The 94,554-nt window shown below is 46.0% G+C and carries 85 protein-coding genes and 1 pseudogene; 38 read left to right on the top strand and 48 right to left on the bottom strand.

Annotation, left to right across the window (positions count from 1 at the left end; translation table 11 throughout):
* The 5 genes and pseudogenes from QUA53_RS15840 to QUA53_RS15820 all read right to left on the bottom strand — a co-directional run.
* Positions 1 to 597 (bottom strand): annotated as a pseudogene (locus QUA53_RS15840) (hypothetical protein); the annotation flags it as partial.
* Between the two features lie 174 nt (positions 598 to 771).
* Complete coding sequence (locus tag QUA53_RS15835; RefSeq protein WP_333098333.1) at positions 772 to 2,691, bottom strand: pentapeptide repeat-containing protein; 1,920 nt, start codon at positions 2,689 to 2,691, stop codon at positions 772 to 774.
* Positions 2,692 to 2,824: 133 nt separating this feature from the next.
* A complete protein-coding gene (locus QUA53_RS15830; protein ID WP_333098332.1) occupies positions 2,825 to 3,142 on the bottom strand; it encodes a hypothetical protein in 318 nt (105 codons plus the stop codon).
* Between the two features lie 17 nt (positions 3,143 to 3,159).
* On the bottom strand, positions 3,160 to 5,277 hold the full coding sequence (locus tag QUA53_RS15825) for a mechanosensitive ion channel domain-containing protein (RefSeq protein WP_333098330.1): 2,118 nt from the start codon (positions 5,275 to 5,277) through the stop codon (positions 3,160 to 3,162).
* A 182-nt stretch (positions 5,278 to 5,459) separates the two neighbouring features.
* Positions 5,460 to 7,544, bottom strand: coding sequence for a histidine phosphatase family protein (locus QUA53_RS15820; RefSeq protein WP_333098328.1), 2,085 nt, complete (start codon positions 7,542 to 7,544; stop codon positions 5,460 to 5,462).
* Positions 7,545 to 8,250: 706 nt separating this feature from the next.
* Between QUA53_RS15820 and QUA53_RS15815 the strand changes: the two genes are divergently transcribed.
* The 3 genes from QUA53_RS15815 to QUA53_RS15805 all read left to right on the top strand — a co-directional run bounded on the left by QUA53_RS15815 (position 8,251) and on the right by QUA53_RS15805 (position 12,258).
* On the top strand, positions 8,251 to 10,728 hold the full coding sequence (locus tag QUA53_RS15815) for an ATP-dependent Clp protease ATP-binding subunit (protein ID WP_333098327.1): 2,478 nt from the start codon (positions 8,251 to 8,253) through the stop codon (positions 10,726 to 10,728).
* Positions 10,729 to 11,137: 409 nt separating this feature from the next.
* Complete coding sequence (gene lepB, locus QUA53_RS15810; protein ID WP_333098326.1) at positions 11,138 to 11,731, top strand: signal peptidase I; 594 nt, start codon at positions 11,138 to 11,140, stop codon at positions 11,729 to 11,731.
* Between the two features lie 203 nt (positions 11,732 to 11,934).
* A complete protein-coding gene (locus QUA53_RS15805) occupies positions 11,935 to 12,258 on the top strand; it encodes a DUF1825 family protein (RefSeq protein WP_015176373.1) in 324 nt (107 codons plus the stop codon).
* 115 nt (positions 12,259 to 12,373) lie between these two features.
* Here the strand turns inward: QUA53_RS15805 and QUA53_RS15800 are convergent, their stop codons facing one another.
* A complete protein-coding gene (locus tag QUA53_RS15800; protein WP_333098325.1) occupies positions 12,374 to 14,293 on the bottom strand; it encodes a transglycosylase domain-containing protein in 1,920 nt (639 codons plus the stop codon).
* Positions 14,294 to 14,601: 308 nt separating this feature from the next.
* Between QUA53_RS15800 and tyrS the strand changes: the two genes are divergently transcribed.
* Genes tyrS through QUA53_RS15785 form a run of 3 tightly spaced genes read left to right on the top strand, consistent with a single transcriptional unit; the run spans position 14,602 to position 17,218 of the window.
* Positions 14,602 to 15,834 (top strand): tyrosine--tRNA ligase, encoded by a 1,233-nt coding sequence (gene tyrS, locus QUA53_RS15795; protein WP_333098324.1) that lies wholly within the window; start codon positions 14,602 to 14,604, stop codon positions 15,832 to 15,834.
* 39 nt (positions 15,835 to 15,873) lie between these two features.
* On the top strand, positions 15,874 to 16,581 hold the full coding sequence (pyrF, locus tag QUA53_RS15790; RefSeq protein ID WP_333098322.1) for an orotidine-5'-phosphate decarboxylase: 708 nt from the start codon (positions 15,874 to 15,876) through the stop codon (positions 16,579 to 16,581).
* Between the two features lie 37 nt (positions 16,582 to 16,618).
* Positions 16,619 to 17,218, top strand: coding sequence for a hypothetical protein (locus QUA53_RS15785; protein WP_333098320.1), 600 nt, complete (start codon positions 16,619 to 16,621; stop codon positions 17,216 to 17,218).
* Between the two features lie 440 nt (positions 17,219 to 17,658).
* On the opposite strand, the gene QUA53_RS15780 is transcribed toward QUA53_RS15785, so the two are convergent.
* A complete protein-coding gene (locus tag QUA53_RS15780; RefSeq protein WP_333098318.1) occupies positions 17,659 to 18,105 on the bottom strand; it encodes a hypothetical protein in 447 nt (148 codons plus the stop codon).
* Between the two features lie 249 nt (positions 18,106 to 18,354).
* Between QUA53_RS15780 and QUA53_RS15775 the strand changes: the two genes are divergently transcribed.
* Positions 18,355 to 18,570, top strand: coding sequence for a hypothetical protein (locus QUA53_RS15775; protein ID WP_333221939.1), 216 nt, complete (start codon positions 18,355 to 18,357; stop codon positions 18,568 to 18,570).
* A gap of 102 nt (positions 18,571 to 18,672) precedes the next feature.
* Here the strand turns inward: QUA53_RS15775 and QUA53_RS15770 are convergent, their stop codons facing one another.
* Positions 18,673 to 19,350: a uracil-DNA glycosylase gene (locus QUA53_RS15770; RefSeq protein WP_333098315.1), complete on the bottom strand. Its 678-nt coding sequence runs from the start codon at positions 19,348 to 19,350 to the stop codon at positions 18,673 to 18,675.
* A 192-nt stretch (positions 19,351 to 19,542) separates the two neighbouring features.
* Here QUA53_RS15770 and QUA53_RS15765 point away from each other — a divergent pair, with 192 nt between their 5' ends.
* Both QUA53_RS15765 and QUA53_RS15760 read left to right on the top strand, forming a co-directional pair.
* On the top strand, positions 19,543 to 20,214 hold the full coding sequence (locus QUA53_RS15765; RefSeq protein WP_333098313.1) for a phosphoribosyltransferase family protein: 672 nt from the start codon (positions 19,543 to 19,545) through the stop codon (positions 20,212 to 20,214).
* Positions 20,215 to 20,277: 63 nt separating this feature from the next.
* On the top strand, positions 20,278 to 20,547 hold the full coding sequence (locus tag QUA53_RS15760; protein WP_445305238.1) for a hypothetical protein: 270 nt from the start codon (positions 20,278 to 20,280) through the stop codon (positions 20,545 to 20,547).
* A gap of 182 nt (positions 20,548 to 20,729) precedes the next feature.
* Here the strand turns inward: QUA53_RS15760 and QUA53_RS15755 are convergent, their stop codons facing one another.
* Both QUA53_RS15755 and QUA53_RS15750 read right to left on the bottom strand, forming a co-directional pair.
* A complete protein-coding gene (locus QUA53_RS15755) occupies positions 20,730 to 21,107 on the bottom strand; it encodes a VOC family protein (protein WP_333098309.1) in 378 nt (125 codons plus the stop codon).
* Positions 21,108 to 21,166: 59 nt separating this feature from the next.
* A complete protein-coding gene (locus tag QUA53_RS15750) occupies positions 21,167 to 21,787 on the bottom strand; it encodes a histidine phosphatase family protein (protein WP_333098307.1) in 621 nt (206 codons plus the stop codon).
* A 55-nt stretch (positions 21,788 to 21,842) separates the two neighbouring features.
* Between QUA53_RS15750 and QUA53_RS15745 the strand changes: the two genes are divergently transcribed.
* Positions 21,843 to 22,310 carry a hypothetical protein gene (locus tag QUA53_RS15745; RefSeq protein ID WP_333098305.1) on the top strand — a complete coding sequence of 156 codons (468 nt, stop codon included), beginning with the start codon at positions 21,843 to 21,845 and terminating at the stop codon, positions 22,308 to 22,310.
* A gap of 148 nt (positions 22,311 to 22,458) precedes the next feature.
* Here QUA53_RS15745 and QUA53_RS15740 read toward each other — a convergent pair whose 3' ends face one another.
* Positions 22,459 to 22,785, bottom strand: a complete 327-nt coding sequence (locus QUA53_RS15740; RefSeq protein ID WP_333098304.1) for a hypothetical protein — start codon at positions 22,783 to 22,785, stop codon at positions 22,459 to 22,461.
* A 460-nt stretch (positions 22,786 to 23,245) separates the two neighbouring features.
* Here QUA53_RS15740 and QUA53_RS15735 point away from each other — a divergent pair, with 460 nt between their 5' ends.
* The 5 genes from QUA53_RS15735 to QUA53_RS15715 all read left to right on the top strand — a co-directional run bounded on the left by QUA53_RS15735 (position 23,246) and on the right by QUA53_RS15715 (position 27,205).
* A complete protein-coding gene (locus tag QUA53_RS15735; RefSeq protein WP_333098302.1) occupies positions 23,246 to 23,527 on the top strand; it encodes a hypothetical protein in 282 nt (93 codons plus the stop codon).
* Positions 23,528 to 23,835: 308 nt separating this feature from the next.
* Positions 23,836 to 24,663, top strand: coding sequence for a PHP domain-containing protein (locus tag QUA53_RS15730; RefSeq protein WP_039886987.1), 828 nt, complete (start codon positions 23,836 to 23,838; stop codon positions 24,661 to 24,663).
* A gap of 200 nt (positions 24,664 to 24,863) precedes the next feature.
* Positions 24,864 to 25,073 (top strand): CsbD family protein, encoded by a 210-nt coding sequence (locus QUA53_RS15725; protein WP_333074046.1) that lies wholly within the window; start codon positions 24,864 to 24,866, stop codon positions 25,071 to 25,073.
* Between the two features lie 294 nt (positions 25,074 to 25,367).
* A complete protein-coding gene (locus tag QUA53_RS15720; RefSeq protein ID WP_333098300.1) occupies positions 25,368 to 26,342 on the top strand; it encodes a hypothetical protein in 975 nt (324 codons plus the stop codon).
* Entirely contained in the window at positions 26,342 to 27,205 is an 864-nt protein-coding gene (locus tag QUA53_RS15715) for a DUF1822 family protein (protein WP_333098298.1), read from the top strand. Before QUA53_RS15720 ends, QUA53_RS15715 begins: the two co-directional genes overlap by 1 nt.
* Here the strand turns inward: QUA53_RS15715 and QUA53_RS15710 are convergent.
* Complete coding sequence (locus tag QUA53_RS15710; protein WP_333098296.1) at positions 27,200 to 27,346, bottom strand: hypothetical protein; 147 nt, start codon at positions 27,344 to 27,346, stop codon at positions 27,200 to 27,202. The genes QUA53_RS15715 and QUA53_RS15710 overlap by 6 nt on opposite strands.
* 161 nt (positions 27,347 to 27,507) lie before the next feature.
* Here QUA53_RS15710 and QUA53_RS15705 point away from each other — a divergent pair, with 161 nt between their 5' ends.
* Positions 27,508 to 30,765, top strand: a complete 3,258-nt coding sequence (locus QUA53_RS15705) for a CHAT domain-containing tetratricopeptide repeat protein (protein ID WP_333248947.1) — start codon at positions 27,508 to 27,510, stop codon at positions 30,763 to 30,765.
* Between the two features lie 225 nt (positions 30,766 to 30,990).
* Here the strand turns inward: QUA53_RS15705 and xseB are convergent, their stop codons facing one another.
* Together xseB and xseA are read right to left on the bottom strand one after the other, a co-directional pair.
* A complete protein-coding gene (gene xseB / locus QUA53_RS15700) occupies positions 30,991 to 31,218 on the bottom strand; it encodes an exodeoxyribonuclease VII small subunit (protein ID WP_333046043.1) in 228 nt (75 codons plus the stop codon).
* Positions 31,215 to 32,384 (bottom strand): exodeoxyribonuclease VII large subunit, encoded by a 1,170-nt coding sequence (xseA, locus tag QUA53_RS15695; protein WP_333098294.1) that lies wholly within the window; start codon positions 32,382 to 32,384, stop codon positions 31,215 to 31,217. The genes xseB and xseA overlap by 4 nt, the downstream gene beginning before the upstream one ends.
* Before the next feature lie 228 nt (positions 32,385 to 32,612).
* Here xseA and QUA53_RS15690 point away from each other — a divergent pair, with 228 nt between their 5' ends.
* Positions 32,613 to 33,368 carry a hypothetical protein gene (locus QUA53_RS15690; RefSeq protein WP_333098293.1) on the top strand — a complete coding sequence of 252 codons (756 nt, stop codon included), beginning with the start codon at positions 32,613 to 32,615 and terminating at the stop codon, positions 33,366 to 33,368.
* Here QUA53_RS15690 and gmk read toward each other — a convergent pair.
* The 4 genes from gmk to QUA53_RS15670 form a co-directional block, all read right to left on the bottom strand.
* Positions 33,365 to 33,934, bottom strand: a complete 570-nt coding sequence (gmk, locus tag QUA53_RS15685; RefSeq protein ID WP_333098291.1) for a guanylate kinase — start codon at positions 33,932 to 33,934, stop codon at positions 33,365 to 33,367. The two genes, QUA53_RS15690 and gmk, sit on opposite strands and share 4 nt — an antisense overlap.
* Positions 33,935 to 34,012: 78 nt before the next feature.
* The gene (gene remA / locus QUA53_RS15680; RefSeq protein WP_333098289.1) at positions 34,013 to 34,279 is read right to left on the bottom strand and encodes an extracellular matrix/biofilm regulator RemA; all 267 of its coding nucleotides are present in this window, start codon (positions 34,277 to 34,279) and stop codon (positions 34,013 to 34,015) included.
* A gap of 859 nt (positions 34,280 to 35,138) precedes the next feature.
* Complete coding sequence (locus QUA53_RS15675; RefSeq protein WP_333098287.1) at positions 35,139 to 37,241, bottom strand: M3 family metallopeptidase; 2,103 nt, start codon at positions 37,239 to 37,241, stop codon at positions 35,139 to 35,141.
* A 164-nt stretch (positions 37,242 to 37,405) separates the two neighbouring features.
* Positions 37,406 to 38,242, bottom strand: a complete 837-nt coding sequence (locus QUA53_RS15670; RefSeq protein WP_333098285.1) for a hypothetical protein — start codon at positions 38,240 to 38,242, stop codon at positions 37,406 to 37,408.
* 144 nt (positions 38,243 to 38,386) lie between these two features.
* On the opposite strand from QUA53_RS15670, the gene QUA53_RS15665 reads away from it, so the two are divergent.
* Together QUA53_RS15665 and QUA53_RS15660 are read left to right on the top strand one after the other, a co-directional pair.
* Positions 38,387 to 38,554, top strand: a complete 168-nt coding sequence (locus QUA53_RS15665; RefSeq protein ID WP_333098284.1) for a hypothetical protein — start codon at positions 38,387 to 38,389, stop codon at positions 38,552 to 38,554.
* Positions 38,555 to 38,691: 137 nt separating this feature from the next.
* A complete protein-coding gene (locus QUA53_RS15660) occupies positions 38,692 to 38,826 on the top strand; it encodes a hypothetical protein (protein ID WP_333098282.1) in 135 nt (44 codons plus the stop codon).
* A 121-nt stretch (positions 38,827 to 38,947) separates the two neighbouring features.
* On the opposite strand, the gene QUA53_RS15655 is transcribed toward QUA53_RS15660, so the two are convergent.
* Positions 38,948 to 39,232 (bottom strand): hypothetical protein, encoded by a 285-nt coding sequence (locus QUA53_RS15655; RefSeq protein ID WP_333098281.1) that lies wholly within the window; start codon positions 39,230 to 39,232, stop codon positions 38,948 to 38,950.
* A 162-nt stretch (positions 39,233 to 39,394) separates the two neighbouring features.
* On the opposite strand from QUA53_RS15655, the gene QUA53_RS15650 reads away from it, so the two are divergent.
* Positions 39,395 to 39,709, top strand: coding sequence for a hypothetical protein (locus QUA53_RS15650; protein ID WP_333098280.1), 315 nt, complete (start codon positions 39,395 to 39,397; stop codon positions 39,707 to 39,709).
* Between the two features lie 11 nt (positions 39,710 to 39,720).
* On the opposite strand, the gene QUA53_RS15645 is transcribed toward QUA53_RS15650, so the two are convergent.
* From QUA53_RS15645 to QUA53_RS15625, 5 genes are all read right to left on the bottom strand, one after another.
* A complete protein-coding gene (locus QUA53_RS15645) occupies positions 39,721 to 40,014 on the bottom strand; it encodes a TIGR03792 family protein (RefSeq protein WP_333098279.1) in 294 nt (97 codons plus the stop codon).
* Positions 40,015 to 40,040: 26 nt separating this feature from the next.
* The gene (locus QUA53_RS15640; protein ID WP_333098277.1) at positions 40,041 to 42,248 is read right to left on the bottom strand and encodes a PAS domain S-box protein; all 2,208 of its coding nucleotides are present in this window, start codon (positions 42,246 to 42,248) and stop codon (positions 40,041 to 40,043) included.
* 581 nt (positions 42,249 to 42,829) lie between these two features.
* Positions 42,830 to 44,038 (bottom strand): AAA family ATPase, encoded by a 1,209-nt coding sequence (locus QUA53_RS15635; protein WP_333098275.1) that lies wholly within the window; start codon positions 44,036 to 44,038, stop codon positions 42,830 to 42,832.
* Between the two features lie 71 nt (positions 44,039 to 44,109).
* Complete coding sequence (locus QUA53_RS15630; protein WP_333098274.1) at positions 44,110 to 44,655, bottom strand: RNA 2'-phosphotransferase; 546 nt, start codon at positions 44,653 to 44,655, stop codon at positions 44,110 to 44,112.
* Positions 44,656 to 44,976: 321 nt separating this feature from the next.
* Positions 44,977 to 45,660 (bottom strand): methyltransferase domain-containing protein, encoded by a 684-nt coding sequence (locus QUA53_RS15625; RefSeq protein ID WP_333098272.1) that lies wholly within the window; start codon positions 45,658 to 45,660, stop codon positions 44,977 to 44,979.
* Between the two features lie 576 nt (positions 45,661 to 46,236).
* On the opposite strand from QUA53_RS15625, the gene QUA53_RS15620 reads away from it, so the two are divergent.
* From QUA53_RS15620 to QUA53_RS15605, 4 genes are all read left to right on the top strand, one after another.
* Positions 46,237 to 49,056: a diguanylate cyclase gene (locus tag QUA53_RS15620; RefSeq protein WP_333098269.1), complete on the top strand. Its 2,820-nt coding sequence runs from the start codon at positions 46,237 to 46,239 to the stop codon at positions 49,054 to 49,056.
* 145 nt (positions 49,057 to 49,201) lie between these two features.
* Positions 49,202 to 49,783: a Uma2 family endonuclease gene (locus tag QUA53_RS15615; RefSeq protein ID WP_333098268.1), complete on the top strand. Its 582-nt coding sequence runs from the start codon at positions 49,202 to 49,204 to the stop codon at positions 49,781 to 49,783.
* Positions 49,784 to 49,900: 117 nt separating this feature from the next.
* Positions 49,901 to 50,194, top strand: coding sequence for a hypothetical protein (locus QUA53_RS15610; protein WP_006632553.1), 294 nt, complete (start codon positions 49,901 to 49,903; stop codon positions 50,192 to 50,194).
* A 167-nt stretch (positions 50,195 to 50,361) separates the two neighbouring features.
* Positions 50,362 to 50,883 (top strand): DUF6745 domain-containing protein, encoded by a 522-nt coding sequence (locus QUA53_RS15605; protein ID WP_333098266.1) that lies wholly within the window; start codon positions 50,362 to 50,364, stop codon positions 50,881 to 50,883.
* Positions 50,884 to 51,481: 598 nt separating this feature from the next.
* Here QUA53_RS15605 and QUA53_RS15600 read toward each other — a convergent pair.
* The 4 genes from QUA53_RS15600 to QUA53_RS15585 all read right to left on the bottom strand — a co-directional run bounded on the left by QUA53_RS15600 (position 51,482) and on the right by QUA53_RS15585 (position 57,098).
* Positions 51,482 to 52,327, bottom strand: a complete 846-nt coding sequence (locus tag QUA53_RS15600) for a nitrate ABC transporter ATP-binding protein (RefSeq protein ID WP_333098265.1) — start codon at positions 52,325 to 52,327, stop codon at positions 51,482 to 51,484.
* A gap of 184 nt (positions 52,328 to 52,511) precedes the next feature.
* Positions 52,512 to 54,512, bottom strand: a complete 2,001-nt coding sequence (locus tag QUA53_RS15595) for a nitrate ABC transporter ATP-binding protein (RefSeq protein ID WP_333098264.1) — start codon at positions 54,510 to 54,512, stop codon at positions 52,512 to 52,514.
* Between the two features lie 278 nt (positions 54,513 to 54,790).
* Complete coding sequence (ntrB, locus tag QUA53_RS15590) at positions 54,791 to 55,633, bottom strand: nitrate ABC transporter permease (protein WP_333098262.1); 843 nt, start codon at positions 55,631 to 55,633, stop codon at positions 54,791 to 54,793.
* A 79-nt stretch (positions 55,634 to 55,712) separates the two neighbouring features.
* Complete coding sequence (locus tag QUA53_RS15585) at positions 55,713 to 57,098, bottom strand: CmpA/NrtA family ABC transporter substrate-binding protein (protein WP_333098260.1); 1,386 nt, start codon at positions 57,096 to 57,098, stop codon at positions 55,713 to 55,715.
* A gap of 699 nt (positions 57,099 to 57,797) precedes the next feature.
* Here QUA53_RS15585 and QUA53_RS15580 point away from each other — a divergent pair.
* Positions 57,798 to 59,075, top strand: a complete 1,278-nt coding sequence (locus QUA53_RS15580) for a leucine-rich repeat domain-containing protein (RefSeq protein WP_333098257.1) — start codon at positions 57,798 to 57,800, stop codon at positions 59,073 to 59,075.
* Between the two features lie 97 nt (positions 59,076 to 59,172).
* Here the strand turns inward: QUA53_RS15580 and QUA53_RS15575 are convergent, their stop codons facing one another.
* Positions 59,173 to 61,938, bottom strand: a complete 2,766-nt coding sequence (locus QUA53_RS15575) for an HAD-IC family P-type ATPase (RefSeq protein WP_333098256.1) — start codon at positions 61,936 to 61,938, stop codon at positions 59,173 to 59,175.
* Between QUA53_RS15575 and QUA53_RS15570 the strand changes: the two genes are divergently transcribed.
* Positions 61,937 to 62,170 carry a hypothetical protein gene (locus tag QUA53_RS15570; RefSeq protein WP_333098255.1) on the top strand — a complete coding sequence of 78 codons (234 nt, stop codon included), beginning with the start codon at positions 61,937 to 61,939 and terminating at the stop codon, positions 62,168 to 62,170. The genes QUA53_RS15575 and QUA53_RS15570 overlap by 2 nt on opposite strands.
* 48 nt (positions 62,171 to 62,218) lie before the next feature.
* The gene (locus tag QUA53_RS15565) at positions 62,219 to 62,362 is read left to right on the top strand and encodes a hypothetical protein (protein ID WP_333248943.1); all 144 of its coding nucleotides are present in this window, start codon (positions 62,219 to 62,221) and stop codon (positions 62,360 to 62,362) included.
* Between the two features lie 81 nt (positions 62,363 to 62,443).
* Here the strand turns inward: QUA53_RS15565 and QUA53_RS15560 are convergent, their stop codons facing one another.
* Positions 62,444 to 63,898 carry a methyl-accepting chemotaxis protein gene (locus tag QUA53_RS15560; RefSeq protein WP_333098251.1) on the bottom strand — a complete coding sequence of 485 codons (1,455 nt, stop codon included), beginning with the start codon at positions 63,896 to 63,898 and terminating at the stop codon, positions 62,444 to 62,446.
* A gap of 416 nt (positions 63,899 to 64,314) precedes the next feature.
* On the opposite strand from QUA53_RS15560, the gene QUA53_RS15555 reads away from it, so the two are divergent.
* On the top strand, positions 64,315 to 65,337 hold the full coding sequence (locus tag QUA53_RS15555) for a cysteine peptidase family C39 domain-containing protein (protein WP_333098249.1): 1,023 nt from the start codon (positions 64,315 to 64,317) through the stop codon (positions 65,335 to 65,337).
* Between the two features lie 383 nt (positions 65,338 to 65,720).
* Here QUA53_RS15555 and QUA53_RS15550 read toward each other — a convergent pair whose 3' ends face one another.
* The gene (locus QUA53_RS15550; protein WP_333098248.1) at positions 65,721 to 66,209 is read right to left on the bottom strand and encodes a hypothetical protein; all 489 of its coding nucleotides are present in this window, start codon (positions 66,207 to 66,209) and stop codon (positions 65,721 to 65,723) included.
* A gap of 170 nt (positions 66,210 to 66,379) precedes the next feature.
* A complete protein-coding gene (locus tag QUA53_RS15545; protein WP_333098247.1) occupies positions 66,380 to 67,408 on the bottom strand; it encodes an isochorismatase in 1,029 nt (342 codons plus the stop codon).
* Between the two features lie 77 nt (positions 67,409 to 67,485).
* Between QUA53_RS15545 and QUA53_RS15540 the strand changes: the two genes are divergently transcribed.
* Both QUA53_RS15540 and QUA53_RS15535 read left to right on the top strand, forming a co-directional pair.
* Entirely contained in the window at positions 67,486 to 68,217 is a 732-nt protein-coding gene (locus tag QUA53_RS15540; protein ID WP_333098246.1) for a TVP38/TMEM64 family protein, read from the top strand.
* Between the two features lie 16 nt (positions 68,218 to 68,233).
* Complete coding sequence (locus tag QUA53_RS15535) at positions 68,234 to 69,769, top strand: mercuric reductase (protein WP_333098244.1); 1,536 nt, start codon at positions 68,234 to 68,236, stop codon at positions 69,767 to 69,769.
* A 153-nt stretch (positions 69,770 to 69,922) separates the two neighbouring features.
* Here QUA53_RS15535 and QUA53_RS15530 read toward each other — a convergent pair whose 3' ends face one another.
* The 3 genes from QUA53_RS15530 to QUA53_RS15520 all read right to left on the bottom strand — a co-directional run bounded on the left by QUA53_RS15530 (position 69,923) and on the right by QUA53_RS15520 (position 72,742).
* Entirely contained in the window at positions 69,923 to 70,513 is a 591-nt protein-coding gene (locus QUA53_RS15530; RefSeq protein ID WP_333098243.1) for a Uma2 family endonuclease, read from the bottom strand.
* 74 nt (positions 70,514 to 70,587) lie between these two features.
* The gene (locus tag QUA53_RS15525) at positions 70,588 to 71,436 is read right to left on the bottom strand and encodes a phosphatase domain-containing protein (RefSeq protein ID WP_333098241.1); all 849 of its coding nucleotides are present in this window, start codon (positions 71,434 to 71,436) and stop codon (positions 70,588 to 70,590) included.
* Between the two features lie 220 nt (positions 71,437 to 71,656).
* Entirely contained in the window at positions 71,657 to 72,742 is a 1,086-nt protein-coding gene (locus QUA53_RS15520) for a T4 RnlA family RNA ligase (protein ID WP_333098240.1), read from the bottom strand.
* Positions 72,743 to 72,932: 190 nt separating this feature from the next.
* Here QUA53_RS15520 and QUA53_RS15515 point away from each other — a divergent pair, with 190 nt between their 5' ends.
* The 6 genes from QUA53_RS15515 to glgA all read left to right on the top strand — a co-directional run bounded on the left by QUA53_RS15515 (position 72,933) and on the right by glgA (position 79,339).
* Positions 72,933 to 73,493, top strand: a complete 561-nt coding sequence (locus QUA53_RS15515) for a hypothetical protein (RefSeq protein ID WP_333098239.1) — start codon at positions 72,933 to 72,935, stop codon at positions 73,491 to 73,493.
* A 145-nt stretch (positions 73,494 to 73,638) separates the two neighbouring features.
* The gene (locus tag QUA53_RS15510) at positions 73,639 to 74,691 is read left to right on the top strand and encodes a hypothetical protein (protein ID WP_333098237.1); all 1,053 of its coding nucleotides are present in this window, start codon (positions 73,639 to 73,641) and stop codon (positions 74,689 to 74,691) included.
* Positions 74,692 to 75,051: 360 nt separating this feature from the next.
* The gene (locus QUA53_RS15505) at positions 75,052 to 75,291 is read left to right on the top strand and encodes a hypothetical protein (RefSeq protein WP_333098236.1); all 240 of its coding nucleotides are present in this window, start codon (positions 75,052 to 75,054) and stop codon (positions 75,289 to 75,291) included.
* 48 nt (positions 75,292 to 75,339) lie between these two features.
* Entirely contained in the window at positions 75,340 to 76,311 is a 972-nt protein-coding gene (hemC, locus tag QUA53_RS15500) for a hydroxymethylbilane synthase (RefSeq protein WP_333098233.1), read from the top strand.
* Between the two features lie 357 nt (positions 76,312 to 76,668).
* Positions 76,669 to 77,496 carry a S1C family serine protease gene (locus QUA53_RS15495; RefSeq protein WP_333098231.1) on the top strand — a complete coding sequence of 276 codons (828 nt, stop codon included), beginning with the start codon at positions 76,669 to 76,671 and terminating at the stop codon, positions 77,494 to 77,496.
* 415 nt (positions 77,497 to 77,911) lie between these two features.
* Complete coding sequence (gene glgA / locus QUA53_RS15490; protein WP_333098229.1) at positions 77,912 to 79,339, top strand: glycogen synthase GlgA; 1,428 nt, start codon at positions 77,912 to 77,914, stop codon at positions 79,337 to 79,339.
* 133 nt (positions 79,340 to 79,472) lie between these two features.
* Here glgA and QUA53_RS15485 read toward each other — a convergent pair whose 3' ends face one another.
* The 3 genes from QUA53_RS15485 to QUA53_RS15475 form a co-directional block, all read right to left on the bottom strand.
* Positions 79,473 to 79,901, bottom strand: coding sequence for a DUF1824 family protein (locus QUA53_RS15485; RefSeq protein ID WP_333098227.1), 429 nt, complete (start codon positions 79,899 to 79,901; stop codon positions 79,473 to 79,475).
* Positions 79,902 to 80,123: 222 nt separating this feature from the next.
* Positions 80,124 to 80,837: a ribonuclease III gene (gene rnc / locus QUA53_RS15480; protein ID WP_333098225.1), complete on the bottom strand. Its 714-nt coding sequence runs from the start codon at positions 80,835 to 80,837 to the stop codon at positions 80,124 to 80,126.
* Positions 80,838 to 81,164: 327 nt separating this feature from the next.
* A complete protein-coding gene (locus QUA53_RS15475) occupies positions 81,165 to 81,719 on the bottom strand; it encodes an NYN domain-containing protein (RefSeq protein WP_333098224.1) in 555 nt (184 codons plus the stop codon).
* Between the two features lie 672 nt (positions 81,720 to 82,391).
* On the opposite strand from QUA53_RS15475, the gene QUA53_RS15470 reads away from it, so the two are divergent.
* On the top strand, positions 82,392 to 82,535 hold the full coding sequence (locus tag QUA53_RS15470) for a chlorophyll a/b-binding protein (protein ID WP_015176459.1): 144 nt from the start codon (positions 82,392 to 82,394) through the stop codon (positions 82,533 to 82,535).
* Positions 82,536 to 82,727: 192 nt separating this feature from the next.
* On the opposite strand, the gene QUA53_RS15465 is transcribed toward QUA53_RS15470, so the two are convergent.
* From QUA53_RS15465 to QUA53_RS29235, 10 genes are all read right to left on the bottom strand, one after another.
* Positions 82,728 to 82,850: a hypothetical protein gene (locus QUA53_RS15465; RefSeq protein WP_333074128.1), complete on the bottom strand. Its 123-nt coding sequence runs from the start codon at positions 82,848 to 82,850 to the stop codon at positions 82,728 to 82,730.
* A gap of 196 nt (positions 82,851 to 83,046) precedes the next feature.
* A complete protein-coding gene (locus tag QUA53_RS15460) occupies positions 83,047 to 83,265 on the bottom strand; it encodes a hypothetical protein (protein WP_333074130.1) in 219 nt (72 codons plus the stop codon).
* 462 nt (positions 83,266 to 83,727) lie between these two features.
* On the bottom strand, positions 83,728 to 84,120 hold the full coding sequence (locus QUA53_RS15455) for a response regulator (protein ID WP_333098222.1): 393 nt from the start codon (positions 84,118 to 84,120) through the stop codon (positions 83,728 to 83,730).
* A 182-nt stretch (positions 84,121 to 84,302) separates the two neighbouring features.
* A complete protein-coding gene (locus tag QUA53_RS15450; protein ID WP_333098221.1) occupies positions 84,303 to 84,467 on the bottom strand; it encodes a hypothetical protein in 165 nt (54 codons plus the stop codon).
* 11 nt (positions 84,468 to 84,478) lie between these two features.
* On the bottom strand, positions 84,479 to 87,046 hold the full coding sequence (locus QUA53_RS15445) for a PAS domain S-box protein (protein ID WP_333098220.1): 2,568 nt from the start codon (positions 87,044 to 87,046) through the stop codon (positions 84,479 to 84,481).
* Positions 87,047 to 87,400: 354 nt separating this feature from the next.
* Entirely contained in the window at positions 87,401 to 89,647 is a 2,247-nt protein-coding gene (locus QUA53_RS15440) for a glycoside hydrolase (protein ID WP_333098219.1), read from the bottom strand.
* 202 nt (positions 89,648 to 89,849) lie between these two features.
* Positions 89,850 to 90,086 carry a NifU family protein gene (locus tag QUA53_RS15435; protein WP_006632519.1) on the bottom strand — a complete coding sequence of 79 codons (237 nt, stop codon included), beginning with the start codon at positions 90,084 to 90,086 and terminating at the stop codon, positions 89,850 to 89,852.
* 278 nt (positions 90,087 to 90,364) lie between these two features.
* Positions 90,365 to 91,015 (bottom strand): DUF3386 domain-containing protein, encoded by a 651-nt coding sequence (locus tag QUA53_RS15430; protein ID WP_333098216.1) that lies wholly within the window; start codon positions 91,013 to 91,015, stop codon positions 90,365 to 90,367.
* Between the two features lie 225 nt (positions 91,016 to 91,240).
* Positions 91,241 to 91,957 carry an RNA-guided endonuclease InsQ/TnpB family protein gene (locus tag QUA53_RS29240; RefSeq protein ID WP_445304957.1) on the bottom strand — a complete coding sequence of 239 codons (717 nt, stop codon included), beginning with the start codon at positions 91,955 to 91,957 and terminating at the stop codon, positions 91,241 to 91,243.
* Positions 91,958 to 91,969: 12 nt separating this feature from the next.
* Positions 91,970 to 92,500, bottom strand: a complete 531-nt coding sequence (locus tag QUA53_RS29235; RefSeq protein ID WP_445304955.1) for an RNA-guided endonuclease InsQ/TnpB family protein — start codon at positions 92,498 to 92,500, stop codon at positions 91,970 to 91,972.
* Positions 92,501 to 92,807: 307 nt separating this feature from the next.
* Between QUA53_RS29235 and QUA53_RS15420 the strand changes: the two genes are divergently transcribed.
* Positions 92,808 to 94,346 carry a PAS domain S-box protein gene (locus QUA53_RS15420; protein WP_333098214.1) on the top strand — a complete coding sequence of 513 codons (1,539 nt, stop codon included), beginning with the start codon at positions 92,808 to 92,810 and terminating at the stop codon, positions 94,344 to 94,346.
* The last annotated feature ends 208 nt before the right edge of the window (positions 94,347 to 94,554 follow it).

The following is a 94,554-nucleotide window of genomic DNA, read 5'->3' as shown; positions in this document are numbered from 1 at the left end:
GCCGTGTGCAGTGAAAGTTGCAAGCACGGTTCCGAATGGGAGGGAGAGGATAGTAATATCTTCTCTCGACCCTAACCGGGCGTGAGCGCGACTGTAAGCGCTGGCGTCACCTGGATTGTCAAGGAGAAGTTTTTTGCCCACGGGGTTGGGGTTAGCAGCGATGTAGTGGTACTGCAAGTAACGGGCAGCAGTTGTTTTTGGCGTGTAGGATGCCAGAACGGGGGAACCCTCGTTAGTTCGCGTTAGTTTAGTTAAAAATTCTGTCCGGTAGAAAATATCAATTTTTGCGTCAAAATCCGCTGGTACTGTTGATTGTTCAAGTTGGCGGTAGGCTGTCTTGAACTCCTGCATGGCACCGACTACTGTTAGGTCTTCACTTAAGGTTTGACTATGGTGGTAAAGGCTTTGAAAATAATCGTGGATTTGATCCGTTTTGGCTGCCCGAAGACTGGTTAATTGGTTGAAGACTTTTTCGGTCAGAATCGCTTTCCCACTGCTAGAGCATATATAGGTGCTGGCGAGCATAGCGCAAAGGCTGACTACCAGCAACATAACTATGAGTTTTGTCTTGATACTTAACTGCTTAAATAATTGCATAGGATTTTTTATGCTCTTCTTTGCCTTATTTATTTTAGGTCTAAGAAATTAAAAAGTAATCTCTCACCATTAGTATCGATCGCATTTCAGGAAGCCAAAGCTTTTCTCCTCAAGAAATCGTCACACTTCTCGTATAAAAACAGACCTCAAGGTCATAAACAAGCTGGCATCAATTTATTTATTTGTGACCTCATCTTCCAAAGACTTATACTTCGATCCATCAGGCATAACAGCACCTTCGAGCAAAGCACCACTCAGGTCAGAAATGCTAACTTTAGCACCTTTGAGATTTGCACCACTTAGGTAGGCACTCTTCAGGTTAGCACCACTCAAACTAGCATATCTCAAATCTGCACCACTCAGGTTCGCATATCTCAAATCTGCACAAATTAAATTAGCATTACTAAGATTCGCACTACTAAGATTAGCCTGAGTCAAGCAAGCAAAACTCACTTTTGCATGACTTAAATTTGCACCGCTAAGTTTAACATGACTGATATTAGCATTATCTAAATTGGCATAACTCAAATTAGCATTACTCAAGTCGCTTTCCATCAAATTGGCTTTACTGAGATTGGCATGAGGGAGATTAATATCTACTAACTCCGCACCAGGAGCATCCAAACCTCTAAGAGAAACACCATCTTCATTTAAATCTTGGAGTGCCAGAATTCTGGCATAGCTAACTTTTACGTTGTGCGCTGCATCAACCGTACTCCAAGCTTGGTAGTGAAATTGCTTTCTGCGATCGGGTGCTTCCTTGATGAATAAAATTAAAGCAACGACAAGACTGAGAGAATCAACACTCTCCAAAACTTCTCCGATCAGGGAATTATCATCCGCCCACACATAAATTATGATGAACAGAATGGCTGAAAAACTAGCCACCAACCAGGCAGGTTGTGTCCAAAAATTATCAATAAATTTTTCTAAAATTCCTTTGAGAACTTCACCCAATCGCTGAACGAATGATTTACCCTGAAATTGCTGATAACTATCAGTTATTTTCGACAGCATTTTTTGGATAATTTTACCATCTAACTGAATAGATACTAAAGGCTTTTTCTCTTCCTCGGTTGGTGGTGCGATCGGCCTAGATTCGTTCAGTAATTGTGTCTGTGATTCTTGTGGCTGATAGTGGATGACATCTTTTTGATCTGCGACTACATTTGGTGAAGAATCTGCACCTGCGCCTTTTAACATCAAACCTGTAATTGCTCTGTAGGCATCTGTCCACGCCCGCTTGACTTCGGGAGTCCAATCTTCTTGGAGATACTGCTCAAAAGCCATCAGCAGTGCGTCTCCAACTGGCCCATAATATTTGGGAATTACCCCATAGCCGATGTGTCTGCCTCCCAAGGCCTTGAGCACTGGCTCTAAAGCTTCTGGAGAGCGGAGATTTTCTACTACCAATACCAAAGCATTTATGAGCTTTTTTTGTTGCTTTTCTAAATCGATATTAGCAAATAGTGGTTGAAATTCAGGGTGAGCAATTAAGAGGTTTTGGTAGAAGGTAACGGCAAATTCATTAGCACGAGGTTTGATTTTGTCAAAACTGCTTTCCAGTACCTCTACGGCTAATTTTGGCTCTTTTTCTGGGACTAATTCTAGTTGGTAATTAGCTGCTATACTTATCTGTTTATCGGGAATAATCTCTGTTTCTAATTGAACTTCTTCAGGTGTCGTTTGTACCCCTGCGCCTTTTAACATCAAAGCAGTAATTGCTTTGTAGGCATCTGTCCACGCCAGCTTTACTTCGGTTGTCCAATCTTGCTGGAGAGACTGCTCAAAAGCACTTAGTAGTGCGTCTCCAACTGGGCCGTAATATTTGGGAATTACTCCATAACCGATGTGTCTGCCTCCCAGTGCGTTGAGAACTGGTCCTAAAGCCTCTGGAGAACGGAGATTTTCTACTACTAAAACCAGAGCACTTATGAGCTTTTTCTGTTGCTTTGCCATATCAGTTTTGGCAAACAGGGGTTTCAACTCTGGGTGAGTTGTAAACAATTTTTCGTAGAAGCTAGCGGCAAATTCATCAGCACGAGGTTTGATTTTCTCGAAACTTTGCTCTAAAAGTTCAACATTTAAAGACATATTTTTGTTTCTCTCTTGAAAGTTGACCCTCCCTTGTCTAAAGACAGGGTTTTTTAACTATCCGGCTATGATGAATGCTTTTGATAGAGTGTTTGGAAACTGAGAGTTTGTTTGCTGACGCTAGGGCTAGATATTACAAACTTAAATTTTCCAACTCTTTGCACAGGGTAGCCATAAACTCCTCTGCATCGTTGATGCCCATTTCTCCTAAAGCTTTCCACTCTTCAGTGCTGTAATCTAAATCGAGTCCCATCACGTCTTGAGTCCAATAGGGCAAATTAGATGGGTTTTCCATTAGCTCACAGGTTATTTTTAAGATGTCTGTTCCGGTCGTCTTTTGTCTAGCTTTTGTCGCCAAGCAAAAGGAGAGCAATTTGGCTAAATTACTTTTTGGTGGGATGGCTATTAGAAATGCCATGTTTTGTGCGAGTACAAACTTGTCTAACTTCATTGGTGTATTTTTCTTGGTTAATCTTTAGGGATATCTGAAAGCAAACTTGCCCCCCGATGCACCGAGGTTTCCGAAACCAGATAGGAAATGTTGCCATTACTATTATCTGGTTCTCCTACATCCATACTTTTGGGGATAGCAGCAAGTTGGATACCCTCTTTGTAGAACCGTTGCCGAATCATCCGGATCGCGTCAGAATGGACTGTCCAAAAATCCTCTTTGTTCACCCACCCGTCGGCTTTCAGACTGATGTAATAGTCCTCAATACTCCACACTTGAGTGCTGGGGGCTGGAGCTGCTAAAACTTTGGGATGCGATTTGAGAATTTCTACGAGCAATTGCTCCACCTTACCCAAGTCTTCCTCAAAGCCAATCCGCAAGCAGTGTGTAAATTTGCGAGTGTCACTGTGACTCAGGTTTTCGATAGTGTCGCCCCAAACTGTGTTGTTGGGAACGTTAAACATCTGACCGTCAAGGCCTTTGATTTTCGTGTTAGCTAAGGTGATGGACTCTACCCATCCCCAAAGTTCGCCGAGTTTGATTTCGTCACCGACATCGAAGGGCTTGTATGCCATAATCATCAAGCCGCTGGCTATGTTGCCCAGGTTGCTTTGCAGGGCGAAGGCCAAAATGAAACTCAAACCCCCAACCAGGGCTAAAACTGGACCGAGGCTGACTTCCAGCGCTGTCAGGGCCACTAGAAACCCGACTACAACTCCGCCGCGCTTGACAAGCATCACGATAAATTGGCGCATGATTCTCGATGTGCCGCCGAATAGCTTCATCAGTCGGTAGAGGATCGCGCCGAGGATTTGAGAGACAACGATGGAGACAATCACAATCCCAACGAACTTCCCTGTATTACCCACCCAGCGCATGCCACCTTCTTCAGCTTTTGCCCAAGCCAGAAGCCGCACGCCCAAACCTTGGGTATCTTTGGTATCTATGTCGATACTCATAACTGCTTGAGTGTACTGGCGGTAGGGCTTGGGATCGCCACCTTTTTTCTCCAGTTCTTCTAAAATGGCGTTAAACCGATCGTCGATCGCCGTTAGCTGCGACTGGAGTTCGGTAACAGTGACTACGAGTTGGTTCTTTGCTGCAGAATCCGCATCGGTACTCTTTTGCAAATTTTCGGTCGTTTTTTTGAGTTCCTGTTCTTTTTGTTGGAGGTTCTGTTGGTTGTTGACGACTGCTGGGGAACCAGCAACTTTCTCTTCCCCGTTGTTTTTAATTTCGGTGTTTTCAACGGCGGCTGTGGCGTTTTCTCGATCCTGGGATGATTGTCCTGTTGCAGTAGCCCCAATATCTTTGAGGAGTTGTTTGAGGGCTTCGTCGGCTTCTTCTAGCTGCTGGGTGGCTTCCTGGTATTCCGGTGACTCGGGCTCGGCACCTTTTTGAGCTTCTTGGGCGGACTCGAAGGCTTTGATGGCTGCTTCTAGTTTTTCGATCGTTTTGGTGGCCTCAGAATAAGCTAGAGATCCGGCAACGGTCTTATCTCGATCGGCTTTTATTTTATCGAGAGTTTGTTTGGCTGTTTCTAAGTCGCCGGTTTTTTGAGCTTTTTCCAGCGTCTTATTCGATGTCTCGTCTTGTTTTAATTCGGCTTTGGTTGTTTTCGATTTCTCGACTGCTGACTGGGCTTTTTTGAGGCTTTCTTTGGCTTCTTCTACCTTTTTCGTTCCTTCTTCATATTGCCGTGAACCAGGGGCAGCACCTTTTTGAGCTTGCTCGGCCGCTTCGAGGGCTTTTTTGGCTTTTTCTAAGGCATCAACGCCTTCTTGTTGTTGGCTGATGGCTTGATTCTGGCGCTTGATGGTAACTTCGGCTTCGCTGATTTCGTGAGCTTTTTTTTGGAGTACAAGCATCCACGCTGCTGCCTCGTTTCGGAGTTCTTCGAGGGTGAGCGGCTTAACGAGGATTTTCAGTTCATCAACGGGAATATTAAAGTCTTTGGTAGTGGTTGCTGCTTTGGGGTCGGCTGGTTTCTCTGGTTCAACTTGTTCAAGCTTTGGAGTATTGGCATCGGGAGTTTGCTCTTGCTCTTGCTCTTGCGATCGCACTGGAGTCGTCCATACCACGGCAACACAAACGACTGCTGTCAGGATAATTGCTCGAATTTTATAACGTGACATTTGCTACAATCTCCCGATTTTGATATCTAACAAGTTCATTCCAGAACTATGTTTTTAAATAAAATAATGGAGGAACAGTGGAGAAAAGTAATCTATAAATTGCTCCTCTCTTGAACTTGGAAGTAACAGAAGTTTTATAAATTCTGTTATTTCCATTAATATCAACTGTGGGCGATCGCCACTTATGCTCCCACTGGAGATGCACTAGCAGATACGACGTTCAGGTTAGCAACTAACCCATAGGTTGATACGTACTCTTCTAACTCTGCTAAATCGACAGTGCCATTTTTATCGCTATCAAGAATGTTGAACAGATAATCAGTGACGTAGCTTCTAACTTCTTCGGAGCTGCGTTCGCCGGTTGTCATATCTTCGATGAGCCCTAACAACTCCGTAATTTCGGCTCGATCGAGCGACTGACTTCCATCCGTATCCAATTGCAGGAAAAGCTTTTTGATATCTTCTGTTGCCACTCTCGAAGAACGCAGTGTTTCTCTCAGTATGTCATTGCCAAATGAATTCATGAACAATATCTGTTCGACGAGGGGTATGCAGAAGAACCCCAGCGCTGCCCAAAAAACTGCATACCTTACGGCTAACGGATTTGCAGTTGCACTAACTCCGATGAAAAGAGCCGCCCAAAGGAAAAAGTTGGGATTCACAAGCAGGATATAAGCATCCCGAGCTTCTGCCTTGCTTAGCTTGCCCTTTGTCACTATTGAGGTTAATGTAGCTACTACGCGCATCGAGACAAATACCAAAGTTGCAATTGCCAATTGTTGCAGACAAGCTAGCGATCGCGCTGTATCCGTTGAGGAAAATATATCGCTGAGGAATGTTGCCGGAGTAAACTGAAACCCGGTTGCCAAAGCCATGAATGCAACAGCCAGCACACCGATAAATTTCCAGTTTTTACTGTGGTGGTTTGATTCTACAGGAGATTTGTCGCGCCAAAACTGGGCGATCGCACCCGGTATTGCCAGACCTACAATTAGAATGACACCGAAAAAGATCAGGCTGTCAACGTTAATGGGTAAATTGGCAATCTTCAATGTAGCCAGAAGCGCCAGTGGAGCAACGATTGATAGCGTTCTTGACAAAAGAGCCGACGGATAAAGATTACCGCCCCAAAGCACGGATAAAACTGGGGAAGTAAGGGCTGGCGGAACCATCCAAAATAGAACCCACAAAACTTTGTACAGATCCGCTTCAGTCTGATACAAGAGGCCAGAAAATATTAAAAATAACCCAACTGCCCATCGCACTGCCATCCACCCGTAAACTAGATACTTCACAGTAGAGGTTACTTTGCGTTTACTCGCTGCAAAGTCAATGTCTAGGTAGGTATAAAACGTTGAGGCGGCAAGACACGCAACGATTATTGCTCGAAATAGGACTGATGGAATCCCTGCTTCTGAGGTGCTGATTGCCCTTGCCAAGCTTCCCAGCAAGAAGGCGGCGGCATAGATCAAAATCGCCCACATAATTGAAAGATCGTTGATCTCTTTACGCAGGGAAGCAGCACCGCCGGATTCCTTATCGCGAAACTTGACGAGATCCACACCGCTGAGAGCTTTACCATTGGGGAGTTTCAGGTGTTTATAAGCTGTCGGCGGCAGACCGCTTAAATAAAGTGCTAGAGGCTCCAATACATATTGGTGGCACACTACTAGAACTGTTTCTCCGCGTTCCAAGTGCGGTACTATTTTGTCTTCGTAGAAACGGGCAGCGCGATAATAAACTTGGGCAATCTTTTCGCCAGCCGGGGGTGCTTCGTTGTGCGAGTGCAACATTTCCTCGAAGCCTTCGTAGCCCAGTGCTAGACGCAGCAAATTTAGGTTGCGACCTGCAAAAATGCCAAAGGATTTTTCGCTAATTCGATGATCTATCTCAACGGGGGTACTTGGCGACTTTAGTGCTTGACTTTCAGCAAGGGCGATTTCACAGGTTTGCCGTGCGCGCCTCATGTGGGAGACATATACTGCGTCAAACTTTGTACCTTTTTTCTTCAGGTCAACACCTGCACGGCGTGCCTGCAACCGGCCAAAGGATGTGAGGTCAACATCCAGAACTCCTGCAAAAATGTTGCGTTCGTTACTGGTACTTTCACCGTGCCGAATAAAGTAGACACGTCCTAGCTGTTCTGCATTGAATTCTTTTGGTGAAGCCGCAGAAGTTGTTGTAGCTGCATCGTGGAATTTACTTGTAACTTCGATCGATCCATTGTCGGTACTTTCTACCTGGTCATCTAAGTTTCTAGTGTTCATTATTTACTTTCACTACGCCTTAAACAGGATTTAGATTCTTTTCCACAATTGAAGTTTCAGACTTTTAAGTCAGACGAGTTAACGACCAAAGCACTCTGCTACGAAAGTAATGTCTTGAACCGTGCAGAGTATAGTCTGAGCCAAACTCCTCGGACTTTAGTAAGACTCACTAATTCATCAGGAGCGATCGCACAATAGACAACATGAAGACTACCCAAATCTTCAAAGGATCTAAAACAAAATTTTAGAAAAAAAGCCCAGCTCGCTCTTTCCCTCGCCAACCAAAAGATTCTTGAGATCGACACCAGCTTAAAAGCGAGTTTAGGGGATCGATCGTGAATCTAACTAATAAGTTTTGTACAAAACCTGGCCTGTCACTTGGAGAAATATCCATTTTGCGCCTACATGACAGCTAAAAAGATTATGCTAGAATCCATCAATACGCAGTCGTAGGTTGGGCACGGGCCGAGAAGAGCAATCTTCTTGCAGTCTAGGGGAGGTTGTAGGTCAGCCACCATTTGGGTCTTCCCAGTTGAAAGCCATCCTGCAACATGAGCCTGGAATCTGCAACCGCAGCCGAGTGCGGCAGATAGGTTGGGAGTGTCGCGCTAGAATAAGCAGTACGAGTTAACACTCGAACACAAACGCTCGTTGTGCGAGCGTGACCTCGAAACGGGCACATAGCAGCAGGTGATGGGAATAAATCATGTTTGAACGCTTCACAGAAAAAGCAATAAAAGTAATCATGTTGGCCCAGGAAGAAGCTCGCCGCCTGGGTCACAACTTCGTAGGGACAGAACAGATCCTCCTGGGTCTGATCGGAGAAGGAACCGGGGTTGCAGCGAAAGTCCTCAAATCAATGGGCGTCAACCTGAAAGACGCGCGCATTGAAGTGGAAAAAATCATCGGGCGCGGTTCCGGCTTCGTAGCAGTAGAAATTCCGTTCACCCCCCGCGCCAAGCGGGTTCTAGAACTATCCCTTGAAGAAGCTCGTCAACTCGGACACAACTACATCGGCACTGAACACCTGCTGCTGGGCTTGATCCGCGAAGGTGAAGGAGTAGCGGCTAGAGTCTTAGAAAATCTGGGAGTAGACTTGTCGAAAGTCCGCACCCAAGTGATTCGGATGCTGGGAGAAACCGCAGAAGTCGCAGCCACTGGCGGCGGCGCTCGCACCAAAACCCCAACCCTCGACGAATTTGGAGCCAACCTGACTCAAATGGCGGTCGATGGCAAACTAGACCCAGTAGTCGGACGCCAAAAAGAAATCGAACGGGTAATTCAAATCCTCGGTCGCCGCACCAAAAACAACCCGGTGCTAATCGGCGAACCCGGAGTCGGCAAAACCGCGATCGCCGAAGGTCTGGCCCAGCGAATTGCTAACAACGACATCCCAGACATCCTCGAAGAAAAGCGCGTTGTTACCCTCGACATCGGCTTGCTGGTTGCGGGGACGAAATACCGGGGCGAATTTGAAGAACGCCTCAAAAAAATCATGGACGAAATCCGCACAGCGGGTAACGTGATTTTGGTGATTGACGAAGTGCACACTTTGATCGGTGCAGGTGCGGCTGAAGGGGCGATCGACGCCGCCAACATTCTCAAGCCGGCTTTGGCAAGAGGCGAGCTCCAGTGCATCGGCGCTACCACCCTCGACGAGTATCGCAAGCACATCGAGCGCGATGCAGCCTTAGAACGGCGCTTCCAGCCCGTCATGGTCGGCGAACCCACCGTTGACGAGACGATCGAGATTCTCTTCGGCTTGCGGGAACGCTACGAACAGCACCACAAGCTGAAAATCTTGGATACAGCCCTCGAAGCTGCAGCCAAACTCTCTCACCGATACATCTCCGATCGCTTCCTCCCAGACAAAGCAATTGACTTGGTAGACGAAGCTGGTTCTAGAGTCCGCTTGATAAACTCCCAACTGCCCCCCGCAGCCAAAGAACTTGACAAAGAACTCCGCCAAGTCCTGAAAGATAAAGACGAAGCGGTGCGTTCTCAAGACTTTGACAAAGCCGGCGAATTGCGCGATCGGGAAATGACCATCAAAGCCGAAATTCGCGCTATTTCCCAAGCCAAAAAAACCGACTCGGCCCGCACCGGCGAAACCGACCCATCGCCAGTAGTCAGCGAAGAAGACATTGCTCAAATCGTGGCAAGCTGGACGGGCGTCCCGGTAAACAAACTGACCGAATCCGAATCCGAAAAGCTGCTGCACATGGAAGATACCTTGCACCAGCGCTTGATCGGGCAGGAAGAAGCAGTGAAAGCCGTTTCCCGCGCCATCCGTCGTGCGCGGGTAGGCTTGAAAAATCCCAATCGCCCGATCGCCAGTTTCATCTTCTCCGGGCCTACCGGCGTCGGCAAAACCGAACTCACCAAAGCCCTAGCCGGCTACTTCTTCGGTTCCGAAGACGCCATGATTCGGCTGGATATGTCCGAGTACATGGAACGGCACACCGTCTCCAAACTCATCGGTTCTCCTCCAGGCTACGTCGGCTACAACGAAGGCGGCCAACTCACAGAAGCAGTCCGCCGCCGTCCTTACACAGTCGTTCTGTTCGACGAAATCGAAAAAGCCCACCCCGATGTCTTCAATATGCTGTTGCAAATATTGGAAGACGGCCGCTTAACAGATGCCAAAGGTCGCACCGTGGACTTCAAAAACACGCTGCTGATTATGACCTCAAACATCGGTTCTAAGGTGATTGAAAAAGGTGGCGGCGGTCTCGGTTTCGAGTTCAGCGACAACCAAGCCGATGCTAATTACAACCGCATTCGTTCTTTGGTTAACGAAGAACTCAAAAACTACTTCCGCCCCGAATTCCTCAACCGACTCGACGAAATTATCGTCTTCCGCCAGTTGAACAAGGAAGAAGTCAAAGAAATCGCGGTCATCATGCTCAAAGAAGTGTTCGGTCGTTTGACAGAACAGGGAATCACTCTGGAAGTGACCGAAAAATTCAAAGAACGGCTGGTAGAAGAAGGCTACAACCCCAGCTATGGAGCCCGACCCCTGCGCCGCGCCATCATGCGCTTGCTGGAAGACAGCTTGGCTGAGGAAATCCTTTCTGGCCGCATCAAAGACGGCGACACCGCTGTTGTGGATGTGGGCGAGGACGGAATTGTTAAGGTGCTGCAAGGTCAAAAGCGGGAATTGCTGCCCCAAGGCGCTGAGTAAGTTTGAGTAAGTGCGATCGCGAGTTAAGTTTGGAAATAACCAATCTCGCAGTCGCAAACAACTCAAAATCCTCACATAAAAAAGGTAGAGAATTTAAATTCTCTGCCTTTTTTATGAGTTAATACCAAGAGGAGAGTTATGGCATAAATCTTTGATTGATAGGGAAACCACAGATGCAACGCAGATACAACGCAGATGCTTTTCAATATTGTTTGCGACTGCCTGCACTGCACGTCTAGTAATTAACAGTGACAGACTTCAAGGGTAAGCTGTACTGCCTTTAAATTGTATGTTTTGGGCTGGTTCGCGTGTCCAGCCAGCTCATGGTTTGATTATTTCTGGAGATGCAATTTAAATGCTGAGCGAGCTTAATTAGATAATTAGTGGCAACTATTTAGCGAGGAATTTCATGACATCTGAAAAAAACAAGTTGGGTACACAAGTAGCAGAAAATCCGCCTGAAAGCTGGTGGCAGAAAGCGTGGAAGTCGCAGCGAGAAAATCTTCAGATAGTGATTATTGCTTTGAGTTTAGCAATAGTGATTCGAGCCTTGGTCGCCGAACCGCGCTACATACCCTCAGATTCTATGGTACCCACTTTGCACGTGGGCGATCGGGTCGTAGTCGAAAAAATCTCCTACTACCTCGAACCTCCAAAAACTGGCGACATCGTAGTATTTGCCCCTCCCGAAAAGTTGCAAGAACAAGGCTTTACCCAAGACCAAGCATTCATCAAGCGGATAATTGGCTTACCGGGTCAAACCGTCGCCGTTAAAAAAGGTTTAGTTTATCTCAACGATAAACCCCTCGACGAAAAATATATTGCCGAACCTCCTAAATACCAGTGGGGGCCTTATCGCGTCCCAGAAAATGAATACTTTGTGATGGGAGACAACCGCAACAACAGCAACGACTCCAGCAGGTGGGGATTTTTACCTAAGCAGAACATCATCGGCCGCGCTGTCGTGCGATTTTGGCCTCTAGAACGCATCGGTCAAGTTTGAAGTCAGTTGACAGTTGACCGTTGTCATCGCCAGCCCAATGCCCAATGCCCAATGCCCATCCCTTATGCTGTACGGAAATTTCTACTTATTCTTGTGCCTTAAGGGGTAGGGACTTCCTCCGGCAACTGATAAAATGGTAGAAAAAGCAGAGGGATTTCTCACCTCGATCAAAATTAGTTGAATATTAAAAATTTAGGGAAGCTATGGGATTTTTTGATTCAGAAATTGTTCAGCAAGAAGCCAAGCTATTGTTTGAAGACTATCAATCTCTCATCAAACTAGGTGGCAGTTACGGCAAATTCGATCGCGAAGGCAAGAAAATGTTCATCGCTCAGATGGAATCGATGATGGAGCGCTACCGTATTTTTATGAAGCGCTTTGAGCTTTCTGAGGACTTCATGGCTCAGATGACTGTAGAGCAGTTAAAAACACAGCTCAATCAATTTGGTATCACGCCCCAGCAGATGTTTGAGCAAATGAACTCAACGCTGGAGCGGATGAAATCTGAGCTGGAAAAACAATCATAGTGAGCAGAAGGAAGAAGGAAGAAGGAAGAAAAAGAAAGTATTCCCAATGCCCAATGCCCAGTGCCTAATGCCCAATATGCCCAGTGCCTAATGCCCAATGACTAATGACTGATAATTAAGGCCGTTCAAAAGATGAAGCAGGTTTGAAACTTTCTGCGGGAACGCCTTCCAAAGCTTGGCTCATAAAATCACGCCAAACAGGGGCGACAATAGTACCGCCAGTAGCACCGTAGCTCATCGGTCTGTAATTGTCGTTGCCCATCCAAACAGCCACCGACAACTGCGGCACGTAACCTACAAACCAGATATCCCGTTCTGAGGAAGTTGTACCAGTTTTCCCAGCAGCCGGTCGCCCAAGTTGAGCAGCCCTTGCCGTTCCGTTGTTAATTACCCCTTGCAGGGCGCTGTTGACAGATGCCGCCGCCCAGGAATTGAGAACTAATTTGGGTTTGGGCGTATTGTCGAGCAAGACGTTGCCGCTGCTGTCAGTGACTTGCACGATAAACGTGGTGTCAGAATGCCAGCCGTTGTTGGCGAAGGTAGCAAAAGCTCCAGCCATTTCTAAAGGAGTCAAGTCAACGGCACCCAATGGCAAAGAAATCACCGGTTCCATCGGACTTCTGATGCCGAGTACGCGGCAAATCTCAATCACTTTATTCAATCCAACTTCTTGGCCAAGCTTGACGGCGGGAATGTTGAGAGAGACTTCCAAAGCTCTGCGGATGCTGACTGCACCGGAGAAGCCGCCGCCGTAGTTTTGAGGGTAGTAGTAGCCGTCGCCGTCGCGGTAGCCGACAGGGGAGTCGTACACAACTGAATCCGGGCCGTATTTGCCGCTAGCAAAGGCAGCGTAGTAGACAAAAGGCTTAAAAGAAGATCCTGGCTGGCGGCGTGCTTGAATGGCGCGGTTGAACTGACTCTTTTCGTAATCGACGCCGCCCACCATTGCTTTGACGAAGTGGGTGCGGGGATCGACGGCGGCTAGGGCAATTTGACCTTCCTCGCGATCGTAAAACAGCCCTTGGTAGTAAAGCCGATTGTGCCAGGCTTTGACGGTTTCTTCGGCTATGCGCTGCATTTTGAGGTCGATCGTGGTTTGAACGCGCATTCCTCCCTTAACCACGGCATCTCGCCCGAAACGCCTTGTCAGTTCTTGGACTACGGCTTGTGTTACGTAAGGAACTTGAGAGCCGCCAAAAGAGGTAATTTTGCCTAGCTTAATTTTTTCCTGGCGGGCAGCAATCTCTTGGGCGGGCGTAATCCATTTAAGATCCTTCATGCGGCCTAAAACGATTGTTTGCCGCTCTTTTGCCAACTTGTAATTGACGAAAGGACTGTATTCTTCGGGGGCAGAGATTAAGCCGGCCAGCATGGCTGCTTCTGAAAGAGTCAAATTACTTGCTGACTTGTTGAAATAGCTTCGAGAGGCTGTCTCTACGCCATACAAGTTGTGACCTAAGTAGATTTGATTCAGGTATAGTTGCAGAATTTGGTCTTTGTTGAGAATTTGCTCCAAGCGGATAGACATTACCGCTTCAGCTACCTTGCGACTAAATTTTGACTGGGGAGAAAGAAACAGGTTCTTGACTAGCTGCATAGTCATAGTCGAGCCCCCTTCCACGGTTCTACCTTTCTCTAGGTTGACTAGAAGAGCTCGGGCTATCCCGCCAGGGTTGATGCCTTTGTGGGTGAAAAAGTTGCTATCTTCGATCGCCAGAACAGCTCGTTTCAGGTTCGGGGAGATTTGGTCGAGGGGTACGACATCCCGGTTGGCTTCGTCGTGGATGCTGGCTAGCGGCTTGCCGTTGATGTCGTAAATGTGGGTAGTTTCTGTGGGAGAGTAGGTTTGCAAGATGCGAACATCTGGCAAATTGCGGAAGCTGATCGCTAAGCCAACCAGTCCGCCAGCGACTACGGAACTGGCAAGCATTGTCATGCTGAGTATGGTTCCGGCGGTCACTTTACTGACTGACTGAACAAACTCAAATACGGGGGCTGAGTTTTCCGTGTTATTGCGGACTGCGTTGGTTGACACGTGGATTTCACTTCCTCACTCGATTTGGGGTTTAAGACTTTTAATTTTAGATGCGAACCCGAAAGACTGTCAGTCGATTTTAGATTTTAGATTTTAAATTTTAGATTTATTCCACAGATGAATCTGGGGGTTTGAACAAGAGTCTAAAATTTGGGGATCTCCACGACTGTTGTCGGGGGCTGGTATCCGTTTTTGGGCGGGGTCAGCTAATGAAAGCCGGTCAGCTTTGGGATTATAGTAGCTTGATAGTTATGTTTTTATGCGTCAACCAGTGAGTGTAACTAATTCTGCTGCACTTTGGCAAAACTATGATGAACGATCGCTTCCCGATGATAACTCCTAACCTTTCAGCGCTTTACCGCGGCGTCAGCGAGATTTTTCCAGATCGACCTGATTCTAGCAACCCTGACGAAAATTTAGCCCAACTGCTGGCAAAAGTCGATCGACCGTTGCGCGTCAAACTGGGAATTGACCCGACAGGGAGTGACATTCACCTGGGACACAGCATTTGCGTCCGCAAGCTGCGGGCTTTTCAAGATGCCGGTCACACAGCGGTACTGGTCATCGGAGATTTTACCGCAAGAATTGGCGATCCGACAGGGAAATCAGAGATGCGCAGCCAGTTGACAGCCGAACAAGTGGCGGAAAATGCCAAGACTTATTTAGACCAAGTGCGTCCGATTCTAGATTTTGACACACCCGGACGTTTGGAAATTCGCTACAACTCCGAGTGGTTGTCGAAATTGGATTTGGCGAAGATTTTGGAACTGCTGAGGACGATGACGGTGCAGCAAATGCTTGCTAAAGAGGGATTTGATAATCGGATGCAGCAGGAAAACGCGATTTATCTGCATGAGTTTCTGTATCCGCTAATGCAGGGTTACGATTCGGTGGCTTTGGAAGCTGATGTTGAGTTGGGGGGAACCGACCAAAAGTTTAATATTGCGGTGGGGAGAGATTTGCAGCGGCATTTTGGGATGAAACCGCAGTTTGGTTTGCTGATGCCGATTTTGATCGGCACTGACGGCGTACAAAAGATGTCGAAATCTTTGGGCAATTATGTAGGTTTGTCGGAAGACCCGCTGACTATGTATTCTAAGTTGGAGAAAATTGCTGATAGTTCGATCGCCCAATATTTTGAACTGTTGACAGATTTGCCACTTAATGAATTGCCAGAAAATCCGCGAGAAAAACAGAAACTTTTGGCTGTGGATGTGGTGCGCCAATATCGCGGTTCGGAAGCAGCGGATCGCGCACAACAAGATGCAATGGCACTGGTTAAAGGTGCGGCGGGACAAGCTGATGCAGTGCCCGAGTTTTCCTTGGCAAGTGTGCAGTTTCCGGCTAAGTTGTTTTATATTCTGAGTGCTAGCGGGCTTTGTAAAAGCAGCGGTGATGCGCGGAAGTTGATGCAGGGCGGTGGGGTGAAGTTGGAGGGCGATCGAGTTTCTGATGTTAATCTTACTTTTGAATCACCGGCTGATTTATGCGGTAAGGTTTTGCAGGTTGGGAAGAATAAGTTTGTGCGATTGGTGTCTTGAATCTATTTTTTTACCGCAGATGAAGGCTGATGAATCCTGATGAACGCTGATAATCGAATTATTGTTGCTTTGGATGTTTCGAGTCAAGAAGAGGCGATCGCACTCCTCGACAAACTGCCGCAAGTATCTTTCTGGAAAGTGGGTTTGGAACTGTTTGTGAGTTCCGGTCCGGGGATTTTGGAAATTTTAAAACAGCGGGAAAAGCGGATTTTTCTCGATTTGAAGTTTCACGATATCCCGAATACTGTAGCTGGTGCTTGTCGGGCTGCTGCTAAGTATAATGTGGATTTATTGACTATCCATTCTACTTGTGGTAAAGATGCTTTGAAAGCGGCACAGTTGGCTTTGACTGAAGGGGCGGCTGTGGATAAACCCAGTCCTAAGTTGATTGCAATTACTCTGTTGACGAGTTTGAATTCGCGACAGTTGGCTTTTGAGTTGAAAATACCTTTGGAGTTGCCGGAATATGCTTTGCATATGGCATTGTTGGCTAAGGAAACGGGTTTAGCTGGGGCTGTTTGTTCTCCGCAAGAAGTGGAACAGTTAAGAATGAGTTGCGGGGATGATTTTCTGTTAGTTTGTCCCGGTGTGCGTCCGAAATGGGCCGATGGAGGGGATCAAAAACGATCGATGACTCCAAAGGCTGCTTTGAAAGCTGGTGCGGATTATCTGGTGATTGGGCGGCCAATTACTGCTGCGCCCGATCCAGTGGCGGCTTTTACCCGTATTTGTGAAGAGTTGGAGTAACAATAGAAATGTTGTTTTTTACAGCCGATAAAAGCCGATGAACGCCAATAAAATTTTATCTGCGTTTATCTGTGTTTATCTGCTGATATCTGCGGTTGCAACTCCGACTTTTGCAGTTGATTTTATGACAAATCATACTAACAGTATCAATGCCAGTCGGTATGGTTTGTTAGTGCGATCGCCCTGTGCCGCTGATTTAGAAACTTTGGTCGATCGCCTGTTGCAAGATTTGCCTAGTTATGCTAATCGCGTAATTGTGCGATCGCACTTTTCTCCTAACAAAAACACACCGTCCGGTTACGCGCTGCCTCAAATAATTTTAGCCGGCCGGCCGGAGTTTGAACCGCTACCTTTAAATTTTGAAGATGCACTTCCTGAAAATGCCAGTCAAGTTTTCATTACTACTTTGGAACGGCAGTATCGGGGGGGACAACGAGTTGAAATTGAGCAATATCATTGGCTGTTTTTAAATCAAACGGAGAACGGCTGGGAGTTGGCAAAAATTGTTTCTCGGTTTGGTAATGGGGCGGATATTCGTCCTTTATTTGAGCAAGATAGCGAGAAAAGCGCAATTGCTGAGGCTATCCGTTTGTGGTTGCGAGATTGTCAGGCAAAAAATAAGTTGTCCCGCAACTAAATTGTATTTTTGGGCGGGCGAGACGCCCAACCCCTACTCCCCACATGAAATAATTTTTATTGTGGAACAGGCATCTTGCCTGTTCCTGACAGAAAATAATTTTATTGTGGAACAGGCATCTTGCGGTTGGTTGTTGGTTGGGGTCTAATTAACAGTCTGGATTGGAGTGGCTTCATGTCTTTTGTTAGTTCTAACCCTTGGGTTGGAGTGCCGATGGTTGTAGGACTTATACCTGTGTCATTACTTTTACCTCTTTTTTTAATAACACCTTTTTTATAATATCTAGTATAATGTCCGCTGTTAATAAATCATGAGGTGGAAATAGATAAGTTGGAAATTCCGAAGATGTTTGACCTTCTAAATTAGGAAATACTCAATTCTAAATCAAAGGATAACCCGTCAAAAGTACATTGTGACCTAAGAATTTATCTTCATGGTGCTCAGTATTTCAGCGTTTCCTTGACTCCGAGTTTGCTTGGCTCAAAGATAGAGACCATTCGACAGAATTTATGGAATACTGTGTAATACTCTTCTCCCCTATCAAGATCGTGCCAAAATCTTTGGCTGTGCATTGCTTCTCTTGCATAATAGCCAAATGTGTACAGTGCAATTTCCTTTTTCATTATACCAGACATAATCATAAAGTAAATCTCTTCCAAAAAGCAGATAAATACCTCTTTTTCCTGTTTTGTGACTGATATGCTGCTAGAGCTATCATGCAAAAGCTCACAGACTTTCTGGATTGACTCGTTCTCATCGAATCTTTTGCTCATCTCATGAAACTTCTCATATCTACTTATCCTATTGAGTTCTACGAACTCAATAATGCCTTTCACAAAAGCTAGGATTCCTATTAGTCCACCAATAGCTTCAATAAAGTTGTTCATGATTATATATCAAGTGGGAAGAGATGATAATTATTCCCTATTATACTGCAATACTCCGGACAGTTTTTGGAACGATACTACAAGCTTACGCGGGGCAAGGATCATAAAAAAGTCGAATTAAATGTAAGTCAGGCGTGGATCTGACATTGATTTAATTATCCATAGTGGCTCAAAATCAAGCGAGCATAAGCCATTGGGCTATATAAAAACTGTTGCGACTATTGATACTGATGATCGGCAAAAAAAGTCATGGTGGGGTTAACCAGTATTTATACTCATCGCAAAAATGACACGCTCCCCATCTTGCGGGCGGGCGAGACGCCCAACCCCTACTCCCCACATGAAATAATTTTTATTGTGGAACAGGCATCTTGCCTGTTCCTGACAGAAAATAATTTTATTGTGGAACAGGCAAGATGCCTGTTCCTGACAGAGGTATCAGAAAATCCACAAATTTTTGGTTAAGCGATTTACCGGAGGGGCGGGTTTACGATATTATCTGTTTTAGACAATTATTGTTTGTGAAACCCGCCCATACAACGCAAAAACAAAAAGTTATTATAATCGCTATTTTAATTCATCCAATTTCGCCTTGATAGCTTGCATATCTTGCCACATAAACCATTTCGGAGTTTCCGGTTCACGGGAGGGATTTCGCAACAAGTACGATGGGTGAAAAATAGGCATACACAAACGATTTTCCCATTCAATCCATTGACCTCGGATTTTACTAATTGGTCGCTTGTCGCTTAACAAACCTTTGAGGGCTGTTGCACCGGTTAATAAAATAATTTTGGGGTCTAAGATGCGAATTTGTTCGAGCAAGTATGGTTTGCAAGCTTCGATTTCTTTTGCTGTGGGAGGGCGGTTGTTGGGAGGGCGACATTTGATGACGTTGGCAATGAATACGTCGGTTTCTGCACTCAATCCCACGGATTCTAAAATCTTATCTAACAGTTTGCCCGATCGCCCGACGAAGGGCAATCCGGTTTCGTCTTCGTTTTGTCCGGGCGCTTCTCCCACAATCAAAATTGAGGCTTGAGGATTGCCGCGCCCGATGACGGCGTGAGTGCGGCTGTTGCCCAATTCGCAGCGGTAGCAGCGGTTGCAGTGCTCGCCGATTTGTTCCATATTTTGATAAGTGCCGGGAGGAATGGGAATTTTGGCATTTGCTGGTATTGAGTCTGTTTGGAAAGTGGCACTTTGATTGTTGTCAAAAAGGCTCAGTTGCAAGTCGCTGGACATAAATTTTACAATTAGGGAGAGATTTTGGAGTCTAGAGTTTATAGTTTAGATCGGGTTTGGTGATTTGAGATTGGCTAGAAGCTTGTGTGCGATGCTGTCGATTCCCTACGGGATAGCTGCGCTTCACGCACAATATTTAATTAACACTGGCACAATCTCCAATTGTTTGGTTGAGCTCGTACAGGCAAAAATATGTTCTCTAACCCGTTTTTTGACGATCGCGCCGATGCAGGTGAAAAACTGGCCGAGGCAGTTGTGGACGAGTTCGGCAAGTTGAGTTTAACGACACAGAAGGCGGTGAAACCGATTGTTTACGCCTTGCCGCGCGGGGGTTTGCCCGTTGCTGTGCCGATTGCGCGTCGGTTGGGCTGTCCTTTGGATGTGGTTGTCGCCAAGAAAATTACTCGCCCAGATAATTTAGAATTGGCGATCGGGGCTGCAACTGCTGACGGTCACGTCCTCTGGGAAAAGCAAAAGCAGCACAATTTACGCTTGCAAAAATCAGCCCTGCCCCGGGCTCAAAATAATGCTCAATCTCTGCTGGCAGATTTGTCTCCTGGACGCCCAAATATCAGCGCGACTGGGGCTTTGGCGATTTTGGTAGATGACGGCATTGCTACGGGGATGACGATGGCTGTGGCGGCTAAGGCTGTGGAGTCGCAGCAACCGGCGGCTTTGTGGATTTGCGCGCCTGTCGCACCGGCAGATTTGATGGGATTTTTGGCCCAGATGGGCGAGAAGTTGATTGTTCTGGAGACTCCTCACCCTTTTTACAGTGTCAGTCGCTTTTACGGGCAATTTCCGCAGGTTGAGACGGCGGAGGCTTTAAGGTGTTTGCAGCAACAAACTGAATGGCGATCGTAGGTTAAGCTAGAAGGCTAAATCTAAAAGCTCGATCGCTAATACATGAGACCTTGGCAATATTGGTTGGACACTTTGATTCTGTCTACTCAGCACAATCCGCCTCGCTTTGTTGAGTTGGTGATGTTGACTTTGGCTATGATTTTGCTTGGGCTGTGGAGTGTAACATTGCAGTGGCAGTATTTAACTCTGTCTCTGAGTTATATAATTGGTTCGTCTTTTTCTATTTTGGTGCGGGAATCGATCGGCCCGCGGCCTCAATTTCAGCTAACTCACCTGACAGCATTGCTGTTATTAATTATCAGTTTTTATAGTTTTGCTGAACTAATTAAGTAGTTAAGGCAGTTTTGAGTTGTAGAGGTCAATTTTATAATGTAATTGCGAAGGTGGTGAAGCAATTGCATAACTTATATAGCAATCCTCAGCGGCTTGTGAATTAGATGTTTTTTTGAACGAACCGCGGAGATGCGAAGGAAGAGAAGCGAAGATCGAGAGTTCACCAATAATTAGCCCTCATGCTACATTCTCATGGATTGATGTAAAATTATGCGGTTGCCTGCCGGATCGAAGGCATAGATTTCTAGACCGTGAGAAGCTTTGATAATTTCTCCGTTGGGCGGATAGCCTAAAGCCCAAATTCGGGCGATCGCAGTTTCGAGATCGCTGACTTCCAAACACAAACTCATGCCTGTTTTTGCTCGATTGGCAAATTCCGATTTGTGGGAATCTTTTGGTTTGAAGATGCCGAGCCTTAAGCCTGGGAGTTGAAATTCAGCATAAGTATTCGCAATGTAAGGGTTTGGTTCTATGTCGAGAAATTTTGTGTAAAATTTAACGAGAACTTCCTTATCAATGTCGGCTAAAGTCACTAGGGCGGCGCTGTATTGGAAACTCATATAAATTGGTAATGGGGAATTAGTAATGGGAATTGGTAATATTATAACTTTCTCTCTATTTAAAATCCTCCAATTCGTCCGAGTATTTGAATTTTACCTTGTCGATCGCTTTTGAGAATCACAGCTTCGCCGCTTTGCGGTACAATATTAGTAATGGCGGTAATATTTACTTGATGAGTTACCATAATAACCGCGCCTTTAGTGTGGCGGTTGTCAACAATTAACTGGCGGATTGGATCTGTTTGTCTGGCTTCTTTGCTGCTGTCGCTAAAGAACGAGTTCAGCGCTGGGAACGGTTCGACTTTGCCTAAATTTATCAGTTTTGCTGTTTCCAAACACCTACACCACTGACTCGATAAAACTCTCGCAACTTTGATGTTGCGGTGGCGAAATTGGGCTCCAATTTGCTTGGCTTGGGTTCTTCCCTGTGCTGATAAATTGCGCTGCGTGGAACAATCACCCAACTTAAAGTTAGCAGGATCGCCGGTGCCTGGGGCGATCGCGTGTCGCATTGCTACCACCAACCCCGTCTCATCCCGCTGCAACAATTGCCACCCTGCTTGAGTTTGCGCGTTGGTTGCTGCCTCAGAACTGGCAGTTGCAGTAATTAAGCCGATCGACAATACTAAAGCTAGCGATCCGAAAAACCATTTCCCGTTGAGGTCAATTCGCGCAGCCATTGGTACAGAAGTTAGGAATTAACTTATCATATTATAATACAACAAATATTGCTCTATGGAACTCACCAATTTTATTGCTCTGTCTGTCATTATTGCCCTCGTGCTAGGGATTGGGTTTGGAACAATGACTTGGGCTTACTTCGGCAATGGCAGCATTTCTGTACTCTTTAAAGAACCAATTTTAACTTACCCAGAATTTCCAGATACCGACGGTGGCAGTAAAGCTTCTGTTTATTTCCAACAAGGAATTGAAGCTTATCAGTCAGGAAATTACCGCAAAGCCAAAGATAAATTTACCAGCGCTGTAGAACAAGCTTCAACTTTGGCCGAAGCTTACCACAATCGCGGCTTAGCTTTTGCAAATTTGCGATCGGACGATGAGGCTGTTGCAGATTTGATCCGTGCCAGCGAATTATACCAACAGCAGGGGGCTGGATTTGCGATCGACACGATTAAACAAAATCTGGCAGCCTTGAAGCAGCGCAAGTTAGAACGAGAAAAACAAAAAGCAGTAGCGACATAAATTATTAGGTTCGGCCCGTGGAGCTCAACCCACACTTAGACTTTTCGTCTGAAAAACCCGGTTTCTTTAATGTGGTTGGGAGAAATCGGGCGGGTTTACAGAATTTTTATTAAAGGTGAAAATCAAGATTTAAGCTTCTCCCGATAAACTAAATTTTTCGGGCATCTTCTATGTGGTCGATTTGAGAAATCAGCATTTCTCGGCTAGATGCCACAACTCGATAATTAGTAATTGGATCGTAAGCTTCCCACTCTTGAGTCACTTCGCTGTCTTGCCAAAAAAACCATTCCCGGTAAATTTCACCGTCATCAATGTCGCCGCACAAGGGAAGCCAATCATCTCCTCCCAAGCTCTCAAAATCTCCTCCTACTAAGTCAATCCAAGCTGCAAGGATACAAGAGTCAATAGCATTATTATTAACAGTGGCTGCGCTAGAATGAAGAGAAGTTTCGGGGAAACAAAGTGTGGATTTCATAATCTGTACCTGAATGTTATGTTATTAATTTATAAAAAAATCCTCTACGGCAGTGAAAGCAGAATGCCACTATCCTAACCTCCACAGTTCCCACGTCGAAAAACCTTGACACCCAAAGCGCTCAAATGCCACTGCTGTATGACTTGAGACCGCTTTGAGTCAAGTCGCTACAGAGGCTAAATTGAGCCACTTTGGCAACTGGCATAGAAGAAAGCCCGATGGACAAAATATTGCTGGCGAAGGAGTTCGCGCATTGAGGAGCGAAGACAGTGCGACTGCCAATTGTATACTTGGTAAGTTGGCGAGTTTCAGTACAGTTTTTGTGATAAAATTAGTAGCAACCGGACTTTCATACTGACAGCCCGGTTTGCTCAAAAGCTTTCTAACGGTGGTGCGATCGCCAGTTTTGATTTATTGTTAATTTTGCGAAGTCCCGATCTACTTTTAGGGTAAAAAAATTATGGAAGCCACCAACCAAGAAAGAATAATCGATCTGATAATCCACTATACCAACGGCAAACAGCAACACTTCCAGTTCATTGCGCCAGAGGGAACAGTAGGAGAGCAAGCAACTTTAGGCACTCGCCTGCACAAAATGTTGACGGCAGACCCGATAATTCTCGAATTGGCAGATAAACTGGTAGTTATACCAGTTCACAACATACAAAGTATTGAAATATCGCCGATACCTTCCAAATTGCCAGAGGGTGTCCTTCACCCAATGCGAGAAATCAAGACATAGCTAAGCTGTTCTGCATCCAAATTCAACAGAAAAGGCGGGCTGAATACCCATGTCATGCCGAGTTTGAATAAACATAAATGTACCAATTAAAGGCGCAACAAGTTATTACAAATAACGATAAAAATAAAAAAATGTTGCGAACCGTGAAACCTGTTACGAAAAAAAAGGCAACAGTAGACAAACTCCCAACCCTTATATCATCACTCATTCCAAATCTAAAATCTAAAATCTAAAATAGTATGACGATATATCTCGCGTGAGTGAGGGGAATAATTGCAGGTTGCGCCGACTTTAACTTACCGAAAAAAATGCTAGAACTCCACTGTCACACTACTTATTCCGACGGCACTCTCACCCCTGCCGAACTCGTAGCCGCCGCCGCGTCTTCGGGGGTTCGCGCCTTGGCTGTTACCGATCACGATACGATGTCGGGTTGGGATGAAGCCTTCGCCGCCGCTGCTTTGCACGGTATCGAAATAGTCCCCGGACTCGAACTCAGCACCGTTCACAACGGCCGCTCGCTGCACATTTTAGGTTTTTATCCCGATGCAAATAAGTTGCGCGTTCCTTTGAACGATCGCCTGGAAGGACGGTTTCGCCGATCGCAGGAAATGGTCGAAAAATTAGCAGCAATGGGATACGCGATCGAACTGCCAAAAACATCCCCAGGAATGGCACCGGGAAGGCCTCATATTGCCTCTGCACTTGTCAAAGCCGGTCACGCCAAATCATCGCGGGAAGCATTCGATCGCTGGCTGGGAGATGACGGCCCGGCTTATGTGCATTACGAGAAATTCTCGATCGTCGAAGGCATTGATTTACTGAAGAGTTGCGGCGCAGTACCAGTTTGGGCTCACCCTTATTTATTTCGCGGCGGTGCTGTTGAGGAAGTCTTAAAAGAATTAGTAGATGCTGGTTTAATGGGAGTTGAAGTATACCATCCCAGCCACAGTTCTAGCCAAATCCAAAAGTTGAAAGATTTGTGCCTTCATTACGGTTTGCTGGCAACTGGTGGCAGCGATTATCACGGCCCAGATCCTGAAAGGAAAGCAGCAGATAGCACCCAATTGAATATGCTGCATTTGCCGTTAGAATTGCTCGAACCGATTAAAGTTGCGGCGGCGAGTTTGAAATAGTTTTTTAGGACGAATTTTGCCAACCTATACAGTTGTCAAAAAAAGGAATCCTTTACTTTTTGAGTGAGGAATTTGCACGAAGTAAATCATCAGAAGAAGACCGAGGTCAAGCAGAATATAAATTAATATGAAGTTAAAGGCAATTGCAGCCGAGTTAATTTTACAATGTTACTATAGCAACTTGCCAAACGGAGCTTATTATGAGTGCAGAAGACAGAGCGAAGGCGATCGGCAAAAATTTAGAAGGCAAAGCTCAGGAAATTTTCGGTAATATTACGGGCAACAGAAAAGACCAGGTTGAAGGCAAAGCCAAACAAGCGGAAGCCTCCGCCCGCCACGCAGCAGAAGATGCTAAAAATGCGGTGAAAAATCTGGCAGATCAAGCCAAAAGGTCGATCGACAAATTGTAGAAACCGCGCTATACCAAATCCTGGCTAATAGAATTCGCTTCATATCAAATCCTTTGGTATCAATAGGGTTTGATATGATTTATTTTTGGAATGTGCATAAACTGGGTGACTTCTGCGACATCTCTTCAAACGCGCAGTGGAGAAGTCCCTACGATTGTTAATTTTACACCGGATTAATTTCGTAGTAAGGACTTCAGTCCTTATCGCATTGCCTTTACGAAAAATTTTTGCTCAATTCTGCATAAAGCCGCCAAAACCTGCGATATCAGAGTATCAACACGCAAAAACTGGACTATGACGAGACATGATACCCCCGTCGAACCCTTAGCAGGTTTAGTTCCTGTAGGGGCAAGTTTCAACTTGTTGCTTCCACCCACGGGTTGGGAACTCAAACCGATTTCCTTGACTTTGTTACTGTTGGCAGGTTACAGCGCTATTTTCCCTGGGATAATCGAATTATCTCGATGTCATCCGAACGTGCCAGTGAACACCGACGAACAGTTACGCCAACTTCTACAACTCTTGAAAGACTCGCCAGAGGCGAGTAAGGAACAAGAAAGACTCAAAAATAAATTGTGCCAACTCATTCCTCATTTGCCCGGAATTCGCAAGAATCGCGATGCCAATCCTAATATTGATTTTGACGGCGCAGTGAATGAGGCCTATGGGGGTTTTTTCAAAACGCTGCCGAGATTTTTTCGGGAAATTGACCTCGATAATATCGCTGATGATGCGTTGCAAACCAGAGTGGTTAAGCGGTTCAATACAATCGTTAAACGCAAAGTATATGACCAATACAGCAAGTTAGAGCGGCAGCCTTTTACTTTTAGTTTGGATGCTCCAACTAAGAGCAAAACAGGTGAAGAATTTGATTCGGAAGGAGCGGCTGATGATACTACGGTCATAGGAATTGAGCAACTGATTGAGCAAGAACAAGTTAAAAATAAGGAGCGCATCGGCCGCAAACTATGGCAGTGTATTGAAGACGATCCGACGGGAGAACTGCGAAACAGTTATCCCAATGAAAAAATAGATAAGACTCAGCCAAACACTCCCGAAAATCGTCGCCCTCGACCGGATGCCAATTGTCACATACTGGCAGTGCGATTGCTGCTGAAAGACCCTCCTGATAAATTATCGGTAATTGCCAGAGAGTTAAATATTGACTATCAAACTCTCAACTCTCACTGGAAAAGAACAGGTTTTGAACTCGTCAAAGAGATTGGCAATAGAATTGCTAAAGAATGTGGATATCAACCGGAGGAATAATGGTGAATAGCATGGATACTTATTTGTTACAAATTCCTCTGGAGCAAACTGCCCGCAATTTAGCTCTGCAATTTGCTTCAGAGCAAGCTAATCCGCAAAAAGGCAAGCGGGTTTATTTCAATACCCTGGCGGTTTGGGCAGTTAACTATTTTTTGGAATGGATGGAAATGGAAACTGATATTGAGGGCGGTGATAGTTGGAATCCAGCAATGCGGGCGGTTTTGGATGTCGGCGATTTGGTTTTGCCGGGGATTGGCAAGATAGAATGCTGTCCGGTTCAGCTCGGAGAATCGGCGATTTCTCTGCCGGAAGTGCGAGGAAACCGCATTGCATATATCGTCGTTCAGTTTGCCGAACCTTTCGATAAGGTGAAACTTTTGGGCTTTATTCCGGCTGTGGAAATTCATGATGAAATTCAAGAGATTTCTCTAACTAATCTCAAACCCCTTGAGGAATTGTGGGATTATTTGGATCGAATTGAGTTGGCGATTCCGCTGTTGCAAGGTGAAATTGAAGAGTTGCTATCTGATTTGGGAGAAGATGACCCCGTACAAGCACAAGTTCGGGAGAATTTGCAAAACAAATCTATTTCTGAAATTGTGGCAATTTTGAATAAAGTTTTGCACAGTAGTGAGAAATCTGACTGGGGATATGAAGGAGGGAAGGCTTTAGCGGGAAGCGGTTCTAGTAGTGGAGGTTTGGGAAATAGAGATATATCTTTCTCTCGCGATCAATCTTCACCTGTTGAGAAAGCTTCAGATATTGAGGAGGATGTGAAAGCGGAACTGAATCTGATTGCTGAAGATTTATTGGAAAAGTTAGCTGAGATTTGGGGAGATGGTGATGATTTTGCCTTGTCATAAATCGGCAATATCCCAGAAATATGGATAAATTTCCATGACTTGTAGGGGCGGGTTCACCAACCATATTTGATACAAATCGACAATCTCATAAACCCGCCCCATCCCCGCGACAAATATCGAAATACCGTCAAAATATTTCATTGTTGGGATTTTTGCATGGGGTGGGGGCCGGTTTTCGAGATTGTTGGTTTTTGCCGCAGATGGTTGGTGAACCCGCCCCTACAAGATTTTTCGGGAATTTTGCATAATTTCCCCCCAAATTGCCGATAGATATATATACACAGAATACAAGGTAAACTCCAATGGACGAACAACGCCTCGCCGCCTATCTCCAACTGATTCAAGCCCTGCTTGAGTGCCCTAACGGTGCAAATGATATTCTCAACGCGAATCGAGAGTTAGTTGATGCTAATTTTGTGCAAGTCATGGAAGCGGAAGCGGAGAAGATGGCGGCAGAGGGTAACTCCAATGTAAGTTGGTTGCAAAGTCTTGCTGCATATTTGGCAAATTATATCAGCAGTACAGCAACTTCTGATGAGTATTTATCTTTTTTTTTGGAGGTATTACAAGCAACGATGGAAAGTGGTGGAAATCCTCAAGTTGTCTATTCTATTTTAGGACAAAACTTCGACAAATTGGATTTAAATCTTGCTCAAGTATTACAAGCTTGGGCAACATCCAAATTCACAGAAGTTACCTCAGAACAAGCTGCATACATCGCAGCAGTTATTGCTCAATTTGGCAATTTAATTCAGCAGTTTCCTCTGGGGCGGCGGGCATGGAATTTAGAAATTTGTATTGCTTGTTATACCGCAGCCTTAGAAGTCCGTACCCGCAAAGATTATCCCGAAGATTGGGCTATGACTCAAAACAATTTGGCGGCCGCCTATAGTGACAGAATAGAGGGTGTGAGGGCGGCGAATATTGAACTTGCGATCGCCTGTTATACCGCAGCATTAGAAGTCCGTACCCGCAAGGATTATCCCGAAGATTGGGCAGGGACTCAAAATAATTTGGCGGCTGCCTATGGTAACAGAATAGCAGGAGTCAAGGCAGAGAATATTGAACTTGCGATCGCCCGTTCTACCGCAGCCTTAGAAGTCTATAAGCGAGAGAATTATCCCGAAGATTGGGCTATCACTCAAAATAATTTGGCGATTGCCTATTGTGACAGAATAGCAGGAGTCAAGGCAGAGAATATTGAACTTGCGATCGCCCGTTATACTGCAGCCTTAGAAGTCCGTACCCGCAAGGATTATCCCGAAGATTGGGCTATGACTCAAAACAATTTGGCGGCCGCCTATAGTGACAGAATAGAGGGTGTGAGGGCGGCGAATATTGAACTTGCGATCGCCTGTTATACCGCTGCCTTAGAAGTCTATAAGTGCGAGAATTATCCCGAAGATTGGGCAATGACTCAAAACAATTTGGGAAATGCCTATAGTAAGAGAATAGCAGGAGTCAGGGCGGGGAATATTGAACTTGCGATCGCCCGTTATACCGCAGCCTTAAAAGTCCGTACTCGCGAGAATTATCCCGAATATTGGGCAATGACTCAAAACAATTTGGGGGAAGCCTATCGTAACAGAATAGCAGGAGTCATGGCCGAGAATATTGAAGAGGCAATTTCTTGTTTTCGCTTAGCATTAGAAATTCGCACTCCTACTGCTTTCCCTTTAGACTGCTTGCAATCAGGTAGAAACCTCGGCAATACCGCTTTCACTGCTGGTTTTTGGGACATCGCCCTTGAAGGATTCGAGAAAGCAATTCAAGCGGTGGAAAAAAGCAGAAGTTGGGCAACTTCCGACGATATCCGCCAGCAGATTTTAGCAGAATCGATCGATGTTTACGAAAAAGCAATTCAAGCTTGCGTCAACAGCAACCAACTGGAAAAAGCCATAGAATACTGCGACAGATCCCGTGCTCAGCGGTTAGTTGATTTAATGCACAGCAATGATTTGTATGCTAGCAGCGAAATTCCACCCGCAGTGCAAAAGTATTTGCAGGAATTTGAGGCGAAGCAGCGGGAAATTGACGCAGAAGTTGAACAACTCCGCAAACCTTCTGAAGGCAATAAAGAATTAGCCGATGTGGGTAGTCAGTCACGCAGTCGGGCAGATTTGTCTGCTTACACGGAGAAGATTCAAGACTTGGAAAGGGAAAAACAGCAAATCTGGGAAAAGATTCGCAGTTTAGATCCAGTTTTAGCGGGACAATTTCAAGTCGATCCGATGCAGTTTGCGGCGATGCAGCAACTCATCGACAATTCACAGACGGCGATTCTCTGTTTTTACACGACGGATGATGACACTCATGTTTTTGTGATTTACAAGGATAAAGCGCCGCAGATTCACACTTGTCAGGGAGAGGGTTGGGGAAATTTTCAGAATGGGATTTTTGAGAGTTGGTTGTCGCCTTATTTGCAGGATCGGAAAATTCGGCAACAGGGGATGGGTGAGTTTTTGTCTCAGTTGTCGCAGCGGTTGAAAGTTGATGAGTTGATTGGTAATTATTTGGAGGGGATTGAGGAATTGATTGTGATTCCGCATTTGTATTTGCATCAGATTCCGCTGGCGGCATTGCCGATAGAACCCCCCCAACCGAGGGCGGGCACGGGAGCACCGCCCCTACGAAGGGTGTTCCTTGGTGACAAATTCCTAATTCGTTACGTGCCCAGTTGCCGAATCTTGGAGTATTGCAATCAACGCCCAACCATCGAATCGCCGAAATACGGGATTGTGGAAAATGCCACGGATGACTTGTACTTCACTCCTTTTGAGTGCGAACAAATTGCTGAAATTGTGACGAAACCTGAGCGGTTAAAAGGAAGTCAAGAAGCAACAGTCGCAGCCTATCGAAACCTAGCCCAAAATGTGAATGTAATCCACTCCAGTCACCACGCTGTCTCGCGTTTGGACAATCCTTTAGAATCGCAATTGTTTTTAGGAGACGGGAGTATCACATTAGGGGAATTGATGACACCTGGTTGGCGGTTGCCGCAGTTATCCGATGTGTTTATGTCTTGCTGCGAAACTAATTTAGGAGGGACGGAAATTACGGATAATCTGCTTAGTTTGGGAACGGGGTTTTTGTGTGCGGGAGCTCGGAGTGTGGTCAGCACTTTGTGGGCGGTGGATGATTTTGCTACTTCGTTGTTTTCGATTTTTTACTATCACTATCGTCGGGAAGGTTTGAGTCGTCCAGAGGCTTTGCGACGGGCACAGGTGAGGTTGCGGACAATTTCGGGTGCGGAGTTGAAACAGCTTTATCAACCGCAAATCGATCCGTTGCTTCAGAGAATTATTGGGGATTTAAAGTCAAAATTGGCTGTGGTTCAAAAGAAAAAACAAAAGTTAAAATTGCGGCAGACATCCTACCACAAGGAGACTGATGAGTTTAATAAGTTGGGGGCGCAGTTGAAGAAAATAACGAAGCGGGAGAATCAGATTCAGAAACAGAAGAAAGGATATGAAAGTTTAAAAGAAAATATTTACACTCTGTCAAATCCTTTTGATGATTTGAGTTATTGGTCGGGATTTATTTGTCAGGGTTTGCATTGACAAGACTTACGCACTCCGGCTGAAAAAACCGGGTTTTTAACCGAATTTTTCGGCTGTAACCAAGTATTTTCGTAAAAAACCCCGGTTTCTGGGTCCCATGCTAAATCCTATGAGTTTAACACTCTTAATAGCGAGGACTTTCGCTATGAAACAGGGAATTAATTCCCTCTCCGACTTTTGGTAAAACGCGCTATTTTATCCACATTAATCCGAGTTTATCTCCGGTTAAAAATCGGGTTCCGCAGCCAAAAGCTCGATCGACAAATCCATCTGTTCCTTCCCCCGCGCCAAAAATCTTTCGCACTCCTGCCAACACTCCACAGCCACCCCAAACTGCTCGAAAACCTCTTCTAGAGGCAACTCTCCCGATTCCACCCGATCGATAATCGCTTCAATTCGATCGACCGTTTCCTCATAATTCCAGTCAGACTGGCGCAACTGCGAATCAATCATAACTTTTCTTCCGCATCCAATACTTCTACAATCTTAACTTTCAGCACGCCCCGACTCAACCTCACAGTCAATTCTTCTCCCAATTCCAAACCGTCAGTTTTGCGGACGATCGTACCGTCACTTTGGATTACCGCCGCATAACCCCTTTGCAATACCGCCGCCGGATTCAGTGCGGCTAACTTTTCTTGCAATACCTCCAGTTTACCAGTTGCTTGCCGCAAAGTTCGAGATGTCGCAGGCAAACGTTTTAATCGATTTTGTAACAGTTGCAAATGCTCTTCTTCTGTCTGAAATCTTGCCCGCACAGCGTTTGCTAAATTAACCGTTCGCTGCTTGTGTTCAAAGTAAATATCTGCTAAAATTGGTACAGCTTGAACCGCCGCCGCAGTCGGAGTGTGGGCTCGTTTATCTGCTACTAAATCGGCGAGAGATTCGTCTCTTTCGTGTCCGATGCCGGTGATAATTGGAATCGCACAATTCGCGATCGCCCTGACAACTCTCTCATCATTAAAACAAGCCAAATCTTCCGCAGAACCGCCGCCGCGCGCTAAAACGATCACATCAGCCCTACCATCCATTTCTACACGGGCGATCGCGCGGGCGATCGCAGCAGCAGCCAATTCTCCCTGCACTCCTGTCGGCGACAGCAACACCCGCAAACCCGGATATCTTTGGGCTAGAGTGCGCTGAATGTCTCCCCAAGCAGCGCCAGTATCGGATGTCACCACGGCCACAATTTGCGGGTGTGCGGGAATCGGGCGCTTTCGGGCGGGATCGAAGAAACCCTCAGCATCCAAGCGCGATCGCAATTGCTGCAACCGCAAAGCCTGCAATCCTTCCCCAGCCGGTAGCGATTGCACAACAGTCAACTGGTACTCGCCCCGATTTTTGTAAACCCGGATGCTTCCTAAAACCAGCAACTGTTCTCCTTTTTCCGGGATTTGCACCAATTTTTGCCGCTGAGAATTCCACACCACGCAGCGAATAGCAGCGCTTTTGTCGGTGTCGCACAGAGTGAAAAAGCAGCCGCTAGGGTGGTGCGAAACGTTCGACACCTCGCCTGTCAGCCAAACTGATTGCAGGTTGCGATCGCCCTCCAACAACTCTTGCAGGTAAGATGTTAGTCCGGCAACAGATAAAGCTGTATCGGGAAGAATTGAAGTCATCCAATTTTAGATTTTAGATTTTAGGTTTAGCCTACTATCAATGCTTCGGACAGTGTGCGATTGCCAAGGGTAAAATAAGGTTTCAGGGCGATTGCCAAATCGACTTGCTAACGGAAAATCAAGGGTTTCCCACTAGGATCTCAAAATAGTCCGGACTATTGTAGTATATCTAAGGTAATTTATTTGTAGGCTGAGCGGGCAATCGTAATTTTAACTGCAAACAAACTAATGATATCAGATACAATGAATTCGATGAATGTGCTGCGCCAAGAGGCGGCGGCGATCGGCATTACTGAGGAAGAAGCCAGAAAATATGGCGACCTCCGACATAAAAGAACTTGGTCTTTGGCGATCGAACATCACCTCTCAATGCAAGATTTTGCCGTTGGCGAAGCCCTCGAAGAGGATCGCATAGAACAATCCTTCACAACTTCCGAACCCGATTCCTCCACCGCACTCAACCACTCTCAGACTGAGGAGTCGAAAGACTATGGTATTCAGCTAACTGCGAACCTAGGCGAATCTAGAGTAACCAAGGAGAATCAAACAGTATCTGTTGCTTCGCCACAACAGCAAGCAGTAGCAATCGGGCGATCGCACACACATTCCGACCAGCGCAGCAACCAAAACCGAGGTTTTAAACAAGTAGTTCAAAATCATATTAAAGCATTAACAATTGCATCCGCCTCCCGCACAAATCTGCCCCATTCACAACTGGGCAATTGGGTTTGCCCTGAGTGTGGGTCGGAGGGCGAATTGGATTGTTACCTTTGCGCCGGAGAAGGCAATGTAGGCGATGTTCCAGCTATTGGGTGGACGCTAGCTTATATGGAAATGTTAGGCTGTTCGGCTCGCGAAATTGAACCATTGAGAAAAAATTCGCCTTCAGTAAATATTCTGGAATTGAATTTAAAAGTTTGTGTGGCTATCAAACAAAGTAGCGAAGTTTTAGCCAGGACGGAGAAATGGGTAATTAGCCATTAGTTAGCTGAAAGCTCAACAAAATTAAGTATTGATTCTAGCTTTTTCAAAGCAACTTCCAAATCGTCATTAACAACTTGGAAATCGAATTCCCCCGCCGCTTCAATTTCCTCTTTAGCACGCAGCAACCGACGGGCGATCGCCGTTTCGGAATCTTGACCCCGAGTCCGCAGGCGCCGTTCCAATTCTTCCCAAGAAGGAGGTAAAATAAAAATTCGCAGCGCCTGTGGAAAATTATTCCTAATTTGCCTAGCCCCTTCCAACTCAATTTCGAGAATTACCCATTTTCCCTCACCAATTCCTTGCTTGAGACCAAAATAAGGAGTACCGTAAAAATTACCGGCAAACTGGGCCCATTCGGCCAACTCTCCAGCCTCAACCATTTGTTCAAAGCGGCTGCGGCTGACAAAATAGTAGTGCTGTCCCTCAATTTCTCCCTCACGGGGCTCACGAGTTGTCACGGATACCGAAAGATACAATTCGGGATGGCGATTGAGGAGCGATCGCACTAAGGTGCCTTTCCCCACACCGCTTGGCCCCGTCAGAACAATTAATTTACCAGATTTCATCTTTAGAATAGAAACGTGTAACAATTTAAGTTTCCGCTTACTTTAGACTGTAAGCGCTCAAATTGCAACTGACCAACCTCAATCATCCCGACCTTGAGCGTCTTTGCTGATCGCAAAACGATTAGCAACCGTTTCCGGCTGAATGGCGGAGAGGATGACGTGACTCGAATCTGTAATAATTACCGCTCTCGTGCGGCGCCCGTAAGTTGCGTCAACCAGTTGTCCCCGCTCCCGCGCATCAGTAATAATCCGCTTAATTGGCGCTGACTCTGGACTGACAATGGCAATCACTCGATTAGCAGACACAATGTTACCAAAACCGATATTAATTAATTGAATATCCATGAAAATCTTAATGTATGGGTGAACGATTGACTATTAATCCTTACTTTTTATCATATAATATACAAAGATTTTTTTTGATAATTATCAAATTAATCCTAACTAAGTTTTTTAGTTTATACCTAAAATTTTTATCCTTTTGACGCCGAGTACCCCGTTCTTTATCAAAAATTTAAAAAAGACTCGCTGTTCCCGCTCTATCTTAAAGATTCGGTAAAACCGTCAATTTTTAGTTGCTAATAAAAGCATTAGCTGTATCGAGAAAACAACCCGTAAATGTTGCGAAATATAAATTTAATTGTCGGGATAGGCAAATTTAAATATAATCAGTGATAAATGACAGTAAATATTCGCAAATCGAAGCCTATACTAACAGTATTGAGACTGATGCTGCTTTGATGAGCTTTCCAACCTAAACTAAAAGCAGCGGGCGAGCGCACTGTTTGCCCGATTTTTCACCACAATATTGGGGATTATCTGCCAAACTACAGATGTTTATTGCATGATGTTCTACAATAAAATGGGTTTGTAGTGACAATTTTAGTCCTATTAATACCAATCAAAAAAGTGTGGCTCTAATTATCAATTTTATAACATAAAAACTTACGCAAAAAGTTGTTTTACTCATGAATTATAGCGTGTTCCAGGTTTATGAAGTGTAGGGACACGGCAATGCCGTGTCCCTACGGGGAACGAACAATCTATTGTGTACTTCATAAACCTCGAATCTGCTGGGTAGCGGTAAGACTTCATGCACACCGCATTCTACACATACAGGATATGTATAAATCTTATTCAACAAAAAACCGGGATTAATGCAGATAAATTCACCCGCATTAATCCCGAGTTATTCCACACTTAATTAAGCTGCAACTAAACCGCTGTGTCTCAACAAAGCTTTAGTGCTCGGTTCGCGTCCCCGGAAAGTTTTAAACACTTCCATCGGGTGCAAACTGCCGCCCAATCCTAACACTGTATCTCGGAAGCGCTTACCTGTAGAGGCGATCGCACTTTCATCTTCCAAACCCGCTTCCTCAAACGCCGCAAAAGCATCAGCGCTGAGCACTTCCGCCCATTTGTAACTGTAATACCCCGCCGCATAGCCACCCGCAAAAATGTGTCCGAAAGCGCACAAAAATGCGTCTTCTTCCAGAGGAGGCAAAACAGTCGTAGTTTTAGCGATACGGTTGCGGACATCGGCCACAGTTTCGCTGCCGCCCGATCGATAGCGGTGGTGCAATTCAATGTCAACGCTGCTAAAATGTACTTGCCTGAGCATGGCGGTGCCGCTCATGTAGTGGCGCGCTGCTAGCAGTTTTTGGTAATAGTGTTCCGGCAAAGTTTCCCCGGTTTCGTAATGCTTTGCCATCCCGAACAAAGTAGCGCGATCGTAACACCAATTTTCCATAAATTGGCTGGGCAATTCCACCGCATCCCACTCAACATTATTGATGCCCGAAGCCCCCGGATAGTCTACCGTTGTCAGCATATGCTGCAAACCGTGACCGAATTCGTGAAACAAAGTTTCGACTTCCCCAAAAGTCATTAAACTCGGTTTGCCGTCAACAGGAGGACTTTGGTTGCACACCAAATAAGCCACCGGCAACCGCGTAGTTGTTTTTCCTGCTTCCACAAATTTAGCGCGCACCACGCAATCGTCCATCCAAGCACCGCCGCGCTTTTCCTCGGGGCGGCTGTAGGGGTCTAAATAGAAATTGGCGATCGTATTTCCTGCTTCATCATCTATTTGGAAATAGCGCACATCTTTGTGCCACACAGGAGTTTGACCGTCCGCCGCAGTTACTGTCACGCCGAACAGCCGTTTTACTAATCCAAATAACCCCTCTAATACCTGTGGCAAAGCAAAATAAGGTCGCAATTCTTCGGCACTAAAAGCAAACTTTTCTTCCCGGCGCCGTTCCGACCAAAAACCAATATCCCAGTGCTTCAAATCTCCAGCTTCCGCCGCGCCTTTTTCGGCAGCAAAAGCTTTCAATTCTTCTAAATCTTTGACAGCAGCACTGTAACTAGCTAAGCGCAATTCTTCTAACAAAGCTTCCACTGCTGCAACGTCGGGAGCCATTTTGCTCGCCAAGCTCAATTCGGCATAACTACTAAACCCGAGCAAAGCAGCTTTTTCCTGGCGCAAAGCTAAAATACGATCGGTCAACGGCCAGTTATTCAATTCTCCGCTACTTGCTCTGCCTATAAAAGCTTTGTACAACTTTTCGCGCAAGTCGCGGCGGGTGCTGTGCTGCATGAAAGGGCCGTAACTCGGAAAGTCTAAAGTGATCCGCCAAGGGCCGTTTTCGGCATCTGCATTTTCTTCGCCGGCGCTGCGAGCGGCTTGAGCTGCTAAACTCAACAAACTCGGCGGCAAACCGTCAATTTCGTCTTTGTTTGTGAGGGTGATGCTGAATGCTTTGGTAGCGTCGAGGACGTGATTGGAAAATTGGGTAGTAATTTCGGCTAATTCTAATTGAATGGCATTAAAACGCTCTTTTTCCTCGCCTTCTAAACCGACGCCGGAAAGTTGAGCGTCTCGGAGAGCGGCTTCGACAATCCGCTTTTGAGCTGACTCTAAGCTGTCCCAATTTTCGCTAGCCCGCAGCGCTTTAAAAGCTTCATAAAGCGGTTTGCTTTGACTGAGCTTGCTCCAAAATTTTACTACTTCCGGCTGCACTGTTTCGTGAGCCGATCGCAGTTCCGGGCTATTTTTCACGCCCATCAAATGTCCGACAATGCTCCAGCTCCAATTTAAACGCTCTCCGAGTCGCTGCAATGGTTCTACTAAGCCGCTCCAAGTCGGCTCTACAGACGATTCTAAGTCAGCTAGCGAGGCTTCTAGTTCGGTCAGCAGTTGGGTAACAGCGGGGACTACGTGTTCTGGTTCGATCGCGTCAAAGGTCGGCAATCCTTGACCGATTAGTAACGGGTTATCAGCAATAGTTACGGTTGCAGTCATTTAATTTTCTTGTAACAGGTTGAAAACAGGTGAACTAGACAGATTAGCTTTTCATTTTGTAACACAGTTGTCGAAAAATTTGGGTTCGATCGGGCGTGAGTCCCAGAATGTCAGAGTCGAAAAATCTTCCTTCTGACTGATGACTAATGAGTGTTCACTAATTATTAATGACTGCTCTCTTGTGTGTGCTGCAACTCCTTGACAACCGAGATTAAGCGCTTGAGGTGAGGTTTGACAACTTCTTGCTGCTCGTGTTCCAAACGGTGAATTTGAGCTTGGACAATAGACAAATCCGTACTCGATTGGTGTGCCGGAGCTTGCAGTTGGCTTTGCAAATTGGCCATGACTTTCTGGATTTCCAAAAATCGAGTATTTACTACTTCCCAGTCGTCTCTGGTGATAGAAGTTTCTGCCAAACCTTGCGTCGCACTTTGCAGTTGCTCTATAGCCTGTTCCACAGCTTGGAGATTCGCCGATTGGCCAACCGATAAATCTTGCAGTTGTTCGCTCACCTGCTGGCGGACATCGAGTACAGCAGACGCCACGATTTCTTGCAAAGAAGCTACCGACTCTCCTAAACTCAGCAACTGCCGCTGGATATCGATCGAATCCTCAAAGCCTTCTGCCCTAGGCATTGCAGCCATTTGCTGGCGCAGCGCTGCAATATCTGCTGACAACTGCTTGCGTAATTTAACAATTACCGTCACCGCCGTTTTTTCGACTTTATTGACAGACTTTTGGACTTGAGCCATTTCCGAATTTTGATGCACCCGCACTTGCTGCTCGAACCGATACCGGTTAGCAACATTCAGCGACAAAGCCAAAGTTAGGGGAGCTACCCCGTAAAAAGCTTGACCGGACACAGCCACCGCCACGGAACCCACACCAGAGGCCGCCAGAGAGGCGTACTCTGCCAGCTCCAGCCAGTGCCTTTGAGGAAAACTTGGTCTCAAGTGGTTTGCAACAGAGGGTTTTGGCTTCCGCACGGCTCTTTGGGTCATAGTATTTGCTCGTTGTTGGTAAGGTTGCGAGATTGGGTGGAGCATCGATTTCTATCCTTTTTTCAGTTATATGTTTTAGATTATTTCTTGGCACTCTTCTATTTTTACCTTTGTGAGTAAGTTAAGGATGACTGACATATTATTATGTATTTGGGAGCCTGTGACGATCGCGCCCAATTCCGGCTGTTAAAAGGTTCGCCCCAACGCGCCCTCTATTTTACAGGAGTTAGCGCCACCGGGTTCGGGCGATCGACAATAGCTGTCCAGGCTAACCGAACAATGCCTAAGACTATTTTAGATTTTGAATTTTAGATTAAAACTTAAAAAAAGGCGACCTACTGAGGGCGATCGTCGTTTGGAGCTTGTCGGGAGTTGCCTTTTTGTTCGCCCATTGGTATAATCTACTCTTTCTCAATTCCCCCTCTCAAATTTACTGCAAAAATTGACCAATGAACTCAGAAAAACCCGGAATTGGCGATCGGCTAAAGTCTATTTTCAGTATCGCCATCTTTATCATTCTCGTACTAGGAGTAGGATTTTTAAGCGTGAATTTTATTTCAGCTCTCTATGCAAAATTTTCTTAAAATTAGGACTTAAGCATGAGGTTCATAAACCTAGTTTTTTTACAAAAATACTTCGTCGCAGCCAGCAGAATCGGTAAAGAACCAGGTTTCTTTGGTATTTATGCGTCCAGTATAATTTGGGTTATAACCCTTTGATATATTGTTTCAGTACAGGTGGCAAAGTGTAAAGACTTTCCTGTTTTTCGAGCAAACAGCGCCGCGATAGAGATTGCAATGCGTTTAGCAAATCTGATGATGATATTTGTCCGTTTTGTAGCAATTTTGCGAATTTGACTGGCTGGTTTTCTGTCCCCAACAAGGACATGACTTGTTTTTCTAGTTCGGAAGTGCGATCGTACTGCTGCTGTAAAAAAAATTTCAAATCTTCGGGTAACAATAGGGTATCATCTATTAATAAGTCAGTCACACCTATTCCCAACTATTGAATCAGACTCGCCACGCTTTTTAACCATAAGGGATTGCCTTGGTAGCGGTGAATGAGCGCTTCGCAGTTATCAATTTCTGTTAATCCTTTATCTCGGAGAATTTAGGCGTTGCTGATTCACGGTATGAATCAACTTTTGGCTTGATGTTACAAAACTCACCCTCAAGGGGGCTGATAGCAATTGGGAAATCTGAATTCCTAGCTGTATTCAGCAACGCCAAAATCCCATCTCTTTTTCTCATCACAATCTTATCCATAGCCCCCCTTCCACTGCGACGATTGTACCGAGAGCGATCGCCCATCACGCATCAAGAGCGATCGCCCGTCACACCAAATACCAAACACTGGGATGATTGTACCGAGATAGACGCCCTTCACACCAAGTACCAAGTCGATGTCTGCGGTACAATCAAGGTAAAACTTATGATTAATCTTTCAAAAATTAACACAATCAACTGACTGCTGACTCACTAATGCAAAAACTTGCGAACTTGATATTCGCGACTTTCGGCGATCGCAATTTGCAAATCGCCCATTTTGGCATCCAACTCCTCGATTGTGCTTTGTGGCACCGACTTCCACTTCTCCCTAGTTTCCCAGCGAATCAACATCACCACTTCATTTTCCACCGGATCTACCCAAATTTCTTTGCCTAAAAAACCGTCCAAACTTTTTAGTCCCTCCGTCCAAACTTCCTGATCTCGCTGAATAAACTTCTCCCACTTTTCTTGAGGTACTTTAAATTTGAGCCACTCAATTACCATCTTATTTCCTATTTGTAAATAGCTAATTAATCGTTGCAGATCGCAATTTTAATTATCAACTCCGTTCCCTCTCCCGGACGCGAAACACAGCGCAACTCACCGCCGTGCTTTTCTACTACTAAGTGCTGGGATATTGCTAGACCCAAACCTGTGCTCGTGTCTGGACATTTAGTGGTAAACAAAGGGTCAAAGATGCAGTCGAGGACTTCTTCAGTCATGCCAGGGCCATTGTCACTAATGGCGATCGCAACTTCGTTTTCCCCTACCACAAAAGTCCGAATCCGAATTTCCGGATTGAATACTTCAGCTCTCGCTCGGCCTGCTGACAAAGACTGACTTTGCATTTTACCATACTTTTCGGCATTTCTCCCCCCTTCTTCCAAAGCGTCGATCGCATTTGTCAACAAGTGCATGAACACTTGGTTTAAGTGTCCCGCATAGCAGTGAACTCGCGGCAAATCCCCGTACTCTTTAACTAGAGAAATCCCCGGCCGTCCCCCTTTAGCTTGCAGGCGATTTTGCAAGATCAGCAAAGTGCTGTCCAAACCCTCGTGGATATCAGCAGGCTTCATTTGGGCTTCGTCGGTACGCGAGAACAAGCGGAGCGATCGCACGACATCGCGAATCCTTTCGGAACCGATTTTCATTGAATTTAGCAGTTTTGGCAAGTCTTTTTTGATGAAGTCTAAGTCTAATTCTTCCATCAAGTCTTGAATTTCCGGCACGGGATGGGGATAATATTTTTGGTAAAGGTCGATCGATCGCAGCAGTTCTTGAATGTAGCCAGTGGCGTGGCTGACGTTGCCAGAAATAAAACTAACTGGATTGTTAATTTCGTGCGCTATTCCTGCTACCAACTGCCCCAGAGATGACATCTTTTCTGTTTGAATCAGTTGAGTTTGAGTTTGCTGCAAAATTAACAGCGTCTGCTCTAATTTAGCCGCTTGTTGTCGCAGGCGTTCTTCGGATTCTTGCAAAGCTAAAAGAGACTGTTTACTTTCTGTAATATCCAATCCCACAAATACCGCCGCCGTATTGTTATGGTATTTTTGAGCCACTATTAGATAAGTTTTATTTTCTCCTCGGATGCTCGCTGTTACTTCTTGAGATGTTTTCTTTTTAGGGTTCGCAAAGAAATCGTATACTAAATCGTTAAATTTGGGACTTGTCTCTAAAAAACCTACTTTTTGACCGATAAATATTTCTGCCGGCATTTTGTAAGCGCTAGCTAAATGTCGGTTTACTCCCAAATAGCGCAAATCTGAACTTACCCAAGAAACCAATCCGGGCACCGCGTCCAAAACGGCTTGAAGTTGCTCTTTTGCCTCTACGAGCGCTGATTCTGCTGCCAGGCGAGCGGAAATGTCGCGGGCGATAGCGCAGCGGTATTCGCAGCCACCGTATTCTAAATAATTGACTTTAACTTCGACGGAAAAACTGGCCCCGTTTTTGGTTTTGTAACTGGTTTCAAAAGTAAGGTTGGTTTGCTCCTTGAGTTGAACCCAGTGTTCTCGCCAATCCGATGCTGGCAACTGCGAATCGATGTCGCTAACCCTCATATTTAGCAGTTCCGATTCCGAGTAGCCGAAAAGATGGCAAGCGGCTTTGTTCGCGTAGCAAATTTGACCGTCGGAGGTAGTAAAAAAGATTGTATCAGAAGCATTTTCGAGGGCAATTTGAGTTAGTTGCGGTATTGTTTCTAACTGCTTGCTTTTGACCTCGGACTGAAATTTATTAGAGCAATTAGTTTGAGCGGGAGCCTCAGCGATCTTAGATGCAAACAACATCAAACCGCCGATCGCACCTTCGTTATTTTTCCAAGGCTGAAATACCCATCTTACCGACTCGCTGACAGAGCCGCTTGCGATTTTTCCTGATACAGATGCGATCGATCGCCCTGCCACAAACTCGCTGTATTCCAAAACACCCGCCAAACAAGCCTGGGCATTTTGCTCCCAATATTCCGGAAGATTCGGGAACAGTTCCCAATGAGATCGGCCGATCACCTCCCCGCGGCCCATCCCGGAATCTGTTTCCCAGCGACGGGAAACCGACAGATAGCGCATTTCACAATCTACCATTGCCACGGCGTCGGCGGAGCGCTCAACAAACCGCCGAAATCTGTCTTTACTCTCGGACACGGCTGCCTCTGCGGGTTGTTGGGCGATCGGGACATTCCCGTCAACGTACCTTCCCAGTCCCTGACTTTTTTGCTGAACTGGCTTAGTTTGCACGGTTTGGGATTTCCTCCATAGCTGTCAAGTTTGAAAAACTCTGTTTTACACCAAAAATGCTGTTTTCCCCTGATTTGCTCTCTCGGACAATACCCTTAGAGGGTATCACCCATCATTGATATCATTTTTGATGGGGATATGTCTATAGGCATTGCTATCAACTTAAGGCTAAAGGTAGTGCCAGCCTGCTGTGTGACGATGAGGCACAGATCGCGCCTGCGTCTCCGAAATAGTCGGAGGCGACTGGAGTGAACTCTTGTCTCCCCCGACTATTCCGGGGCCCAAGAGGGCAGCGAGACTAGGCAAAAAATGAGAGAGACAAGGGTTTTAAGCGATTGTTTACAGCAATGATCTGTAGGTCTTCAAGAAATTTTCCCCACACTTTGAGAGTCAGAAAATTTCCTGGTGATTTTTCGGTATTTTAGACAAGTTCCCAAAAGAATGCAACTGTCGGCCCGGGATCCAAACCTTGAGCTTCATCACTCATTCCTAATTCTTTAATTGAAAATCCCACATTGAACATGGTATGAGATCGTGTAGCTAGTGCGATCGCCAGATAGGTTGAGAATGCAAGAGAGCGCTCAAACAAATTTGTGCGTAAATTCACTGGTAAAATCCACTCTTCCTTTCCGCAACATTGCAGGATCCAATCTTTCAGTGGTGTTGCAAGTCATCAAAACTACGAGTTTTTGCTGAAATTGAATGCCGTGTTCGTCGATGACGCTTTGATACAAAGTTCCATCCAGCAAACTCAAAATATGTTCAGTTTTGTTAGTGCGTTGGGCCTCGGCAGTCGATCGATTTTGAGCCAAATTATCAGCCTCATTGATAATAATACAAATCCGCTCTAAATAACTCGGTGGCACAAAATTTTCCACAGCATCGTGGTCTAAGATAAAAATCACATAACCCAGCGGCACTAAAATTTCCTTTGCTACCGCTTGCGTCCAAGCAGTTTTTCCCGTCCCCGGTTCGCCACTAACCAAAACAGCCAACTGATTTTGATCTAAAATTGCCTGCTGAACTGTATCGGTAAAACTTTGAACTTCCGCAGAAAAGGTGCGAATTGGGAACTGGCTGTGAACCTGTCCGACGCGGCTTTTGTACCCTCCCAGAATCACTGCTAAATTATAAGTTGCCTTGCTAACGAGCGGCGCAATATCTTGGCAAATTAGAGTGTAGCAGCGTCTTCCCCTGTCGTAGCTGTCAATTTGCAGCCAGCAGCCGAATCGAGCCCAAGAAGCATAAACAGTACCCAAAACTTCTAAGCGTTCCCAGCTAACAAACCGCTCCGGGGGATAAGAAAAATGTCGCTCCATAAAAAACTGGGTAATTGCATCCGGTTTTCCGAGCAAATCCAGAACTTTGAAAACAGTAATCTCTTGGAGTTTGTTGAGAACGTAGTCGATGGGAATACTAGCGCGGCTGACCAATTGCACCACAGGCGTTTCGGTAACTAAAACGTCTTTGTAGCGGTAATCCGGGTAAACTGGCTGCGGAGTAATGTAATCCCAAAACTCATCAATTTCGTAGCGAGTATTTTCGGAAAATACATTTAAAATATTTGCCCACCAAGTATATTGGTGTCGTCCCATTGCATCGGCAATGTCGCTAGCTGCGCCTAAAGTTTTTTGAGCTAGTTCTAAGGGGTCGGTAGACGCTAAATGTACCAGGTGCTCCCAATCAAATTGACGGTAAAAAGGTCGCCAACCAGAGCCTAGCAGACCTCTATTGGAAGAATTGTTTTGATGAAAATTGTTTTCGCGATCGCCCATGTTTTCCGCACTCATTTGGCAAAAATCCTACTTACTCTTATTTTACATTTTTTGTCGTACACCTTCTACAAAATACGGGAAAATAATCAAATTATTTTGAGATAAGTGGCTGGCACAAAATCTACTAACCAAACTTTGTTTTCCGAGCAGTAAAATGTATGGCCGTCACGTTGCATTGCTGCGGCATCTACAGTAAAGACTGCCGGGATGCCGTGTCTTGCGCCTACTTGGCGCGCCGTCTGGATATTCACGGACAAATGAACGTGATGCCGCGACATTTTCCTAATTCCTTGACTGAGAATTGACTCGACGGCAGCGCTACCTGTTCCGTTATATAAAATATTTGGGGGAACAGCGGGTTCTAACTGTAAGTCAACCTCGATGCTGTGTCCTTGGTTGGCACGAATTAGAGTGCCTGCGGAGTTAAATGAAAAGCGCTGCTTGTCGTTTTGCGCGACTACTTCCTTGAGTTCTGCAAGCTGAACAGGAAAGTTATTTTTTTGGCACGCATCGAGGAGATCGCTAACAGGAACCCAGCCACCTGGAGCCAGTTCGATGCCGATGCGCGAGGGCGCGTGACGCAGGTGTTTGCTGAGATATCTGCTGATTTTTACTAATCGAGAATCGTTCATAATTTTACTTGATTTATTTAGCTTTTAAATCACTTTTTACAAAATGTCAGTAGCGGGTTATATCGTTGATTGGAGGCAGGTTTATTGAATCTGTTTGCAATGCCGTAGGGCGCTTTAGGGAACCCGCATTTACAGGTTTTTGGGGAACGATTTTCGGATATAAAAATGGTATTGCGCGCGAATTATAGCGGTGATATGCGCTCTTAAGCACCTAGAGAAATAGGTTCTGCATCCGTGAATAAAAAAGTGTTACTAGTGCCATTTGTGACGAGATTTATATTTTGATAATTATGAAAAACTTTGCCTTCTGCCGAATGCTTTCTACCTGGGGATAACTCCGCCAAAAATAGCAAAATTTAGATAGCGCCAGTGACATCCTGCGTCTGCAAAACCAGCTTCTGCAAGCCACTTTGTCTGCTCTTCCACAGAGGATGGAATATCTTCTTCTCGATATTTTTTAAACCAGGCTGCATCGTCTTCTCCGTTAGCTTTCATGTACTGCCGCCACAACTGTTCGTATTGCTCAGTCAGCCGGGGAGTAGCACCTGTCACAATATCTCGAATTAGCAAGATCCCCCCTGGATTCAGCGAGTGGAAAAGTTTGTGAAATAGCTGTTGTTTACCTGCGCTGTCGAGGTGGTGGATTGCCAACCCAGAAACTACCAAATCGTAACCGCTACCGAAATCATCTTCTGCAAAGTTTCCTTGCTGCAAGGTCAGCCGTTCTCGGAAAGCGCACAAGTTTGTTTGGCAAATTTTCAGCATATTTTCGGCGATGTCAAAGGCTAGGACATTTGCTTGAGGAAATGCTGACAAAATTATTGCCGACAGTATGCCTGTCCCCGCGCCTAAATCCAGCACTTTTATGTTAGCATTAGTTTCAGAAGTGATTAACTGCAATATTACATCGTGTTGCTCGCCATAGCGCGGAATGAGGCGTGGAATTAAACCGTCATAATCAAAGGCTATTTGTTCAAATTGCTCGCGTACAGCGTCTAAATTCACAGAAAATCTTCCTCAAATTGTTAATAGTTGAGTGCGTCAATAGTGCGTCAATGCAGTTGGGCGGTTCTCTTATCTCACTGTATATTACATTTATAATACAAATAATCTACAGACCTGTCAAGATGTAGAATAAAATAATTTAAAAGAAGTTACGGACGATCGCCAGATAGGGACTTAGCGTACCCCAACCCGCCCCTGATTTGGGAAGTTTCTAGCCCTGCACATATTGTCTTTCTGTGCAGATGAGACAGAATGCCACAGACCCAAAAGCCAGCCGAATACGAGACTTTGTGCCAGCTACCTGGAGTAATTGTGAGACAAAAGTTGACGCTTATGATACCCGTTTCAAACAATAATGCAACTTTAGGTGCGTGCTCCCTACCCTAAATTTGTCAGTAATTTCACATAGTAATATATAAAATATAAAATATAAAAGGGAATTAGCAAGGAGCCGACGATCGGCTAGATATGAAAAAATCAGTCCTCAGATTGACAAACTTTAGCCAACTATAAACAAAAATTGAGTTGACTCCCGAGTGGATGTGGTACCTGCCAATTTTTCCGGAAGATAAAGAGATGCAAAGTATTGCACCCGCAGGCGCGGGAAAGAAAATTGTGATAATGAATCAGGATGCGAGTAGATTAGGTGTCAGCCGTCAGGGGAAGATAGAAACAATGGAAATCCAACAACGGAGTAAGGATAAGCCCGATCGCCAGCAACAAAAAGCGTCCGATCGGCTCGATCAATTTTCTACGACAAAAGAAGTAGATTCGTCGCTACAAGAATGTTTAGATTTTAAAATAGCGATCGACCGATCGGCAATTGCGATGAGGACTGACGCGCGAGGAATTATCAACTACGTCAGCGATCGACTTTGCTGCATCTCCAACTATTCCCGCGCTGAACTAATCGGCAGCCACTTTGGCATCCTCCATTCGGAATATAAATCTTCGAGATCAATCAAAAATTTGCTGTCAACGGTTGCCAAAGGTGAAGTTTGGCAAGGAGACATTCAGAATAAAGCTAAGAATGGAACTGATTATTGGGTGTACGCAGCAGTAGTTCCACTGTTGGAGGGCAAGGGAAAACCCTGTCAGTATTTGGCGATCGGATTCGACATCACCGCTCGCAAAGCCGTTGAAGCCGCCCAAGCCGAAGCCAACCGGGCAAAAGACGAATTTCTGGCGATCGCCTCCCACGAACTGCGATCGCCCCTGAGCGCGATTTTGGGATGGGCGCAGCTAGCCCGATCGCGCAATTTAAACGAAGCCACCACCAGGCGCGCTTTGGAAATCATCGAGCGCAACGCCAAATTACAAAACCGACAAATAGACAATCTCCTCGACCTCTCGCGCTTGCTGCGAGGGAAAGTGTGCCTCAACATCGGCCAAGTTCACCTCCCGTCTATCATAGAATCGGCGATCGACACTCTGCGTCCCGCCGCCGATGCCAAAAACCTCCGCTTAGAAACACATTTCGACCCCGCGGTCACCTACGTTTTGGCAGATGCAGAACGATTGCAGCAAGTAGTCTGGAACCTTCTTGCAAACGCCATAAAATTCACCCCAGAATCGACACCATACCCAGTGCAAGTGTTGATCGAGCCTACTCAGTCAGGGGTCTTGATTCGGGTCAGCGACAGCGGTTGCGGCATCGACCCCAAATTTCTGCCACACATCTTTGACTACTTCCGCCCTGCAGACAGCTTCCAGAATAAGGAACAAAATCGGCTGGGGCTGGGGCTGTCAATTGTGCGGCAGTTGGTGGAACTGCACGGGGGAACTGTTTGGGCTTCGAGTCCCGGCCTCGGTCAGGGGGCAACCTTTGGGGTGCTGCTACCGAGCGCCAACAAAAATGCACCCGACGATCGCACTGCTGCGATCGCCCAAAGGGAAAGCAGACCCGGATCGGTTTCCAGACCCCTAGCGGGAAAACAAGTCCTGGTGGTCGAAAGCAGCGCCGAGATCCGCCAATTTCTCAAAACAGGCCTCGAAGCATTTGGAGCCAAGGTAACAGCGGTGGGTAGCGCCTGCGAAGCGATGGCGGAGTTGCAACAGTCGCGACCCGACGTGTTGGTGAGCGATATGACGGTATCGGGAGCCGACGGCTGCGATTTGATCCGCCGCATCAGAGCAATGGAAATGTCCGAACACAGGCAACTGCTGCCGGCAGTGGCGCTGACGGGAGGCATCGAGGAAGAAGATTCGGCATCGGCGCTGGAGGCAGGGTTTCAGAGGCATTTGTCGAAGCCGGTGGAAGCGAATCAGTTGGTGAGCGCGATCGCCCAATTGGCTGGACTGACTGGATTCGGCTCCGGAGAGTGGGGATCGGGAAATATTCGGGCAACCACACCCCATGTCCTGCTACCGGAACCTAACAGTTTGGACGACAAAAATTATCTGGAAAATTTAACAAGTGACAGCAGAGAATTACCGCTGTTGCTAGTAGTAGAAGACAACAATTTTCTGCTGGCTTACCTCCAAACTTTATTAACTCCGTACTATCGAGTCGCCGTGGCGAGGGACGGGGTTGAAGGTTTAGAAAAAGCCAAAAGTTTGCAGCCAAATTTGATTGTTAGCGACCAAATCATGCCCAGACAAAACGGACTGGATTTACTCAAGGAGATTCGGAACACGCCAGAATTGAAATCTACTCCGGTAATATTTTTGACAGCGCGATCGGGGATGGAAGCTCGAATCGAAAGTTTGGATGCGGGTGCTGACGATTATATTTCAAAGCCTTTTGACGAGAGGGAATTGCTCGCTAGGGTGAGAAATTTGTTGCGATCGCACTCAGCCGAACAGCAGTTGACGGAGCTCAACCGTCAGTTGCAGCAGCAGAAACAGCAGTTAGAAACAGTGAATCGAGCCTTGCAGTATTTGGCAAATTACGACAGTTTGACTGAGGTAAGAAACCGCCACTCTTTTAATGAATACCTCGATACGGAATGGCGGCGTTTGGCAAGGGAAGAAGCACCGCTGTCTTTGATTATGTGCGACATTGATTATTTCAAACTTTACAACGACACTTACGGTCACCAAGCGGGGGATGAATGTTTGCGGCAAGTGGCGGCAGTGATCCAGCATTCGGTCAAGCGAGCGGCAGATTTAGTAGCGCGTTACGGTGGAGAAGAATTTGTAGTAGTTTTGCCGAATACGGATATTGAAGGTGCCACTTGCGTAGCTGAAATGATCGCACAACAGGTGCGGGGTTTGCACATAGCTCACGCTAAGTCTGCTGTCAGCGAATACGTGACGCTGAGTTTGGGTGTAGCTTGCTGCATTCCGGCGCCGATGTCGCATCCGGGGGCGCTAATTGCGATCGCCGATGAGTCGCTTTATCGGGCGAAAGAAGCAGGGCGCGATCGAGTTTCGGTTGCCGCATTTGAAGGATAATATAATAGTTAAATAAAATTGTATGGTGTGTCAGAGAGCGCTAGTTTCGATTTAAACAGGTTTTTTGGTCGGACGCACCATACAAATGTGCTTGCAAAATTGTGCGAATTAAAATTGCTATAAAATAGTTAAATGAGGTCGTGCCATGACAGCAACATTAGACAAACAAAAAGACCAGCGCCTAATTCATTCCGGGATAGATTGGGAACAATTAAAGCTAATCGAGCAGGGGTTTTCTGATTCCCGCGGTATCCGACTTTTTTATTTCAAAGGTGAGGTAGAAATCTTGGCAGTTTCGCAAGAACATGAATCTTTCAGCAGGACGATCGCAGGTTTGCTGATAGACTACTTTGTTGAAAAAGACATTGAGTTTAACCCGTTGGGTAGCTTTACCCAAGAGAAGGAACAGGAAGTCTCAGTACAAGCTGATGAATCTTTTTTAATTGGCAAGTCAACAGGTATTACCCCCGATGTTGCCATCAAAGTAGTGTTTAGCAGTGGGGAAGAAAGCAAATTGAATCGCTACCAAGCCTTGGGAGTACCCGAAGTTTGGTTTTGGGAGGATGGAGTATTTAGCCTGTATCATTTGCGATCGCACGGATATGAAAAAATTGACCAAAGCGAAGTTCTGCCCGGTTTAGACATCAACCTACTGTCTCGCTGCTTGCTGATAGCTTCTAGGGTTGAAGCCGTTAAGGAGTTTCGGCGCGGGATTACTCCGGTATAGAGAAAAAGTGGAATTTGGTTTGTGGTTCTTGACAGCTGTGTATTACAAATGTAATATAAGATTGCGGTAGAAAAGCTCGATCGACCGACACCAGAAAACAAAATTTAGAAAAAACCTATGCAACCCATCCGACAAGGCGACGTAATTCTCACTCCCGTACCGAAAATCGAAGGAGAAAAAAAACCTCACCTAACTCTCGCTGAAGGTGAAGTCACCGGACATTCTCACCAGATTATTGAGGGACAAGCTGAACTATACGAAAAAGACGGCACTCTGTACTTGCGGGTGCTTTCACCGACAGCTTTATTGAGTCACGAAGAACACCATGCGATCGCAATTCCCGAAGGTAATTGGATGGTGCGAATTCAGCGCGAATACGAACCGCAAGGTTGGAGGTATGTCGCAGACTAAGGTTAAAAAATTAACGCCTGAACAAGCTGCGGAAACAATTAAATCGGCTTAAAGTGCGATCGGCAAAAAAGCACCGGAAATCATTTGGCAGTCTGTTAGATTTTTGGATTTCGGTTTTTAATTGAACTCATTCCTACGGCAGAAATTGGATTGTTTTTAAATCCCTTGTGCAGGATTGCGACTGGATTTATCCCTATGAAAAAGTTTGCATTATCTGTGAAAAGCCGATCGCACTTTCCGCAGACAGCAACTACCGCTTGCACGCCGAAGGAACACCAGCGGTACAATTTGCCGACGGTGTTTCGATTTACGCCTATCACGGCGTGATTTTGCCCGAATGGTACGGTAGGCTGCACCCGCACCAGTGGCAGTCTAAGTGGGTATTGAAGGAACAGAATGCAGAAGTTCGGCGCGCGTTAACTCAGGGAATTACTTACGATCGCATTTGTCAAGAATTAGAGGTGACAGAATTAGATAGTTGGCAGGAATACACTTTATTAAGCATCGAGTTTGACGATGATTTTGATGACGAGGGTAATGCAAAGCCAGTTTATTTGTTAAAAATGACTTGTCCAAGTACGGGACACATTCACGCTTTGCGAGTGCCGCCCGATCTAGAATCAGCTCAAGAAGCAATTCGCTGGGTAAATTGGGATATTGACCCAAAGGAGTTTTCCGTGCCAACCTGAGTAATACAAATTTAAAAAAGTGTTGCTACAATCATTAGTCTTATACCAATTGTTAAAAGTCACAGAACCCCGCCCCGGACTTAGGCTAAACCGTTTCCACAGCCGATATCTGTACCTCAGTCAACTGAAAACCGCTATATTGACAAAAGCCTTAATCCATGAAACACCGATAAGCGTTCCTGCAGTGTGCCAGTTCCCAGGGTGGAATGCACCAACCACCGATCGCCCAAAAACAGTTAATAACATGAAGAAGAAGCCCACCCTCGATCGAAGGTGGGCTCAGTTCATGCCAGCTTACCGACAGCTAGGCAATCGGGTCTCTTCGCTGGTAGACGTAAAATATCGGAAAAAGATCCGAACGTCCGAAAAAACTTATCGCCCACCATTAAGCTTCAGTTTACCCAACCGGATCGGGAAAATTGCGCCCCTAGCGATGTTCCCCTGAAACCGGGGAACACTGGGGCTTCAACTTTTCAATAGACTTCTGCAAAAAAGCTAGTCTTGGGCCGGCAGGATGCCCAACCCCTACTCCGCACAAGAATTAAAATTGTTCGAGAAGTCTCATAATTCTCCTCTTTAACTTTGATTTGCCAACCGATTAAGCATCGTGATCGTGTGCAAAACGACGGAACAGGAAATCTAGGGCGTAGTTCCGCAAATTGTAGTATTCCGGATCTTCCATCATTTGAACCCGATCGCGCGGACGCGGGAAAGGAATCTCCAAAACTTCGCCAATTGTCGCCGACGGGCCGTTAGTCATCATCACCAGTCGATCGGCCAAAAACAGCGCTTCATCAATATCGTGAGTAATCATCAACACCGTACAGCGGTGATCGTTCCAGATTTTCAGCAATTCTTCCTGCAATTCCTCCTTAGTAATTGCGTCCAGAGCACCAAAAGGTTCGTCTAAAATCAGCACTTTCGGGCGAATTGCCAAAGCGCGGGCGATCGAGACCCGCTGCTTCATCCCCCCCGAAATTTGCGGCGGTCTTTTCTCAGCAGCTTCTGTCAATCCCACCATCGCCAAATGCTCTTTGACGATCGCATTTTTTTCTACCTTCGACTTATTCGGAAATACAGCATTAACCGCCAGATAAACATTTTCAAACACCGTCCGCCAAGGCAGCAAAGCGTAACCCTGAAACACCACCATGCGATCGGGGCCCGGCTTCGTAATCCGCTGCCCGTTAATCGACACGGTACCCTGGCTTGGATGGCTAAAACCCGACACCATATTTAACAGTGTTGATTTGCCGCAGCCCGAGTGTCCGATCAGAGCAATAAACTCTCCCTCAGCTACATTCAGATTGACGTTTTCTAAAGCCCTGTAACCGTTTGGATATACTTTATAAACATTGTCCATCACCAAAAAAGGTTGGCGGCGGCTTTTTCCCCGCTGGATTTGAGTTTTGGTGTTCGTCTGGTTTTTAGTGGTGTTGAGCATGGGTTTAGGAAATTGTGAGTGGGTGATTCGCCAATAAAGAAGGAAGTTCGGCAACGAGCGATGTACGGGATGTAAAAGATGTAACGGATGTCATGAACAGGGAATTGCTCACTAGCAATTAACAGCTAAAAACCAACAACTAACAATTAGCAATTTCCCTGTTTTTATCTAACTAAAAACCTCTCTAAGCAGCTCTGCGGCCGGAATCGAGTACAACTTCAGCCATCGTGAAATCGCGTTTAATCGCCAGATTGTTGAGATAGCCGATCGGATCGTCAGCATTAAACACCGAGCCGTCAAACAAGCTGAGAGAACCGCGAGTGTAAGTAATATCAGCCATCCCCAGCTCTCGGGCCGCCGTGCTGAACGCACCGACTCGCACCACCCGTTCCAGAATTTCCACCCAGTTGCGCGGGAACACAGTATCGCCCCAGCGCGCCATCTGTACCATGTGCCACAGTTGTTCGGTGCGGCTCGGGCGATTCACCCCCTCTCCAGAAAACAAGTGGTGGGCGTATTCCCGCATCGGAGTATCAAGGTTGCAAGCAACAGATTTCGGGTCGCCTAGTTGGATGTAACTCTTGTCGGTGGCGACGTACTCCCTTCCCGCGACAATTTCCGAAACCTCGGCGGCGTGATTTGGATCGGCGCAGTAGTGGCAAGCTTCCAGCAAAGCTTTGACTAGAGCAATGTGAGTGTTGGGATAAGCATTTGCCCAGTCTTCCCGCACCCCCAGAATTTTCCCGGGGTGTCCGGGCCACAGTTCCAAATCTGTCGCCACCGTAAAGCCGACTCCTTCCATCGAGGCCCGCAAGTTCCAAGGTTCGCCGACGCAGAAACCGTCAATAGTGCCGCCCTGCAAGTCAACGATCATTTGAGCCGGTGGGATATTTTTCAGCAACACATCGCGATCCGGGTCAATGCCGCCGGAAGCCAGCCAGTAACGCAGCAACAGGTTGTGCATCGAAGAAGGGTGAACGATGCCCATACGGTGCGTTTGCGCTGGCGTTCTCTGGAGCATTTTTTTAAAGTCTGCCAGAGTGTAGATTCCTTGGTCGTAAAAGCGCCTCGCGAGGGTAATTCCGTTGCCGTTGCGGCTCATGGTGAGGGCTGTAACCGTCGGAATCGGCTTTTCTTGGTGGCCCCCCAAGCTCAACCACACCGCCATCCCAGAGGGCATTTGAGCTGCGTCTAAGTAACCTGCGGCGATGCCGTCTACGATGCCGCGCCAGCTTGTTTCCCGCACGAGGTGGACTTCATCGAGGCCGTGCTTGGCAAAAAAGCCTTTTTCTTTGGCGACAGCGAGGGGAGCACAGGCTGCCAGCGGAATAAAGCCGAGTTCGAGGTTGACTTTTTCCAGGCCGTGGCGGGCGATCGCGGGTACTTTCCGCGCCCGCAGTTTTTTGACGCGCTTCTGCTGGTTGAGGAAGTAAATCATTTCGCTGCGTAGAGCGTAGTAGCTGGGGTGTGAGACTACTTCCATCCGTTTGCGGGGGCGGGGGATGTCTACTTCGAGAATGCCGCCAATCTTCGATTCTGGGCCGTTGGTGAGCATGACGATGCGATCGCTCAGCAACACGGCCTCATCCACGTCGTGCGTTACCATCAGGGCGCTGATTTCGTACTCTTGGCAAATTTCCATCAACTTTTCTTGCAAGTTGCCCCGAGTCAAAGCATCCAAAGCGCCGAAGGGTTCGTCTAAGAGTAACAGTTTGGGCCGCAGGGCCAGAGCACGGGCGATCGCCACGCGCTGTTTTTGTCCGCCCGACAGCAGTGCGGGTTGCTTCTCGGCGTGGGGCGTCAAGCCCACCATGTCGATGTGTTTTTGAACGATTTCGAGGCGTTCGGCCTTGGGTAAGCCGCTCATTACCGAGTCTACGGCTAGGGTAATGTTTTCTCTGACCGTCCGCCAAGGTAGCAGGGAATAGTTTTGGAATACTACCATGCGATCGGGGCCTGGCTGGGTGATTCTTTGTCCTTCTATTGTCACCAATCCTTCTGTCGGCAGATCCAAACCTGCCACCATATTTAGTAGCGTAGATTTACCGCAGCCTGAGTGTCCTATCAAGGAGATAAATTCTCCTTTTTTAATTTCTAAGTCGATGCCTTTGAGGGCTATGTATGTGCCACCGTCTGTTAAATTAAATACTTTTCCGACTTGTTCTACTGCAATCAAAACAGACATGATTTTCTTGCCTTTTTTGTAGGTTTGTTATTTCGCTAGATATTGATTGTTGACTGTTGACTGTTCGCTGTTTGCTGTTTGCTGTGGATTGTTAGCTGTTAATATATAACAGCTAATAGTTAATACATTCCTGGATGCCTAAAACTGGTCTTTAAACTAACCAAAATACTTTGTTTAATCCCTCAACAATAGTTGAAAAAACAGGTTTCTGAGCCTCGGAGTTCGTACTTCCTGTAACAGTCAACCGTCAACTGCCAACCGTTAAACCATAGAATTAGCTACTTTCCTTGAGGGGGGGCAATTTTTTGCTGCAACCAAGCCATCATGCGATCGAGCAACAAACCAACAGCCCCAATGTAGAACACCGCTAACAGAATTTCGCTGATGTAGTTTTGCTGGTAAGCATTCCAAATAAAGAAGCCGATACCCGTAATCCCCGACATCACGATTTCCGCAGCAATAATCGCCAGCCAAGCCAAACCGATCGCAATTCTCAATCCTGTGAAGATATAAGGAAGCGCCGACGGAAACAAGATATTCATGTAATATTCCTGACGAGAAAGCTGCAGCACTTTCGCCACGTTGTTGTAATCGTCGGGAATTTGGCGAACACCTTCAGCCGTGTTGATTAAAATCGGCCAAACTGAAGTGATAAAAATCACGAACAAAGCAGCAGGTTCGTTTTGTTGCAGTGCAGCCAGGGCAATGGGCACCCAAGCCAAAGGGGCCACCATCCGCAAAAACTGAAAAAGCGGATCTAAAGCGCGGTTTAGAAAAGGATTTGTACCTACCAAAACACCCGTACCAATTCCCACAACGGCCGCGAGAGTGTAGCCTTTTGCCACCCGTTCCAAACTCGCCAAAGTCTGCCAAAATAAGCCAATTCCGTAGGTTTTGGAGTTCATGAAAGGATACATCAACAAGATCCGCGTCCGTTCGTCAGTCCAAATGCTGATCGGCCCCGGCAGTTTGATCAGTCCCGTACTTGACAAGAATTGCCAAACCAACAGAAACCCCAAAACTCCTAAAATTGGCGGCAAGATATTTGGGGAATTCTTCTTCCAAAACTCGCCAAAAGCTCCTTGTGCATTGCCGCCTCTCCGACTTGTACTTACAGCCATGCTGCTAATCTCCTATGTCTGGTGCTGTGTATTTTCGAGACTAAATTTCGAGACTAAATTATGGGAAGCTAAAACCCCATCACACTTTTTTAATTGCCAAACTCTTGAGATAAGCTTCTGGCTTTTCCGGGTTGAATTCTGTGCCGTCAAAGAACTTTTCAACGCCGCGAGACGTACTTTTCGGAATGTCAGCATCAGCAACTCCGGCTAATTTTGCTGCGGCTTTCCACAAATCTTCGCGGTTGACTTTATCGATGATTGTCTTAGAATCTGCCAAGGTTGTTGTCGGCAGGAAACCCCAGCGAACGCTTTCGGTTAAGAACCACAAATCGTGACTCTTGTAGGGATAAGAAACGTTGCCGAGGTCGTCTTTCCAGTACAGCGGACTCATCTTGAAATCGTCGATCTCTGGTTGGCCGTCACCCATCATGTACTTGCCCTGGTAGGGAGGTGTCAAAACTGCCGGAGGTACGTCAAAGAAGTTTCTGCCAGAAGTAATGGCAACTAATTCGGGGCGATTTTCTGGTTTGTCGCACCACTGCTGGGCTTCGATCAGTCCTGCTAGCAGGGCTTCGGTGGCTTTCGGGTGTTTGTCTACCCAGTCGCCACGAATAGCGAGATATTCCTCGGGGTGATCTTTCCAGATTTGGCCAGTCAGGGCGGACATGAAGCCGATGTCCTCTGTGACGATCCGCAGGGGCCAGGGGTCGCCGGTACTGAAACCGTCCATGCTGCCGGTTTTCATGTTGGCTACGGTTTGCGCTGACGGTACTGTTAGCAACTCGGCCTCTGTGTCGGGATTGATGCCGTTAGCTGCCAGCCAGTAGCGAATCCACAAGTCTTGATTGGCTTTGGGGAAGGTGTAGGCTGCTTTGAAGGGGGTGCCTGCTTGTTTGAGGCCTTTGATGTAGTCTTGGGCTGCTTGATCTAGTTTGAGCCCGATGCCTTTGCCTTTGTGTTTTCCGGCGATCGCAATTCCATTTCCCTGAGTGTTCAACTGGGCCAGAACATACATTGGGATTTGGACGCTGTTTTTGGTAATCAGACCTTTACTAATTTGATAAGGCATGGGCATTTGCCACTGGCCGCCGTCGATGCCGCCGCCAGCAGATCCGATTTCTACGTTATCTCTTGCCGAGCCCCAGTTTGCTTGCTTGGCAATCGTAACTTCGGTCATGCCGTATTTGGCAAAAAAGCCTTTTTCTTGGGCAATGATTAAAGGTGCTGCTTCGACGATCGGGATATATCCCAATGTGATTTTAGTGCTTTCAATTCCTTCGACTCTTTTCTCGTTGGCAACAGCCATTACTGAGGTAGCTGCGGGTATCGCGCCGTCAGCACCGGCAGTTGCACCGGGTTCTGGGGGATTTCCCAAACAACCTTTGAGCAGTATTGAACCCAGGGCAGATGCACCTGCTGTGACGATAAATTTGCGCCTGGAAAATTGATCGGAAAATCTTGTCATAGTCTAGCCTCACTGCAATTCATAATCTTCTGTAACGACATCACTGAAGTTTATCAATGCGCTTTTTTTGTGTTCGCTAATTGGGTTGAGCGAACTGTTTTGAGCGCAGGTTGGCAGGAGGGAGCCAAAGATTTATCGCTAGCATAAGTCTTTAAACTATCCCTGCTGATTTGACTTTTTTGATTAATATCGATATTTCGAGCTGCCGAGTTGTGTGAACTCACTTTTTGCGAGCCACACGTTTCCTTGGCTTCGTTATTAGCTTACCGTACTCTTGCGGAAATTATAAAACAATTATTAAATTTGATTGATAAGCAAATCTTTTAGGAGTGCGATATCGATAAGGAGCCGTTGGGAAGGGCGAGCCGGTTTGCTTATCAAAACCGGGTCAAACTAAGACTGGCAGGGTAAAGGTTGTAGCGAATGGCGATCGCGTGGCATTCAAATAGATTGTCAATAAGCTCTCAACATCTGAGCGATCGCACATTTACTTTTTTAATATGTGTATATTTTTTTTAAGGTGGCGGTTAATTGTATTTTAAAATACAGAAATAAATACTGTTTTATGGTAGTGCTGTTTTCTAAGAGTTAACTGGTTTTCATTGGTGGACTAAGATTGGCGCTTAATCGTAAGTGATTTACCAAACTAAATATTAAATCCTAAAACTTGAAATTTCAGAAGATTAGAAGTACAAGATTATGACACTTATAGTTGCAGAGAAACACATTAATTTACAAAAGTCGATCGCAGTTATTTGTAGCGCGATCGTCCTAACATTATGTGGAAGTGGACTGTCTGCTTATGCCGCCGAAACGCGATCGTCCAACAGTAGACGAACATTTGCTGATTGGTGTCGCCAAAAAGCTGATTTGAGTCCTGAAGCTAAACATACTGTTGAGGTGCTGTTGAAAAAAGCTGAGACTACAAACTGTGATGAGGCCGATCGGAAACTTTCGAGTCTCATTGAACTCGACCTCATCAACAATTCTATCAGCGACATCAAACCATTGCAATCCTTGACCAACCTGGCCGATCTAGACCTCACATTCAATCAAATCAGCGACCTCAAACCGCTAGAATCCTTAACTAATCTGAGCGATCTCGACATCAGGAGCAATAAAATCAGCGACCTCAAACCGCTAGAATCCTTAACTAACCTGACTGTACTCTCCCTCGGCGAAAATCAAATCGGTGACATCCAACCGCTAGCATCTTTGACTAACCTAAAGCGTCTAGAGCTCTGGAAAAATCAGATCGGTGACATCAAGCCGCTAGTATCTTTGACTAACCTAACTTTGCTCTGGCTCAGCGAAAATCAGATCGGTGACATCAAACCGCTAGTATCTTTGACTAACCTGACTTCACTCAACCTCAGCTACAATCAAATCGGCGACATCAAACCGCTAGTATCTTTGACTAAACTGACTTCGCTCTGGCTCGACAAAACTCAAATCGGCGACATCAAACCGCTAGCATCCTTGACTAACCTGAAACAGCTCTTCCTCTACAACAATCAGATCGGTGACATCAAGCCGCTAGCATCCTTGACTAGCTTGACTGAACTCTGGATCAACAACAATCAGATCGATGACATCAAACCGCTAGCGTCCTTGACTAACCTGACACAGCTCAACCTCAGCCACAATCAGATCGATGACCTCAAACCGCTAGCATCTTTGACTAACCTGACCGATCTCTGGCTCGACAGCAATGAAATCAACGACATCAAACCGCTAGCATCTTTGACTAACCTGACCGATCTCAGGCTCGACAGCAATGAAATCAACGACATCAAACCGCTAGCATCTTTGACTAACCTGACTTATCTCCGGCTCGTCAACAATCAGATCGGTGACATCAAACCGCTAGCATCTTTGACTAACCTGACTGAACTCTGGCTCAACGGAAATCCGATCGCTCCCAAAACTTGTCCCCTCAAACCAGAGTCTATCTGTCATTGGGAACCCTTAAATTAAATGCTAAAACTTTACAGGCGGTAGGGTGCGTCAGTGGGAAAATCCGAGTTTATCGTGCTCACCACAAGCCTGACGCACCATACAGGTTAATGGTGAATTAGTTGGGCGGGTCAAAGCGGTTGACCCAGAGAGCAACACCGATCATCGGTAGGGCTACGCCGAAGCAAATCAGCCACTGATCCAAATTCATTGGAGCCGTCTCAAATATGCGATTGACAAACGGAGAATTAGCAAAGATGATCTGCAAAATCACCGCCATGACAATTCCCACACCGAGGGCGGGAGCGCCGCTAACTTCTTCCTTAGAACCGCTAAATTTAGCAATCAAAGAAGGCAGCAACTGGCTGAGACTCAACAGGTAAAAAATTCTCCCCATTACCAAAGCTTGAATCGCCATCGTGCGGGCCAGTTCCAAGGTTCCCCAATCCGCTTGGCGTACCCATTCAAACATTCCGAAAATCAGAGTCCAATTGTAAAGAGAAATAGCGATGATCCGCTTGATCCGATTTCCGGTGAGGAAAGCTTCGTTTACCGGTCGGGGCTGCTGTTTCATGACTCCCGCTGACTTGGGCTCGAAAGCCAGAGGCACTGTCATGGTGATCGAGTTGAGCATATTCAGCCAGAGAATTTGTAGCGACAAAATCGGCAATTCTCGACCGAGGAGGGTGCTGAGCAAAATTGTCATCGATTCTCCGCCGTTGACTGGGAGAATGAAGCTAATTGCTTTGAGCAGATTTTTGTAAACAGATCGCCCTTCTTCAACAGCAGATTCGATCGACGCAAAGTTATCATCGGTAAGAATCATGTCGGCGGCTTCCTTAGAAACCTCAGTACCGCTGCCCATCGCAATCCCGATATCCGCTTGTTTCAGCGCCGGCGCGTCGTTAACGCCGTCTCCCGTCATCGCCACGATTTCGCCTTTCTGCTGCAAGGCTTCTACGATGCGGAGTTTTTGTTCTGGGGCGACGCGGGCAAAAACTGAGCCGGCTTCTACGGCTTCGCCGAGTTCCTGCTTGCTCATTTCGGCGAGTTGAGCGCCGGTGTAGGCTACAAGTTCTCTGTGGTGTTTAGTTTTGCGGAATCCCATGCGGCGGGCGATCGCCTTGGCTGTAGCGATGTGGTCGCCGGTAATCATTTTGACTTGGATGCCGGCGGTTTGACAAGCTTGGACGGCTGCGATCGCTTCTGCCCGCGGCGGGTCAATCATGCCTTGCAGTCCCAAGAAAACCAAGCCTGACTCCAAATCCGAGTGATCGACGGAATTTTGGCTTTGGGGTACTGGCTTTTTCGCTAAAGCCAAGACGCGCAAGCCTTGCTTTGCCATTTCATCGACTTGATGGTGAATTTGTTCGCGATCGACTTCTACCGGATTTCCTTGGGTATCGAGACTGGAACCGCAGCGGCCGAGAATTGATTCTACTGAACCTTTGACGTACAAAATTTTGCCAGTGGGAGTTCGGTGCAGCGTCGCCATGTATTGAAACTGAGATTCAAAGGGAATTGAATCCAGCCGCTGCATTGACTTGGACAAAATTTGCTGGCTCAAATCGGCTTTTTTGCCCGCAGCAATTAACGCTCCTTCTGTCGGATCTCCAACGACAATCCAATCATCATCTTTAAATTCCAAGTGAGAGTCGTTGCAAAGGAGTCCGGCTTGCAAACATTCTTGCAAAGTTGGAGCTTGGCTGACAGTAATTGGCAGTTGGTTGAGTTGAATTTCACCTTCGGGGCTGTATCCCGTACCCGTAACCGAGTAGGATTCGCCGCCCGAATAGATTTCTTGCACCGTCATTTGGTTTTCCGTCAAAGTTCCGGTTTTGTCGGAACAGATGACTGTAGCGCCGCCGAGGGTTTCCACTGCGGGCAATTTGCGGACGATCGCGTGGCGATTTGCCATCCGGGAAACGCCTACGGCTAGGGTGACGGTAATGACGGCGGGTAAGCCTTCGGGAATTGCGCCGACAATCAGGGCGACAGCGGGTTCGACTGCTTCTTTAAAGGCTGAAACTCCCGCTGGGACTGGCCGTCCCAATCTGACGGCGAAGGTCAAGGTTGCCATTCCCAACACGAATAACAGCCAGTTTTGACTGAATTGGTTGAATTTGCGGGTTAAGGGGGTGGTGAGGTCGATGTGCCGATCTAATAGTTGGGAGATTTTGCCGGTTTCGGTTTTATTGGCGATCGCAATTACGATGCCGCTAGCTTGGCCAAAAGTGACAAAACTGCCGGCATAGGCCATGTTATCCCGTTCTGCTAGTGGCGTTTCTTTTGGCAGAACTATGTCTCCAGATTGTCCTAATTCTTTTTCGACAGCAACAGATTCCCCGGTGAGTCCCGACTCGTCGATTTGCAAGTCGCGCACTTTCACTAATCGCAAGTCTGCTGGTACTTTGTCGCCGGAAGTCAGGATTACTAAGTCACCGACAACGAGTTCTTTGGAGGGAATTCTTAATTTTTTGCCGCCCCGAATGACTGTGGCTTCGGTGGTGACAGCTTGGGCTAGGGCTTCAATTTTTTTCTCGGCTCCAGCTTCTTGGATGAAACTAATAGTAGCGTTGGTGGTTGTTACGCCCCAAATTACGCTAGCGTTTAGCCATTCTCCGATAACTGCTTTGATTAAACCTGCACTCAGCAAGATGATCAGGAGGGGTTGGTTAAATTGCAGGATAAATTTTAACCAGGCTGGTTTCGCAGCTTTAACCGTTAGTTCGTTTGGCCCGAATTTCTGTTGGCGATGGTTGGCTTCTGTCGGTTCTAAACCGCTTTCCAGGTTGGTTTCTAAGATAGTTGCAACCTTGGATATTTCTAGGTAGTGCCAATATTGCTCTGCTACGTCTACATCGTTGGCGGATCTTGATGGCATGATTCTTCCTGAATATTTGGGGTGTCTGACGAACTTCGATCGCTCCTTAATAGGCACGCTCAATACAACTCACCGCTCGTTGGAGCGTGAATATATTGAGCGACCTAATTGTTTGTTGATTACTTTAACGGGCTGTGACTTACATCTATATTACAACGGATGTGGCCGTTTGTGGCAAGAGATTTTGGGGATTTTTTCCAGCGCTAAATCTTGTTTGGGACTTGGTGGCTAAGATGGGGAAAAGTCGATCGAGTCCCTTGACATTTTGCCAACTTTAGGTTTGGTTGAAGAAAGTCTGTTTGGGCGGGTGTTAGTTCGATCGTCCGTTACAGAAGAGGATTTGTTTAAGGGCAGAAATTCGATCGTCCTAGCTTTCGCGATGCCATCGCCTGCGAACACTTTGACTTGGATGCCGACTGTTTGACAAGCTGGGAGGGCAGCGAGCTCAATTCATGACTCAATGCTATCAATTGCTCGTCTGCTATCCCAAAAAACTGAGCACCCTTTAGACCATTGAATTGAGATTTTGGGCTGCATCGTTCAATTGTTGAGTGCCTACTTTGGTTTGAGTAATACCACTAGCGGTTTCTTTTGCTGCTAGGTTGAGGCTGTTCATCGCATCCACTACTTGTTTAATCGCAACTGCTTGTTGTTGAGCAGTTAGAGAAATTTGTTGATTGTTCAATACCACATTGTTAACAGCATTTGCTACTTCCGAGAAAGCTGCTGCCGTTTCTTGACTGATTTTTGTTCCTTCTTCTACTGTTTTAGTACCTTCCTTTGTCACCGTTACAGTGGAATTTATCGCATTCTTGATATCATCGACTAGGCGGTTAATTTTCTCTGCTGATTTCTTACTTTTATCTGCTAGTTTGCGGATTTCTGTGGCTATGACAGTAAAACCTTTGGCGTTTTCGCCCGCCCGGACTGCTTCTACTGAGGCATTCAGTGCCAGCATATTTGTTTGATTGGCTAAATCTGTGACATCAGTAGAGATATTGCCAATCTGATGGGTTTGTTGGCTCAATTGCAGAATTTGTGCCGCGATTGCCCCGACATTTTCTTTCAAAATTATCATCGATTCCAGGGTTTGCTCCACTGCTAGGGTTCCCTTTTCAGTGATCTGTAAAGCTTGGCGTGCAGATTCCGCACCAGCTTGGGCTTGCTGGGCTGATTGTTGGGAAGCAGCGCCCAACTCATCCATTGTGATTGTAGTTTGATTTACAGAGCTAGATTGCTGTGCGGCTGTGCGTTCCTGCTGTTCAACTGTGGCAGCAATCTCTGTGGAAGAACTAACAATCATATTGACGGACTGATTCAGTGTCTCTGCAATTCCTGAAGCAATCCACCGAGCGATCGCAATTGCCATAATCGCTGCTAAAGCCGTGCTTAAAATCACCACTGTACTCAGGAACTGCAAAGCTTGAATCTGTTTCTTTTCTTGAGCGAATAAATTACTTTCCTCGGTTCTTTGAAACTCCTTAGCGATAGCATCAACCTGACGAAGCTTTGGTACAATTTGGCTCTTCCATAAGTTAAGTCCATTGTCTTGCTTACCTTGGTCAACCAAAGAAAAGGCTTGGTTATAGCCTTTGTCTATCTTATCTTGTAAGACATTCATTTCCTCTAGCCGCTGGCGCTGCTGTGGATTTTGAACCCGCTTCAGTAAATCCTGATAGAATTCGTCAAAGCTCTTTACCGCATTATTGTATTCAGTTAAAAAATCACTATCTTTTGCCAAAAAATACCCGCGAGCAGATTTTTGCATACCTGCAAATCCTAGCTGTTGCTCTTTCAAATCTATAACAACAGCATGAGAATTATTTAGCAATTTTCCTTTTTCTTCTACCTCTTTAGCATTAAAAAAAACCAAAGTAGCTGCTCCAACTGAAAGCAAAATCGGTATGGAATATCCCCACAGGATACGCTGTCTTAATTTGGTCGCTTTGAAGTTAATCATCGAAAATTTTCCTTATTGTTACAAAAAATCACTTAATCGCCTTCAAAGCAATAGGAACTGCATATCCGAGTAACATCAGGTTTCTCAGCTTTAAATTGGCAAACATGGCAATATCTCCTTTTAGGTTAGGTAGCTAAATTATCTGATTCTCAACCCTTTATTCAGACTCATCAAAAAAATATGGCAAAACTTAATATCCAAAATCGATGCAGGTCAAAGTTTTTAGGCTTGAGGATTGTTTTGCCTGCTTCGATTTTGGATAAATCCTGTTTATTCGATTGTAGCGGGTAATGGAGGAACAAAGCCCAAACATCGTCAAATTCTCTCCCCCACTCGGACTCCCTCCAACTCTTGATTGGGGTGTAAGTCGATCGCATAAATGTTACAACCTAGTTAAGCGATCAAATTCTGAACTTATGGAAATATTTGTGACGCTGGTGCTGGGTTCGGTGATGTTACTCTGGGGAATGCGGTTCGGGCGGGTGTTAGTTCGATCTGGAGTAACGGCTAACGATTTGTTTAAGGGCAGAAATTCGATCGCCCTAGCTTTTTTGGGTTTTTATATTGCCTTGCTGCTACTGGCTCTAAATCTGCCTCAAATGCCAGCTTTGCCGATCGAGTGGCGCTTTCACGGGATGCGAGTTACTTGGACTTTGCTACGAGTCATGTTGATGGGAGTCTGCGGTATTGGTTTTAGTATAAGTTGGTTTACCGCGCGATCGCAAGTAATCGCAGTAATTTTAATTTGCTTGTTAGGATTCGGAGGATTTACAGGCGCTGAAAACTATTTTATGGCGCCCATTTACGCTGATTTAATAGATAATTTGCTGCCCAACGGTGTATTTCGACAAACATCTAACAGCAGTTGCGCGCCGGCGGCGCTAGCAACAGTGTTGAGACGTTGGGGAATCGAGGCGACGGAATCGAGTGTAGCGCGTTTTGCCGGCACGAGTCGCTTGGGAACTTCCATGCCTCAGTTAATAATAGCAGCAAGAGCTTTGGGCGTAAATGCGATCGAACTGGCGCCAACTTGGGAGCAAATTCAGCAAATTAATCGCCCCGGAGTGCTAGCAGTTTGGCTGTTTGACGGCCCTCGGAAGCTACCGCACGCGGTGGCTTTGCTGGGAATGAATGACAGTATTGCTGCAATTGGAGACCCGGCGCGGGGCAGGATTTTCTATTTAGATAGGGCAACTTTTGCCCAGATTTGGCGCGAGGAATACGTGCCGATTTTTCGGTCGGCGGATATCTTGTTAAGCGATCGGCAAGCTATTGACTATTTGAGTAAATTAGGATATAATTCGGGTAATTTGCTCGCAGATATTGAGCGCTTTCAAAAAGACAAAAAATTAAAAATCAGCGGCCAATTAGACCGGATGACGGAGTTAATGTTGAGCGGCAGTTTTTTGGAAGGAGTTCCCCGATTGGATGGGAAATAGTTATGGGAAATCATCCAACGCAGAGGCACTCTTGACCTGCAGAAAATAGGAATTATGCGGTTTTTATTCAAACAATCTTTGAGTTCTTCGTTCCTAGCGATCGCAAATATTCGATCGCCCCAGCAGACGATCGACGATCGCACCTTCGTAGCATAGCTGCATGAAATTACCCATATAACCGTAGGCAGTTGCATCTAATTCCTCCTCTATTTTAGGCGTTGCAGAATTTGAGGAGGATTCTTGTGGGGAGTAGGGTTAGGCGTCCCGCCTGCTGTGAAAATACACGCCTTCGGGGTACGAGAGTCGATGCCACAAAACCATCAAAATCATCCCGCAATTACGAAACACCCTATTTTTAGAGTCGATCGCACTTTGGCCACGCCTCACCGTTTTTGACAATTGGGAACAGTTGAATCGCTCATTTTAGGATCGGAAAGTTTAACTTCCCATCCATTTGAATTCCACCAATTAACTCGCTGATTTGGCTGAATCCAGAAGTTTAGCTGCGCGATTTTTCCATCCTCAAATCTGAGTTTTGGAAAGGTAGGATAACTGGTATCATCGGTTTCGCGGTAAGTGCGTCCCAGGTAATTAATGCAGGTTGTTAATCCCTCAGCAATTCCCACTTCTTCCACTCCAGTTCCCTTCAATTTCGCATCATCGTAGCTGAAAGAACCGTTGAATGAATTGCCGGCTAACCTGCCTTTGGTAACAGTGACGGTGAAATCGTAGGTGACGGGAACTGCGCCGGCTTTGGTTGCAGTTAAAGATGCGATCAGAAGAGTCGTGGCGATCGCCAGCGAGAGTTTTGAAATTGCTTGCACACTCGCCTCCCGAAAAAGAACAACACTATAAATTTCGCTTTCAGCCATCGGGAAACTCCTTAACTACGCTTCTCTCGTAAGTGATTTACCGGATATGATATCATAAGTAATCAGTTAAAGGCGATCGCAGCAGAGTGCCAAGCGAACAAAAATTACCGCCTCTGGTTAATCCTGTATACTTTTTTTGCACTGAAAACCCCAAGATAAAAAACTCGTCTTTAATCGCCCAAAATTAACTCACTAGATTTAACCACATTCATTCCCGCAGCCGCAAATTTTTGATAAGCTGCATCTGCTTGTTCCGTAAAATCCACAACACCCGGAACAACCACAGGCGAAGTGCAATCTTCCAACAAATAAACCTTCTTTGCCAAATTCGGATCTCGCGTCAAAATTTCCGTTAACAAATCATCAATTGTCCAAGCAACGCAGTGACTTTTGGCTTGTCCGGCAATAATTACTGCATCAAAATCGAGCAATTTATCAATAAACTTAGAATTTTTTTCCGCAATCGGATTGCCGTCGAATCCATCTAAAACTTCTGGCCGCAAAACAGAATAGTTTTCTGTCAGTGGATTCCCGCCTTTGATTTCAAAAACTGCTTGGCTGTTGCGGGCTATAGTATGAAAAAATACTGCTTCTTCCACCGCAGAAACCAGCGCGTGTCCGATGCCGCCCAGCATCGAGTGATAGGGCCAAATTGTCAGGGGATATTTCCCATCGTCGCTGAGTTTTTTGACGTAGTGGAAAGCCTGTTTTTCGAGTGCTGAAAAATTGCCCCCGCTGATGCTATCGGCGACGGCGGGATTGACTTTCCAAATGCCTTTTTGGACATCTTCAAATGTAATAGAAGTTGCGGCTGGTAGGGGGTGTTCGCCAGCTTCGTTTATCCAAAAAATTGGATGAAAAATTTGCATGGCGGTGTGGGTATCCATTGTGGGCGCAATGGTTGTAATTGCGTTTAAATTGCGGTAAATAAATTCGCACAGCCGCAGGTTGTCATCAACTGCACCGCTACCGGAACGCCCGCCCACAAATAGTTCAAATTCAGGCAAGCAAAAGGTATTTTGGGCATCAATTATCAGCAAACAAATGCGGTTTTTGTCGCTGGATGCTGGCTGGATGCTGTGCTGCTTTGCCCAATCTTGCGCTTGGACGGCACGTTCTCGATAGGGGACTCGCCAGAATTCGCCTACTTTTTTGGGGTCGAAATGTTCGGGGATGGGAAGTTGGGCTTTTGGTGTCATGACGATAGCTTTTAGGATCGTTTACAGTAATAATTTAAGTTGGAAGTATAATGCTGATAAATATTTGCGGGTGAATCATGGCCAAAGAACGAATCCAAGATTATGCTAGGGTAAAATTTAAACGCATAGTGTTGTTTTTTTCGATCGCCCTTTTGCTCGCTCTTTTAATTGTAGCAACTAGATATGCCTACGTTCAAGATGTTTTGAGAGCTGTGTTAATGCGGATCGAGGATTTAGGGTGGTGGGGGCCGGTGGCTTTTGTAGCTACTTACAACTTGGCTACTGTGCTGTTTGTACCGGGTTCGGTGCTGACGCTGGGAGGGGGGGCAATTTTTGGTTTGTGGTGGGGTTCGGTTTACGTCTTTGTGGCGTCCATTTTAGGTGCTGTATTTGCTTTTGCGATCGGGCGCTATTTGTGCCGCGATCGCGTGGTAAAATATATGGAATCTCACCCCAAGTTTAAAGCTCTCGATCGCGCAGTTTCCCAACAAGGATTAAAAATAGTTTTTTTGACTCGTCTTTGTCCTTTATTTCCTTTCAATTTATTGAATTACGCTCTGGGAATTACTCAGGTTTCTTTGAAAGATTACGTGCTGGGTTCCTTTGGCATGATACCGGGTACAATTATGTACGTTTACTCGGGTTCTTTGGTGGGAGAGGTTGCTGCGATAGGCGCGATATGTCAGTCCACAAGTCCCCAAACAGAAGCAGCAAAATGGTCGCTCAATATCCTCGGTTTTATTGCTACTGTCGCTGTTACTGTATTTGTCACTCGGATAGCCAGCCAAGCTTTGGAAGAAAGTATTTAATTAGGAGGATTTGCCAATGCTGCCGTCAAAAGTCGATCGCGTAACTGTCCCCCCGATGGACGAACACAACCAGAAATTAGTCTCCTATTTGCATCCGCCCGATTGGGTAAATCCGCAGCCGGCTAGTTCTTATAATTTAGTAGTAATTGGCGCGGGGCCCGCTGGATTAATTGTTGCTGCCGGTGCCGCAGGTTTGGGCGCGAAAGTTGCTTTGATTGAAAAACATTTGATGGGCGGCGACTGTTTGAATGTCGGTTGTGTGCCGTCAAAAGCTTTAATTCGATCGTCCCGCACAGTCGGCGAGATCTGGAATGCCAGTAAATTTGGCCTTCATATTTCTAACGGTGCAGAAGTGGATTTTGCCGCTGTGATGGAACGGCTGCGCCGCATCAGGGCGGGAATCAGCGATGTTGATTCTGCTGAACGCTACCAGTACAAATTAGGAGTTGATGTTTTTTTAGGTTCGGGTCGTTTTACTAGCAACAATACAGTAGAAGTTGCAGGTCAAACTCTCCGGTTTAAAAAAGCAGTAATTGCCACAGGTGCAAGGGCGTTACAACCACAAATTCCCGGCTTACAAGAATCTGGATATCTGACAAATGAAACTGTTTTTAACCTCACGGAAAAACCGCAACGTTTGGCAGTAATTGGCGCAGGGCCGATCGGCTGCGAATTGGCTCAAGCCTTTCGCCGGCTGGGTTCGGAAGTTGTGTTGCTGCACAAAAATGCTCAGATTTTAGACAAAGAAGATGCGGATGCTGCTAAAATCGTGCAGCAGGCTTTTGTACGCGAAGAAATTCAACTAATACTAGAATCTAAAATAGAGCGCGTTGAAAAAACAAATGCAGGCAAAGTAATTTATTATAAATATCAAGATAAGGAAGCATCGGTAATAGTAGATGAAATTATTGTGAGTACAGGGCGATCGCCTAACGTGGAAGGATTGAATCTGGAGGCTGTGGGCGTTGAATACGATACACAAACAGGCGTATTTGTCAACGATAATTTGCAAACTACTAATCCCCGCATTTATGCCGCTGGGGATATTTGCATGAAACATAAATTTACTCACGCGGCTGATTTTGCCGCGAGAATGGTAATTCAAAACACTCTATTTTTCGGGCGCAAAAAGCTCAGCGCTTTGACGATACCTTGGTGTACTTACACAGACCCGGAAATTGCGCGCGTCGGAATTGGCAAACACGAGGCTAAGGAAAAAGGCCTTGATATCGATACATTTTTAATTCCTTTCAGTCAAGTCGATCGGGCAATTATTGACGGCGAAGAGGAAGGATTTGTGAAAGTTCACGTCAAAAAAGGCAGCGATAAAATATTAGGTGCAACTATTGTAGCGCGACACGCTGGTGATATGATTAGCGAAATTACTTTAGCAATGGTTAATAATATTGGTTTAGGAAAAATTGCTAGCACAATTCACCCGTATCCGACACAAGCTGATGCAATTCGGAAAGCGGGAGATGCTTACAATCGCACTCGTTTGACGCCGTTTGTGAAAAATTTGTTTAACCGCTGGCTGGCTTGGACGCGATAGATAAATAATTGTGGAACAGGCATCTTGCCTGTTCATTATCGGCTTTTATGGGCGGCGTCGAAGCCCAACCCCTACTCTCCACAAGAAAATTCACTCTCTGTGGAACAGGCCAGAAAGCGTGTTCAGGAAAGAGGTGCAAAATGAAGGGTGTTTTTATGCTTCTGTTTCTGTTTTTGTTTCAAATCCAACACCTTCATACAAAAGTGCGATCGGCAAATCAAACCCAATAGTTGATAAAGTGATAATCTCCCCAGCAGTGTAAGAATAGTACAGCCACGTTCTCCCCTCTCCCCGACAGTAACGCTCAACAAAAATCTTTTGTGAATCAATCAAGATATACTCTTGCAAAGTCGGAATTTTTAGGTAACAAGTGAATTTTTCATCCCGATCTTTAGCACTTGTACTGGGAGAAAGAACTTCCACAATGATTTTAGGATTCTGAATGAAATTGCGCGAATTAATGTCTTCTGGATCGCAACTGACTATCACATCAGGGTAGTAGTAACGGCTTTGAAAGTTAACTTGCAATTTCACATCTGACACGTTCATCCGACAGCCTATGGAACGCAGATGCGGGCGTAATGCAGTGTAAAAGTTAAGTGCAAGATCGTTATGAGGAATTGTACTGCCCGTCATGGCAAAAACTTCGCCGTTGACATATTCGTGGCGAATCTCTTGTTGAGCTTCCCATTCGAGATATTCCTCAACGGTCATTTTTTGGGCTGGTTGGGGAATGGATATCATAACAAAATTTTTGTCAATGTTACTTTGATTGTAGCATTAGGAGTTGGGAGATACCCGCGCCAAAAAACCCGGTCTTAAAAATCCCCTTCATCTACTTGGAATACCGTCAATCCCAAGCCTCTCCACATATCAACAACTTGCTGGCGATCGTCCAACACAAACTTAACATTATATTTTCCTGCAATATGCTGCCGATAAAATTCTTCCTTCATAATCGCATCCTTCCTCATATCTCCGGTTTTCCGCATATAAAGAGCGGCATAATTGACCTCATACTGCTGCAACCATTTTTCCGTTTGAGGCTGACAGTCGTCTGTGCGGCCCGACACTACAATAATATGGGCGCTGGACTGCCACTTGCGAACTGTATCTAAGACGGGCTGATTGGGCAAATCGCGATCGCACCTCGAAGCATCAAAAGGATTTCTGCCGTTGAGAAGCGCCAGCGTACCGTCCATATCTACAATAATTGCATCCGGCAAATCCGGGTTATATTCCGGTGGCTCAACGGGAACCCGCACATACTTATTGTACATTTTCATGATCACATCTTTCCCCACCGAATTAAGCCTTTTCAAATCCCGTTTAATACATTCCTCCACCGGAACTTGTAGGAAAGAATCATTAACTTCGACAACAGCTTTACCTTTAACTAACTCCTTGATATGCTCGATGTGAGGGCCAAAATTAGTATCATCAACAATGACGTGTTTGCCACTTTCCAAAGCCATCAAAATAATCGTATCTCTCAGCTTCACAATAAACTTTTCATTCGCCGGCGACCAATGAGAAGCGTGAGCCATTTCTCTGAGCAAATCTTTATTGCTACGCACCCACTTTGCAGGTTCAGACAGCAGCAATTCCCTAGCAAATTGAGATTTTCCAGAAGCAGGTAAACCGACAAGTACAATAACTCTTTTCATGGTAAGTATAAGGAAGTTCGGCAACGGATTCTGTAACGGATGTAACGGATGTCAGGAAGAAGGAAGAAGGAATAATGCTCATACAGCAAGATTTTTAGCTACCTGTATCTTAGGCTTAATTAGCTGCATTTACTTCTTTATTCTGTCACCTAAATATAATTTTAATTTTCGTTCGTAGTGAGGATTTTAGTCCTCCTTCAAGAAACGACTGTAGTCGTTACTACAAACCTAGATGGATGTAATCTAAACCCAATAGCTCCTCTATTTTATGGATCGTAACATCACGGAGAGCTTCTTTCACTCCCGCAACTCTTCGGGCTCGCAAAGAAAACAAAATTCCGGAATACGGCAAATGTTTCACAGCTAATGCAAAATCTTTCTGAATTTCGATATGTTGGTGCTGTCGGTAAGCTTCCTCGATTTCTTCAACCAAAGATTGATATTTGTCCTTAACTTGTTGATACAACTCACTCCACTCAGGAAAATAAGTTAAAAACTCTTCTCCTTCATTAGTTAAAACAATTTCTATCAGGCGGCGGGTCGAAAACCCTTCGCGCAGATGGGAAATCGCGACATATTGCGGAGACTTAACTTTAACTCGGTTGAAGTTAGCGTCGCAGATAATATACCCTTCCGAATCCATCGGGTCTAAATGTTGAGCCGCTTCGATAACTTCTTTCCAGCTAGTTAAAGGATAGGATGCTACCAATTCCCAGCCGTATTTATTAGCCCAAAGACTCGGGTCTGTTTCTAGCAGCGTTTGAGTGTTGCGAACCCCGTGCAGCACGATTTGATTTTTTTGTTGCTGGACAACTATTCTATTGTAAGGCGTCATCAACTCAAAGATAAAACACTCGTCTGTTTCTTGTGGCAATTGATATCCCAATTCTTGCCATACTTTCCAAAAAAGTTCGGCAAAGCTGAACCCAAAACCATTAACTTCGCCGGCGGCGTCGGGAGTGCCGCTAGATTGCACTCTCCATTCTCCCTTGTAAAAATACAGTACAGTCAGAGAACCGTCTAGTTTTTCGTAAACTTTGGCATTTGTCCAATCAATTGCAGCAGCGTGAATTTCTCCGTAATTAAAAAATTTGTCGTAGGGATAAGAAACTATCTGCCAATCTTGAGATGAATCTAAAATAATGCCTCGGCACTGCTGGACTATTTTTTCGCCCAATGGAGATTCTATCTGCGAGTATTTCAGACAGACTATATCGGGATATTGGCGGTGGCGGGTAACTTTGATATGATAAGTTTCGGACAAAGTTTCCAATCCGTGCTGGCGCAAATACTCTTGCAGTTCCACGATCGACTCCTAAATTGCTCGCCTTCTCTATATTATAGATGACTCCATATTCTGGCAACCTTGTCAAGATAGTCAAAAAACATTTCTCCCGGAAAAGCGAGTGTTAATTTGGTATTTTGAATTATGGTTGTACATAAGTGAATGCGGTTCGCCGCCAAACTAAACTCTTGGAATATTAAGGTAAAATACCGTGAGGAAGAAATTATTACTTTTGGCTACTTCTGCTGGTGTATTAACTGCTTTAGTACCTCTCTCTGTTGTTTTTGGAGCTTCACAACTGTCGCAGCGACAATCGGGAACAACACAAATTGCTCAAGGAGGCACTGCGTTTCCGGTAAATGAAATTTTGCGAAAGTTAAAAGGCAAAACGCAAGTGCCTATTTTTATTCCCAGCAGGATTCCGGTTCCGCAAAAAATGTACTATCCAACTACAGCACAAGCAAACAGCTATAGTATTTCAATCGAGTATAAACCCGATTGCGGCGGTACGACTGTTTGCACTTTTGGGTCAATTGAAGGTCAAAAAGGCGGCGAGTTTACTACAAAACTAGAAGGGGTAACTAAGACGTTAAAAAATGTCAAGCTTGCGGGCGGAGTGAAAGGAGTTTTTCATAACGGTTGCGGGGCTTACTGCACAGCAACTCTTCAGTGGAAAACTCAGGGTTTTATGTATACCGTCGCCATTAAGAACGGACGAGAATCTGATTTAATTTTAATAGGAAATTCTGCTATTCAAGCTGGGAAGCGTTAAGTTTAGCAGTCGGGGAGGCACAACTTCTATATGTAGGGTGCGTAAGGACGCACCTTACCGTTATTGTATGATATATCTTAACTCGCACTCGCCTCTTACAAGATGCTATATTTTTTTGCGCTTACCTACTTAGGGAGAAATGAGGATGAGGGGAAGATGGCTATTTGCGGCGATTTTTGCTTGTGCGGTGACTGCTTTTACGATTCCCTACCCTTCGGGAACCCCTGCGGGGAACGGGATAGCTTCGCTTCACGCACCTTTGATACCAAACTCAGCGTTAGCCAGAAATGAACTCCCGATTACAGAAATCCGCTGGTTTAATTATTCCCCTGAAGATAGCTGGCAACCGATACAATTTATTGTACCCGATCGCAACACTGCAAAATCGGCCGACCGCCGTAAGTTGCGGTTGTACGATGTTCATATTGCCAAGATGTTTGAGATTTCTCATTTTCTCTGCGATCGCGATCGTGCTTCTGAGGGTTACAATTGGTCTTATCAAGCGGAAAATGGTAATATTGAGATGGGACGCTTCAAAATTAGCTGCAATCTCGCCCGTTCCATAGCCACAGCTTACGGCTTAGGCAAACCAGAAATTACAGTGATTCGCCGCAGCTTCAACCTGAAAAATGGTCGCCCTTCTTTTTCCATAGAAAAATACTCTATTCCCACTTTTAACATTGCTAAAAATAGAGTTGTGCAGTGGAGGGATTTTGTGCAGAAGTTTCCCCCAATCCCCGATAACTCAGGTGCAAACCAAGCTAACAGTCGTTTTCCTGCGAGTAACATTTCTAGACAAATCAAAGGCAAAACGCGAGTGCCTGTTTTTCTTCCGAGTAGACTTCCTTTATCTGACGTTCAGCAACTTGATTTTGATGTGCAAGCCGGTGCCCACGGTTACATTGTGGGAATGTATTTAGGCAAAGGATGCCGGGCAGCATCCTGTTATTTCGGCACAATCGAAGCTAAAAGAAATGAACCGTTTTCGCCTCCTTCGCGATTGCCACAGGATACTTATAGAAGCATTGAATTGGCAGGTGGCATCAGGGGAATTTATTTCAATAATTGCGGTGCTTACTGCACTGCTTTTGTTGAGTGGCAAAGGCTGGGGGTGCTGTACCGAGTCACAAGGAAAAACGCACGGCAGCAAGAAGTTGTGCAAATAGCAAATTCTGCACTTCAAGCAGGGCAGCGTTAATACCATTTTAGATTTTAGATTTTAGATTTTAGATTTGGTAATGGCTATCACTAGACTCCAATTGCATTCATTTGCAAACAATCTATAAATTATCTGCGTTTATCTGCCTTGCATCTGCGGTAGATCGATGGGAGATATATGCAATAAGTCTACTTTTTATGCTAAGCTATTTGGTGGCTTTATAAATAAGATCGCAATTGCGATCGCCCTTTTCCCCTTCCCACTACATTTCTCTCTCCAAATCTCGCAACCTTTGAGCTAATTCTTTCTCGCTGCAGCTAAGCTAACTCCTCATGTCAACCAGGTTCATCCGGCTCGACCCTAGGTAAATCTTACATCGCCGCCAGCGTTTGCTTCGGAATGTCGATCGCCCCCGTGCCAGCGACGCCCCATGCAGGATGGGAAACATCATCAAGGGTTACGGCTGCTGGCGGTCATACGATTTTAGATTTTAGATGGGCAATGGCTTATTATGTAAAGGTTTGGAGCTTGCCTACCATTGCATCCTTTTTTCACACAGGCGGTCAAAACCTGGTATTTCTATTTTATCGCCCGAATTATCCCAACCAGCAATTAAAGTCCCCACCTGCGGTACGCTAGATCAGGTGAATATATTGGCTGATTTCAAGCTATCCTCCGATCGATCTTATGTCCCCAACCACATCTGCCCCTTCCCGAACCGTTCGCATCGGTTCCCGCAAAAGCCAACTCGCTCTCGTGCAAACCCACTGGGTGCAAGAACAGCTACAGAAACACTTCCCGGAACACACTTTTGAAGTCCACACCATGTCCACCCAAGGGGACATAATTCTTGATGTCGCCCTCGCTAAAATTGGCGATAAAGGACTTTTCACCAAAGAATTAGAAACGGGGATGATTAACAATGAAACGGACTTTGCCGTTCATTCCCTCAAAGATTTGCCTACCAATTTGCCCGAGGGTTTAATTTTAGGATGCGTCACCGAACGGGAAAATCCCGCTGACGCCCTGGTAGTTCACTCCAAGCATAAAGACAAGCAACTAGACACCCTGCCAGAAGGTTCAGTAATCGGCACTTCTTCCCTGCGGCGGCTAGCTCAACTGCGACACCATTTCCCTCATTTTGAATTTAAAGATATTCGCGGCAATCTCAATACTAGACTCGCTAAATTAGATGAGGGCGGTTACGACGCGATTATTTTAGCAGTGGCCGGCCTCGAAAGATTGGGAATGGGCGATCGCATCCACCAAATTATCCCTGCAGAAATCTCCCTTCACGCCGTCGGACAAGGTGCTTTGGGCATCGAATGCCGCGCCGGAGACACAGAAATCATGTCAGTGATTAAAGCTCTCGAACACTCGGAAACCGCCCAAAGATGTTATGCTGAACGCGCATTCCTGCGGGAATTAGAAGGTGGCTGTCAAGTCCCAATCGGCGTCAATACCAAAATAGAAAACGGTCAATTAACCTTAACCGGAATGGTATCGAGTCTCGATGGCAAGCGATTCGTCAAAGATACTGTTTCCGGCGCCGCCGAGACTGCTGAAATGCTGGGAATTGACCTCGCTCACCGACTGCGCCAACAGGGTGCTAGTGCAATTTTGGAGGAAATATTTGTCCAAGTTCAACGTGGTTCCTAAAACCGCTCCGCATCTCTTGGTCAATGCTTTTAGATGCGATATATCGCCTTTTGTACAATAATAAAAATAACAGGCGTTTCGCGGCAAAACAGATAGAATAGCAGTCTGATTGTAGATTGTTGATGGGATTTTAGGTAGGACTTGCGCGATAGATTTCAAAAATATCTGACTAATTTAGGACGCTCCGCACGGGTGTTAAGCAACCCGGTTTCTGATGTAAGTCTCGCTGTATAGCCCAAGATTTATGGTAAAAACCGGTTTTTTTTCGTAAGTCCTATAATTCTTAATCTACCCATTCACAATCTACAATCAAACATCCAAAATTAATCAGCAATTTATTTCAGGTAAAAGCCAAATATGAGCGCTAGAGAAATTCAATTAAAGCTGGAATTGAAAAAGGTTCAGCAACTTTATAGCAAAATGCAGGCCGACCAACAAGCTTTGCAGAAGCAATTGAAAGAGTTCAAAACTCAAGCAGGAAATTTTTCGGATGTAGTCGAGCAAGTCTTGCCGTCCGTAGTGTCAATTTACGTCATGGATTGGGATACAGAAGAAGAGATTTCTTCAGGGAGCGGGTTCTTTGTATCGCCGGACATAATTGTCACGAACTATCACGTTGTAGAAGATATTGCCGATCAAGATTACTTTTATGAAGAAGATGAAGTCGAACAGGTTTTAGTGGAAACTCACGACGGAAAATTGAGATTGGCAGAGGTGGTGTTTACTGGTAATGCTGAAGAAGATTTAGCATTACTCTTAATTAGCGATTTTATTTTCGACCCGAACACAGGGGAACAAGTGGACTCTCCCCAAGAATATCCTCCCCTAGAGTTGTCTTTTGATGTGAAAGTGGGAGATAGAGTAATTGCTGTGGGCAATCCTTTGGGGCAGTTTGCTTCAACTGTAACTCAAGGTATTGTGAGTGCAATTCGCGAACCCGAGGAATATGAAGAAGGCGACGACGAAGAAGATGATGTTGGTGAGGTGAAGGTGTTGCAAACTGATGCGGCGATTAATCCTGGAAATTCCGGCGGGCCGCTGATTAATATGGCAGGTCAAGTGGTTGGGGTGAATACGTGGGGATGGGAAGATGCTGATAATATTAATTTGGCGATCGCCTCTGAAGCTTTGGATGATTTTCTAGCGGGATTTGAGGAGACTTTTGAGGACAATTCTCAGAATTAGTCGGGAGTTATCCGTAATATGTGATTCGGGCGATCGCCCTTTTTCTCAGAGGGGACGGAAAAGGTGATCGCTATTTGCTTAATTATATACTGATGGCTTTGCGTGCAGTTTTACTAATGCGTAAAGGTGAGCAGACTGCATACAATTTTTGATGTTTACCGTCCCTCAGAAAGTGACAGATAAATTTGATTAGATCGTGAAAATTATCGCGGGAGAAGAGTACGGGCGATCGCACTTTCATCCCCCGCCACTGTTACCTCAAAAAGCGATCGCTCTCTTTTTTATTGCAGATGAACCGACGCAGATCTGAGAAGAGGGATCGAAAATTATTTATTTGGCACGATCGCGTTAATATTGTGACGCTCCCCATTTAAACTTAATCTAGACTAACAATCTCAAGGAACACAAAAAAATAATGCGTATTTTATTTGTATCCGCCGAAGCAGCACCCCTCGCTAAAGTGGGCGGTATGGGCGATGTCGTCGGCGCTTTGCCGAAATTTCTGCGGCGCATGGGCCACGATGTCCGCATCTTCATGCCCTACTACGGTTTCGTTCCCGACAAAATGGATGTTCCCAAAAAACCTGTTTGGGATGGGTCTGCCATGTTCCAAAGCTTCTCGGTCTTTGAAAGTGTTTTGCCGGGAACCGATGTACCTTTATACTTATTACAACATCCATCTTTCTTGCCACGCCGCGTTTACGGCGGTTTAGATGAAGATTGGAGGTTCACTTTCTTTGCCAATGCTGCGGCTGAATTTGCCTGGAATCATTGGAAGCCACAAATTATCCACTGTCACGACTGGCATACGGGGATGATACCTGTTTGGATGAGTCAAGACCCCGATATCAGCACGGTTTTTACTATTCACAATTTAGCTTATCAAGGGCCGTGGCGCTGGCGTTTGGAGCAGATGACTTGGTGTCCTTGGTATATGCAAGGTCACAATACAATGGCGGCCGCAGTACAGTTTGCCGATCGAGTAAATACAGTTTCACCGACTTACGCCGAGCAAATCAAAACCCCAGCTTATGGGGAAACTTTGGAAGGTTTGCTGTCTTACCTCGGCGGTAAAGTATCGGGCATTTTGAATGGAATTGATACAGAATCTTACAACCCCGCCACTGACAAGTACCTCCATCAACAATTTAGTGTTGATACTATTGAAAAGCGCCCCGCTAATAAAATTGCGCTGCAAGAAGAAGTCGGTTTGGAAGTGAATAAAAATGCTTTTTTGATCGGCATGGTGACGCGGCTGGTAGAACAGAAGGGATTGGATTTGATAATTCAAATGCTAGATCTGTTCATGGCCTATACCGACGCTCAATTTATTGTACTCGGAACGGGCGATCGCTACTACGAAACCCAACTCTGGCAAATGACAGCCCGCTATCCCGGTCGGATGTCCACCCAACTACTTTACAACGAGGCCCTCTCCCGGCGCGTTTACGCAGGCTGCGACAGCTTCCTGATGCCCAGTCGTTTCGAGCCCTGCGGCATCAGCCAAATGCTCGCCCTCCGCTACGGGTGCGTGCCAATGGTTCGCCGCACCGGCGGTTTAGTAGATACCGTTTCCCACAACAACCCGATCGACAATACTGGTACAGGTTACTGTTTCGATCGCTACGAACCCCTCGATTTGTTCACCTGCATGATCAGAACTTGGGAAGGTTTCCGCTACAAAGATAAGTGGAGAGAACTGCAACAGCGTGGCATGAGAGAAGATTTTAGCTGGGATATTTCGGCCCGGAAATACGTCAACTTGTACAGCGATATTTTGGGACTGCCGCCCGAAGGAATCGCACCGGAACAAGAACCAGAATTGATCGTTGGTAAAGGTTAATTTTAGTAAGGTGCGTCAGTCGGTGTTTGATTCAACTGAATCGAAGGGCGATCGGCTGACGCACCCTACAGCTTAGTAAGGTGCATGAGTCAGTTTTTGATTCAATTTAATCGATCAACTGAATACTGACACATTAATCCACAAATAAATCGAGAGGTAAATGACCGTAAGTACCAGTAACTCCACCTTCTGAGGCAGATTGACACGAAATCAAAACGCCCCGGTAAGTTCCGGGATAGCCGTCAACATAATACGACCCCTTCAAAGTATTGAACTTAATATAAACCGAACCAGCAAAGGTCGAGACAGCATTGGGATCTAAAACCACTTGATATCCCAATCCTTTCAAATAAGCTTCTAAAGCTAAAAACCCCTCATCCGTCGAATCAGCGCACACTCCCAACATTTGATAATCCGACAAACTTGCTACCAGCAAAACCGCTTGACGGAGTGCCTTTTTTTCCAGCAGCGATGCTACCGATTGCATATCCAGACAAGTGAAATCCTTGAGTATTTGCTGTGCTTCTTCAACAGTTAGGGTAGTCGGGTTTTGAGTAGACATGAATTGCTCTGATATTTCCCAAAATTACGATCGACACTCGGCTACTCGTCAACGAATTTCTGCCCTTGCAACCCTCGATCGACGGCGGTAACACTTGCACAAGTCCTGATTATAGCTGATTGTGTGGTCTGGCAATCAATTCTGGCGATCGTCTTCGAGGGCTTCGCCAACGTCCATATCGCCGCAGAAAAAAGCTAGTAGTTTTTACCCGCGTTTTCAAGTTTAGATCAGTCCGCGTTTTTTTAGCTTTGCTAGGGCATCTTCAGCCGCATTTTTCTCAGCATCTTTTTTGCTTTTGCCTTTACCTTCTCCATAGAGTTTCTCTGCGACATAAACTTTAGCGAGAAATTCCGGCTTGTGAGGGGTTCCTCCTGCTTGGATGGTCACGTATTTGGGCGGAGTGGTGTCACCGTTGGCTTGTACCCATTCCTGAAAGCGATTTTTCGAGTCTACAGTTGATCGAGTTTCCACAACATTTTCGGGAACAGAATCAAACATTTGTTGTACAAACTGGCGAACTTTGTCCATATCTTGCGTGTCCAGATAGTAAGCGCCAATAAATGCTTCAAAAGTGCTACTGAGCAAATTTGGATTGGTAATCCCACCTTCTCGATAAGCTCCTTTTCCGAGCCGCATTTTTAAGTCTAAACCTATTTCAGTAGCAAATCTGGCTAATTGTTTTTCATCTACTAATGCAGAACGCCGACGAGTCAGTTGGTCTTCTCCCATTTCTGGATGACGCTGATAGAGATATTCGCCGCTGAGAAAAGTCAGCAAAGCATCGCCGAGAAATTCTAAGCGTTCGTTGTCTTCTTCGCGGAATGTGGGGTTTTCGTTGACGTAGGAACGGTGGGTGAGCGCTTGGCGCAGCAGTTTTTCATGGTGGAATTCGGGAATGGCTATTTCTATCTCTTGTGTTGGATTAGTTAATGGCATAAGAGTTTTGTAATGATTATTGTTTGCGGACTTTTGTGTTGTTAGGTGGACATAAAATAGCCGCAAATAGCGGTTTGTTTAGAGAATCTAGTTTATCAAATAAACTGGATTTTTGCTATCGGCGGTGAGGGGAATTTTAACAGATCTTTGGCGGTTATACTATTAGTCTGTATGTCACTCAGTCCGCCAGGGTTTAAAACCCCACAGCGAGTAGCTAAAGTCCTATTAAGAGGACTGAAGATTGTGTTTTTTTAACTCTCTGTAAGTCGGTTAAAACCGACTTTAGCTATTAGACAGGGAATTCATTCCCTGGCGGACTGTGTTGCCTCAAGCAGATAATTTATCTGCTTCTCTTGATAACTTTTTTTGATTTTCAAGTTGCGGTTTCAATCCGGCACACAAACTAGACAATTCATCTACATCATGAAAGTTATCCTCGCCAACAAGGTTAATCAGTTTTTGGCTTGCACTTTTACGCCGTGCAAAAACGATGACTGTTTTACGTAAATCCTTCAAAACGGTGATTAAACCTGCAAAGTCCCGATCTGCTAACCCTAGGACAATTATGTCAGGAGAAGGCTTAGTTGCCACTCGTTTGATACAGTCAAACACCAATTGTTTATCTGCACTATTTTTGCCTGAATCGGGAACATCAACGCCAATAAAACCCAGCTTTTCTAGCCGAGTTTTGTCGTTAACTTGATTTTTGTGCTGCGAGTTATAGTAATTTTTCGGCGGTTCTAAACGCCCTTTTGATTTGGCAAAAGTGACCAATAATTCAGCTTGCTTTTGGTTTAAGTGGACACCCTGAGAATCCAACAACATGGCAACTAGCTGAGACTGGGTTTGTTGTTTGCCTGTGGTTCGATGATTGTCCGTCATTTCATTATGCCCTACAAAGAGGTTGACTGGACAGCCTCGACATATCGCGCATCTAGCATTAATGGAGTTTTGTCTGTGGGTTTGCTCAAAAATGAAGATATCGGCACAAGACAATCTGTCACCACAAAACACTGTAATTTTGTTGGGATTTGATTAGCGTCTTAGCTACAGGGTTTACAGAACTGGAACGAGTTTAGTAGCAGCCCGTTGAAGGGAAATTGAACTCAATAATGTTTCGATTTTCTCAAGCTTGTATGAACTTGTCAAAACGACATTAGACGTACTTTCCGCTCAACGGGCTGCTAGAAACTTGCCCCAGTTTTATAAACCGTGTAGCTAAGACGACTCAATCAACATTCCTTCATTTTGAATGCGATCTTTAGTTTTAGCTGTGCTTTTAGGCTAGCGTTCTAATTATTGGATGTCAAGTATTAACTCAAAATAATTTTTTTACATCCTTAGACATCTCACCAAGGTTTTCGCCAACTTGACACCGATCGCCCGTCCCCACATCAAAAACTCTCTCCCCCTTCCCCCGCGATCCCCTCTCCCTGCGGGCCCATCCCGCTGATCTCCGGCATTTGAACAGTAAATGTAAAAATATGTTGCAAACTTTGTACTGCTGTGTTAAGTTTAGTTACATAAGGTTGAAATTAAACGAGGTTTCTGGTCATGGAAAACAAAGACGCAAAAGTTGGCTTCACTGAGTTTGCTGAAACCTGGAACGGCCGTTTGGCAATGTTGGGCTTCGTTATCGGCCTAGCTACCGAATTCCTCACCGGTCAAGGCATTCTCTCTCAAATCGGTTTGATGTAATCAGCTTAACTGCATACAATAGCTGAAATTCAGTCGGGCGACCCCATCACAAGTGCAAAAGCCCCCCCGCTCTTAAGTCCCCTTCACTTCACACGGAAGGGGCTTTTGCATTTTTTATCAAAAAATCTAACAGATGGGACAATCAAAAATCTTTTCCGTCTCAATATTTATCGCGAGACTAACTCCAGCAAACTAAGCAATTTCTACAGACTCAAAAATCCTCAATTTAGGAGTCAAAGTCGCCACCTTCACCAAACCGTCGCGTTTGTGAGTCCGCACGCTGTTACCTAAAATCATCTCCGACAGATCGGGCATTTCCTGCCAGCAGTGCGAGCAGAACCAATAAACGCGATTGTGGCGAGCGTGGCGGAGCAATTTAGAGGAGCAACAAGGGCAACTATTCATGATATTTTAAACCTTTTTTGAAGATATGGAGCGATAACCAAATCATTAGAGAGATTCACGAATGCCTGCATATCTCAATTCCAGGCACAAAAATCAAACATCTCTTTCACTCACAGCTTTGAGCGTCGCGCAAGTAGAACTTTTGGAGGCCTAAGAGTAACACCACAATCAAAAGCTGAACGCTCCAAGGAGCCCAAGAGAAACCCCAAATAAAACAACCCAGCCCGGCCCAAGCCACAAGAACAAAAATATCTTGAGAGGTTTGCCAGTAAACCCAGACTGCTGCCAGAGAAACTATTAGTAGCAAAATGTAAGCTGAGGGCATAATCGTCTTCTCCCAATGTGTCTGCCAACAGTCAGGAGCGATCCCTGACGTTCTGCTTAAACATAAAACTAAAACCTGAAGAACTTATGAAGACGAGTGAGTTGTTACAAAAAGTAAAATAATCCTGCCAGCTTATATTTGTCCGAGAAACCCACAGGAATATTCAGTTCATGGCTGAGGTCGAATGCCGTTAAATAAGCGCAGTACCAATAGGAACTTAGGCATCCATAATTTGTATCAATTTCACCCCAACACCAACAGGGTTGAAATTGATACCGGACTGAGGTTTTTTGTCTTAAGCTGACAAGACGAAAGGCACGGCGCCTAAGTCGCTACATATATCCTGTCCGATCGACCCGATTCGATCTCAGGAACGATACCAAAGAAAGCAAGTTTTTTTAACTATCTTTGCCTGCAAAACTACTGCTTGAAAAACTGTACAATTCAAGGCGCGCGATCGATCTATTCTTGCTCCCAGCCCAAAGCCTCAGCGACCTGAGCCGCCAAAAACATCGGTTCAAAAGGCTTGGCAATCACGCTCACCACCCCCAAATCCGCGAACATCCGCCTGTCCCCAGCCAGAGCCTTAGCTGTCAATAAAATTACCGGAATGTGCTGCGTAGCCTTATTAGCTTGTAACTCTAGAAAAGTAGTAGGCCCGTCTTGGTCAGGCATCATCACGTCCAATAGAATAGCATCAGGCTGTTCGGCAAGAGCCTTAGCAACCCCCTCGCGGCCCGAACTAGCTGTCAGGACTTCCCAGCCCCCCACCAGTTCAAGACTGACTTGAGCTACTTCCCGAATATCTTCCGCATCGTCAATAACCAAGATGCGCTTGGCAGTCAAAATTAACATTTTTTTAGAAATGAGAACTGATCACAGATTAGAGGCGAAATGTGAATATTTTGTAAAGCAAATTATTTTAGCCGATCAGACTTTACAGTAAATTTTCAAAACTGTATAGCAGATGTTGAAGAAAGAAGGAACAAGGAAGACCGAAGTTGCAATCGAGCGGCAGGATTTCAACTAAGAACATCCTAACCGTCTGGCGCGGTTGCTGTAAAATATCCCACCCAAAAAAGCCGCTTTTCCACCTCAAATCGCGCTTTTTGCCTGCTGTCCCCAAACGCCAGAAAAGGCTGAGATTGTTTGTCGATGACTCGATCGAACAATCCGCACAAAATCAGTAACTTTGGGTACACCTGGGTAGTAATTAACTTTCAGTTGCAAGCCCCTCCCTGAGAAGTGGCAGACTTAAGAAAAAAGTGCTGCCCTCCCCCACAACACTCTCCACCCACATCCGCCCCCCGTGCTGGTGCACGATACTGCGACAAATAGCCAGCCCCAAACCAGTACCTCCCTTCTGGCGAGAATCAGAAGCATCAACTTGTTGAAAGCGTTCAAAGACCATCTCCAGTTTGTCTGGCGGAATACCCCGCCCTTGGTCTTTCACAGCAATCACGATGTACCACGAGCTCGGAACTGGCAAGTGCGGAGGCGCGGCGGCCGGCTCAGGAGACAACAAAGACGGAGACGACACCGACTTGTGCGCTGCTTTTTCTACCAAATCCGGATTGTGGGTCAACTCCGCGCTCAGCCAAACCGTAGCGCCCGAGGGAGAAAACTTTATAGCATTACTGAGTAAATTGGTCAAGGCTTGAATTAGCCGATCGGGAACAGCTTGCAATTGCGCCCCCACAGGCTTCACCGACAGAGTAACTCCCGCCTGCTGAGCCATTCCCTGCATCTCGTCAGCCGCCTGCAACATCAGCTCAGCCACATTGCAAGTTTGTTTGATGGCAGTGCTGTAACTCGACTCCATCCGCTCTAAATCTAGGATGTCGTTGACCAAGCGCACCAAACGGTCAGTGTTAGTGACAGCAATCTCCAGCATCCGCTTAGCTTTCTGGGGGTAAGCGTCAAGCAGGCCGCTGTTGAGGAGGCCGAGGGCGCCGTGAATTGAGGTCATGGGCGTCCGCAGTTCGTGGCTGACAACAGAGATGAATTCATCTTTCATGCGCTCGACGGCAAGCCGCTCGGTGATATCTTTAAAAGTCACCACAGCTCCAATAATTTCGCCTTGTTCTCGCATCGGAGCGACAACGTACTCAACCGGAAAACTGCTGCCGTCTCGCCGCCAAAAAATCTCATCGGTGACGCGCCGCGCCTCTCCGTCTTCCAAGGTAGCTAAAATTTGAGAACTTACCCGGTTCGGCAGCAGTTTGCCCGCCTGCGGTGCGGCGCAGTGTGGGACAAGTTCAGAGCCTGAATTGATGTCTGTTGCAGGTGAGAGTTGCTGGATCGCCCTCGAGCATTCTTCCTGTGAACGGTGTAAGCTTTCATAGAGTGGTCGATCGATCAATTGCTTCGATTCGCACCCAGCCATTCTCACAGCCGCAGGATTGACAAAAGTTACTTTTCCCTCTTTGTTCAACCCGCAAATTCCTTCTCCTGCGGAGAACAAAATCATTTCTGTTTGGTGGCGGAGTTGTTCAAAGGCTTTTTCGACTCGCTTGCTGTCGCTGATGTCGCGAGAGATTGTCGAAACGCCCGTTACCGCTCCAGTGGCGTCTTTAATCGGAGAAATCGTCAGGGACACATCTATCTGTTGGCCATCTTTCCGCAAGTGCACGGTTTCGTAATGGTCGATGGTGGCTCCAGCCCTAATATTTTCCAATATTTGGGGTATTTCCTTGGGGCGTTCGGGTATGGCTAAAATCTCGATCGACTGCCCTTTGATTTCCGCCGCGCAGTAGCCGTAAATCTTCTCCGCTCCTGCGTTCCAGCTCTGAATTGTCCCGGTGAGGGTTTTGCTGATTATACCGTCGTCGGAAGACTCGACAATCGACGCTAAGCGAACGAGTTCGTCTCTAGCTTGCTTGTATTCCGTGATGTCGCGGCCCAAAATCACGATACTTTTGCGTCTGCCGTCGGGGTGAAATACGGGTACTTTAATCACGTCGTAGATTTTCACAGTACCGTTTGAGCGGAGAATCACTTCTTCTCCCCTAGAAAGCTTACCTTTTGCCCACGCTTCTCGATCGCTGACCTCGCACGCCTGTAGCGCCTCGCGGTAAAAACTGCTGAGTTCTCCTAGCTGAAAATCTTTGAGACCGCGGTAGTCTATTTTTTCTAGCTCGAACACTTCCAATATCGCTTGATTTGCCTCCTGCCACCTGCCCTCGCCATCTTTGAAGCAGACAATATCTGGCATGGCATTCATCAGCAAGTCGAGATAGGAATTTTCTCGCCGTCCCGCTTCTACCTCCGCCCGCTTGGCGATTTCCCCTTGCAGGTTTTCGTTTGCCGTTTGCAGCGAGTCCTTTAACAAACTTTCTGTAAAAGTCTGTTCTTTAATTACTTCCTGAAGTCTGTGGAGTTCTAGCGACAGCCGCCTGCGGGCCAACAAATTCTCTACCCGCAAGTGCAGTTGGGCGGGTTCGGCGGGACTTACTATCAAATCGTCTATTCTGCGTTCGAGTTGTTTTGCCTGCTGCGAAAATGGCTGCTCAAAAAGAGCAGGCGTTTGGGATTTACTAACAAGCAAAAACGGTAAAAATATCGGCTCGGCGGTAGCTTTTAATGATTCTAGCAGCGGCCCGATGCGATCGAAATTTGCCTCGTCGAGAATGCACAAGTCAAAAGCGATTTGGGGAAAGGGAAATTCGGAGTTGGGATCTAAAGCGCGATCGAGTACGATCACCTCATGCTCGGTGTTGAGGTGGGCGATCGGCAAATTAAGTTGTTGGTGGCGATCGACCAATAGTAAAATGCGGCTCATTAGTGTGTTAATTTCCCCATGACTAATGATATGATGTCCGGTAAATTAACCATTATATGTTTTGTAGTGAGGACTTAAGTCGTCTTTCTTATGAGGGATGAAGCCCTCACTACAAACAAATTTTATAGCCCTCGATCGACCGGACGCGCTCGAAATGATGAAGGCATTAAGTAGCCAGAGTTGAAGCCCCAATTTAATATAATTTGATAATTATTTAATTGTTTGTTGGTTCAAAAAATGACTAATGACTAATTCAGGGGGCGGGTTTATATTTATTTGGGTTGTCAGTTCTATGAAAGCTGGTGCAACCCGCCCCTACAGCCTAATGACTGATTACCGATCGCTAATGGCTTTTTACGGCATTCCGATCGGAATCAAAGCATCTTCCGGCATACAGCTAGAGTAACGACTACCTTCCGATAAAACCGCAATCAGCCTCACCTGCCAGTCGGGCATAATCTGCAAATCCGCCCAGGGCACTGCTACCTCCAAACATTTATCCACTCCCACTTGGGCGCGGCTAATGCGGGGCTGCCACTCATCGCCCTCTTCTGCTTCCTGAAACCAAATCGATTTCGTCAGCAAATTAATCTCTAACTGATGGTGGTATCGATAGTTTAGCGGTGCTTCGTCAGGCAAACCCGACAGCGGAATCAGACTGTTGTGCATCGTGCGATCGGGATAAAACCAGAACAAATTTAACTGCTGCGGGCAATCAATTCCCGGCCGCACCCCTACCTTGAAGTCGGCACGAATGTAAAAATTCAAGTGGTCAACCCCGTACCAAAGCCGCTGAATTGCCGAACTCCGGTGCATCGTACCCCTTGCTCCCCCAACTTCAATCCGACCGGCTTTGTCCCAATCCTGTTCGTTGCCGATACCGTCAATCACCGGGTGAATAAAGCTCAGCGGCAGGTGGTCGCCTTGAACCTCGTGCACCTCTACTTGCCGCCGCACTTCCGGGGGTACGGGCTCGCCGAGAGCTTCGTAAATTCCCGCTACGTGTTCCCGAAATAGCTGGTCGAACATGGCATCTTGGTTCGACGTGTGGCCTTCGCCAAACCACCAGAACCAGTCGGAACCTTCGGCAGCGTAAAGCGCTTCCCAAGCTTCTGGGTTGCTTTCTTCTGTGGCCTCTGGATGGTTGGCCAGCATTTGTCTCGCGGGCCCTAACAAGTCCCAAGCGCGATTTTTCGCGGGGTCGCCGATCCAAGTTGTCAGAGAACCGTCCACCCAGGAACCGGTGTGCAGTTGGGCTGCGGGAATTGTTTCGGTTGCTGGGAATTTGTCGAGAAATTCCGAGACTGTGACTAATTTGATATCTGGGTTGTCGCTGAGAGTTTGATAGAGGGATTCTAAGAACGGTTTGCCGTCTTGGGGATAGAATTCCCAGCAATTTTCGCCGTCTAGGGCGATCGTAACTAACCAGGGATTTTCTAAAGCTGTTTGACCGTCGGACTGTCGGTGTTTGAGAGTTCTGCCGATCGCTTCTAAGTGTCCCACTAAATCTGATGCTGCTTTTTTCGGTTCCATCGAACCGTAAGTAAACCCGATCAAGTCGGACAATCTGTGGTCTCTAAATACTATGGCTAAATCGCCGTCAGGAGTTTCTAAACGGTAAGGGCGATATAAGAATTCTGGTTCGTAGACATTCCCTGTCGCGTCGCGGTTGAAAAAGTGTTTAATTGTCCAGCCCAATACTGCTTCGTCCGAGACTATCCATTTAAAGCCTTGTTTGGCAATGTAGGGCAAAATTTCCGGGCTGACTGCTTGTTCCGACGGCCACAAACCGCGCGGTTGGCAATCAAACCGATCTTGATACATTTCCCAGGCTTTTCTCAAATGTCTGGGAATATCTTCTGCCCACTGAAACCGGTGTTGTGGCAGCGTCATGTTTGGAATAGCTACGCGGCCGCCGTTGGTGTCGGCAAGCAGCGGTAAAATCGGGTGCGTGTAGGGGGTTGTGGAGACTTCTAACTGTCCCTCAGCTTGCATTTTACGGTGCTGGGGAATGATGCGAGCGAGGATTTCTTTTTGTTTTGAGTAGATGTTTTTTCGGTCTACCAAACTAAAATTTTGTCCTTGTTTCAGCCACCCTGCAATATCGGGGTCGTCCCAAAACATCGGGTCAATCCAAGCTAAATTGTGCCACGCCAGCAAGTCGCTAAAATCCTGCAATTTCCAGTTTGCCAAACACCACTTAATGCCTTTTTCCTGCCGCTGAGTGTAGAGTTGAGCGTAGCGGGGATGCGGCTGAATCAGAGTGTGGTAATTGGCGTCAAAAAAGTGTTCTAAAATGAACTCTTGTTCTGGGAGGGTTAAAATTTCTGCTGACTTTAATGTCACCGTCAAGTAAGGGTCTAATGCTTTGTCTGCGATGCAGTCTTCTATCTGCAAAATCAAGGACGGAACCAGGTTTACGGTTTGATGAAGTTTGGGATATTTTGCCAGCATTAGCACTAAATCCAAGTAGTCTTTGACTCCGTGCAAGCGCACCCAAGGCAGTCGGTATTGAGCCTCTGTGGAGTTAGCTGATATTCTGGATTTGTACAGCGGTTGATGTTGGTGCCAAATGAAGGCTACATAAAGAGGGTGAGACATTGAATTTGGTAATTGATAATTGGTAATCAGTAATTGGTAATTGGTAATTGGTAATTGGTAATTGGTAATTGGTAATTGGTAACAGTCAACACTCAACACTCAACAGTCAACTGGTAATTGGTAATTGGTAACAGTCAACAGTCAACTGTTAAACGTCAACTGGTAACAGTTAACTGTCAACCGTCAACTGCCAACTGACTAATTACATTACCTGTTCGACTTCGGCAATTTCTGGGATAGCTTCGCGCAGGCGGCGTTCAATCCCCATTCTCAGAGTCATTGTGGAACTGGGGCAAGAGCCGCAAGCTCCTTGCAGTCTCAGGTGTACTACTGGGCCGTCGATTTCTACGAGCTCGACGTTGCCGCCGTCGGATATCAAGTAAGGGCGCATTTCATCGAGAACTGTTTCGACGTTATCTCTGGTTAGTGCTAGTGTCATATTTCGCCTCTGTGATGATTTCTTGCAGTTGATTTTGTTCTATTTGACTCAAGGGCAGCATTCTCAACCGCACGAGATTTAAGAAACCGGGTTCCTTGACAAAAGACTTGTACACTCAGGTGAACTGGCTGCCGGAAACCCGGTTTCTGTCATGCTGATGCTCGATCTGAATTCGCTCTCTAGTTCGATCGTAGCCTTACTTGCTGCCAAATCAAGTTGATTCTGATAGGTTAACCAAAAAAACCCGTTTTATTTAAGAACTTGGGTTTTCGATCGCGCTACACTACTGCTGGTTCTAGCAGTTTGACGTTGGAGTAGTTGAACTCGGTTGTTGTCAGTTGACCTTTTTCTTTTGCTCGAACTACTTGCTTTGTCATGACATAATAGTCGCCTATCTTCTCAAAGGTATCTTCAAATTCGAGTTCTCTGATGATTTCGTCTGTTTGGGGGTTGCGGAAAACGGCATCATAGTGAGTCGCCAAAGAACCTTCGGGTGTCTCTAAGCTTTTGTGTGTGTCAATTACGAAAGCCATGCGGCCCATCACCCGGCTGACTTGACAAATTGAGAGACCTCGGATTTTATAATTCGAGCCCATTGAGTCGCCTTGCACCAAGATGTCAACAGCTTCGGTGCTGTCCTTCTCGCCCAGGGTAAAGCTATTTTTGCCGTGAGATTTTTCAAATGTCGAGCGTTTGCGGTGGGTGACAATATCGCGCATTTGGGTGTAGACGCTTTGCTGCACTTCCTCATCTTCAATGCCGCTGACTTCCACGCTCATGTCGGGTTTGATGGAAACATGACCCGTATATACTTCGTCGCCCTGTTTGAGTTCAATATCGGCACTGTAACCGGGAAAATTGGCATCCCAGGTATAGCGGTGTTCGTAAGCAGCGCGAAACAAATCGCGAGCGTTGGCTTGCTCTGTCATAAATCCCTCTTTCTCTTGACACCCATCTAGTTTAGCTTAACCGCGAGAAGCCCCACATTCACTGGGTAGGGGAGTTACCCGCACTCTTGGCGAGCACTTTTTGGGGGTGCTGCTGGGCTGGCAATTAGGGCGCAACAAGAATTTACTGTCTCTATCGGTTGCTATGATTTGAAAGTGACATCCTCCTACACCAAATCAAAGATTATGGTATAGGCTTCCCAAGAATCACTTCTTAGGTTTCCTGGTTGTTCTCTTGTGAAATTTCGCCACTTGCCCAGACTGAGTTACCTCAGTCCCCGGTAGATCTGCTGCACAGGCGCTTTCGATTCCCGTCTGTCCAACGGTACTAATGAGGGATATTCCTCGGTTTCTGATATTCTGACCTGCTGCCACGTCTCTATCCGTTGTGTATCGACAGTGAGGACAGCTATGAACTCTAACACTCAGGTTTTTTTTGACTTCCCCGCCACACTCAGGACATTCTTGAGAAGTCCTCCTAGCATCAACTTCGGCAAAGAATTTCCCACGCTTCCAGCACACATACTTAACGATGGTTCTGAATTGTCCAAAAGTAGCGTCAAGCATATGCTTCCCAAACATCCCTTTGGCACTGATGCGGTAATCCAAGTCTTCCATGAAAACCAGATCACCAGGATCGCAAAGGGCATGGGCTTGCTTGAAGTGGAAGTCTTTCCTCGTGTTATCAATTTGATGGTGAAGTCGGGCAAATTTAAGGCGTTGTTTTTCGTAGTTTTTAGACCGCTTACTTTTTCGAGACAGTCTGCGTTGCAGCACTTTAAGCCTACCTTGCAGACTTTTAAAGAACTTTGGCAGTTTTACAAGAACACCGTCACTTGTTGCCAAGAATTTCTCCAACCCAATATGAACTCCAATGGGATGACCGTAGGGTGTTGGGTCGGGAACGTTGACATCACATTGCAGCGAAATAGATGCTTACCATTTATCGACTTTCCTCAAGATTCGCACTTGTTTGACCACAAACCCTGTCGGGATAGGTCGATGCAAGTTGATGGGAATTGCCCCAATCTTGGGCAGTTTAAGGTGCAAATTCGTCACCGGATTCTCTTTAAATTGAGGAAACAGCAACGACTTAAATTGCCCATACTTATTGAATCTGGGGAAACCGAACCCTCTCTCCTGAAAATATTCCCACCCTCTATGCAACTGCTTAATAGCATGCGGTCGAACCTGAGAACGAACCTCACTCAACTTGGGAAATTCTTTCTTAGCTTTCGGCAAGTTATTAAGCTGTTGAATTTCGCCGGGAAACTTCAGCTCTGGAGAAATGATGTACTCTTTCTTCAGAGAGCATCTGTCAATCGGACACTTACGACTGTCACACCAATCCTTTATCTCTCTCAATGCGTAGTTAAATGCGCCTCGACAGATTTCCATCCACTCAATGAGTTGTTGCTCAAGAGCGGAGTCTGGATAAATTCGGTAGCGGTGTGTAAGTGTCAGCATTCCAGTATTATACAGTGTTTGCTAGTGAGTAGTGTAGGGTTAAATGTTGCTTTTAGGGAGATCGAGTCCCATAAAATCAACTTGGGGGAGTCCATGTATCCACGCGCGAAATCAGAGATTATGGTGTGGGTCTTATAGCTACCCCAAATCCCCACGAAAAGATAAAGTCACAAAATGCCTGGTTATTGAGAGCGCGATTGGTCGATCGCCAGACACCAGTCTTTGTTATGGGTTATGTTGAAAAAACTTGTGTCCGCTTTTTAGGGGTTGCACCCGCAGGCAACTATTAGATTCCCCCCTTAATAAAATGCTAGAAACTGTCTACAAACACTTAGAAACATTGCAGGAACAATCTAGGGAATTGCCACTCCCCCAACAGGCAATTTTTACAAAAATTTTGGAAGATTTATCAAATTCTCTACAAGAAATGGCAGGCAGCCGCTTGTTTGAAAGCGCCACAAATAACGCCGCAAAGCTGGTTGAGATTGAAAAAAATAATCGCCTTTTGGAACGCACTGTAGCCCAGCAAGTAGGGCAAATCAGACAGCTACGGGAGCAGTTGGAAAAACAAATCAGCCAGCATCGCAGGGACAATCAAGCATTAACTAAAAGTGAAGCAAAACTGCAAGCTATGCTGCGTAATTCTCCCGATCTAATTAGCATTGTTGGCTCCGACGGGCGAGTTCGATACCACAGCGGAGCCCTACAGAGGCTTTTGGGTTACAACCCAGAAGAAAGAATTGGTAAATTTCACGGCGAGTTAATCCATCCAGATGATTTGCTGGCTTGGCAGACGTATTTTGGTAAGTTGTTAGAATCTCCAGGAATTGGAGGGGCAATCGAATATCGGAAACGCCACGCGGACGGTTCTTGGATATACATGGAGTCGATAGGTAACAGTTTGCTTTACGATTCTAGCGTGCAGGGAATTATAATTAATTCGCGGGAAATAGGGGAACGAAAGCAAGCCGAAATCGCAGTCCGAGAGTCGGAACTCCACTATAGAGTTATGTCGCAAATTACTTCGGATTTTGCCTATTCTTTTAAGGGACTTCCCGACGGCAAGTTCGCCTGCGAGTGGGCGACAGAAGCTTTTGAGCGCGGCACCGGGATCGTTCCTGAAGAATTAGAATCGTTTGGTTGGTGGAACTCTGAACTCGTTCATCCCGACGACAGGGAAATGTTAATTAAACAATTAGAAGGCTGTACTTTCAGCCGCACTGGAGCTAATGAGTATCGAATTATTAATCAAAAAGGCGAGGTGCGCTGGGTGCGGGACTACTGGCAAGTGGTGTGGGACAAAACTGCTGAACGGGTTGTCCGTTTGTGGGGCGCTTGTCAGGAAATTACCGATCGCAAGCAAGTAGAATTGAAACTACAACTCGTTAACCAAGTTTTGCAAGCCCAGATAGCATCGGCGCCGCTGGCAATTAACTGTACCAGCAATGACGGCCATACCGTTGTTTGGAACCGCGCCGCCGAACAACTTTTTGGCTGGACTGCTGCTGAGGTTTTAGGGAAACCTTTACCGAATATTCCTGAAGGCCAAAAGCAAGATTTTTACGCGCTGCTAAAGTCTGCGTCTAATGGCAAACCGCAAAACGGTTTGGAAATATCTTTGTTAAAAAAAGACGGTAGTTCGATCGATGTTTGGCTTTGGGCCGCACGCGTGCGAGATGCGGGCGGCCAGACTGTCGGCAATATCAACATATTTTCCGATCTTTCAGAACGCAAGCGCATAGAGGAAGAACGCCAAAAACTAGCAGCGATGAAAGATATGGAGGAACCTTTTTGGGCGCGATATGTCAGCCCTCCAAAAACTCCGAAAAAAAAGGGCAGTGGGTAATTATATCAAGCACAAGTTAAAACCATTAAAAGTGCGAAAGTGCAATCTTATGCGTGCAATATCCTTTCCGGTCAAATAACCTATTTGATGGGAGTTGTTCCAGCGGACATAATACGATCGATACACCAAGCTAAGTAGGTAGACAGAATTAATTATACAAAAAACTGATAAAATATAATGAAATAAAACAAGTTGTGTATCAACAGAG

This window comes from Microcoleus sp. Pol12B3 (genome assembly GCF_036701355.1).
Taxonomy (GTDB): Bacteria; Cyanobacteriota; Cyanobacteriia; order Cyanobacteriales; family Microcoleaceae; genus Microcoleus.
This window is presented reverse-complemented; position numbering and strand designations above follow the sequence as displayed.

Excerpts from the sequence above, each read along its gene's own strand:
- QUA53_RS15420 (WP_333098214.1), top strand. The coding sequence starts at position 92,808 with ATGCTAGAAACTGTCTACAAACACTTAGAAACATTGCAGGAACAATCT.
- QUA53_RS15475 (WP_333098224.1), bottom strand. The coding sequence starts at position 81,719 with ATGACGGACAATCATCGAACCACAGGCAAACAACAAACCCAGTCTCAG.
- QUA53_RS15465 (WP_333074128.1), bottom strand. The coding sequence starts at position 82,850 with ATGCCCGATCTGTCGGAGATGATTTTAGGTAACAGCGTGCGGACTCAC.
- QUA53_RS15650 (WP_333098280.1), top strand. The coding sequence starts at position 39,395 with ATGTTACAAAACTCACCCTCAAGGGGGCTGATAGCAATTGGGAAATCT.
- QUA53_RS15725 (WP_333074046.1), top strand. The coding sequence starts at position 24,864 with ATGAGTGCAGAAGACAGAGCGAAGGCGATCGGCAAAAATTTAGAAGGC.
- QUA53_RS15765 (WP_333098313.1), top strand. The coding sequence starts at position 19,543 with ATGTTCTCTAACCCGTTTTTTGACGATCGCGCCGATGCAGGTGAAAAA.
- QUA53_RS15710 (WP_333098296.1), bottom strand. The coding sequence starts at position 27,346 with ATGAAATATTTTGACGGTATTTCGATATTTGTCGCGGGGATGGGGCGG.
- QUA53_RS15690 (WP_333098293.1), top strand. The coding sequence starts at position 32,613 with ATGATATCAGATACAATGAATTCGATGAATGTGCTGCGCCAAGAGGCG.
- xseB (WP_333046043.1), bottom strand. The coding sequence starts at position 31,218 with ATGATTGATTCGCAGTTGCGCCAGTCTGACTGGAATTATGAGGAAACG.
- QUA53_RS15645 (WP_333098279.1), bottom strand. The coding sequence starts at position 40,014 with ATGGTAATTGAGTGGCTCAAATTTAAAGTACCTCAAGAAAAGTGGGAG.
- QUA53_RS15630 (WP_333098274.1), bottom strand. The coding sequence starts at position 44,655 with ATGAACGATTCTCGATTAGTAAAAATCAGCAGATATCTCAGCAAACAC.
- QUA53_RS15610 (WP_006632553.1), top strand. The coding sequence starts at position 49,901 with ATGCAACCCATCCGACAAGGCGACGTAATTCTCACTCCCGTACCGAAA.
- QUA53_RS15730 (WP_039886987.1), top strand. The coding sequence starts at position 23,836 with ATGCTAGAACTCCACTGTCACACTACTTATTCCGACGGCACTCTCACC.
- QUA53_RS15615 (WP_333098268.1), top strand. The coding sequence starts at position 49,202 with ATGACAGCAACATTAGACAAACAAAAAGACCAGCGCCTAATTCATTCC.
- QUA53_RS15745 (WP_333098305.1), top strand. The coding sequence starts at position 21,843 with ATGGAACTCACCAATTTTATTGCTCTGTCTGTCATTATTGCCCTCGTG.
- QUA53_RS15715 (WP_333098298.1), top strand. The coding sequence starts at position 26,342 with ATGGTGAATAGCATGGATACTTATTTGTTACAAATTCCTCTGGAGCAA.
- QUA53_RS15735 (WP_333098302.1), top strand. The coding sequence starts at position 23,246 with ATGGAAGCCACCAACCAAGAAAGAATAATCGATCTGATAATCCACTAT.
- gmk (WP_333098291.1), bottom strand. The coding sequence starts at position 33,934 with ATGAAATCTGGTAAATTAATTGTTCTGACGGGGCCAAGCGGTGTGGGG.
- QUA53_RS15785 (WP_333098320.1), top strand. The coding sequence starts at position 16,619 with ATGAACGCCAATAAAATTTTATCTGCGTTTATCTGTGTTTATCTGCTG.
- QUA53_RS15510 (WP_333098237.1), top strand. The coding sequence starts at position 73,639 with ATGAGGGGAAGATGGCTATTTGCGGCGATTTTTGCTTGTGCGGTGACT.
- QUA53_RS15620 (WP_333098269.1), top strand. The coding sequence starts at position 46,237 with ATGCAAAGTATTGCACCCGCAGGCGCGGGAAAGAAAATTGTGATAATG.
- QUA53_RS15505 (WP_333098236.1), top strand. The coding sequence starts at position 75,052 with ATGTCGATCGCCCCCGTGCCAGCGACGCCCCATGCAGGATGGGAAACA.
- QUA53_RS15580 (WP_333098257.1), top strand. The coding sequence starts at position 57,798 with ATGACACTTATAGTTGCAGAGAAACACATTAATTTACAAAAGTCGATC.
- QUA53_RS15780 (WP_333098318.1), bottom strand. The coding sequence starts at position 18,105 with ATGAACAACTTTATTGAAGCTATTGGTGGACTAATAGGAATCCTAGCT.
- QUA53_RS15820 (WP_333098328.1), bottom strand. The coding sequence starts at position 7,544 with ATGAACACTAGAAACTTAGATGACCAGGTAGAAAGTACCGACAATGGA.
- QUA53_RS15595 (WP_333098264.1), bottom strand. The coding sequence starts at position 54,512 with ATGTCTGTTTTGATTGCAGTAGAACAAGTCGGAAAAGTATTTAATTTA.
- QUA53_RS15720 (WP_333098300.1), top strand. The coding sequence starts at position 25,368 with ATGACGAGACATGATACCCCCGTCGAACCCTTAGCAGGTTTAGTTCCT.
- QUA53_RS15805 (WP_015176373.1), top strand. The coding sequence starts at position 11,935 with ATGGGATTTTTTGATTCAGAAATTGTTCAGCAAGAAGCCAAGCTATTG.
- glgA (WP_333098229.1), top strand. The coding sequence starts at position 77,912 with ATGCGTATTTTATTTGTATCCGCCGAAGCAGCACCCCTCGCTAAAGTG.
- QUA53_RS15750 (WP_333098307.1), bottom strand. The coding sequence starts at position 21,787 with ATGGCTGCGCGAATTGACCTCAACGGGAAATGGTTTTTCGGATCGCTA.
- QUA53_RS15815 (WP_333098327.1), top strand. The coding sequence starts at position 8,251 with ATGTTTGAACGCTTCACAGAAAAAGCAATAAAAGTAATCATGTTGGCC.
- QUA53_RS15600 (WP_333098265.1), bottom strand. The coding sequence starts at position 52,327 with ATGCTCAACACCACTAAAAACCAGACGAACACCAAAACTCAAATCCAG.
- QUA53_RS15755 (WP_333098309.1), bottom strand. The coding sequence starts at position 21,107 with ATGAGTTTCCAATACAGCGCCGCCCTAGTGACTTTAGCCGACATTGAT.
- QUA53_RS15460 (WP_333074130.1), bottom strand. The coding sequence starts at position 83,265 with ATGCCCTCAGCTTACATTTTGCTACTAATAGTTTCTCTGGCAGCAGTC.
- QUA53_RS15485 (WP_333098227.1), bottom strand. The coding sequence starts at position 79,901 with ATGTCTACTCAAAACCCGACTACCCTAACTGTTGAAGAAGCACAGCAA.
- QUA53_RS15470 (WP_015176459.1), top strand. The coding sequence starts at position 82,392 with ATGGAAAACAAAGACGCAAAAGTTGGCTTCACTGAGTTTGCTGAAACC.
- QUA53_RS15440 (WP_333098219.1), bottom strand. The coding sequence starts at position 89,647 with ATGTCTCACCCTCTTTATGTAGCCTTCATTTGGCACCAACATCAACCG.
- rnc (WP_333098225.1), bottom strand. The coding sequence starts at position 80,837 with ATGCCATTAACTAATCCAACACAAGAGATAGAAATAGCCATTCCCGAA.
- QUA53_RS15705 (WP_333248947.1), top strand. The coding sequence starts at position 27,508 with ATGGACGAACAACGCCTCGCCGCCTATCTCCAACTGATTCAAGCCCTG.
- QUA53_RS15670 (WP_333098285.1), bottom strand. The coding sequence starts at position 38,242 with ATGACCCAAAGAGCCGTGCGGAAGCCAAAACCCTCTGTTGCAAACCAC.
- remA (WP_333098289.1), bottom strand. The coding sequence starts at position 34,279 with ATGGATATTCAATTAATTAATATCGGTTTTGGTAACATTGTGTCTGCT.
- QUA53_RS15570 (WP_333098255.1), top strand. The coding sequence starts at position 61,937 with ATGATTCTTCCTGAATATTTGGGGTGTCTGACGAACTTCGATCGCTCC.
- QUA53_RS15530 (WP_333098243.1), bottom strand. The coding sequence starts at position 70,513 with ATGATATCCATTCCCCAACCAGCCCAAAAAATGACCGTTGAGGAATAT.
- QUA53_RS15825 (WP_333098330.1), bottom strand. The coding sequence starts at position 5,277 with ATGTCACGTTATAAAATTCGAGCAATTATCCTGACAGCAGTCGTTTGT.
- QUA53_RS15430 (WP_333098216.1), bottom strand. The coding sequence starts at position 91,015 with ATGACAGAGCAAGCCAACGCTCGCGATTTGTTTCGCGCTGCTTACGAA.
- QUA53_RS15770 (WP_333098315.1), bottom strand. The coding sequence starts at position 19,350 with ATGTCCAGCGACTTGCAACTGAGCCTTTTTGACAACAATCAAAGTGCC.
- ntrB (WP_333098262.1), bottom strand. The coding sequence starts at position 55,633 with ATGGCTGTAAGTACAAGTCGGAGAGGCGGCAATGCACAAGGAGCTTTT.
- QUA53_RS15660 (WP_333098282.1), top strand. The coding sequence starts at position 38,692 with ATGAACTCAGAAAAACCCGGAATTGGCGATCGGCTAAAGTCTATTTTC.
- QUA53_RS29235 (WP_445304955.1), bottom strand. The coding sequence starts at position 92,500 with ATGCTGACACTTACACACCGCTACCGAATTTATCCAGACTCCGCTCTT.
- QUA53_RS15740 (WP_333098304.1), bottom strand. The coding sequence starts at position 22,785 with ATGAAATCCACACTTTGTTTCCCCGAAACTTCTCTTCATTCTAGCGCA.
- hemC (WP_333098233.1), top strand. The coding sequence starts at position 75,340 with ATGTCCCCAACCACATCTGCCCCTTCCCGAACCGTTCGCATCGGTTCC.
- QUA53_RS15675 (WP_333098287.1), bottom strand. The coding sequence starts at position 37,241 with ATGACTGCAACCGTAACTATTGCTGATAACCCGTTACTAATCGGTCAA.
- QUA53_RS15545 (WP_333098247.1), bottom strand. The coding sequence starts at position 67,408 with ATGACACCAAAAGCCCAACTTCCCATCCCCGAACATTTCGACCCCAAA.
- pyrF (WP_333098322.1), top strand. The coding sequence starts at position 15,874 with ATGAACGCTGATAATCGAATTATTGTTGCTTTGGATGTTTCGAGTCAA.
- QUA53_RS15525 (WP_333098241.1), bottom strand. The coding sequence starts at position 71,436 with ATGAAAAGAGTTATTGTACTTGTCGGTTTACCTGCTTCTGGAAAATCT.
- QUA53_RS15575 (WP_333098256.1), bottom strand. The coding sequence starts at position 61,938 with ATGCCATCAAGATCCGCCAACGATGTAGACGTAGCAGAGCAATATTGG.
- QUA53_RS15835 (WP_333098333.1), bottom strand. The coding sequence starts at position 2,691 with ATGTCTTTAAATGTTGAACTTTTAGAGCAAAGTTTCGAGAAAATCAAA.
- QUA53_RS15585 (WP_333098260.1), bottom strand. The coding sequence starts at position 57,098 with ATGACAAGATTTTCCGATCAATTTTCCAGGCGCAAATTTATCGTCACA.
- QUA53_RS15775 (WP_333221939.1), top strand. The coding sequence starts at position 18,355 with ATGGTGGGGTTAACCAGTATTTATACTCATCGCAAAAATGACACGCTC.
- QUA53_RS15435 (WP_006632519.1), bottom strand. The coding sequence starts at position 90,086 with ATGACACTAGCACTAACCAGAGATAACGTCGAAACAGTTCTCGATGAA.
- QUA53_RS15540 (WP_333098246.1), top strand. The coding sequence starts at position 67,486 with ATGGCCAAAGAACGAATCCAAGATTATGCTAGGGTAAAATTTAAACGC.
- QUA53_RS15445 (WP_333098220.1), bottom strand. The coding sequence starts at position 87,046 with ATGAGCCGCATTTTACTATTGGTCGATCGCCACCAACAACTTAATTTG.
- lepB (WP_333098326.1), top strand. The coding sequence starts at position 11,138 with ATGACATCTGAAAAAAACAAGTTGGGTACACAAGTAGCAGAAAATCCG.
- tyrS (WP_333098324.1), top strand. The coding sequence starts at position 14,602 with ATGATGAACGATCGCTTCCCGATGATAACTCCTAACCTTTCAGCGCTT.
- QUA53_RS15635 (WP_333098275.1), bottom strand. The coding sequence starts at position 44,038 with ATGAGTGCGGAAAACATGGGCGATCGCGAAAACAATTTTCATCAAAAC.
- xseA (WP_333098294.1), bottom strand. The coding sequence starts at position 32,384 with ATGACTTCAATTCTTCCCGATACAGCTTTATCTGTTGCCGGACTAACA.
- QUA53_RS15550 (WP_333098248.1), bottom strand. The coding sequence starts at position 66,209 with ATGGCTGAAAGCGAAATTTATAGTGTTGTTCTTTTTCGGGAGGCGAGT.
- QUA53_RS15555 (WP_333098249.1), top strand. The coding sequence starts at position 64,315 with ATGGAAATATTTGTGACGCTGGTGCTGGGTTCGGTGATGTTACTCTGG.
- QUA53_RS15830 (WP_333098332.1), bottom strand. The coding sequence starts at position 3,142 with ATGAAGTTAGACAAGTTTGTACTCGCACAAAACATGGCATTTCTAATA.
- QUA53_RS15665 (WP_333098284.1), top strand. The coding sequence starts at position 38,387 with ATGTATTTGGGAGCCTGTGACGATCGCGCCCAATTCCGGCTGTTAAAA.
- QUA53_RS15455 (WP_333098222.1), bottom strand. The coding sequence starts at position 84,120 with ATGTTAATTTTGACTGCCAAGCGCATCTTGGTTATTGACGATGCGGAA.
- QUA53_RS15535 (WP_333098244.1), top strand. The coding sequence starts at position 68,234 with ATGCTGCCGTCAAAAGTCGATCGCGTAACTGTCCCCCCGATGGACGAA.
- QUA53_RS15560 (WP_333098251.1), bottom strand. The coding sequence starts at position 63,898 with ATGATTAACTTCAAAGCGACCAAATTAAGACAGCGTATCCTGTGGGGA.
- QUA53_RS15495 (WP_333098231.1), top strand. The coding sequence starts at position 76,669 with ATGAGCGCTAGAGAAATTCAATTAAAGCTGGAATTGAAAAAGGTTCAG.